Origin of the sequence: Streptomyces sp. SID5643 (genome assembly GCF_009872555.1) — a bacterium.
Classification (GTDB): Bacteria; Actinomycetota; Actinomycetes; order Streptomycetales; family Streptomycetaceae; genus Streptomyces; species Streptomyces iakyrus.
Window position 1 is genome coordinate 1 of record NZ_WWIC01000337.1, and the last position, 83,084, is coordinate 83,084.

Consider the following 83,084-nt stretch of genomic DNA (forward strand, 5'->3'; position numbering starts at 1 on the left):
GGGGGCTGGTCGCGCAGTTCCCCGCGCCCCTGAAAGATGCGCAGTTCCCCGCGTCCCTGACGACGACGGGCACCCCCGGAGGACCGTACTCCGGGGGTGCACGTCTGCTTGGGGTGGTCAGAGGTCCGCTATGGGGTTCCTCAGGTTGCCCACCAGCTGGAGGGCGCCCGACGGGTCGGACAGGTCCACCATCTGTTCGTTGTTGCGGAGTTGGAGGCGGTTGAGGCAGGAGAGGGCGAACTCGGGGGCGAACATGTCGTACTGCTTGAACCTGTCGGCGAGTTCGGGCTTCGACTCCTGGTAGGCGCGGGTGACGTCCGCGACCGTGCGCCAGAAGTCGTCCTCCTCCAGGATGCCCTCGGTGGCGAGGTTCGCCGCGAGGAAGCGGAAGAAGCAGTCGAAGACGTCCGTGAAGATCGACAGGAGCTTCTTGTCGTCCGGAACCTCCACGCGCAGCCGCTCCACCGTCGGCGGCAGCACCGCGTCCGGGTCCATGACCGCGATCTCCTCGGCGATGTCCTTGTAGATCGCGCGCTGCACGACCCCGTCCTTCAGCACGAGGATGACGTTCTCCCCGTGCGGCATGAACACCAGGTCGTAGGCGTAGAAGCTGTGGAGGAGAGGGGTGAAGTACGCCTGGAGGTAGCGGCGCAGCCACTCCGTCGGGGTGAGGCCCGACTGCTCGATCAGCGCGCCGGCGACGGACGCCCCCTGGTGGTCGACATGGACCAGGGAGGCCATGGTGGCCAGGGACTCGCCCTCCTGGAGGGACGGCACCGGACTCTCCCGCCACAGCGCGGCGAGCATCTTGCGGTAGGGCGAGTAGCGGTCGGTGGCCTGCTCGTACTCCAGGTGCCGGTAGCCGACGGCCGCCCGCTCCCGGATGATCGACAGGCCCGTGGACCGCAGCACCGGGTCGCCCTCGATGAGCTGGGCCAGCCAGTCGTTGATCGCCGGAGTGGCCTCCATGTAGGCGGCCGACAGACCCCGCATGAAGCCCATGTTGATGACCGACAGGGCGGTTTTGACGTAGTGCTTCTCGGGGCTGGTCCGGTTGAAGAACGTCCGGATGGACTGCTGGGCCAGGTACTCGTCGTCGCCCTCGCCCAGGCATACCAGGTGCCGGCGGGCCACCTCGGCGGCGAAGGTGACGCTGAGCTTGTTCCACCACTGCCAGGGGTGGACCGGGATCAGCAGGTAGTCGGCCGGGTCGAGGTCCTGGTCGCGCAGGACGCCGTGGAAGCGCTCGACGGTCTCCGCGCCCAGCTCCTCGCGCAGGAACGACTCGTACTCGATGCCGACACCGGCGGTGAACGCGGCACGGGACCGGTGCGCGGCCAGCCACACCAGCCGCACCGGGCTCGCCGTCTCCGGCGCGTACGACAGGTACTCGTGGATGCCGAAGCCGAGCCGCCCGTTGTTGGCGACGAAGCAGGGGTGGCCCTCGGTCATGCCGGTCTCGATGGCCTGGAAGTCGCCGCGGGCGAGTTCGGCCGCCGTGATGTCCGGCTTGGTGAGCTTGTAGCAGGTGCCGGAGAGGGTGGAGGAGATCTCCTCCAGGTAGACCGGCAGGATGTCGTCGCTCAGGCCGAGGGACTTCTGTAGCTCGATGAAGAAGTCCAGCGCGGCGAGCGGGAGTTCGGAGCCGTCCCGGTGGCGGGTGATCGACTCGGCGTCCACCTGCCAGTGGTCCAGGGCCCGGCGGGCGGCCGAGAAGCGGTAGCTCGTCAGGCCGTCGTCGCTGCGGACGACGTACCTCTCGCCGTCCTCTTCGGGGGTGATCAGCCGCTCGTGGGCGAACTCGGCGAGGGCTTTGCGGATCAGGAGGCGGTTGGCCCGCGCCCAGCGGTGGGGGGACAGATGCGCTACGGCGTCGGACAGGGTCATGCGGCTACTCCTCGGGCGGCCAGGAACTGTGCGCGCGTGCAGAAGCTGAGCAGCGCGCGCTTCTCCGGCTTGTCGATCTCACGCTCGGGCACGAAGCCGACGGCCTCGTTGAGCGCGTGGACTGCCTTGTTGCTCACGTCGGGCTCCACCACGACCCGGCGGGTGCGCGGGTCGGCGAACAGCTCGTCCATCACGGCGGTGATGACGGCCTTGGTGAAACCGTGGATCGGGCGGTCGGTCGGCGCGACCAGGAAGTGCATGCCGACGTCGCCGGGCTCCGGGTCGTACAGGCCTTCCAGCTCGACGTACCGGGGGTCGTACTTCTCCATCAGGAACGCCGGCCGGCCCTCGTGCAGGCCGAGGTAGGCGTGGTGGTGCTCGTGCGCGGCGATCCGCATGTACTCGCGCTCGACGTCCTGGAGTTTCGCGTCCTGCATCATCCAGTACGCCGCCTTGGGGTGGGTCACCCAGGAGTGCAGCAGCCCGGCGTCCTTCAGGGGGTCGAGCGGGCGGACGGTGAGGGTTCCGATGCCGGTGGTGGCGCTCATACGGCGAACTCCTGGAACGCGATGGTCTTCTCCACCGGGTAGTACTCGCTGCCGAGCAGCTCGCGGATGATGTACGCGTTCCGGTACGGACCCATGCCCAGGTCCGGGCTGGTGATGCTGTGCGTGTGCACGCCGGCGTTCTGGAGGAAGATCCCCCGGCCGGTGACGTCGATCGCGTAGTTGCGCGCGACGTCGAAGTTGCCCTGCGAGTCGTAGACCAGGCGGTCCTTGACGGGGGCCAGGAACTCCGGCTCGGCGTACTTGTAGCCGGTGGCCAGGACCAGGCCCTGGGAGTCCAGCTCGAACTCCTTGCCCTGCTCCTCCTGGCGGAAGCCGAGCGTGTACGTGCCGTTCTCGTGACGCGCGCTGGTCAGGGCGGAGTTGGTGAGCAGCCGGGTGGGGACCGGGCCGCCGAGGTTCTTCTGGTAGAGCAGGTCGAAGATCTCGTTGATGAGGTCGCCGTCGATGCCCTTGAACAGGCCTTTCTGCTCGGCCGTGAGCCGGTAGCGGGTCGCCTCGGGCAGCTCACGGAAGTAGTCGACGTACTCGGGGGACGTCATCTCCAGCGTGAGCTTGGTGTACTCCAGCGGGAAGAAGCGCGGGGAGCGGGTGACCCAGTTCAGCCGGTAGCCGTGGACGTCGATCTCGCTGAGCAGGTCGTAGTAGATCTCGGCGGCCGACTGGCCCGAGCCGACCAGCGTGATCGAGTCCTTCTTCTGAAGCTCCGCCTTGCTGTCCAAGTAGCGGGAATTGTGGATGAAGTCGCCGCCCAGGCCCTGGCAGGCCTGGGGTATGTGGGGCGGGGTGCCGGTGCCGAGGACGAGTTGACGGGCCCGGTAGGTGTCGCCGGCGGTGGTCTCGACGACGTAGAGCTCGTCCTCGTACGTCACCTCGGTGACCGTCGTGCCGAAGCGGATGCTGCTGAGTTTGCCCGCGGCCCAGCGGCAGTAGTCGTCGTACTCGACGCGCAGCGGGTAGAAGTTCTCGCGGATGTAGAACGAGTAGAGCCGGCCCTTCTCCTTCAGGTAGTTCAGGAAGGAGTACGGGGACGTCGGGTCGGCGAGGGTGACCAGGTCCGACATGAACGGGGTCTGGAGGTGGGCGCCGTCCAGGAACATGCCCGCGTGCCACTCGAAGTCGGGCTTGGACTCCAGGAAGACACCGTCGAGTTCGTCGATCGGTTCGGTCAGGCAGGCCAGGCCGAGGTTGAAGGGGCCGAGCCCGATCCCCACGAAGTCGTGAATCGCAGGAGAAGGGGCCGGGTTTTCAGGACGCGCGGTCAAGGGACTCTCCCAGGTACTGCTCGGCGTGGCCGGCGATCAGGTCGAGGACGGCGGCGATGTCGGACGCCTGCGTCTCGGGGTTGAGCAGGGTGAACTTCAGGTAGTGGCGGCCGCCGACCTTGGTGCCCGCGACGATGGCGTCACCGGAGGCGAACAGGGCCTTGCGGGCGTAGAGGTTGGCACGGTCGATCTCGGCGGGGTCGGTGACGGCCGCCGGGATGTAGCGGAAGACCAGCGTCGACAGGCTCGGCTCGACGACGACGTCGAAGCGCGGGTCGGCGGCGATCAGCTTCCAGCCCTCCCGGGCCAGGTCGCACACCTCGTCGAAGAGCTGCCCGATGCCGTCGGCGCCCATGGTCCGCAGGGTCATCCACAGCTTGAGGGCGTCGAAGCGGCGGGTGGTCTGGAGGGACTTGTCCACCTGGTTGGGGATGCGCTCCTCCACCATGCGGCGCGGGTTGAGGTACTCGGCGTGGTAGGTGGCGTGGCGCAGTGTGGCAGCGTCCCGTACCAGCACGGCCGAGGAGCTCACCGGCTGGAAGAAGGACTTGTGGTAGTCGACGGTGACCGAGTCGGCGCGTTCGATGCCGGTGATGCGGTCCCGGTGCTTCAGGGAGGCCAGCAGGCCGCAGCCGTACGCGGCGTCGACGTGCATCCAGGTGCCGAACTGCTCGCACAGCTCGGCGATCTCGGGCAGCGGGTCGATGGACCCGAAGTCGGTGGTGCCGGCGGTGGCGACGACGGCCATGGGGATGAGGCCGTCCTGCGCGCAGCGCTCCAGTTCGCGGGCGAGCGCGACGGTCTGCATGCGCTTGTCGTGGTCGACGGGTATGGAGACCACGGCGTCCTGGCCGAGGCCGAGCAGCTTCGCGGACTTCTTCACGCTGAAGTGGCTGACCTCGGAGGCGAAGATGCGCAGGTCGGCGAGGCTGCCGGTCTTGGCCTCCTCGCGGGCCAGCAGCAGCGCCTGGAGGTTGGACTGGGTGCCGCCGGAGGTGAACACGCCGTCGGCGGCCGGGCCGAGGCCGATGCGCTCGGTCGTCCAGTCGATCAGTTTCCGCTCGATGAGCGTGCCGCCGGCCGACTGGTCCCAGGTGTCCAGGGAGGAGTTGACGGCGGACAGGACGGCCTCGCCGAGCACGGACGGGATGACGACCGGGCAGTTGAGGTGGGCCAGGTAGCGGGGGTGGTGGAAGTAGATCGCGTCCCGGAGGTAGACGTCCTCCAGTTCGTCGAGCACCGCCGTGGTGTCGTACAGCGGCTGGTCGAGGTCGATCCCGTCGATGCGCGGGGAGAGGGCGTCGACGCTGATGCCGGTGAACGGGCGGTCGGTGGTGGCGAGTTTGGCGGCCACCCGCTCGACTCCGTCGGTCACGAAGCGGCGGTACTGCTCCGCGGTGGTGTCGTTGAGCAGGTGCGAGCGCATGTGGGGGTCCTCCGGTGGGGACAGTCCGGTGTGGGACGGGATGGGCTGGTCTCCGGCGTCCAGAACTTAGGTAAGCCTAACCTAACTTGATCGGATCGAGGACGGGCCCTGCCGTGACCGTGGTCACTCGTGTCACCCCAGGGCCGGTGGGCTGCGGCTACGCCTCCGCCCGCAGCTGCTCCTCGCTCACGCCGCGGCGCCAGTAGCCGACGAACGTCACCCGGCGGCGGTCGATGCCGCGCTCGCGCACGAAGTGCCGGCGCAGCTCCTTCACGCACCCGGACTCGCCGGCGATCCAGACGTACGGCCGCTCGGCGGACGGCAGGGGGGCGGCACGGAGGGCGTCGAGGGCCAGGGGAGCCACCTCGGCGCCCTCTTCCTCCCTGACGAGCCAGGTGATCTCGGCGTCCGCCTCGGTCACCAGGTCCTGGATGTCGCCGGCGTGCGGGACCTCCAGGAAGACCCGGGCGCGGGTGCCGGCCGGCAGTGCCTCGACGACGGCCGAGGCGGCGGGGACGGCGGTCTCGTCGCCCCAGACGACGACGAGGTCGGTGTCCTCGGGCGGGCGGAAGCGGATCGCCCGGTTGTCGGCCACGGCCGGGCCGAGCAGCAGGACCCGGTCCCCGGCGGCGGCCCGGGCGGCCCAGCGGGAGGCGGGGCCGGCCTGGACCGAGGCGCCCGGCCCGATGCCGTGCAGGGCGAAGTCGATGTCGATCTCGTCCGGGTCCCGGCGCAGGCCGCGCAGGGTGTAGGACCGCATCACGGCCCGGACGTCCTCCGGGAGTTCGCGCCAGCCCTGCCACCAGTCGTCCCCGAGTTCGAGCGGGACGACCGGCTCGGGCTGCCCGGGGTGCGGCAGGAACAGGGACAGCGACTGGTCGTGCCCGTGGGAGTGGAAGGCGTGCAGATCGGGTCCCCCGAAGGTGACCCGGACGAGGGACGGCCCGAGCAGCCTCGTCCGCACGACCTGAAGGGAAAAGAAGCGGAACGGGGCGGCTACGGCGGTGGTCATGAGGGCTCCTGATTCGTCGTCAGGGGAGGGCGGAGGCCGCCCGGGGGCGCGGGGTCGTGTCTGCATGCGGCTCCGCCGCGCGAGCCTGGCCGGCCGCATCCGGCCCGCGCCCGCGACACCCCCTCAAGCGCCCCGCGGGCGGCGCGTCAGGCGACCTTCTTCGCGCTCTCGATCGCCTTCGCGAGGTTCTCGACCAGGGGCGTGCACTTGTCGTACGACAGGATCGGCTCGGGCGAACGCGCGATGACCTGGCCGGCCTTGACCGCGGGCAGCTTCTTCCAGGTCGCCTCGGAGATGTCGGCCGGCTGGATGGCCGAGGTGCGGTCGTCCATCATGATGACGTCGGCCGGGTACTTGTCGACGTTCTCCCAGCTGAGGTTCTCGAACCAGCCGCCGTTGGCCTCCATGGCCTTCTTCGGGGGCTCGACGAGGTTCACGCCGAGGGCCTTGAAGTACTCCAGGTCGATGGAGAAGTTGGAGCCGGAGACGTAGAAGATGGCGTCCGAGGCGGAACCGGCCAGCACCTTGATCTCGGGGCGGGACTTGGCGGCCTTGCGCAGCCGCTCGGAGGCGGCCTCGAAACGCTTCTTCGCCTCGACGACCTTCGCGTCCTTCAGGTCGGCGCCGAGCGACTCGGCGAGCTCCGCCATGCGCTGCAACGGCTTCGGCATCTGACGGTCGAAGGCCGAGAGGGCGACGCTCGGGGCGAGCTTGGCGATCTTGTCCTTGGACGCCTCCGGGACGTACCAGAGGCTGCCGGCGGCGTCGAAGGTGGTGGTGATGAGCACCTCGGGCTGGAAGGCCGCGTACTGCTCGACGTTGAACTGGTCGAACCGGTTGCCGAAGACGGTCAGCTTGCTGACGTCCATGTCGCCGGCCTGGACGTCGGCCTTGCCGCCCTTGGTCCTGGTCGGGCCGAAGACGCCCTCGACCTCGATGCCGTAGTCGTACAGGGCGGCGGCGACGCCGGTGAACGCGACGATCTTCGTGGGGACCTTGTCCAGGCTCACGGTCTTGCCGCGGTCGTCCTTGAAGGACCAGGGGCCGGACTTGGCGGCGCCCTTCGCGCCCGAGCCGCCGTCCTTGGAGTCCTCACTGCCACACGCGGTCACGAGGGCGCCGAGCCCGAGAGCACCACCGGCGGCGAGCAGGCCGCGACGGGAGAAACGGGCGGTTCGGGCGTTCGACATGACGGGGTCTGCTTTCGTGCGTACGGAGCCACTGCGGGCACGGCTGAAAGCCGCTTGGCTGAGATCAGGATTAGGTTAGCCTAACCTCAGATCATGTCCAGTGGGGCCCTCGGATGTGTGCCCGGGCCCGGGCGGGGGAATGCGAACGGGCGCAGTGATCCGAGTCACTGCGCCCGTGCGGCCGGGGGTCTTCGGCCCCGTTCCGTGTCTCAGCCCACCAGCCCCAACTCCCGTGCGATCAGCATCCGCTGGACCTCGCTCGTGCCCTCGCCGATTTCGAGAATCTTGGAGTCGCGCCACATGCGGGCGACCGGGTACTCGTTCATGAAGCCGTAGCCGCCGTGGATCTGGGTGGCCTCGCGGGCGTTGTCCACCGCGACCGTCGACGAGTGGAGCTTCGCCAGGGCCGCTTCCTTCTTGAAGGGGGCGCCGGACACCAGGCGGGCCGCCGCGTCGCGCCAGGCGAGGCGGGCGGTGTGGGCCTTCATCTCCATGTCGGCGATCTTGAACTGGATGGCCTGGTTCGCGGCGATCGGCTTGCCGAACGCGAGGCGTTCCCGGGCGTACTTGACCGACTCGTCGACGCAGCCCTGCGCCAGCCCCGTCGCCAGTGCCGCGATCGCGATGCGGCCCTCGTCGAGGATGCGCAGGAACTGGGCGTAGCCGCGGCCCTCTTCGCCCAGGAGGTTCGCCGCCGGGACGCGCACGTCCGTGAAGGACAGCTCACGGGTGTCCGAGGCGTTCCAGCCGACCTTGGAGTACGGGGCCGCGACCTCGAAGCCCGGGGTGCCGGCCGGGACGATGATCGAGGAGATCTGCGGCTTGCCGTCGGCCCTGCGGCCCGTGACCGCCGTGACCGTCACCAGGCCCGTGATGGTCGTGCCCGAGTTGGTGATGAAGCACTTGGTGCCGTTGATCACCCATTCGTTCGTGGAGGAGTCCAGACGGGCCGTCGTACGCGTCGCGCCCGCGTCGCTGCCGCCGTCCGGCTCCGTCAGGCCGAAGGCGCCCAGGAGTTCGCCCGAGCAGAGGCGGGGGAGCCACTCGCGCTTCTGGGCCTCGGTGCCGTAGAGGTGGAGCGGCATCGCGCCGAGCGAGACTCCGGCCTCCAGGGTGATCGCCACCGAGGAGTCGACCCGCGCCAGCTCCTCCAGGGCCACGCCGAGGGCCAGGTAGTCGCCACCCATGCCGCCGTACTCCTCGGGGAACGGCAGCCCGAACAGGCCCATGCGGCCCATCTCGCGGACGATCTCGTAGGGGAACTCGTGCCGCTCGTAGAAGTCGCCGATCTTCGGCGCGACCACCTCGTGTGCGAACTCCTCGACGGTGCGGCGGAGTTCCTCCAGCTCGGGGGAGAGACGGTAGTCCATGGTGATCAGTGCTCCTCGGTGTCCTCGTGGGACAGGGCTCGGACGGTGCGGGACGGGCTCGGTCGGCCCAGTTGGGCGGCCATCCAGGTGCTCGTGGCGACGAGACGGCCGAGGTCGATTCCGGTGTCGATGCCGAGGCCCCGCAGCATCCACACGAGGTCTTCGGTGGCGAGGTTGCCCGTGGCCGACTTCGCGTACGGGCAGCCGCCCAGGCCGCCCGCCGAGGCGTCGACCGTGGTGGCGCCCTGCTGGAGCGCCGCGAGGGTGTTGGCGAGGGCCTGGCCGTAGGTGTCGTGGAAGTGCACGCCGAGGGCGGTGGGCGGGACGCCCGCCTCGTCCAGGGCGGCGAGGAGCGCCACCACATGGCCCGGGGTCGCCACGCCGATGGTGTCGCCCAGGCTCAGTTCGTCGCAGCCCATGTCCAGCAGGGCCCGGCAGACCTTCACCACCTGGGGGATCGGGACCGCGCCCTCCCACGGGTCGCCGAAGCACATCGAGAGGTAGCCGCGGACGTGGACCGACGCGGCCTTCGCGCGGCTCACCACCGGTTCGAACATGGCCAGGGCCTCGTCCACCGTGCGGTTGAGGTTGGCCTTGGCGAAGGACTCCGTCGCGCTGGCGAAGACCGCCACCCGCCGGGCGCCCAGCCCCAGGGCACGGTCCAGGCCGCGTTCGTTCGGGACCAGGACCGGCAGCGCGACGGGGAGGTCCGCGACCATCGGGAACAGCGCTTCCGCGTCCGCCAGCTGGGGCACCCACTTGGGGTGGACGAAGCTCGTCGCCTCGATCGTGGTCAGGCCGGCCTCGGCCAGCCGGCGGATGAACTCCGCCTTGACCTCCGTGGGGACCGTCGCCTTCTCGTTCTGCAGGCCGTCGCGGGCGCCGACCTCGTGGACGCGGACGCGCGTGGGCAGGTCCCTGCTCGGGACGGCCATCGGGAGCCCTGGAACCGTCATTCCGCCGCCTCCTCGTGCGGTGCGATGACCGCCAGCACCTGGTCCATGGCGACCGTGGTGCCGGGTGCCACGTCCAGCTCGGTGACCTTGCCCGCGTGCGGCGCGGCGATGACGTGCTCCATCTTCATCGCCTCCACCACCAGCAGGCTCTGACCGGCGCTCACCTCGTCGCCGACGGCGACCTTCACCACGGTCACCGTGCCCGGCATCGGCGCGGTCAGCGAGTCGGCGCCCGCTTGGGCGGCGCGGGTGAGGGACGCGGCGACCGGGTCGTGGTCGCGGACGTGCCAGGCGTCGCCGTCGCGGCCGAGCCAGTCGGCGGCGCGGTGGAAGGTGTGGCGGACGCCGTCGAGGGTCACGGCGACACGGTCGCCGGTGACCGTGGCGCTGCCGCGCGGGGTGTACTCCAGGGGCTCCTGCACCCGCAGGGGGAAGGCGGCCGGCTTCGGTTCGCCGCCCAGGCGCCAGCCGCTCGGCACCGAGAACGGGTCCGTCCAGCCGCCCGGCTCCGGCTTCAGGGCCTCAAGCCGTACGGCCGCCGCCGCCTCGTACACCTCCTCCGGTACGTCCGTGGGGACCAGCCCCTCGACCTCGCGCTCGACCAGGCCCGTGTCCATGTCGCCGGAGACGACCGACGGGTGGGCGAGCAGGCGGCGCAGGAACCCGGCGTTCGTCTGCACGCCGAGCGTGACCGTCTCCGCCAGGGCCGCCCGGAGCTTGCGCAGGGCCGTCGCCCGGTCGGGGCCGTAGGCGATGACCTTGGAGAGCATCGGGTCGTAGAGGCTGCCGACCTCCGTGCCCTCGGTGAGGCCCGAGTCGGTGCGGACGCCGTCGCCCTGCGGCTCGCGCAGCCTGAGGACCGTGCCGCCGGAGGGGAGGAAGCCACGGGCCGGGTCCTCGGCGCAGATGCGGGCCTCCACCGCGTGACCCGTCAGCCGTACGTCCTCCTGGGTGAAGGCCAGGGGCTCCCCGGCCGCCACGCGCAGCTGCCACTCCACCAGGTCCAGGCCGGTGACCAGCTCCGTGACCGGGTGCTCCACCTGGAGGCGGGTGTTCATCTCCATGAAGTAGTACGACGAGGGGTCGTTGCCGGGGACGATGAACTCCACCGTGCCCGCGCCCCGGTAGCCGCAGGAGCGGGCCGCCTGGACCGCCGCCTCGCCCATCGCGGAACGCGTCTCCTCGTCGAGGAGCACGCTCGGCGCCTCCTCGATGATCTTCTGGTGGCGGCGCTGGAGGGAGCATTCGCGCTCGCCGAGGTGGACCACGTTGCCGTGGCCGTCGGCCAGGACCTGGATCTCGATGTGGCGGGGGCGGTCGATCCAGCGCTCCACGAGGAGCGTGTCGTCGCCGAAGGAGGCCCGGGCCTCGCGGCGGGCCGAGGCGATCTCCTCCTCCAGGCGGGTCAGGTCCCGCACCAGGCGCATGCCCTTGCCGCCGCCGCCCGCGCTCGGCTTCAGCAGCACCGGGGCGCCCAGTTCACGGGCCGCCTCGGCCAGCTCCGGGTCCCGGCCGCCGGGCACCACCGGCACCCCGGCCTCCCGGACCGTCTCCTTGGCGCGGATCTTGTCGCCCATCAGCGCGATCGCGTCCGCCGGGGGGCCGATGAAGACCAGGCCGGCCTCGGCGCAGGCGCGTGCGAAGGCGGCGTTCTCGGCGAGGAAGCCGTAGCCGGGGTGGACGGCCTGCGCGCCCGTGCGGGCCGCCGCCTCCAGCAGGCGCTCCGCCGACAGGTAGCTCTCGGAGGCGGGAGGCGGGCCGATCCGCACCGCCGTGTCCGCCTCGCGGACGTGCCGGGCGTCGGCGTCCGCGTCGGAGAAGACGGCCACCGAGCGCACGCCCAGCGACCGCAGCGTACGGATCACCCGGACGGCGATCTCGCCGCGGTTGGCCACCAGTACTGTCTCGAACATCGTCGTCCGTCCCCTCACATCCGGAAGACGCCGAACTGGGGGTCACCCAGGGGCGCGTTGGCGCAGGCGGTCAGGGCCAGGCCCAGGACCTGACGGGTGTCCATCGGGTCGATGACACCGTCGTCCCAGAGGCGGGCCGACGCGTAGTAGGCGTTGCCCTGGCGCTCGTACTGGGCGCGGATCGGGGCCTTGAAGGCGTCCTCGTCCTCGGCCGGCCAGGCTTCGCCGCGGCCCTCCAGCTGGTCCCGCTTGACGGTCGCGAGGACCGAGGCGGCCTGCTCGCCGCCCATGACCGAGATCTTGGCGTTCGGCCACATCCACAGGAAGCGGGGAGAGTACGCCCTGCCGCACATGGAGTAGTTGCCCGCGCCGTAGGAGCCGCCCACCACGACCGTCAGCTTCGGCACGCGCGTGCACGCCACCGCCGTGACCATCTTGGCGCCGTGCTTGGCGATGCCGCCCGCCTCGTAGTCCTTGCCGACCATGAAGCCGGAGATGTTCTGGAGGAAGACCAGGGGGATGCCGCGCTGGTCGCACAGCTCGATGAAGTGGGCGCCCTTCTGGGCGGACTCGGCGAACAGGATGCCGTTGTTGGCGACGATGCCCACCGGGTGCCCGTGGATCCGGGCGAAGCCGGTGACCAGGGTCTGGCCGAACTCGGACTTGAACTCGGCGAAGCGGGAGCCGTCGACGACCCGGGCGATGATCTCGCGCACGTCGTAGGGGGTGCGGGGATCGACCGGGACCGCGCCGTAGAGGCCGTGCGGGTCGACCTTGGGTTCCGTCGCTTCCGTGACCTCCCAGGGGAGCTCCCCGCGCGCGGGGAGGGTGGAGACGATCGTGCGGACGATGCGCAGGGCGTGCGCGTCGTTCTCCGCGAGGTGGTCGGTGACGCCCGAGACGCGGGAGTGGACCTCGCCGCCGCCGAGCTCCTCCGCCGTGACGACCTCGCCGGTGGCCGCCTTCACCAGGGGCGGGCCGCCGAGGAAGATCGTGCCCTGGTTGCGGACGATCACCGCCTCGTCGCTCATCGCCGGGACGTACGCCCCGCCGGCCGTGCACGAGCCGAGGACGGCGGCGATCTGGGGGATGCCGGCGCCGGACATGCGGGCCTGGTTGTAGAAGATGCGGCCGAAGTGGTCCCGGTCGGGGAAGACCTCGTCCTGCATGGGGAGGAAGGCGCCGCCGGAGTCCACCAGGTAGACGCAGGGGAGGCGGTTGTCGAGGGCGACCTCCTGGGCGCGGAGGTGTTTCTTGACCGTCATCGGGTAGTACGTGCCGCCCTTGACGGTGGCGTCGTTGGCGATGACCACCGTCTCGCGGCCGCTGACCCGGCCGATGCCGGCGATGACGCCGGCGGCCGGGGCCTGGCCGTCGTACATCCCGTCGGCCGCGAGCGGGGCCAGCTCCAGGAACGGCGAGCCCGGATCGAGGAGGGTGTCCACGCGGTCGCGGGGGAGCAGCTTGCCGCGCGCGGTGTGGCGCGCGCGGGCCTTCTCGCCGCCGCCCTGTGCGGCGGCGGCGAGCTTGGTGCGCAGCTCCTCGACGAGGGCGTGGTGCGCCTCCTCGTTGGCCCGAAAGGCCTCCGACGCGGGGTCTGCCGCGCTCGTGAGCTCCGGTGCCTCGTGCATCCTGCGGGTCCCCTCACCTTGTTAATGAGCGTTAACGCATTTCCTTCAGGTTAACGACCGCTAACCTCCCTGTCTAGAATCGTTCTCATGGCCACCAGAACCGACGCCCCCACCCGCCGCGAGCAGATCCTCAAGGAGGCCGCGCGGCTGTTCGCCGAGCGGGGGTTCCACGGGGTCGGGGTCGACGAGATAGGCGCCGCGGTCGGGATCAGCGGGCCCGGGCTGTACCGGCACTTCGCGGGCAAGGACGCGATGCTCGCGGAGCTGCTGGTGGGGATCAGCGGGCAGCTGCTGACCGGGGCGAAGCGGAGGCTGGCGGAGGCGGACGGGGGTGGGGCTGAGCAGGTGCTCGACTCGCTGATCGAGGGGCATATCGACTTCGCGCTCGATGACCGGCCTCTGATCACCCTGCACGACCGGGAGCTGGACCGCCTGCGGGACAGCGACCGGAAGATGGTGCGGCAGCTCCAGCGGCAGTACGTGGAGCTGTGGGTCGGGGTCGTCCGGGAGGTGTACCCGGGGCTCGGTGAGCCGACGGCCCGGTCCGCCGTGCACTCGGTGTTCGGGCTGCTGAACTCGACGCCGCATCTGGGGAGGGGCGGGTCGCTCCCCGGGCGGGGGGCCACGGCGGAGCTGCTGCACCGGATGGCCCGGGGGGCGTTCGCGGCGGCGGAGGTCTGAGGGCCTTTTCCCACCCGCCCGCCCGGAACGGTCGGCCAGTCGGCCGGTCCCGCCCCGGGGCTTCACCCTGTACCGCGGCGGGGTTTCGCCCCTGCGCCCCGGGGGTTTCCGTCCCTCCTACCCGGAAGGGTTGGTCGGGAGGCCGGTCCCGCCCCGGGGCTTCGCCCTGTATCCCGGCGGGGTTTCGCCCCTGCACCCCGGGGGTTTCCGTCCCTCCTACCCGGAAGGGTTGGCCGGTAGGCCGGTCCCGCCCCGGCTCTTCCCCGTACCGCGGCGGGGCTTCGCCCCCGCGCCCCAGGGTTTCCCGCCCTCCCTCCCCGGCGTGACGAGCGTTACCCCACCCACCCCGGTTTCGCCCTGGACGTGTCTCGATACTCGCCGGTATCTTTGGCTGAGCAAGCGCTTAGACACGCGGAGTCCTGGAGGTGGCGGCGTGCGCCGTACGGTGTTCAACGAGGATCACGAGGCGTTCCGGGAGACCCTTCGCGCCTTCATCGAGGCCGAGGTCGTACCCGTGTACGACGAGTGGTTCGCGGCGGGCCAGGCGCCCCGCGACTTCTACTACAAGCTCGGTGAGCTGGGCATCTTCGGCATCAACGTCCCCGAGGAGTTCGGCGGCGCGGGCCTGGACAGCCACAAGTTCGAGGCCGTGCTGTACGAGGAGACCGCTCGTGCGGGCGTCTCCTTCGGCGGTTCCGGCGTGCACGTGCTGCTCGCCCTGCCCTACATCAAGATGCTCGCCACCGACGAGCAGAAGAAGCGGTTCCTGCCCAAGTTCGTCTCCGGCGAGGAGATGTGGGCCATCGCGATGACCGAGCCGGGCACCGGTTCCGACCTCGCGGGCATGAAGTCCACCGCCAAGCTCAGCGAGGACGGCACCCACTACGTCCTCAACGGCGCCAAGACCTTCATCACCGGCGGCGTGCACGCCGACCGCATGATCGTCTGCGCCCGCACCGCCGCCCCGACCGCCGAGGACCGCCGCCACGGCATCTCCCTCTTCGCCGTGGACACCAAGTCCGAGGGCTACTCCGTCGGCCGCAAGCTCGACAAGCTCGGCCTGAAGACCTCCGACACCGCCGAGCTGGCGTTCGTCGACGTCAAGGTGCCCGTCGAGGACCTCCTCGGCGAGGAGAACAAGGGCTTCTACTACCTCGGCCACAACCTGGCCTCCGAGCGCTGGGGCATCGCCTTCGGCGCCTACGCCCAGGCCAAGGCCGCCGTCCGGTTCGCCAAGCAGTACGTCCAGGACCGCACCGTCTTCGGCAAGACGGTCGCGTCCTTCCAGAACACCAAGTTCGAGCTGGCCGCCTGCCAGGCCGAGGTGGACGCCGCCGAGGCCGTCGCCGACCGCGCGACCGAGGCCCTGGACGCCGGTGAGCTCACCCCCGCCGAGGCCGCCTCCGCGAAGCTGTTCTGCACCGAGGTCGCCCACCGCGTCATCGACCGCTGCCTCCAGCTGCACGGCGGCTACGGCTTCATGAACGAGTACCCCATCGCCCGCCTGTACGCGGACAACCGCGTCAACCGCATCTACGGCGGCACGAGCGAGATCATGAAGACGATCATCGCCAAGGACATGGGCCTGTAAGGCCCCCCGCAATCACTGGCGTTCACAGCTGACTTCATGAGCCAGGCACTCCAGGATCTCCTCGATCTGCTCGACCTCGAGCCGATCGAGGAGAACATCTTCCGCGGCCAGTCCCGGTCCGCCGTGGTCCCCCGGGTCTTCGGTGGCCAGGTCGCGGCCCAGGCGCTGGTCGCCGCCGGGCGGACCGTCCCGGCGGACCGGCCGCCCCACTCGCTCCACGCGTACTTCCTGCGCATGGGCGACCCCGGCGCGCCCATCGTCTACAACGTCGAGCGCATCCGCGACGGCCGCTCCTTCACCACCCGCCGGGTGGTCGCGGTCCAGCACGGCCGGCCGATCTTCTCGCTGTCCGCGTCCTTCCAGGAGCACGAGGAGGGCATGGACCACCAGACGCCCATGCCGCCCGCCCCGGACCCGGCGGCGCTGCCCACCTCGCAGGAGCGCTTCCGCGGCTACGGCCACCTCGACCCCAAGGTCGTCGAGCACTTCCTCGCCGCCCGTGAGGCCATCGACCTGCGCTACGTCGAGGAGCCGCCCTACGGGCAGTTCGGGCAGCCGCGCGAGCCGCACTCCCAGGTGTGGTTCCGCACCAACGGCAAGCTCGACGGGCCCGTCGACAGTGCCCTGCTGCACATCGTCCTCGCCACCTACGTCTCCGACATGACCCTGCTCGACTCGGTCCTGCTCGCGCACGGCCGCGGCGGCTGGGCGGTCGGCGACGTCGTCGGAGCTTCGCTGGACCACGCCATGTGGTTCCACCGGCCCTTCCGCGCCGACGAATGGCTGCTGTACGACCAGGAGTCCCCCTCGGCGTCCGGTGGCCGCGGCCTCGGCCAGGCCCGCATCTACACCCAGGACGGCCGGCTCGCCGTGTCGGTCATCCAGGAGGGCGTGGTGCGCGTCCCCCGCTGACCGGGATGCGTGGGGCCGGCCCGGCGCTTCCCCGGACCGGCCCCGGGCACCGGACGGGGAGCCCGGCCGGCCCTGGCCTGTCGGTCAGTCCAGCCCGGCCGCCGCCAGCAGGTACGCCGTCATCGGGTCGTAGTGGCGCGGGCTGACCACGTGGTCGTCGAGGGGGACCGTCACCTGTACGGTGCCCTCGGCCTCGCCGATGAAGAGGGCCGGGTCGTTGCAGTCGGCGTAGCCGACGGAGTCCAGGCCGTGCTGTCCGGCGTACCCCGCCCAGCCGTGGTCGGCCACCACCAGGTCGGGCAGCGGGCGGCCCGCGCGCTCCAGAGCCGTCAGGATCGCCTTCATCGGTTCGCCCGAGTGGGTGTGCCACAGGGTGGCGCCGTGCTCCAGGACCGCCACGTCCGCGAACTGCATGACGTAGCCCTCCTCCGTCGTCAGCCCGTCCGGGATGACGACGATCTCGCAGCCGGCCGCGCGCAGCGCCGACGCGGTCGCGCGGTGCACGTCGAGGAGGCCGCCGGGGTGGCCGGTGGCGAAGAGGACGCGCTGCTGCCCGTCCGCGGCCTTGCGCAGCCGCCCGGCCATCCGCTCCAGACCGTCGACGGTCAGTTCCGGGTCGATGGTGTCCTGGCCGTACCGGTATTCGGGGTCGTCGTTCACGCCGACCCGCTCCGCCATCACCGCGAGGACGTCCTGCTCGTCGCTCCAGCGGTCGCCGAGTTCCAGCCCGAGCCAGTAGTGGCGGTCGCTGTTCGCCAGCTTGCGGTAGTGGGAGAGGTTGTTCTCGCGGGGGGTGGCGACGTCGCCCGCGATGCGCGTCCTGACGAGGTGTTCGACGAGTTCGGCGCGGCTGGGTGTCCCGGATATCGGCATGGCATCCATTGTGAGGCAGCCGACGGGGGGCGTCCCTGGCGTATCGAGCGCTGGGACGTGCGTCACGTACTCAGGGGGACACCGCTCACGTACTCAGATCCCGCTCGTCACGCGGATCGCCCGCTTCATCGGATCCGCCCGAGCGCGAACCACAGTTCCATACGGACGTCCGGGTCGTCGAGGTCCGTCTCCAGCAGCCTCGCGCAGCGGGCGATGCGCTGCCGCACGGTGTTGCGGTGCACGGACAGGGCGACGGCCGTGCGGTCCCAGCTGCCGTGCAGGGAGAGCCAGGTGCGCAGGGTCTCGGTCAGTGCGGGGTGGGCCGCGACGGGGGCGAGGAGGGCGTGGGCGTGGGCCGCCGCCTCGCCGGACGGGACGAGGTCGGCCAGGGCGGGACGCGCGCCGTGCCGGTGCAGCGGGGTCCGGGTGGCGCGGGCCCGGGCCAGGGCGCGGGCGGCCTGGGTGTCGGCGGTGGGCCAGTCGTGCGGGGCGACGGCGGCGCTGACGCCCAGGGTCCAGCCGGGCAGCGGGGCCGGTGCCCGGCCGGCGGGGACCAGGACGCGCACGACGCCGCCCGACGGGTCGACCAGGGCGGAGCCGAGCGCGGCGCCCAGGGCGGAGGCTGCGAGGGGCTCGGGGGTGCCGTCATCGTCCGGGCGGGCGTGCACGACGGTCCACGGGCCGTCGCCGAGCAGCGGCGCCACCTCCTCGGGCGGCGCGCCCAGCAGCAGCCGCACCAGCGCGGAGGATCGGGCCGCGCCCGTGCCGCTCTGCTGCTCGCCGGTGAGCAGCGACAGCAGGACGGCGGCGGCGGAGGCGATGGTGTGGTCCCCGGCCGCCCGTTCGGGCTCGGCCACCCCGAGCACGAAACCGTGCCCGGCGCCGAGGGCGTAGGCGGCGAGGTGGCTGCCTGCGACGGTGTCGGTCGCGGAGGCGGGGACGGGACGTTCCCCCGGGCCGCCGGCCGGCCGTACGACCTCCGCCAGCCGGGTGAGCGCCCCGCGCACCTCCCCGCCCGGCTCCCGCCCCGCCCGCGCGATCTCCGTCCCCTCCGGCCCGTACAGCACCGCCCACCCGGCCAGCCGCTGCGCGAGCCGGCGCAGCACCGCGGGGACCGGATCCGGGCGGGACGCGGCGGTGGCGAGGCTCTGCTGGGCCTCGGTGACCCGGCGGAGCTCGGCCAGGCGGGCCCGGGCCATCAGCTGCCAGACCGCGCGGGCCACACCCGAGAAGGTGGTGCGGGGCGGCACTTCCAGCAGCGGCAGACCGTGGGCCGCACAGGCCGCGACCAGGGCCTCCGGCACCGTGTCGTGCACCGGCGCCACCCCGAAGCCGAGGGCGGCTCCGCCGGCCGCCGCGATCCGGGCGACGTAGTCGTCGAAGTACGCGGTCGCCGGGTCCGCCGCCTCGGGGATGTGGACGCCGGCCGAGAGCAGCAGTTCCCCGCCCAGGAGGTACGGATACGGGTCCGCCATCTCGGAGGTGTGCACCCAGTGGATGTCGACGTCCTCGGCGGGAGGCCCCGCGAGCTGCCGCAAGCCCAGGTCCTCGCGGGCCAGCAGCGCGGTCAGCGGTACGGGCGGGGTGGGCGGGACCGCCGGGTCCGGCATGATGTGCGTTCCCTCCATCCGGGACCGGCTGGCATGGATGAAACGTACACTTCGCAGTCGCTTTCCGGCCACCTAGGGTCAGTCCTCGTCCCCCTCGGCGAGACCGATCGAAGGAGGCCGCGTGGCCGTCGGCTACCCCGTCCGTCGTGGTCGGCTACCCCGTCCGTCGTGGTCGGCGGTCTCGCGGTCGTCACGCTCATGGCGACGTACGGCAGGCATCCTCACCAACGAGCCCGTCCACAACGGCCTTGCTCGCCTCCCTCGCGGCCTCCCTGGCCGTCTCCTTGGCACCCCGCCACCGACGCCGCCGTCCTCACCGCCTGGCGCGAGCGGCTCGCCGGGCGGTCTCCCGAACTCGCGTCCGAACCCATCCCGGCATCCCGGTAAGGTCATAGGGCAAGCAGTACATACGCGATGAAGCGTAAGAAAGAAGGCATTTCTTCATGAGCAGCAACGAGACTCCGCGCGGGCCCGTCGACTCCTCCCGCGTTCCGCGGTACGCGGGCCCGGCGACCTTCGCCCGGCTGCCCCGGCTGGACGAGGTCGGCCGGGCCGACGTCGCCGTCGTGGGCGTGCCGTTCGACTCGGGCGTCTCGTACCGGCCGGGTGCCCGCTTCGGCGGCAACGCCATCCGCGAGGCGTCCCGGCTGCTGCGCCCGTACAACCCGGCGCAGGACGCCTCCCCGTTCGCCCTCGCCCAGGTCGCGGACGGCGGCGACATCGCCGTGAACCCGTTCAACATCAACGAGGCCGTCGAGACCGTCGAGGCCGCCGCCGACGACCTGCTCGGCACCGGCGCCCGCCTGATGACCCTCGGCGGCGACCACACCATCGCGCTGCCCCTGCTGCGCTCGGTCGCGAAGAAGCACGGCCCGGTCGCCCTGCTCCACTTCGACGCCCACCTCGACACCTGGGACACCTACTTCGGCGCCGAGTACACGCACGGCACCCCGTTCCGCCGCGCGGTCGAGGAGGGCATCCTCGACACCTCCGCCCTGTCCCACGTCGGCACCCGCGGCCCGCTCTACGGCAAGCAGGACCTGACCGACGACGAGAAGATGGGCTTCGGCATCGTCACCTCGGCCGACGTCTACCGGCGCGGTGCCGACGAGGTCGCCGACCAGCTCCGCCAGCGCATCGGCGACCGGCCGCTGTACATCTCCATCGACATCGACTGCCTCGACCCGGCCCACGCCCCCGGCACCGGGACCCCCGAGGCCGGCGGCATGACCTCCCGCGAACTGCTGGAGATCCTGCGCGGCCTGGCATCCTGCAACCTGGTGTCGGCGGACGTCGTCGAGGTGGCCCCCGCGTACGACCACGCGGAGATCACGTCGGTGGCGGCCTCCCACACCGCCTACGAACTGACCACGATCATGTCGCGCCAGATCGCCGCGGCCCGGAAGGACTCGGAAGCGAAGTGACTCACGACCACGACCTGGTGCTCCGCCCCACGCCCGCCCAGACGGAGGCCGCCCTGAACCCTCCTCCCGGCCGCACCGGAGGAGACCTGGTCGTGGAGACGCTGGCCGGTCTCGGCGCGACGACCGTCTTCGGGCTGCCCGGCCAGCATGCCCTCGGCATGTTCGACGCCCTGCGCCGCTCGGACCTCAGGTACATCGGCCTGCGGGTGGAGAACAACGCCGGGTTCGCGGCGGACGCGTACGGCCGGATCACCGGTGAGGCCGCACCGCTGCTGCTGTCGACGGGGCCGGGCGCCCTGACCTCGCTCGCAGCGCTCCAGGAGGCGGCGGCTGCCTCCGCTCCCGTACTGGCGATCAGCAGCCAGATCCCGACGGCGGGCCTCGGCGGCGGCCGGCACGGCTACCTCCACGAACTCCCGGACCAGGCCGCCTCGTTCCGGGGCGTGGTCAAGTCCGTCCACACCGTCCGCACCCCGTCGCAGATCTCCTCGGCGATCGAGGCGGCCTGGACGTCGGCGCTGAGCGCCCCGCACGGCCCGGTGTGGGTGGAGATCCCGCAGGACGTGCTGCTCGCCCAGACGGCCATCCCGGTCGTGACGGGCGGCGACGCCTTCCCCGAGGAGCTGCCGCCGCGCCCCGAACTGACCGCCGTGGCCGCCGACCTGCTGTCCAGGGCCGTCCGGCCGGCGATCGTCGCGGGTGGCGGAGTGGTCCGGGCGGACGCCTCCGGCAAGCTCAGGCAGCTGGCAGAGCGGCTCCGGGCGCCGGTCGTCACCACCCCCGGCGGCAAGGGCGCGTTCCCCTGGACGCACCCGCTGTCGCTCCAGTCGTGGATCGAGGACCGGCACACCACCGATTTCCTGGAGGACGCCGACGTCCTCCTGGTCGTCGGCTCGGGCCTTGGCGAACTCTCCTCGAACTACCACACGTTCAAGCCCCGGGGCCGGGTCGTCCAGATCGAGGCCGACCTCGGCAAGCTGGAGTCCAACCATCCGGCGCTGGGCATCCACGCGGACGCCCGCCTCGCGCTCCAGGCGCTGCTGGAGACGGTGTCCGAACGACAGGACCCACAAGCCCCGGAGCGCGTACGGGAGCTGCTCGCCAAGGTCGCCGACCGTGTCGCGTCCCAGGAACTCACCCTGGAACAGGACGTGCTGGCCTCCGTCCGCAGGGCGCTCCCGGCCGACTCCCCGTCCTTCTGGGACATGACGATCCTCGCGTACTGGGCCTGGTCGGCCTTCGACGCCAAGGGCCCCAACCACATGCACTCCGCCCAGGGTGCGGGCGGCCTCGGCTACGCCTTCCCGGCGGCGCTCGGCGCGGCGGTGGCCGACCCGACCCGGCCGGTCCTCGCCGTCTCCGGCGACGGCGGGGCCCTGTACTCCATCGCCGAGCTGGCGACGGCCCGTCAGTACGACCTGGATGTCACCTGGCTGATCATCGACGACGGCGGCTACGGCATCCTGCGCGAGTACATGAACGACGCTTTCGGGGAGGCGACCGCGACGGAGCTGACCCGGCCCGACTACGTGGCCCTCGCGGCGTCCTTCGGCGTGCCCGGGGTGCGGACGACCCCGGAGAACCTGGAGCAGGACCTCGCGAAGGCGCTGAAGGCGCCCGGGCCCTCGGTGGTCCTGCTCCCGGCCGTGCTGCGGATGTTCGCGCCGACGCACCTGGGGTGAGCGACGGCCGGCTCCGCGCGTCCGTCTACAGGCCGTCGCGGACCATCGCGGCGACGATGTGGACGTGGCGGTCGGCCGCCGTGCCCGACCACTCGTTGTCGTAGTTCAGGCCGTAGGGCCAGAAGTGGCCGCCGCCGGTGGAGATCTTGGCGCCCGAACCGTCGTACTGCTTGACGAGGGCGGTGGCCTGTCCACCGGTCCAGGTGCCGCTGCCGCCCAGGCGGGACCAGCCCGAACTCGTCCCCACGCCGATGGTGTGGGAGATCTCGTGCAGCGCCGTCCGCTCGTTCATGTAGCTGCGGTTGCTGCCGAAGCGGATCGTGCCGTTGATGTTCCCGTCGGCGGTGGGGACTCCCGGCTCGTAGCGGACCGTGATGGTCTTGCCCAGGTCGCTGAGGTTGTTGTAGCGGGCCACCGCCGCGTTCATGGCCTTGGTGATCTGGTCGTAGGCCGAGCGCTGGTCCGCGGTGGGGTTGCTCGCGCGGACGAGGGACCAGGTGATGGTGGCCGCCGCGGCGCGTTCCCGGGCGGGGGCGGGCGGAGCCTGGACCGTGGCGGCCCGGGCGACGCCGGGACCGGCCAGCAGGGCGGCGGTCAGGGCGGCGACGAGTGCCTTGCGTGGGCTCATGCGGATCCTCCGGTGGGGGGTGGTCGTCACGAAACTTGCGAAACTTCGCACGACGTTCGGGATCTCGTACAAGCGGCGCCGCCGTCCACACAAAGCCCTTGTATGACACGGCAGTTGGCGCGCTGTCGACCGCAAGTATCCCGGCGGGGAAGGCGGCGTCAAGAGTTCCGGCAGTGCTCAGTGGAACCAGAAGAGCAGGGTGTCCGGATTCGTCCCGAGCTTCCGGGCGCTCTCCCACTCCTGTGCCTCGAACCGCATGACCTCGGCGAACCGCCGGGCCGCGTCGCGGAATTCGGGATCCAGGCGGCCGAGGACGGACTCGTAGGCATCGGCCAGAGCGGCGGCCCGCTGCGCCGGCAGGGTGCCGATCGCCGGCACCGCGTCGCCGGGGTGGGGCAGCCGCAGCGGCGGACCGCTGAACAGGAACGAGCCCGGGAGCAGGTCGGACGGCACGCCGTGCCGGGCCAGTTCGTCGTCCATGGCGTAGAACCACGCCGGGCGGCGCCAGGCGCCGAGGTCGGTGGGGTCGGAGAAGTGCGCCGCGACGGCCTGGTAGAAGGCGTAGCTGTAGGCGGGGCAGAGGTCGGTGCTCGGGGTGCCGTCGATCAGCTCGTCCAGGGCCCGGCTGATGGAGACGTCGAGGTCGATGCCCTGCTCCTGGAAGCGGGCGTCGGTCCGCTCGCACTCCGTGCGCACCCGGGCCAGCGTGCGCTCCTGCTGCTCGGTCCGCTCCACCGCCGTGAGCAGCCGCACCACCGTTCTCATGTCGCCGGTGCTCATCTCCAGGCAGTAGCCCACCGTTGTGCTTCCCTTCACCCGATCCCCGGACACCGGTGTCCATGATCGGGGACGCGGGAACGGCCCCGGACCGAGGGGTGGGAGGCCGCTGTGCCGGAGCCCGCCGTCGCCTGTGAAGCCGGACGGGCTCCGGTAACGACTCGTACAAGTCTTCGTCGCACCTACAACCGTTCGTACCCGTCGGGGAGTCATGTGGTGCATGACTTCTGGGATATCCCGCCGCGCGAGAGTGCTGGCGGCGGCCGTGGGTACGGGCGTCCTCGTGCCGCTCGTCGCCACCGCCACACCCGCCTCCGCCGCCGCTCCGGCCGTGACCTGCACGTCCGCCAAGGCCGGCCTGGCCGCCAAGCTGAAGAAGGACATCACCGCCGCGCTCGCCACCCGCAAGGGCACGGTCGCCGTCGGCCTCTACGACCGCAGCACCGACACCACCTGCACCCTGCGGGCGAGTTCTGCCTACGACTCGGCCAGCATCGTCAAGGTGACCGTCCTCGCCACGCTGCTGTGGGACGCCAAGAAGGCGAACCGGTACCTCACCGACCGCGAGAACACCCTCGCCAAGGCGATGATCACCAAGTCGGACAACGCGGCGACCTCCACCCTGTGGAAGCAGCTCGGCATGACGAAGATCAAGAACTTCCTCGCGGCCGCCGGCATGACGCAGACCAAGCCCGGCGCGAACGGCTACTGGGGTCTGACGCAGATCACGGTCACCGACGAGCAGAAGCTGCTGAAGCTCCTCACCGCCAAGAACGCGGTCCTCAGCGACAACTCCCGTGCGTACATCATCAAACTGATGGGCCAGGTCGTCTCGTCCCAGCGCTGGGGCACCCCGTACGGGGTGCCCTCAGGCGTCACCGTGGCCGTCAAGAACGGCTGGCTTCAGCGCTCCACCAACGGCTGGCGGGTGCACAGCGTCGGCGCGTTCAAGGGCGGCGGCCACGATTACGTGATGACCGTGCTGTCCCACGGCAACAGCACGATGAACTACGGCATCACCACCATCCAGGCCGTGGCCAAGGTCATCCACAAGGACCTGGCGGCGAGTTGACGGAGGAGGCCGGCTCACCGGAACGGCCGGCCTTCACCCTGCCGCCCACCCGGCGTCACCGGCCCGCTCTACGGTGACGCCCATGCCCCTGAGAACCCACTTCGCCCTCCTCACGGCAGGACTGGCGGCGGCCACCTGTCTGACCGCCGCCGGTCCCGCCCGGGCCACGTCCCACACCTGCTCGCCGTCCGTCTCCATCGACCGCTTCTCCGACGCGCTCGACAAGACGGCGTACGACGACACGTTCGTCGGCAACCTCTCCGCGCTGGCCGTGGACCGGGACGGTTCCCTGGCCGCCCTCTCGGACCGCTCCTCGCTGTTCCGCCTGGACGCGAGGACCCTCGGCCCCCGGTCCGTGACCCCCCTGGCCGACGAGACCGGAGCCGCGCTCGACTCCGAGGGCCTGGTCGTGGACCGTGACGGCACGTACCTCGTCACGTCCGAGACCGAGCCGTCGGTCCGCCGCTACTCCCGCACCGGCCGGCTCCTCGACCGCCTCCCCGTCCCGGACGACCTGCGCGTGAGCCCCGCGGGCCGGGGACAGCCCAACGGCACCTTCGAGGGCCTCACCCTGCTGCCCGGCGGCCGCACCCTGGTCGCGTCCATGGAGTACGCCCTGGCCGGCGACCCCGCCGACACCGTCCGCTTCCAGACCTGGACCCGGCACGGGAGCCACTTCCGGCCCGCCGCCCGGTACACCTACCGCACCGATCCCGGCCTCGGCGTCCCCGAGATCCAGGCCACGCCCGACGGCCGCCTCCTGGTCCTGGAACGCGGCTTCACCGCCGGTGTGGGCAACACGGTCCGCCTGTACCTGGCCGACCCGCGCCACGCGATGAAGAAGACCCTGCTCACCGACCTCGTCACCTGCCCGTCACTGGGAGCCACGGCCAAGCAGCCCCAGCCGAACCCCCTCCTGGACAACATCGAGGGCATGACGGTCACGGGCCGCACGGGCAGCACCCTGAAGCTCCTGCTGGTCAGCGACGACAACCAGAACGCGGCCCAGACGACCCGCTTCTACTCTCTGCTGGTACGGACACGTCCCTAGGGGCGCGGGGAACTGCGCGACCGGCCGGCACGGCGCCGCAGTCGAACACGCAGGAAAACTGTTACGGCGGGATGAAATCCGTCCCCGATCGCGTTGGTGCCTTCCGGCAGCTCAGGACGGACGGAAGGCACCGGTGTGACACCGAAACGGGGATGGGCACGACGACTGTGGGCCTATGCGTGGCGCCACCCGAAGGACGTCGTGCTCGCCCTCGGCTCCTCGCTGGCCGGCATGGCCGTCATGGCCCTCGTCCCGCTGATCACCAAGGTGATCATCGACGACGTCATCAGCGACCACACCAGGTCCATGACCACCTGGGCCGGTCTCCTCATCGCCGCCGCGCTGGTCGTCTACGTCCTCACCTACATCCGCCGCTACTACGGCGGCCGCCTCGCCCTCGACGTCCAGCACGATCTGAGGACGGAGATGTACGGCACGATCACCCGGCTCGACGGCCGCCGCCAGGACGAGCTGTCCACCGGCCAGGTCGTCGGCCGCGCCACCAGCGACCTCCAGCTCATCCAGGGCCTGCTCTTCATGCTCCCGATGACCATCGGGAACTTCATGCTCTTCCTGATCTCCCTGGTGATCATGGCCTGGCTGTCCGTGCCGCTGACCCTGGTGGCCCTGGCGGTGGCACCCGCCATCTGGTGGATCGCCAAGCGCAGCCGCACCCGGCTGCACCCCTCCACCTGGTACGCCCAGGCGCAGGCCGCGGCCGTCGCGGGAGTGGTCGACGGCGCCGTCAGCGGCGTCCGCGTGGTGAAGGGCTTCGGGCAGGAGGAGCAGGAGACCGGCAAGCTCCGGGAGGTCGGCCGGCGGCTGTTCGCGGGCCGCCTGCGCACCATCCGTCTGAACTCCGTCTACACCCCGGCCCTTCAGGCCGTCCCCGCGCTCGGCCAGGTCGCGATGCTGGCCCTCGGCGGCTGGCTGGCCGTGCGCGGGCACATCACGCTCGGCACGTTCGTCGCCTTCTCCACCTACCTGGCCCAGCTGGTCGGCCCGGTCCGCATGCTCGCCGTGGTCCTCACCGTCGGCCAGCAGGCCCGGGCCGGCACCGAGCGCGTCCTGGAGCTGATCGACACCGAGCCGTCGATCGAGGACGGCCACACGGACCTGCCCGCCGACGCCCCCGCGACGGTCGAGTTCGACGACGTCTCCTTCGGCTACGACGACGCCCCCGGCGCGGCCGGCAGCGTCCTCGACGGGCTGTCCTTCGAGATCCGCCCCGGCGAGACCCTCGCCGTCGTCGGCTCCTCCGGCTCCGGCAAGTCCACCGTCTCCCTGCTCCTGCCGCGCTTCTACGACGTCACCCGCGGGGCCGTGCTGGTCGGCGGCCACGACGTGCGCGAGCTGACCACCGAGTCGCTGCGCGCCGCGATCGGCCTCGTCCCCGAGGACTCGTTCCTCTTCTCCGACACCGTCCGCAACAACATCGCCTACGGCCGCCCCGACGCCACCCAGGAGGAGATCGAGAAGGCCGCCCGCGCCGCCCAGGCGGACCGCTTCATCAGGGAACTCCCCGAGGGCTACGACACCACCGTCGGCGAGCACGGCCTCACCCTCTCCGGCGGCCAGCGCCAGCGCGTCGCCCTCGCCCGCGCCATCCTCAGCGACCCGCGCCTGCTGGTCCTCGACGACGCCACCTCCGCCGTCGACGCGCGGGTCGAGCACGAGATCCACGAGGCCCTGAAGGGGGTCATGCGGGGCCGTACGACCCTGCTGATCGCCCACCGCCGCTCCACCCTGAACCTCGCCGACCGCATCGCCGTCCTGGACGGCGGCCGGCTCGCCGACCTCGGCACCCACGAGGAGCTCCAGGAGCGGTCCGCCCTCTACCGGCGTCTGCTCACCGACCCGGACGAGCTGGGCGGGGTCTCCCCGGGCCACATCCAGCCGGCCTGCCCCCGGGAGGACACCTCCGTCCGGGACGAGCTGGACGCCGAGTTCGACGCCGAGCGCGGGGTCACCCCCCGGCTGTGGACCGGCGACCGCGAGCGCAAGGACACCGCCCTCGCCGAGAGCCCCGCCACCCCCGAGCTGCTCGCCCAGGTCGAGGCGCTGCCCCCGGCGACCGACGTCCCGGACATCGACGAGTCGAAGGCGGTCCGGCCCGAGGCGTCCTACGGCCTGCGCCGGCTGCTGCGCGGCTTCGGGCTGCCGCTGCTGGTCAGCCTCGCCCTGGTCGCCACCGACGCGGGCATGGGCCTGCTGCTGCCCGTGCTGATCCGGCACGGCATCGACTCCGGCGTCACCCAGGCCGCACTCGGCGCGGTGTGGGCGGCGGCCCTGCTGGGGCTGCTGACGGTCGCGGTGCAGTGGGCGGCCCAGATCGGTGAGACCCGGATGACCGGGCGCACCGGCGAGCGGGTGCTGTACTCGCTCCGGCTGAAGATCTTCTCCCAGCTCCAGCGCCTCGGGCTCGACTACTACGAGCGCGAGCTGACCGGGCGGATCATGACCCGGATGACGACCGACGTCGACGCGCTGTCGACGTTCCTCCAGACGGGCCTGGTCACGGCCTTCGTCTCGGTCGTCACCTTCTTCGGCATCATGGTCGCCCTGCTGGTCATCGACGTGCAGCTGGCGCTGGTCGTCTTCGCGACGCTGCCGCCGCTGATCATCGCCACGTTCTTCTTCCGCCGCGCGAGCGTGAAGGCGTACGAGCTGGCCCGCGAACGCGTGTCGGTGGTCAACGCCGACCTCCAGGAGTCGGTGTCCGGGCTGCGGATCGTGCAGGCGTTCCGCCGCGAGCGGGACGGCGAGCGGCGCTTCACCGACCGCAGCGCCGACTACCGCGAGGCGCGCATCCGGGGCCAGTGGCTGATCTCGGTGTACTTCCCGTTCGTGCAGTTCCTGTCGTCGGTGGCCGCCGCGGCCGTGCTGATCGTGGGCGGAGCCCGGGTCGACGCCGGGACGCTGGCGATCGGCTCTCTGGTGGCCTACCTGCTCTACATCGACCTGTTCTTCGCGCCCGTGCAGCAGCTCTCCCAGGTCTTCGACGGCTACCAGCAGGCGACCGTGTCGCTCGGCCGCATCCAGGAGCTGCTGCGCGAGCCGACGTCGACGAAGTCCGCCGACGAACCCCTGGAGGTCAAGTCCCTGCGGGGTGAGATCGCCTTCGAGGACGTGCACTTCGCCTACGGCGCCGCCGACGAGGGCGAGGCGGCCCTGGGCGGCGTCGACCTGCGCATCCCGGCCGGGCAGACCGTCGCCTTCGTCGGCGAGACCGGCGCGGGCAAGTCCACCCTCGTCAAGCTCGTGGCCCGCTTCTACGACCCGACCGGCGGCCGGGTCACCGTCGACGGCACCGATCTGCGGGATTTGGACCTCACCTCGTACCGGCACCGGCTCGGGGTCGTCCCGCAGGAGGCGTACCTCTTCCAGGGCACCGTCCGCGACGCCATCGCCTACGGCCGCCCCGACGCCACCGACGCCGAGGTGGAGGCTGCGGCCCGCGCGGTCGGCGCGCACGACATGATCGCCACGCTGGAGGGCGGCTACCTCCACGAGGTCGCCGAGCGGGGCCGCAACCTGTCCGCCGGGCAGCGCCAGCTGATCGCGCTGGCCCGCGCCGAGCTGGTCGACCCGGACGTCCTGCTGCTCGACGAGGCGACGGCCGCCCTGGACCTGGCCACCGAGGCCCAGGTCAACCAGGCCACCGACCGCCTGGCAGGCCGCCGCACCACCCTCGTCGTGGCGCACCGCCTCACCACCGCGGCCCGCGCCGACCGGGTCGTCGTCATGGACCACGGCCGGGTCGCCGAGGACGGCACCCACGAGGAGCTGCTCGCCCGCGGCGGCCGGTACGCGCAGCTGTGGCGGACGTTCATCGGCGCAGCCGAGCCGGAGGAGCCGGTCGGCGCGTCCCGCTGACGGACCCGGCCGGCCGCGTCTTCGTAACGCTCGCGCAACCATCCGGCATACGTCATGCGTCCGTACTGGCGTACGCCGATGGTCGCGGACGACGCGGTAGGGGAGGACGACAGTGCACAGTGGAGCGATACGCCGACGGCTCGCGCTCGGGCTGGCCGTGCTGACCGCCTCCGGGCTGCTCGCCGTCGCGGCGCCGGGTCAGGCGCAGGCCGCCTCCGCGTACTGTCCCGGCCGCAAGGTCCGCATCCTGCCGTTCTCCACCGGCACCGTGCTCGTCTACAAACGCGGCGGTTACGTCTGCGCCGTGACCCTCGCCAAACGGCCCGGCGTGAAGCGCACGATGTCGGTGAGCGTGCAGGCGCGCGGGAACCGGCCGGTGGTCGACGAGGGCAAGTACGCCCACCACGCGGGCCCGGTGACCGTGCACGCCGGGCGCCGCTGCGTCTGGCTCAAGGGCCGGGTCGGCGGGGGGAAGTCCAGCTCCGTCTGGATCTTCTGCTGACGGACGCCGCGCACCCCGTCACACGCCCCCCGCGCACAGGGTTTTCCCTATGTCCCCTGGTGCTCCGGTGAGTTGGTCCGCTAGCTTCCGGCGCACATCTGTCTCACAGGGGAGTGCGCATGCGCAAGGCGCTCAGATGGCTGCTGGCGCTCACGGTGCTCATAGGCACACTGGGCACGGCGGGAGCGGCCACCGCCGCCGACGCCGCCGGCACCACCGACATCAAGGAGAGGCTGCTCTCCATACCGGGCATGAGCCTGATCGAGGAGAAGCCGTACACCGGCTACCGCTTCTTCGTGCTGAACTACACGCAGCCGGTCGACCACCGCAAGCCGTCCAAGGGCACGTTCCAGCAGCGCATCACCGTGCTGCACAAGGACGTGGCGCGCCCGACGGTGTTCTTCACCAGCGGCTACAACGTCTCCACGACGCCCCGCCGCAGCGAGCCGACCCAGATCGTGGACGGCAACCAGGTCTCCCTGGAGTACCGCTTCTTCACCCCGTCCCGGCCCGCCCCGGCGGACTGGTCCAAGCTGGACATCTGGCAGGCCGCCAGCGACCAGCACCGCGTCTTCAAGGCGCTGAAGGGCATCTACGACAAGAAGTGGATCTCCACGGGCGGCTCCAAGGGCGGCATGACCGCCACCTACTACGAGCGCTTCTACCCGCGGGACATGGACGGCGTGGTCGCCTACGTCGCCCCCAACGACGTGGTGAACAAGGAGGACTCGGCCTACGACCGCTTCTTCGCCCGCGTCGGCACCAAGGAGTGCCGCGACCGCCTGAACGGCGTGCAGCGCGAGGCGCTGGTGCGCCGCGAACCGCTGGAGAAGAAGTACGCGGCCTTCGCGCAGGACAACGGCCTCACCTTCACCACCATCGGCAGCCTGGACAAGGCCTACGAGGCGACCGTCCTCGACTACGTGTGGGGCTTCTGGCAGTACAGCCTGCTGTCCGACTGCGACCAGATCCCGGCCGACGCCAGGAACGCCACCGACGACGAGATCTGGACCTCCGTCGACACCATCTCCGGCTTCTCCGCCTACGCCGACCAGGGCCTGTCGAACTACACGCCGTACTACTACCAGGCCGGCACCCAGCTCGGCGCGCCGACCATCCGGTTCCCGCACATCGAGAAGCAGTACATCCGCTACGGCTACCAGCCGCCGCGCAACTTCGTCCCCCGGGACATCCCCATGAAGTTCCAGCCGCAGGCGATGCGGGACATCGACACCTGGGTCCGGCACAACGCCCGCCGCATGCTGTTCGTCAACGGACAGAACGACCCGTGGAGCGCGGAGCCGTTCCGCGTCGGCAAGGGCGCGAAGGACTCCTACGTCTTCACCGCCCCCGGCATGAACCACGGCGCCAACGTCGCGGGCCTCGTGCCCGAGCAGAAGGCCCTCGCCACCGCCCGCATCCTCGACTGGGCCGGCGTCGCCCCGGGTTCGGTGCAGGCGGACCCGCAGGCGGCCAAGCCGCTGGCGAAGTTCGACGCCAAGCTCGACAAGCGGGACGTCCAGCGTGAGATGACGCTGCGTCCGTAACCGCACCTTGCCGGATACGACCGCCCCCCGGCCTCAGGGCCGGGGGGCGGTTCGCATGTCCCTGCGGGCGCGGCGAATGCTCCGTACGGTGACCTGATGGACAGTTCTGTCGTCTTCAACGTCGTGACCACGGCCATCGCCGTCGTCGCAGTGGTGACCTCCATCGTGTTCAGCACACGGCAGGCCCGCATCGCGCAGCACGCCAACCACATATCGGTGCTGATCGATCTGCTGCGGGAGTTCCGGTCCGCCGAGTTCCATGAACAGCACGACTACGTGTGCACCCGACTGGGGGCCGAGCACGACCCGGAGGACGGAGTGCGCGGGTTGCCGCCGGAGGCCAAGGCGGCTTTTTGCAGCGTCGTGTACTACTACCAGTCGTTCGCCAACCTCGCAGTCTTCGGACTGCTCGACCAGACGCTGCTGGTCACGGTTCTGCGCACCCGGATCGTCTCGGTGTGGAAGGCCGTCCGGCCGTTCGTGGAGCGGGAGAGGGAGCTGCGGGGCGAGGGCAGCACGGGAACGTACCTGTCCACCTTCGAGGAACTGGCCCGGCTGGCGGCGGACCTGCCCCCGCAGCACGTCCGTGACCAGATGGCCGAGGCCCGGCGAAGACTCCCGCGCAACAGGCTGACGGGGTGACGCGGGCGATGGCGCACGCCCCGCTCACAGCAACCGGGCGCACCCCACCGGCCGTTCCCCGCCCAGCCGGACGTACAGGGCCGTCGGGCCGGGGCAGTCGGCGCGGTCGGTGACCGCCTCGGACACCTTGTACTGCGGTCGGCGCTCGCCCTTGCCGTCGCAGGCGGTCTCACGGACCTGCCCGTCACCGGAGCCGTAGACGCAGTCGCCGACGATCGTGCGGGGCCCGCCCCCGCCGCCCGGGTCGCCGGGGTGCGGCGGCTGGAGGTTGCGCATGCAGGCGTAGCCCTGGGGGACCGCCCCGTCGCCGTCCTCGTCGGACGCGGGCCGCTGTTCGCTGATGTGCAGCACGAAGTCGGTCGTCGCCGGGCAGCGCGGCCCGTCCCGCACCGTGCCGTCGTGCCGTGCCACGACCCGGGCCGCCGCCCGCTCGCCGGCGCACGGCACCTCGGTGAAGCTCGTCGTGCCGAACGAGCTGCACTCGCCGACCGCGAGGAACACCGCCCCGTATCCGGCGGGCCGGGTCGGCACCGGTGACGCCGTGGCGGTCCGCGCGGTCCCGCCGGCCGCGGGATCCCCCAGCCGGCCGTCCTCCGCCACGCCGCCCGACGGGCTCTGGCAGCCGGTCAGCAGCGTGCCGAGCAGCACCACCAGCCCCCCGACCACCCCCACGGAACTTCTCTCACGCATCGCCGACCCCCCGAGTGTGCTCGCCCAGCGTGACCCGCCGTCGCGGGCGCACGCCAGGCACATGGGGCGGTTTGCGCACGTTGGGGGTGGTGCGCCCGGGCCGTGGCGTACGTCTAGTACGACAGCCCGTAGCCGACGGGGTACAGCACCTGCTCCGGATCATCCGCCCGCCGCACCGCCACCGGCAGTTTCCCGCGCGGTTTCACCCGCCCGGCGATCACCCGTGCGGCGGCCCGGAGTTCGACGTCGGTCCAGGAGTAGGCGGCCAGGCACGCCGGTACGGACGGCAGCTGGGCCACGTCGTACGGGTTGCGGACCGCCACCGCCACGACCGGCCTGCCCGTGGCCACGAGCTGCTCCACCAGCGCCTTCTGACTGCTGCCCGCCGTGACGTTGTACGTGGCCACCACCACCGCGTCGGCCTCACGCGCCGCCGCGACCGCCTTCGCGATGGTCGCCGTGGAGGGGGCGGTGCCGGTGGACAGGGCGGTGGCGGTGAAGCCCAGTTCTCCCAGCGCGCCGGCGAGCACGCCGGTGGGCGGTCCCGTCGTGCCCGACGGCGAGGCCGGATCCGCGCCGACCACCAGCACCTCGGGGTGCCGGCGCCGTGACAGGGGCAGCAGCCGCCCCTCGTTGACGAGCAGCGTGGTCGTCCGTTCGGCGATCCGGTCGGCCGCCGCCAGATGGCCCCGGGTGCCGACGGTCCGGTCCACACCGGCCTGACTGACGTACGGCGAACGGAACAGCCCCAGCTTGGACTTCAGCCGCAGCACCCGCAGGATCGATTCGTCGAGCCGGGCCTCGGTGAGCTCCCCGTCGCGTACGGCCGTGAGCACCGCGTTCCAGGCCAGGTCCAGGTCCGGCGGGTTCAGCAGCTGGTCCACACCCGCCTTCAGCGCGAGCACCGGCACCCGGTCGTCGCCGTACTTGGTGCGTACGCCCTCCATGCCGAGGGAGTCGGTGACCACGACCCCGTCGTAGCCGAGGCGTTCGCGCAGGATGCCGGTGAGGATGGGGCGGGAGAGGGTGGCCGGGTCGCCGGAGTCGTCGAGGGCCGGGACCATCAGGTGGGCGGTCATGATCGAGTCGATGCCCGCGGCGATCGCCGCCCGGAACGGCGGGGCGTCCAGCCTCTCCCACAGCTCCCGGCTGTGCGTGATGGTGGGGAAGCCGGTGTGGCTGTCGACGTTGGTGTCGCCGTGCCCGGGGAAGTGCTTGGCGGTCGCGGCGACGCCCGACCCCTGGTACCCGGCGACCTCGGCGGCCACCAGCGCGGACACGGCCCGCGGATCGGCACCGAAGGACCGTACGCCGATGACCGGGTTGGCCGGGTTGACGTTCACGTCGGCCACGGGGGAGTAGTCCTGCCGGATCCCCATCGCCCGCAGCTCGGCGCCCGCGATCCGGCCGAGGGTGCGCGCATCGGACCGCGACCCGCCCGCGCCGACGGCCATGGCGCCCGGGAAGAGCGTGGCGGGCTCGCCCACCCGGGCGACGATCCCGTGCTCCTGGTCGGTGGAGATGAGCACCGGCAGCCCGCGCGGCAGCTCCAGGGACGCCTTCTGGATGCCGTTGGACAGGTCCGCGATCTGGTGCGGCTCGCGGGTGTTGTGCGCCCAGGCGAAGTAGATGATGCCGCCGACCCGGTACTTCGCCACCAGCTCGGCGGCGGTACGGACCCCGATCTCCTTGAGGTTGGCGTCGATGTCGGCCTGGTCGGGGGCGGTGGCGGAGTGGCCGTAGACCCGCATCACGAAGAGCTGGCCGACCTTCTCCTCCAGCGTCATGCGGGAGACGAGGGTGCGCAGCCGGCTGTCGTCCGGGGCGGCGGCGCGCGCGGGCCCGGCGGCCGCGAGGGCGGCCGTGACGCCGGCCGTGGCGGCGAGGAGGGTGCGTCTGGAGGGCTGAGCCGTGTTTCCCGTGCTTTCCGTGCCGGTGTCGTGCACGTGCGCTCCTTCCGGAGGTGATCCGAGGCGGATCCGCTGAAGGAAACTTCCAAGAGGTCACCAATATCCGGGAAGTTTCTGCCAGTCAAGGGAATGCACGGTAACCGCGAAGGGGCCGCCACCGGCGCGGTTGGAGGGGGACGCGCCGATGGCGGCGGGTGCCGCCGGCCGCGGTACGGCGGAGAGGGTGGTCAGCGATCGCAGCCAGTGGCGAGGGCCGACACCGCACCGTGATGACTCCCCGGCGGCCTGCCATTGGACGGGGACGGTCCGGTCCGGGTTCCCGGCTCGGCCCGGATTTCCGCAAGTCGGTACACAGGGGAACCAGGGGGCCGGCGGGACGGACGAGCCGCCACTCCCGGCCACAGTTCACCGAGCACCCGTACGGTTTCCGGCGACGGCCGGACGCCGCGCCGCCCCTAGGAGGCCTCGACCAGCATCCCGGGCGGGCTGACGTGGTACGTGCGGGCCCGCACGCCGAAGCCCGTGTCGCCGTCGAGGTGGCTGTCGTCGGCCCAGGTGACGATCGCGCTCTCCGGGCCGTTGCCGAAGGCCGTCGCGGTGCAGGTGTGGGCCCGTGTCCCGGGGGCGGCCGTGCTGACCCGCACCGGGTCGCCGAGTGAACCCTGGCTCTCCGAGCAGACCTTGGCCATCACCGTCGGCACGGTGTCGTGGGTGTCCGCGCTCTCCTCGACCCACGCCATGAGGAAGCGCCCGCCGGGGAGCCGGGACAGGGCCGGGGAACTCCGGGTGAAGCCCCGGGGGTTGCCGGCCGTGATGTCGAGGGTCTCGGTGCCGTCGGGCTGGAAGATGCTCGCCGCGACCGTGGTCTGCGGTTTGCCCAGGTCGCTGGGCTGGATGCGCTCGATGTGCGCGACGACGAACCGTCCGCTGTCGAGCAGGGTGATCGCGTTGACCCCGGTGAAGCCGCCGACGTCGGGCTGGATCTCCCCGCCCAGGGCGTTGCCCTCGAAGTCGAAGAACCGCAGGGTGAGCCGGCCGCCGCCGATCGACGAGGGATCGGTCGACCAGGCGACGACCACGTTGCCGTTGGTGAGGATCGAGGCGGCGGGCCTCTCGTGGAAGCCCTCGGTGGTGCTGACCGTGAACTCCGGCGTCGCAGGGCTGCCGTCCGAACGGAACCGCCGCGCGCGGATGCGCCGGTCGGGCCGCGGGCTCGCCCAGGTGACCAGCACACCACCGTCGATCATGAACGCCAGGCAGGGCCGGACCTTCGGATCCGCGTCGGCCGTGACGAGCGTCTCCGGACCGGCCTTCCGGCCCTCGGTGAACCGCTGGAGCTTCACGCACGGGCTGGGGCCGGGCAGGCCGGACGGCGTCTCCAGCCATACGGCGAACTGGCCGCTGATCCCGGCGGACAGCACGGACGGCCACAGCGGCCGCACCCCGGGCCCGTCCGCCGGCTGTGTACTGACCGCGAACTCGCTCCCGAGCTTGTCGCCGTCGTCCCCCAGGAACTGTCCCTTGATGACGAAGTCGCTGTCGTCCGACCACAGTTCCAGGAACTGCGTGCCGAACAAGCCGTCGACGGCGGGCTGGAGCTGGTCGCCGGACGTGGTGGAGTTGACGAGGAAGTCAGCCATGGCTGCTCTCCGAATCGGGATGCGAGGGGAAGAGAGAGCACTACGACCGGCCGAGTCCTTGGGAAAAGCGTGTCACGCCCCGGGTGCGGGTGCATCCGGAGCGGCCCGGACACGCGCCACCCACGCTCCGCGGGTGGGAGGGCCCCCGGCATCCGCCCCTCCGCGGGGTTCCATCCGGCGGGGGCGCGCACCTGCCGCTGCCCCGCCCCTGTCCGGCGGGGTGGGGCAGCGGCCTGGTGCTGAGCCGGGTCAGCGGGTGTGTTCGGTGAACCGCTGCGCCGTCTCGGCCAGGACCTCCTGGCCGTCCCGTGCCCACAGGACGTCGTTGAACAGCTCCACCTCGATGGCACCGGTGTAGCCGGCCGCCTCCACGTGGTCCTGCCACTCCCGCATGTCGATCGACCCGTCGCCGATCTGGCCGCGGCCGGTGAGGACGCCCTCGGGGAGGGGAGTCGTCCAGTCGGCGAGCTGGAAGGTGTGGATACGGCCGCCCGCGCCCGCCCGGGCGATCTGCGCGGGCGCGGTGTCGTCCCACCAGATGTGGTACGTGTCGACCGTGACACCGACCTGGTGCGCCGGGAAGCGTTCGGCGAGGTCCAGGGCCTGGGCCAGGGTCGACACCACACAGCGGTCCGAGGCGTACATGGGGTGCAGCGGCTCGATCGCCAGGCGGACGCCGTGCCGCTCCGCATACGGGCCCAGTTCCGCCAGGGCGTCGGCGATGCGCTCCCGGGCGCCGCGCAGGTCCTTCGAGCCCGCGGGCAGCCCGCCCGAGACCAGGACCAGCGTGTCCGTGCCCAGCGTCGCCGCCTCGTCGATCGCGCGGCGGTTGTCGGCCAGGGCCTGCGCACGCTCCTGCGGGTCGATCGCCGTGAAGAACCCGCCCCGGCACAACGTCGTCACCGTCAGCCCGGCGTCCCGCACCAGCTTGGCCGTGGCCTCCAGGCCGAACGCCTGCACCGGCTCGCGCCAGAGCCCCACGTTGCGGATGCCCAGCCGGGCGCAGCCGTCGGCCAGCTCCGGCAGCGACAGCTGCTTCACCGTCATCTGGTTGATGGAGAAGCGTTCCAGGGACCCGCTCACTGGTTCACCCCGTACACGCTCAGCAGCGTCTTCATCCGTTCCTCCGCGAGCTTCGGGTCGGGGAACAGCCCCAGTCCGTCGGCCAGTTCGTACGCCGTCGCGAAGTGCGGCAGCGAGCGTGCCGACTGGAGGCCGCCGACCATCGTGAAGTGCGTCTGGTGGCCCGCCAGCCAGGCCAGGAAGACCACGCCCGTCTTGTAGAAGCGGGTCGGGGTCTGGAACAGATGCCGGGAGAGCCCGACCGTGGGGTCGAGCAGATCGCGGAAGCCCTGCACGTCGCCCGTGTCCAGGACCCGGACCGCCTGCGCCGCCAGCGGTCCCAGCGGGTCGAAGATGCCGAGCAGCGCGTGGCTGAAGCCCTGCTCGTCGCCCGCGATCAGTTCGGGGTAGTTGAAGTCGTCACCCGTGTAGCAGCGCACGCCCTCCGGGAGCCGGCGGCGGATGTCGATCTCCCGCCGGGCGTCCAGCAGGGAGACCTTGATGCCGTCGACCTTGTCGGGGTGGGCGGCGATCACGTCCAGGAACGTGTCCGTCGCCGCGTCCAGGTCGGCCGAGCCCCAGTAGCCCTCCAGGGCCGGGTCGAACATCGGGCCCAGCCAGTGCAGGACGACCGGCTCGGCGGCCTGGCGCAGCAGGTGGCCGTAGACCTCCAGGTAGTCCTCCGGCCCGGAGGCCGCCGCCGCGAGCGCCCGGGACGCCATCAGGATGGCCTGCGCGCCGGACTCCTCGACGAGGGCGAGCTGCTCCTCGTAGGCCGCGCGGACCTCCGCGAGGGAGCCGGAGGCGATCTGGTCGGTGCCCACGCCGCAGGCGATACGGCCGCCGACTGCCTTGGCCTCGGCCGCCGACCGGCGGATCAGCTCCGCCGCGCCCGCCCAGTCCAGGCCCATGCCGCGCTGGGCGGTGTCCATGGCCTCGGCGACGCCGAGACCGTGCGACCACAGGTGGCGGCGGAAGGCGAGGGTGGCGTCCCAGTCGACCGCGGCGGGCGAGTCGGGGGAGACGTCCGCGAACGGGTCGGCGACGACGTGCGCCGCCGAGAAGACCGTGCGGGAGGTGAAGGGCGTGCCGGGGGTCACGGCCAGGGGCTCGGTGCGGGGCTCGTAGGTCCGCAGCGCCCCGTCGGCACCGGGAAGTCGGATGGTCACAGCGAGATCTCCGGCACGTCGAGACGGCGGCCCTCCGCCGAGGACTTCAGGCCGAGCTCGGCGAGCTGGACGCCGCGGGCACCGGCCAGCAGGTCCCAGTGGTAGGGGGCGTCGGCGTAGACGTGCCGCAGGAACAGCTCCCACTGGGCCTTGAAGCCGTTGTCGAACTCGGTGTTGTCCGGTACCTCCTGCCACTGGTCGCGGAAGACCTCCGTGGCGGGGATGTCCGGGTTCCAGACCGGCTTGGGGGTGGCGCTGCGGTGCTGGACGCGGCAGTTGCGCAGGCCCGCGACCGCGGAGCCCTCGGTGCCGTCGACCTGGAACTCCACCAGCTCGTCGCGGTTGACGCGCACGGCCCAGGAGGAGTTGATCTGGGCGATCGCGCCGCCCTCCAGCTCGAAGACGCCGTAGGCGGCGTCGTCGGCCGTCGCGTCGTAGGGCTTGCCGTTCTCGTCCCAGCGCTGCGGGATGTGCGTGGCGGTGAGCGCCTGGACGGACTTCACCCGGCCGAACAGCTCGTGCAGCACGTACTCCCAGTGCGGGAACATGTCCACGACGATGCCGCCGCCGTCCTCGGCCCGGTAGTTCCAGGACGGGCGCTGGGCGGTCTGCCAGTCACCCTCGAAGACCCAGTAGCCGAACTCGCCGCGCACGGACAGGATCCGGCCGAAGAAGCCGCCGTCGATCAGGCGCTTCAGCTTCAGCAGGCCCGGGAGGAACAGCTTGTCCTGGACGACGCCGTGCTTGATGCCGGCCTCGTTCGCCAGCCGGGCGAGGTTCAGGGCGCCGTCGAGGCCGGTGGCGGTCGGCTTCTCGGTGTAGACGTGCTTGCCGGCCGCGATGGCCTTCTTCAGGGCCTCCTCACGGGCCGAGGTGACCTGTGCGTCGAAGTAGATGTCCACCGTCTCGTCGGCGAGGACCGTGTCCACGTCCGTCGAGAAGTGCTCCAGCCCGTGCTGCTCGGCCATCGCCCGCAGCGCGTGCTCCCGGCGGCCGACCAGGATCGGCTCGGGCCACAGCACCGTGCCGTCGCCGAGGTCGAGGCCGCCCTGCTCGCGCAGGGCGAGGATGGAGCGGACCAGGTGCTGGCGGTAGCCCATGCGCCCGGTCACGCCGTTCATGGCGATTCGCACCGTCTTGCGTGTCAACGTCGTTCCCTTCGTACGCGGTCGCGGCGCCGCGTACGTCCCACCCATCACAGGCGGCCCGGTGAGCCGCCCGTTAACTGGTGAGCGTTGCAGCAAGCGCTTTCTACATACGGAGAAGCTAGCCTCTGAACCGCGGTCCGGACAAGACCGTGACCAGGACGAGTTGTTCGAGGGGGCGAACAACGGGGGGTCGGGGGCTTAAGGTCTGCTCGGAACCCTGGCCATGGGTTCGTCGGGGCAGGGGCGGTCGACCTGCTGGTCCGCGCGGAACCACGGCCGGTGGTCCAGGTGTGTACGAGGGCGGAGACGACACGAGATGCGCGACCGGAGGACGACGAGATGACGGTGACCCTGGCGGACGTGGCGGCCCGCGCCCAGGTCTCACCCGCGACGGTGTCGCGCGTGCTGAACGGCAACTACCCCGTGGCGGCCTCCACCCGCGAGCGGGTGCTGAAGGCCGTGGACGAGCTGGACTACGTGCTCAACGGGCCGGCGAGCGCGCTGGCCGCCGCCACCTCCGACCTGGTCGGGATCCTGGTGAACGACATCGCCGACCCGTTCTTCGGGATCATGGCGAGCGCGATCCAGGCCGAGATCGGCGGGCCGGGCGGCCGTGCGGGCGGAGAGAGACTCGCGGTGGTCTGCAACACGGGCGGCTCACCCGAGCGGGAGCTGACCTACCTCACGCTGCTCCAGCGGCAGCGGGCCGCGGCCGTGGTGCTGACCGGCGGGGCGATCGAGGACGCGGCACACCAGGCGGCGATGGACGCCAAGGTACGGAAGCTGGCGGAGGCCGGGACGCGGGTCGTGCTGTGCGGTCGACCGCCGGCGCCCGACACCGGGGCGATCGCGCTGACCTTCGACAACCGCGGCGGCGGGCAGGAGCTGACCGAGCACCTCATCGGGCTCGGGCACCGGCGGCTCGGCTACATCGCGGGCCCCGAGGAGCGGACGACCACACGGCACCGGCTGGAAGGGCACCGGGCCGCGCTGGCCGCGCACGGGATCGAGGAGGACCCCCGGTGGACGGTGCACGGGCGCTACGACCGGCGGTCCGGCTACGAGGCGACGCTGGAGCTGCTGCGGCGTGATCCGTCGCTGACGGCGGTCGTCGCGGCGAACGACTCCGTCGCGCTGGGGGCGTGCGCCGCGCTGCGCGACTCGGGCCTGCGGATCCCGGAGGACGTGTCGGTGGCGGGCTTCGACGATCTGCCGTTCAGCATCGACGCGGTGCCGTCGCTGACGACCGTACGGCTGCCGCTGGCGGAGGCGGGAGCCCGGGCCGGACGGATCGCCATGGGCCGCGAGGAGGCGCCGCCCGGGGGGATCGCCTCGGTGCGGGGCGAGTTGATGGTGCGCGGGTCCTCCGGGGTGCCGCGGGCTTCCTGAGGTGCTCGGGCTGGAGGGAGCGGGCGGCCGGTGTACAGCGGAGCCGGCCCCCGGGTCCCGGCTGGTCGGCCCCGCCCTGTGGTGATGCCCTGTGGTGATCCCGCACCTGCGCACGGGGCGGGCCCGCGTCCCCTCTGCGGGGACTCAGCGAACGACGTCGAAGACGTTCTTCTGGATCCCGTTGGCGTAAGCCTCGTGCTCGACGAGCCGCAGCTTCTGGGTGTCCTTGTCCGTGGCGCTGAAGAGCCGCTTGCCCGCGCCGAGCAGAAGCGGAAAGACGAGCAGGTGGTAGCGGTCGATCAGCCCGGCGTCCGAGAGGGACTGGTTGAGGGTGGCGCTGCCGTGGACGATGATCGGGCCGCCCTCGGTCTCCTTCAGGTCGGCGACTTCGTCGACTGAGCGCAGGATCACCGTCTCGCCCCAGTTCGACACCAGGTTCTCCTCGGCGAGGGTGGTGGAGACGACGTACTTGGGCATCACCTTGTAGTCGGCGAACTCCTCCATGTCGGGCCACACCGGACTGAACGCCTCGTAGCTGGTGCGGCCCATCATCAGCGCGGCGGCCTCCTCCTGCTCACGGCCCTTGATCTCGTACGCCTCGGGAAGGAACTCGACGTCCTTGAAGGTCCACCCGGAGTTCCGGTAGCCGGGCTCGCCGCCCGGGGCTTCCACGACGCCGTCGAGCGAGATGAAAGCAGTGCTGATCAGGGTGCGCATCGTGGTACCTCGATATCTCGTGCAGGTTCTTCAGCGGTCCCGTCGGTGCACGCTTCCACAACTTTCGCGGCCGCGATGCCCGAACATCTCCTCTGACTGCGGCGCACGGAGAAAGTCATCGGCCGTCGCTGTCCGGGTCTCCTCGTGCCCGGTCTCCGTGCCCTAGGCTCGACCCACGGGTATCTCTGACTGAGTCAAACATCGAGGAGCCGGGACCATGACCGTCCAGGACATCCGCTCCTTCAACCGCTTCTACACGAACGTCATCGGCGCCCTCGACTACGGCCGCAGGCTCTACGCGCCCTACACCCTCACCGAGTCCCGCGTCCTCTACGAGCTGGCGCACGCACCCCGTACGGACGCCGCCGACCTGCGGGCCCAGCTGCACCTGGACGCCGGGTACCTGACCCGCATCCTGAACAGGTTCGAGGAGGACGGGCTGATCGAGCGCGGCCCGTCCGAGACGGACCCGCGCCGCCGCAGCGTCACGCTCACCGCGCCGGGCCGGGAGGCCGCCGCCCTGCTCGACGAGCGGGCACGGCAGTCGGTCGGGGAGATGCTGGGCACGGTCCGCGCCGAGGACCGGCCGCGGCTCGCGGAGGCCATGCGCACCGTCCGGACGCTCCTGGGCGAGAGCCGCCCCCCGCGCCCCGAGGACGTCGTCCTGCGCGAGCCCGCACCCGGCGACCTCGGCTGGATCGTCCAGCGCAACGCGGCGCTGTACGCCGCCGAGTACGGCTGGAACGCCGACTACGAGGGCCTGGTCGCGCGGATCGTCGCCGACTACGCCGCAGACCACGACCCGCGTCTGGAGCGGACGTGGATCGCCGAGCTGGACGGCCGGCCGGTGGGCTGCGTGATGTGCGTGCGGGACGAGGCGCCCGGCGCCGCCCGGCTGCGGCTCCTGCTCGTCGAGCCGTTCGCGCGCGGCCTCGGCATCGGCGACCGCCTGGTCGGGACGGTCGTCGGCTTCGCGCGCGAGGCCGGCTACCGCGAGGTCGTCCTGTGGACGAACGACGTCCTCGCCGCCGCCCGCCGCATCTACCGGCGCCACGGTTTCGTCCTGGTTGCCGAGAAACCGCACCACTCCTTCGGCCAGGACCTGACCGGCCAGGACTGGCGACTGGATCTTCACGCAACACCCGCCTGACGAAGGAGAGTCGCGGGCTGGGTGCCGGGTAGGGTCCGTCAACATGAAGCTGGCGTTCTCCACCCTCGGTGTCCCCGGCCTGCCCCTGCCCGACGTCCTGCGGCTCGCGACCGCCCACGGCTATCACGGCGTGGAACTGCGCGCCCACCCCGAGGAACCGGTCCACACCGGCCTCGGCCCCGCCGAACGGGCGGACGTCGCGGCCGAGTTCAAGGGAGCGGGCGTAGAGCTCCTGGGTCTGGCGGGCTACGCACAGGTCGCCGCGCCGGGCGACGACGAGCCCGTCCTGGCCGAGATCCGTGCCCTGCTCGACCTGGCCCACGACCTGGGAGCCCCGTACGTCCGGGTCTTCCCCGGCGGCGACCTCGACGTCCAAACCCCCGAGGACGCCGACGCGACGGCCGCCCGCCGCCTGGGCACGGCCGCGGAACATGCCAACGACCTGGGTGTACGCATCCTCCTCGAAACCCACGACTCGCACCGCACCGCCGCCGACGCGATGCGGATCCTCGGCCTCGTCGGCCACCGCCAGGTCGGCGCCCTCTGGGACGTGATGCACACCTGGCTCGGCGGCGAACAGCCCTCCGAGACCTACGCGGCCCTCTCCCCGCACCTCGGCTACGTCCAGGTCAAGGACATCGCCTCCGTCGAGGACACCACCCCCCTGGCCCTCGGCCAGGGCGTCCTCCCGCTGGCCGAATGCGTCGAGGTCCTCTCCCGCCACGGCTGGGACGGCTGGCTCTGCTGGGAGTACGAGAAGCGCTGGTACGAGGAGGCGGCGCCGCTGCCCGGCCTTCTGGGGCCGGGACGTGAGCACTTGAGCAGGCTGCTGAACGAGTCGGCGTAAGACGCAGCCCCGGGCCAGTGGGCGCCGGGTCTGCCGAACTCCTCGATCAGCACCGGGTACTGCTCCATCCCGTGCCCTGCGGCGATCGCACGATCGGCCATCGCCTTGATCAGTCTCGGCAGCTCGGCGTTGCCCCGCCCCGGCCTCACGCAGCCTGCCTAGCCGCGGATGTGCCCGTCCTTGACGGCCGTGACGAACACCGCCCAGCCGCTCCGCGAGAAGACCAGGGCGGGGATGTGGACGGCTTTGCTGTCCCGCACGGGGACGTCGGGGTGGGCGGGGGCGACTTCGAGGCACTCGCCCTGATCGCCGCCGCTGTAGCTGGACTTGTACCAGTCAGTGAGGGCGATGTGCTCACTGTCGATCACGCGCATGCTCCTCCGCTGCCGCCCTGACGAGGGCCAGTGACTCCTGCTGCGACAATGCGTCGCTCAGCGCCAGAGCGTAGGCGGTATGACAGGCACTCACCAGAGCGGGCTCGTCCATCAAGTTGCCTGTCTGGAAGCCCTCCACGTAGGCCACCGGGGCTGAGTCCTCGAAGGTCATGAGCGTGAGCAGGCTCTGCATGAGTGCGTGCGCCCCCACGCCGTAGGGAAGGACGTGCAGGCGCAACCGTCCCGACTCGGCCATGTTCGCCACCTTGTGCAACTGCTCTGCCATGACCCGCGGCCCGCCGACACGGCGACGGAGGACTGCTTCGTCGAGCAGCGTCCAGACGACGGGCTGTGCGGGCCCGTCGAGGATTCGGCGGCGTTGCGTTCGAATGACAACGAGCTCGTCAAGTTCCTCGGTCGTGTGGTTCGGACGGTAGGCCCCGAACAGGGCGCGTGCGTAGCCGTCGGTCTGAAGCATGCCGGGAACCAGGGAGAGTGCGAACTGCTGGATTTGAGTTGCCAGTTGCTCCAGCTCGGCCACCGCCGCGAAATGGTCGGTGTAGCGCGACTCCAGGTCCTCCAGCCAGCGCGCGAAAAACCCGTCCGTCCCGAGCGCCCGGTCGATCCGCCGCGCGTCATCCGGCTTGGGGAGGCGTCGGCCCGCCTCGAAATGGCTGATCAGCGTGGGCGAGCACACCACCTGGTCGCCCAGTTCCTCCTGGGTGAGGCGGGCGGCGGTCCGCCTCAGCCGCATCTCCTCCCCGTACTTCTGACGCGGCGTTCGAAGCATGCGGCGTTCGTCCATCGGCCAACTCCTCTTCTTGACAGTCGCGATGTCAAGCTCCACCCCCTGGCAGCGTAGCGAGCGTCGGCCTCACTCTGTGAGTGATTCACCACTGAACGCAGTCACCGCAGGTGAGAAGGCAGGCAGACGCACGTGGTAGACCTCATCGCCCCCCTCCTGGAACCGTTCCTCCGCTTCCTCTTCCCTCCCCGGGGGAGGCGACGGCGCCCGGCGGTCCCACCCCCGCGCCCGTACGCATGCCCGGCGGCCTGCTGTCGTCCCGACGAGCCTCCGCTCCGGGGAGAGGACAACCGACTGGTGCGCCCCTATCTGATGGCGGAGGCGGGCGCATGACCGGCGAACCGCGCGACCGCACGGTGGCCGGGCGGCTCCTGCCCTGGGCCGGTGACGACGGCAGACCGTGCTACCTCGTCGGCGACGGGACCGGCTACGTCTCGCGGCTCGCCGACGAGATCGAGGACGTGCAGATCGACATGGCTGACCGGCTGCTCGGGCATGCCGCCGAACTCCTCGCGGAGCGCCGCGTGACCGGCGAGGAGCTGCACTATCTGGCCCGGCGGCTCAGTGAGTCGCTGCGGGCCGTCGCAAGGGTCGCGGAGAGCAGAGGGGCGCGGCTCGCCCGCCCGCCCCGGCCCTGACCGGGAGTGTCAGCGCTGCTCGGTGCGGCGGGCGTACGCGCGGGCCGCGCGGGCGCGGTCGCCGCAGCGCGTGGAGCACCAGTGGCGACGGCCGTGGCGGAGCAGGAAGCGAGTGCAAGGCGGCGAACCGCAGGCGGTCAGGCGCTCGGCCTCGGGGGAGGTGAGCAGGTCGGCGGCGTCGGCGGCGAGGGTCGCCAGCGCGAGGTCGACGATCGCGGTGGTGGGGTGGGGGGCGGTCCGGTAGGGGCCGGTCTTGTCGTCCCACCGCAGCAGCGGGGCCGTCGGGACCCTGGTCATCGCGTCGTTGATGGCCGTCACCGCCGCGGGCAGGGCGGGTACGCCGTCGGCGCGGGCGGCGAACAGCGACCTGATCTGTTCGCGCAGCGACCGCAGTTGGGCCGCGCACATCTCCCGCATGCCGGCGTCGACGGGAGCGAGACCGCGCCGGGTCAGCCAGTGGTTGGTCTGGGCGGGGGTGCCCAGGAGGTCGAGCGTGTGCCCGCCGGGCAGGGCGATCGCGGTGTTGGCGAGGGCGAGGGAGGGGTGCTCCTCCTCGCCCTGCGCGGGCGGCGGGGCGGGTTGCGCAGTCACGGGCTCCTCCATGCTTCTCATGGTACGGCTTGCCTCTATCCGTGAGAAGCGGCTACGGTCGTCTCACGGTTCGATCGCGTCTATCCGTGAGGTGCTGTATGTCTTCTGTTCCTGTGGCGGCCGACTTCCCCGTCCGCGTCCTCGGCGGCCCCACCGCCTTCTTCGAGTACGGCGGCCTGCGCTTCCTGACCGACCCGACCTTCGACGCCCCCGGCGACTACGGCCGGCCCGGGGGTCCGCTCCTGACCAAGACCGCCCCCGCCGCCGGCAGCCCGGCCGACCTCGGCGGCATCGACGTGGTCCTGCTCTCCCACGACGAACACTCCGACAACCTCGACATCTCCGGCCGGGCCCTGCTCGACCGCATACCCCTCACCCTCACCACGCCCGGCGGCGGCGAGCGCCTCCGCGGAAGCCTGGGGGACAAGGCCAAGGGCCTTGCCGACTGGGAGTCCGTCGAAGTGGACCGGCCCGGCGGCGGCACGGTCACCGTGACCGGGGTCCCGGCCGTGCACGGCCCCGGCCCCCGCGAGCAGGTCGAGCCGTTCACCGGCCAGGTCGTCGGGTTCGTCCTGACCGGTGAGGGCCTGCCCACCGTCTACGTCAGCGGCGACAACGCCTCACTCGACGCGGTCCGTGAGGTCGCCGGCCGCTTCGCCCCCGTCGACACCGCCGTGCTCTTCGCCGGCGCGCCCCGCTTCCCCGTCCTCTTCGACAACCAGGTCCTCGTCCTGGACAGCGCCATGGCCGCCGAGGCCGCCCGGATCCTCGGTGCCCGCCGCGTCGTCCCCGTCCACTACGACAGCTGGGCCCACTTCACCGAGGGAGGCGACGCGCTGGAAGCCGCCTTCACCGCCGCAGGGCTCGCCGACCGGCTGGACTGGGGCAAGGGCGCCTGATCTGTCGTCACTTGCGCCAGAACAGGTGGTGGATCACCCCGCTCGGGCTCGGCACGACATCGCGGTGGAAGCGGTCGAGCAGCTCCTCCGGCGACTCCCACAGCCGTGAGCCGGACCCGAGCACCACGCCGGGCGAGACCGCCACGTGCAGCGTGTCCACCAGGTCGGCGTCCAGGAACTCCCGGACGGTCGCCGCCCCGCCGCCGAGCCGGACGTCCTTGCCCCCGGCCGCCTTGCGCGCCTGGGCGAGGACCTCGGCCGGGTCCCCGCCGACGAAGTGGAACGTGGTGTCGGAGAGGGTGAACGAGGGGCGCTCGTGATGGGTCATGACGAACACCGGCGTGTGGAACGGCGGCTCGTCACCCCACCAGCCCTGCCAGTCGTGGTTCTCCCAAGGGCCGCGCTGCGGGCTGAACTTGTTGCGGCCCATGATCTCGGCGCCGATGTTGTGGTGGAAGTCGCGCACCAGGTAGTCGTCGAGGCCCCGGCTCCCGCCCGGGTCCGTGCGGTTCGGCCAGCTCGCGGTCGCGCCGGCCCAGGCGAACATCGTCCCCGGGTCGGCGTGGCCGAACGGCCGCTCCAGGCTCTGGCCCTCACCGGCACCGAATCCGTCACTCGAGACGTTGAAGTTCTGTACGCGCAGCAGCTGGGTCACGGCGCTCCTCCTGTGATCAATGCAAGAGATCGATGCAAGAGAGACCGCCCGGACCGGCGAAACTCATCGGCGCGGGCCCGGCGCATCAAGGGCTCCGGCTTCACCCGGCCTGTGCCACCACGTGGTCGATCACCTGCTGGAAGTCCTCACTCGGGGAGAACTCCACCAACTCGCTGTCCTCCAGCGCCACCGGCACGTGGCCGGGGCCCCAGTAGTAGGCCTGCCCCGCCTCGTACTCCTCCTCGCCCGTGGCCGTGCGCATCCTGATCCGGCCCTTGAGCAGGTAGCCCCAGTGCGGGCACTGGCAGGCGTCGTCGGGCAGGCCCTTGAGGGCCGGGCCCATGTCCGTGCCCCGGGGGAGGGTGATGTAGCCCACCGACAGGCCGCCGCCGATCGGCATCATGCGCAGTACCACGCCGTCGCCTTCGAGGGCGACAGGTACGTCGTTCCGGGTCGCCGCCGTCATGGTTCCTCCGCTCCGGCCCGACAGGGCCTCGAACGCCCCACAGGAAACCCCCGTACCTCCAGCCTGGCCCGCCGGGCCGCGCCCCGCGACATCACGATCCGGTCAAGAGGTACCGCCGGGGGCTTGCCCCGATCGCGTGTAATCGATTCCATGCTCCCGTCGATGTAATCGATTCCACGAGCACGCGCCCGTGCTCCCCGACTGATCCACGAGGAGGTGGAGCGGCGGTGGCCAGCATCAAGGACGTCGCTGCCGAGGCCGGCGTCTCCGTCGCCACGGTCTCGCGCGTCCTGAACGACCACCCGTCGGTCAGCGCCGACGCACGCACCCGCGTGCTGGCCGCCGTCGAGACCCTGGGCTACCGCCCGAACGCCGTCGCCCGCTCCCTGCGCACCGACCAGACCCACACCCTCGGCCTGGTCATCAGCGACGTGATGAACCCCTACTTCACCGAGCTGGCCCGCTCCGTCGAGGAGGAGGCCCGCGCCCTCGGCTACAGCGTCATCATCGGCAACGCCGACGAGCGGCCGGACCTCCAGGACCACCACGTCCGCACCCTGCTGGACCGGCGGATCGACGGGCTGCTCGTCTCCCCGACGGACGGCGGCTCGCCGCTGATGCTGGACGCCGCGCGGGCCGGGACGCCCATGGTCTTCGTGGACCGGTGGATCCCGGGCGTGGACGTGCCGGTGGTGCGGGCGGACGGGCGGAGTGCCGTACGGGACCTCGTGGCGCATCTGCACGGGCTCGGGCACCGCAGGCTCGCCATCATCGCGGGCCCGGCGGCGACCACGACCGGCCGCGAGCGCGTGGAGGCCTTCCGTGAGGCGCTCGGCGCGTACGGGCTCGAACTGCCCGACGCCTACATAGGGCAGGGCGACTTCCAGGCCGAGAGCGGCCGGCTGGTCACCGAGGGTTTCCTCGACCTGGCCGAACCGCCCGAGGTCGTCTTCGCCGCCGACAACCTGATGGCGCTCGGCGCCCTGGACGCCGTACGCGCGCGAGGCCTGCGCGTACCGGACGACCTCGCGCTGGCCGCGTTCGACGACGTCCGGTGGTTCGTGCACACCGATCCGCCGGTCACCGCGATCGCCCAGCCCACGGGCGAGCTGGGCCGGGCCGCCGTACGGGCCCTGGTCGACCGCATCGAGGGACGGCCCGGCGAGTCCGTGACCCTCCCCGCCCGGCTCGTCGTACGCCGCTCGTGCGGCGAGAACCCCACCCCAGTGCAAAGGAGCACGACGTGAGCAACGCGGACGAGTTGCTGCGCATCGAGGGCATACGGAAGACCTTCCCGGGCGTGGTCGCGCTGGACGGCGTCGACTTCGACCTGCGCCGGGGCGAGGTGCACGTGCTGCTCGGTGAGAACGGCGCCGGCAAGAGCACGCTGATCAAGATGCTCTCCGGCGCCTACACCCCGGACGCCGGGCGGATCCTGGTCGGCGGCGAGGAGACGCGCATCCAGGGTGCGCAGGACTCCGAGCGGCTCGGGATCGCCACGATCTACCAGGAGTTCAACCTGGTACCGGATCTGACGGTCGCCGAGAACATCTTCCTCGGACGCCAGCCGCGCCGCTTCGGGATGATCGACCGGGGGCGGATGGAGGCCGACGCCGAGGTCCTGCTCCAGCGGGTCGGCGTGAGCGTGTCCCCCCGCGCCCGGGTCCGAGAACTAGGCATCGCCCGCCTGCAGATGGTCGAGATCGCCAAGGCGCTCAGTCTCGACGCCCGCGTGCTGATCATGGACGAGCCGACCGCCGTGCTCACCTCCGAGGAGGTCGACAAGCTCTTCGCGATCGTGCGCACACTGCGCGAGGACGGCGTCGGCATCGTCTTCATCACCCACCACCTGGAGGAGATCGCCGCACTCGGCGACCGGGTGACCGTCATCCGCGACGGGAAGAGCGTCGGGCAGGTCCCCGCCTCCACCCCCGAGGACGAGCTCGTCCGGCTCATGGTCGGACGCTCCATCGAGCAGCAGTACCCGCGTGAACGCCCCGACCGGGGCGCCGCGTTGCTCACCGTCGAGGGACTCACCCGGGACGGCGTCTTCCACGACGTCGGCTTCGAGGTGCACGCCGGTGAGGTCGTCGGCATCGCCGGACTGGTCGGCGCGGGCCGTACCGAGGTCGTCCGCGCGGTGTTCGGGGCCGACTCGTACGACAAGGGCACCGTGAAGGTGTCCGGCGCCCCGATCGCGAAGTACGACGTCAACGCGGCGATGACCGCCGGGATCGGCCTCGTCCCCGAGGACCGCAAGGGCCAGGGCCTGGTGCTGGACGCCTCGGTCGAGGAGAACCTCGGCCTGGTGACGATGCGGTCGGCCTCCCGCGCGGGCCTCGTCGACCTCAAGGGCCGGCGCGAGTCCGCCGAACGCATCGCTCAGCAGCTCGGCGTGCGGATGGCCGGCCTCGGCCAGCACGTGCGCACCCTGTCCGGAGGCAACCAGCAGAAGGTCGTCATCGGCAAGTGGCTGCTGGCCGACACCAAGGTGCTGATCCTCGACGAGCCGACGCGCGGCATCGACGTCGGCGCCAAGGTCGAGATCTACCAGCTCGTCAACGAACTCACCGCCGCCGGCGCGGCGGTCCTGATGATCTCCAGCGACCTTCCCGAGGTGCTCGGCATGAGCGACCGGGTGCTGGTGATGGCACAGGGCCGGATCGCCGGTGAACTCTCCGCCGACGAGGCGACCCAGGACGCCGTCATGGCACTCGCAGTAAGCAACCCCGGCACGGACAAGGAGGCCTCCCGTGGCCACTGACACGCTCAAGAGCACGACGGGCGCGGGTGGCGCCTCGGGAGGGCTGCGCCGCCTCCTGCTCGACAACGGCGCGCTCACCGCGCTCATCGTCCTGGTCATCGCGATGTCGGCGCTGTCCGGCGACTTCCTGACGACGGACAACCTCCTCAACGTCGGTGTGCAGGCGGCCGTGACGGCCATCCTCGCCTTCGGTGTGACCTTCGTGATCGTCTCCGCGGGCATCGACCTGTCGGTCGGCTCGGTCGCCGCGCTGTCCGCCACCGTCCTCGCCTGGAGCGCCACCTCCGCGGGCGTCCCGGTCTTCCTCGCCGTCCTGCTCGCCATAGCGACCGGCATCGTCTGCGGCCTGGTCAACGGCATCCTGATCTCCTATGGCAAGCTGCCGCCGTTCATCGCCACACTGGCCATGCTGTCCGTGGCCCGCGGCCTGTCCCTCGTCATCTCCGAGGGCTCCCCGATCGCCTTCCCCGACTCGGTCTCCCACCTGGGTGACACTCTCGGCGGCTGGCTGCCGGTGCCGGTCCTGGTGATGGCCGTCATGGGCCTGATCGCGGCCTTCGTGCTCGGCCGGACCTACATCGGCCGCTCCATGTACGCGATCGGCGGCAACGAGGAGGCCGCGCGGCTGTCCGGCCTGCGCGTGAAGAAGCAGAAGCTCGCCATCTACGCCTTCTCGGGCGTCTTCGCCGCCGTCGCCGGTGTCGTGCTCGCCGCCCGCCTCTCCTCCGCGCAGCCCCAGGCCGCCGACGGCTACGAGCTGGACGCGATCGCCGCGGTCGTCATCGGCGGTGCCTCCCTCGCGGGCGGCACCGGCAAGGCGTCCGGCACGCTCATCGGCGCGCTGATCCTGGCCGTGCTGCGCAACGGGCTCAACCTGCTGAACGTGTCCGCGTTCTGGCAGCAGGTCGTCATCGGTGTCGTCATCGCGCTCGCGGTGCTGTTCGACACGCTGCGCCGCAAGGCGGGGGCGACCCCGGTGGCAGGTGCCTCCGGAGGAGGCAAGGGCAAGCAGGCGGCGACCTACGGGCTCGCGGCCGTGGTGACCGTCGCGATCGTCGGCGCCACGTCCTTCCTGCACAACGGCTCCTCCGCGGCGAGCAGCCCCAAGATGGGCCTGTCGCTGTCGACCCTCAACAACCCCTTCTTCGTGCAGATCCGGGCGGGTGCCGAGGCCGAGGCGGAGAAGCGGGGCGTGGACCTGACCGTCACGGACGCCCAGAACGACGCCTCCCAGCAGGCCAACCAGTTGCAGAACTTCACCAGTTCCGGCCTTGGCGCGATCATCGTCAACCCGGTGGACTCGGACGCCGCGAGCAACTCCGTCAAGGCCGCCGACCAGGCGAAGATCCCGGTCATCGCGGTGGACCGGGGCGTCAACAAGGCATCCGTGGACGCCCTGGTCGCCTCCGACAACGTGGCCGGCGGTGAACTCGCCGCGAAGACCATCGCCGACAAGCTGGGCGGCAAGGGCAAGATCGTGATCCTCCAGGGCCAGGCCGGCACGTCCGCGGCCCGGGAGCGCGCGCAGGGCTTCGCCGACGGTCTCAAGGCCTTCCCGGGCATCCAGGTCGTCGCCCAGCAGCCCGCGGACTTCGACCGCACCAAGGGCCTCGACGTCATGTCGAACCTGCTCCAGGCCCACCCGGACGTCCAGGGCGTCATCGCCGCCAACGACGAGATGGCGCTCGGCGCGATCAAGGCCCTGGGTTCCAAGGCCGGCAAGTCGGTCTCGGTCGTCGGCTTCGACGGCACGCCGGACGGACTGAAGGCGGTCGAGGGCGGCACCCTGTACGCGTCGGTGGCGCAGCAGCCGTCCCAGCTCGGGAAGATCGCCGTGGACAACGCCCTGCGGGCCCTGAAGGGCGAGAAGGTCGAGGAGACGGTGAAGGTGCCGGTGAAGGTGGTCACCAAGGAGAACGTGGCCGGCTTCAGCGGCTGACATCGGGGAACGGCCGGGCGGTCACCACAGCCGGTGGACCGCCCGGCCATGTCACTCACGTGGGGAGCAACTCATGTACGACTACGACCTCCTGGTCGTGGGGTCGGCCAACGCCGACCTGGTGATCGGAGTGGAGCGCCGGCCCGGTGCCGGCGAGACCGTGCTCGGCTCCGACCTTGCCGTCCACCCGGGCGGCAAGGGCGCGAACCAGGCGGTGGCCGCCGCCCGGCTCGGTGCCCGCACGGCGCTGCTGGCCCGGGTCGGCGACGACGCGCACGGCCGGCTGCTGCTGGACTCGCAGCGGGAGGCCGGTGTCGACACGGTGGGTGTCCTGGTGGGCGGCGCGCCGACCGGCGTCGCGCTGATCACGGTCGACCCGTCCGGGGACAACAGCATCGTCGTCTCACCCGGCGCGAACGGCCGCCTCACCCCGGAGGACGTCAGCGCCGCCGGCTGCCTCTTCCAGGGTTCCCGGGTGGTGTCGGCGCAGCTGGAGATCCCGCTGGAGACGGTGGTGGAGGCCGTACGGAGCCTGGCGCCGGAGAGCCGTTTCGTGCTGAACCCCTCGCCGCCGCGTCCCCTTCCGCAGGAGGTGCTGGCGGCCTGCGACCCGCTGATCGTCAACGAGCACGAGGCGAAGGTGATCCTGGGTGACTCCGCCGTCGGTGACACCCCCGAGGACTGGGCACGGATCCTCCTCGCCAAGGGCCCGAGGTCGGTGGTGGTGACGCTGGGCGATCAGGGCGCGCTGGTGGCTACGGCCGAGGGTGTCTCGCGCGTTCCGGCCGTCAAGGTGGACGCGGTGGACACGACGGGCGCGGGCGACTCCTTCACCGCCGCGCTGGCCTGGCGGCTGGGGGCGGGCGAGTCCCTGGCCCAGGCGGCGGCGTACGCGGTGCGGGTGGGGGCCGCGACCGTGACGAAGGAGGGCGCGCAGGCGTCCTTCCCGACGGCGGCGGAGGTCGCCGGCTCATGAAGAAGGCCGGGATACTGAACCGCCACCTCGCCGGTGCGCTGGCCGAACTCGGTCACGGCGACGGGGTGCTGGTGTGCGACGCGGGCATGCCCATCCCCGACGGCCCCCGGGTCGTGGACCTGGCCTTCCGGGCCGGGGTTCCGGCGTTCGCCGAGGTGCTGGAGGGCCTGCTGGCCGAGCTGGTGGTCGAGGGGGCGACGGCGGCGCAGGAGCTGCGGGATGCCAACCCGGAGGCGTCGGCGCTGCTGGAAGGGCACTTTCCCGGGCTGCGCCTGGTGTCGCACGAGCGGCTCAAGGAGCTGTCGGCGGGGGCCCGCCTGATCGTGCGCACGGGCGAGGCACGGCCGTACGCGAACGTCCTGCTGAGGTGCGGCGTCTTCTTCTGACGCCCGCGCGAGGCGTCCGAACGGTTTCGAGGGGGCCCGGTCCGTCGACCGGGCCCCCTCGGCTTTTCCCCTCCCGTCAGGAACCCCCGCAATCCCCCCGGATCCCCCTCCAGAAGTCCTGACGCCTAGTACGACAGCCCTGGGGCCGGAAGGGTTGCACGGGACGTAAGAAATTCTTGCCGGATTCTTGAGGAGCCCCCGCGGGGCCGGCGCGGGGAGGGTCACCGCGAGGCCCTCGCCCTCACCGCCGCAGGCTGTAGCTCACCATCGACGCCCCCACCACCGACCCGAACGCCGGCAGCAGGAACTGTGCGAAGGCCTCCCAGCCCCAGACGATGCCCGCGCACGCCGCCGTGATGTTGATGGCCAGGGACATGATCCACAGGGCGACGCTCTGGGACTGGGGTGACATCGTTCCTCGTCGTCTCAGCGGGATATCGGGGCGGGGGAGAAGGAAAAGGAAAAGGGTGGCCCGTACCGGAATCAGCCCGGCCCCGGGCTGGGGAGCGGGCGGAATTCCGGCGCGGGTTCCCGGTGCAGCGGGGGAGTACCGGGAGTGTTCCCGTTCGGGGCGGAAGGTCCCGGAGCCACGACGGTGTGATCCCCGGAGATCGCGGGGGCCACCACGAGCAGTGGCAACGTGCTGACGGCGCACAGGGCCACGAGAAGCGTGCCCGCGGTGCACACGCGCAGAGGGGTGCTCGGGCCAGGGGAACGCATCGGCATCACGGTCGCTCCGGAATCGAATCCGCCCCCCTGTTGACGAACCCCTGAATTCTTCCACGGGAAAGGATCACAAAAGGGGCGGCTCGGATGCTTGAACTGTAAAGCTTCACGCCCTTGTGTGAATGGGCCGTGAAAAGCGAAGCCCCGGCCGCATACTGATCGGTCGCTTTATGCGAGTACCGCCTGCCGTTCCGCCCCGCCGCACTGTCGTACCCGGGCGGTACCGTCGGATCATGACCGATCAGGCGGGGGCCGCCCAGGCGGGCGAACGGCGCATGGCCACGCTGGAAGGCGTACTCGAACGCATCACGTACGCCAACGAGGAGAACGGCTACACGGTCGCCCGGGTCGACACCGGCAGAGGCGCCGGCGACCTGCTCACGGTCGTCGGCGCGCTGCTCGGCGCGCAGGTGGGCGAATCCCTGCGCATGGAGGGCCGCTGGGGTTCCCACCCGCAGTACGGAAAGCAGTTCCACGTCGAGAACTACACGACGGTCCTGCCGGCCACCGTCCAGGGCATCCGCCGTTACCTCGGCTCCGGCCTGGTCAAGGGCATCGGTCCCGTCTTCGCCGACCGGATCACGCAGCACTTCGGCATGGACACCCTCCAGATCATCGAGGAGGAGCCCAAGCGCCTCATCGAGGTCCCCGGCCTGGGCCCCAAGCGCACGAAGAAGATCGCCGACGCCTGGGAGGAGCAGAAGGCCATCAAGGAGGTCATGCTCTTCCTCCAGACGGTCGAGGTCTCCACCTCCATCGCCGTGCGCATCTACAAGAAGTACGGCGACGCCTCCATCTCGGTCGTGAAGAACCAGCCGTACCGGCTCGCGTCCGACGTCTGGGGCATCGGCTTCCTCACCGCCGACCGGATCGCCCAGTCCGTCGGCATCCCGCACGACAGCCCGGAGCGCGTCAAGGCCGGCCTTCAGTACGCGCTGTCCCAGTCCACCGACCAGGGCCACTGCTTCCTCCCCGAGGAGCAGCTGATCAAGGACGCGGTGAAGCTGCTCCAGGTCGACACGGGCCTGGTCATCGAGTGCCTGGCGGAGCTGGCCGAGCCCCCACAGGACGGCGAGGACCCCGGCGTCGTACGGGAGAAGGTGCCGGGCCCCGACGGCGGGGAGCCGGTCACCGCGATCTACCTCGTCCCCTTCCATCGCGCCGAACTCTCCCTCTCGGCCCAGTTGCTGCGCCTCCTGCGTACCGGCGAGGACCGCATGCCGGGCTTCCGGACCGTCGCCTGGGACAAGGCGCTGAGCTGGCTGAAGGGGCGCACGGGCACCGATCTCGCGCCCGAGCAGGAGGCCGCCGTCAAGCTGGCACTGACCGAGAAGGTCGCCGTCCTCACCGGCGGCCCCGGCTGCGGCAAGTCCTTCACGGTCCGCTCGATCGTGGAGCTGGCCCGTGCCAGGAAGGCGAAGGTCGTGCTCGCCGCCCCCACGGGCCGGGCCGCCAAGCGCCTGTCCGAGCTGACCGGCGCCGAGGCCTCCACCGTCCACCGCCTGCTGGAGCTCAAACCCGGCGGCGACGCGGCCTACGACCGGGACCGCCCGCTGGACGCCGACCTGGTGGTGGTCGACGAGGCGTCCATGCTGGACCTGCTGCTCGCCAACAAGCTGGTGAAGGCCGTCCCGCCGGGGGCGCACCTGCTCTTCGTGGGGGACGTGGACCAGCTGCCCAGCGTCGGCGCGGGGGAGGTGCTCCGCGACCTCCTGGCCGACGGCGGCCCCATCCCCGCGGTGCGCCTCACCCGGGTCTTCCGGCAGGCCCAGCAGTCCGGCGTGGTGACGAACGCGCACCGGATCAACGCGGGCCAACACCCGGTCACCGACGGCATGAAGGACTTCTTCCTCTTCGTCGAGGACGACACCGAGGCCGCCGGCCGACTCACCGTCGACGTGGCCGCCCGCCGCATTCCGGCCAAGTTCGGGCTGGACCCCCGCCGTGACGTCCAGGTCCTCGCTCCCATGCACCGCGGCCCGGCCGGCGCGGGCACCCTCAACGGCCTGCTGCAACAGGCCGTCACCCCGGGCCGCCCCGACCTGCCCGAGAAGAGATTCGGCGGACGGGTGTTCCGCGTCGGCGACAAGGTCACCCAGATTCGCAACAATTACGAGAAGGGCAAGAACGGTGTCTTCAACGGCACCGTCGGCGTGGTCACCTCGCTCGACCCGGTCGACCAGCGCCTGACGGTGCTCACGGACGAGGACGAGGAGGTGCCGTACGAGTTCGACGAGCTCGACGAGTTGGCCCACGCGTACGCCGTGACGATCCACCGGTCCCAGGGCAGCGAGTACCCGGCGGTCGTCATCCCGGTCACCACGGGCGCCTGGATGATGCTCCAGCGGAACCTGCTCTACACGGCGGTCACCCGGGCGAAGCAGCTGGTCGTCCTCGTCGGTTCGCGCAAGGCGATCGGCCAGGCGGTGCGCACGATTTCGGCGGGCCGGAGGTGCACGGCACTCGACTTCCGGCTCGGTTCCACAAAAAATGATCGATCAAATGAGTCGTGAAGGTCACAAGACACTTCCGGAAGGGGGACCCAGGGGGCAGGATGAGCAAGTTGGCGGCACTCAGTGCCGTCAATAGGCCCGATGGTCGACCCCGAGTGCACTCTCCTGAGCCAAGTGGGGGATGGTAGAGACAGTCAGGGCAACCTCGAAGATGAGGCACAACGTCGGTGAGGGAAGACGTGAGCGACAACTCTGTAGTACTGCGGTACGGCGACGGCGAGTACACCTACCCGGTGATCGACAGCACCGTCGGTGACAAGGGCTTCGACATCGGAAAGCTCCGCGCCCAGACCGGTCTGGTGACGCTGGACAGCGGTTACGGCAACACGGCCGCCTATAAATCCGCCGTCACGTACCTGGACGGCGAAGCGGGCATCCTGCGGTACCGCGGCTACCCGATCGAGCAGCTGGCCGAGCGCTCCACCTTCCTGGAGGTCGCCTACCTGCTGATCAACGGCGAGCTGCCGACCGTCGACGAGCTCTCGGTGTTCAAGAACGACATCACGCAGCACACCCTGCTGCACGAGGACGTCAAGAACTTCTACAAGGGCTTCCCGCGCGACGCCCACCCGATGGCCATGCTGTCCTCGGTGGTCTCGGCCCTGTCCACGTTCTACCAGGACAGCCACAACCCGTTCGACGAGCGTCAGCGCAACCTCTCCACGATCCGGCTGCTCGCCAAGCTCCCGACGATCGCCGCGTACGCGTACAAGAAGTCGATCGGTCACCCGTTCGTCTACCCGCGCAACGACCTCGGCTACGTCGAGAACTTCCTCCGCATGACCTTCTCGGTCCCCGCGCAGGAGTACGAGCTGGACCCGACCGTGGTCTCCGCGCTCGACAAGCTGCTGATCCTGCACGCGGACCACGAGCAGAACTGCTCGACCTCCACGGTCCGCCTGGTGGGCTCCTCGCAGGCGAACATGTTCGCCTCGATCTCCGCCGGCATCAACGCCCTGTGGGGCCCGCTGCACGGCGGCGCCAACCAGTCGGTGCTGGAGATGCTGGAGGGCATCCGCGACTCCGGCGGCGACGTCGACTCCTTCATCCGCAAGGTGAAGAACAAGGAGGACGGCGTCCGCCTGATGGGCTTCGGCCACCGGGTCTACAAGAACTTCGACCCGCGCGCCAAGATCATCAAGGCCGCCGCGCACGACGTGCTGTCCGCCCTCGGCAAGTCCGACGAGCTGCTGGACATCGCGCTGAAGCTGGAGGAGCACGCGCTCTCCGACGACTACTTCGTCTCGCGCAGCCTCTACCCGAACGTCGACTTCTACACCGGCCTGATCTACCGGGCCATGGGCTTCCCGACCGAGATGTTCACGGTCCTGTTCGCCCTCGGCCGGCTGCCGGGCTGGATCGCCCAGTGGCACGAGATGATCAAGGAGCCCGGCTCCCGCATCGGCCGCCCGCGCCAGATCTACACGGGCGTGGTCGAGCGCGACTTCGTTCCCGTCGAGGAGCGCTGAGCCGCACAGCCGCGGCACCGCTACGGCCCCCGTGTCCCGCTTGCCGGGTGCGGGGGCTTTCGCGTGGGCGGGCGGGCTTCCCCGTACGGGCGCGGGCCTTCGCATGATCTCTCACGGGATTTCTTACGCAATGAAGAAGGCGCCCCGGCGTCGGTCCCCCCACGGGCCGACGTCCAGGGCGCCTTCCCAGTCCCGGTACGGATTCCCCCCACGGGATCCGGCCGGGCGTCTGTGAGGACAGCGCCTGAATCGCTGTTGAGCAGAACGAGCAGAACTCGTCGTACTGCGGTACTGCGGTACTGCGGTGGTGTGCGATCTGCCGGGACAGCGCACGCCCGGGAGGGCCGCTCAAAGCTTCCCGGTGTACGTGCCCCGGCAACGCATCTCCGGGGAAGTCCCCCAAGACATCCCCAGATGTCAGGTGGCGCCCCCCAAGACGCTCCCTGACATCGTCAACTTAGACCTTCGAACCCCTTCGATGGTTACGTTCACATCACTGTGATCTGCGTCTCTTGCGTATGTCCGTTAGATGCGCAAGAGCCCAGGTATGCCGTTCGAGGCCCAAGCGTAAGGATGATGCGCGAGCCTTGTGAAGAGCTTATGTGAGCCGGGCCCGGGACTCCAGAGGGGCTCAAATTGCGTTCGCCGTGAACTTAGGCTGAATTCGGGCGACTTCACCGAAATGTCCGCAGTCGCAGACTGTTCGTGACGACGAAGACCGACGAGAAGGCCATCGCGGCCCCCGCGATCATCGGGTTCAGCAGGCCTGCGGCGGCCAGCGGCAGCGCCGCCACGTTGTAGCCGAAGGCCCACACGAGATTGCCCTTGATCGTGGCCAGGGTCCGGCGCGACAGCCGGATGGCGTCCGCGGCCACCCGCAGATCGCCGCGCACCAGCGTCAGGTCGCCCGCCTCGATCGCCGCGTCCGTGCCGGTGCCCAGGGACAGGCCCAGATCGGCGGTGGCGAGCGCGGCCGCGTCGTTGACGCCGTCGCCCACCATGGCGACGACCCGCCCCTCGGCCTGGAGCCGCCGTACCGCGGCGACCTTGTCCTCGGGCAGCACCTCGGCCACCACCTGCTCGATGCCCACGGCTGCGGCCACCGTCTCGGCCACCGCGCGGTTGTCCCCGGTCAGCAGCACCGGCGTGAGCCCCAGGGCGCGCAGCTCGCGCACGGCCTCGGCGCTCGTCTCCTTGACCGCGTCCGCGACGGCCAGCACGGCCCGCGCCGTCCCGTCCCAGCCGGCCACGACCGCCGTACGGCCGGCCCGCTCGGCCTCGTCCCGCGCGCGGGCCAGCTCCGGCGGCAGCTCGTCGAAGAGCCGCCCCACGGCGACGTCACGGCCTTCCACGCGCCCGCGTACGCCCCGCCCGGGCACGTTCTCGAACGCTTCGGCCTCCGGGAGCCGCCCGGCGCTCTCCGCGGCGCCCAGCGCGATCGCACGGCCGACGGGGTGCTCGGAGGCGTGCTCGACGGCACCCGCGAGCCGCAGCACCTCCTTCTCGTCGGCTCCCTCGGCGAGGTGGATCTCCTGGAGGGTCATCCGGCCCGTGGTGACGGTGCCGGTCTTGTCCAGGACGACCGTGTCGACCCGGCGCGTGGACTCCAGGACCTCCGGGCCCTTGATGAGGATGCCGAGCTGGGCGCCGCGGCCCGTGCCGACCATCAGCGCGGTCGGGGTGGCCAGGCCCAGCGCGCACGGGCAGGCGATGATCAGGACGGCTACGGCAGCGGTGAACGAGGCGACGCCGTCGCCCGTCAGGCCGAGCCACGCCCCGGCCGTGGCCGCGGCGATCAGCAGCACCACCGGCACGAAGATCCCGGAGATCCGGTCGGCGAGCCGCTGCACCTCGGCCTTGCCGTTCTGCGCGTCCTCCACCAGCTTCGCCATCCGCGCGAGCCGGGTGTCGGCGCCGACCCGGGTGGCCTCGACGACCAGCCGCCCGCCCGCGTTGACCGTCGCGCCCGTGACCGCGTCCCCGGCCGTCACGTCCACCGGCACCGACTCGCCGGTCAGCATCGAGGCGTCCACGGCGGAGGCGCCCTCGACGACCGTGCCGTCGGTGGCGATCTTCTCGCCGGGCCGTACGACGAACCGGTCGCCGACGGCGAGGCGCTGCGCCGGGATCCGCACCTCGCGCCCGTCCCGCAGTACGGCCACGTCCTTGGCGCCCAGGTCCATCAGTGCCCTGAGCGCGGCTCCCGCGCGGCGCTTGGAGCGGGCCTCCAGGTAGCGGCCGAGCAGGATGAACGCGGTGACGCCGGACGCGACCTCCAGGTAGATCGAGGAGGCGCCGTCCCCGCGCGAGACGGTGAGCTCGAAGGGGTGCAGCATGCCCGGCATGCCCGCGTCGCCGAGGAACAGCGCCCACAGGGACCAGCCGAACGCGGCCAGGGTGCCGAGGGAGACCAGGGTGTCCATGGTCGCGGCGCCGTGCCGGGCGTTCGTCCAGGCCGCCCGGTGGAAGGGCAGCCCGCCCCAGACGACGACGGGTGCGGCGAGGGTGAGCGAGAGCCACTGCCAGTTGTCGAACTGGAGCGCGGGGATCATGGCCAGGAGGATCACGGGCAGGGCGAGGACGGCGGAGACGGTGAGGCGCCGGCGGAGGGCCGAGAGCTCGGGGTCCTGCGTCCCGGTGCCGGGATCCTCCTCCTGCGGGGGCGCGGGCTCCTCGGCGGTGTACCCGGTCTTCACCACGGTGGCGATCAGATCGGCGACCTCGATGCCCGCGGGATAGGCGACCCGGGCCTTCTCCGTCGCGTAGTTCACCGTGGCGGAGACGCCCTCCATGCGGTTGAGCTTCTTCTCGACGCGGGCCGCGCAGGAGGCGCAGGTCATCCCGCCGATGAGCAGCTCGACCTCGGCGAGGGCCGGCTCACGGTCGGCCGGTGCCTGGGCGGTGGTGCTGGTCATGTCCTCTGACTCCAGGAGATGCGGGCGCCCGGGAAGCGGAACGGGCCGTTCGGGCCGGGGGCGGCGGCGTACGGCCCGTACACGGGTACGGGTGCCAGGGCCGGCGCGTCTCAGACCTGCCGGCTGCCGGCTGCCGGCTGCCGGACCCGGGCGGGGCCGGGCCCGGCTGCGGGCCCGGCCCCGGGTGGCTCAGGGTCCGTCGGCTGCCGGACCCGTGCGGCTCAGGCCCGGCCGGCCAGTTCGAAGCCGGCCTCGTCGACGGCGGTGCGTACGGCCTCGTCGTCGAGCGGGGCGGCGGAGACGACGGTGACCTCGCCGGTCTTGGCGACGGCCGTCACCGAGCTCACGCCGGAGATCTGGGAGATCTCGCCGGAGACCGCGCCCTCGCAGTGTCCGCAGCTCATGCCGCTCACCTTGAAGACGGTGGTGACGGGGCCCGTGGTGTCGGTCTGGGCGGTCATGTCGTTACTCCTCGTCGAGGCATGTGGGGCTGTGGGGTCCGCTGAGGTACCCGCTCATCCCACTGTACCCCTAGGGGGTATCGGCTCACGACGTCCCCATGAGCGGCTCCGGACAGCGCACGATGGCACCCTTCAGCTCCTGCACACAGGCCTCGCGCGCTCGTCGCCCTCATAGGCCAGGGATCAGCTCCAGGCCGGCCTGGCCGGCCGTGCAGATGCCGACGCACCTCCGGGTGATGCGGGTGACGGCGGCGTCCCGTATCGCGGCGCTAGCGTTCCCGGGGGTGCCGGACACCCGGGGCGCGCGGTCACCCCGCCCCCGGGGCGCTCCGGGCAGGACAGCGACGGAAGGCGGGTGGGTCCATGCGGGCCGTGGTGTTCGAGCGGTACGGGGAAGCGGCCGAGGTGCGGGAGGTCGCGGATCCGCAGCCCGCGGAGCACGGAGTCGTCGTGCGGGTCGAGGCCACCGGGCTGTGCCGCAGCGACTGGCACGGCTGGCAGGGCCACGACCCGGACATCGTCCTGCCGCACGTGCCCGGGCACGAACTCGCCGGGGTCGTCGAGGCGGTGGGCGCCCGGGTGACCGGATGGCGGCCCGGCGACCGGGTCACCGTGCCGTTCATCTGCGCCTGCGGCACCTGCCCGTCCTGCGCTGCGGGCGACCATCAGGTGTGCGAGCGCCAGACCCAGCCCGGCTTCACCCACTGGGGTTCCTTCGCCCAGTACGTGGCGCTGGACCACGCCGATGTGAATCTCGTGGCGCTGCCCGGGGAGCTGTCCTTCGCGACGGCGGCCTCGCTCGGCTGCCGCTTCGCCACGGCGTACCGGGCGGTGGTGCAGCAGGGCCGGGTGGCGGCGGGGTTGGGGTCTCCCCTGCTCGAACGAAGTTGAGAGCTTGGGGAAGGGTCGCTGTGCACGGCTGCGGCGGGGTCGGGCTCTCGGCCGTGATGATCGCGGCCGCGTCGGGAGCCCGCGTGGTGGCGGTCGACGTGTCGGAACGGGCCCTGGAACTGGCGCGGACGTTCGGCGCGGCACAGTGCCTGGACGCGACCGCCGTGGCGGACACCGCGGCCGCGGTCCGTGACCTGACCGGCGGCGGTGCCCACCTCTCCCTCGACGCCCTGGGCTCACCCGGCACGTGCGCCGCCTCCGTGAACGGCCTGCGCCGCCGTGGCCGGCACGTCCAGGTGGGCCTGCTGCCCTCACCGGCCGGCACGACCCCCGTGCCGATGGCCCGCGTGATCGCCCTTGAGCTGGAACTGCTCGGCAGCCACGGCATGGCCGCGCACAGCTACCCGCCGATGCTTGAGCTGGTCCGCAGCGGCGTCCTGCGCCCCGATCTGCTGGTGACCTCGACGATCGCGCTGGCCGACGTCCCGGCCGCGCTGGAGGCGATGGGGGAGACGCCGGGAGCGGGGGCGACGGTCATCGAGCCCTGGAGCTGACGCCCCGGCCGACGGCGCCGTGCCCCACGGGAGCGTGGGGCACGAGGTCGAGAAGGGGGGCGGGACGGGCTCACTCGGCTCTTCGGCCGCGGTTGCCGGGCCGGGAGGCGACCCACGCCCGGACGGTGTCGGCGTACCAGTAGGGCTTGCCGCCCTCGACGTGGTCGGGCGGGGGCAGCAGCCCGTGTTTGCGGTAGGACCGCACGGTGTCGGGCTGCACCCGGATGTGCGCCGCGATCTCCTTGTAGGACCAGAGCCTTCGGTCGGTCATGACGTGCACCTCCCCGCGCGCACCACGGCGGCGGCCGTGGACGGCCGTCCGGGGGAGCCGGGCGCTGCGCTGGCGATCAACAAGCCTGTGTCCGGTCAACGAGGCCCGGTGGTACGCGGCAGGGCCTGTGGGCCGGGTGTGACGGAAGACCCGCGTACACGGCACGCACGTGACAGGACGGGGGTGTTTGTGACACAGCCGGGGCAAAAGCGCGCTCCGGAAGCTCGGTGGGGTGCCTTGACGCGGGGACGGGGTGCCGGGCCCGATGCCCGGGCGCAGGGGCCGACGCCGAGGCCTGAAGACCGCGGAACCGTGAAATCCGGATCGGGACATCCGGACCAGGGCATACGGAAAGCGCTGTCATGATCTGGTCCGAATGTCTGGACAAAACATTGACAGGGCGTCGAGAGGGGGCTACAACACCGGGGAGAGCCGAGCACCGAGGGGACACCGATGGCGTACGACCTGATCACCATGGGGCGGATCGGAGTGGATCTGTATCCGCTCCAGACCGGCGTCCCGCTGCCGCAGGTCACGTCCTTCGGCAAGTTCCTCGGCGGCTCCGCGAGCAACGTCGCGGTCGCCGCGGCCCGCCTGGGCCGCCGGACGGCAGTGATCACCCGCACCGGCGACGACCCCTTCGGCACCTACCTCCACGAGGCCCTGAAGGGCTTCGGCGTGGACGACCGCTGGGTCACCCCGGTCCCCGGCCTGCCCACCCCGGTCACTTTCTGCGAGGTCTTCCCGCCGGACGACTTCCCGCTGTACTTCTACCGGCAGCCCAAGGCCCCCGACCTGGAGATCGACGCCCACGAGCTCGACCTCGACGCCGTCCGCGACGCCCGGGTCTTCTGGGTCACGGGCACGGGCCTGAGCGAGGAACCGAGCCGTACGGCGACCCTCGCGGCCCTCGCCCACCGCGCCAAGTCCGGCACCACGGTCTTCGACCTCGACTGGCGCCCCATGTTCTGGACCGACCCCCGCGCGGCCCGCCCCTTCTACACCGAGGCCCTGCGCCACACCACCGTCGCCGTCGGCAACCTCGACGAGGTGGAGGTCGCCACCGGCGTGCGCGAACCCCACGCCGCCGCCCGCGCCCTCCTGGACGCCGGTGTCGAGCTGGCCGTCGTCAAGCAGGGCCCCAAGGGCGTCCTCGCGGTGAACAGCGCCGGGGAGAGCGCCGAGGTCCCGCCGCTGCCCGTGAACGTCCTCAACGGCCTCGGCGCCGGCGACGCCTTCGGCGGCGCACTCGTGCACGGCCTGCTGGCCGGCTGGGAACTGGAGAAGACCATGCGGCACGCCAACGCCGCCGGTGCCATCGTCGCCTCCCGCCTGGAGTGCTCCTCCGCCATGCCCACCCCGGCCGAGATCGAGGCGGCCGTCACCGCGGGAGCCGTCCAGTGACCGTCGACGTCGCCGAACTCGTCCGCCTGCGCAGCCACCGCCCGGAGGCGATCGCCGAAGCCGCGGCCCGCCGCCCCCGGAGGCCGCTGCTGAACGCGAGCGGCCGCCTGATGATCGTCGCCGCCGACCACCCGGCCCGCGGCGCCCTCGGTGTAGGCGGCCGTGCCATGGCCATGGCCAACCGCGCCGACCTCCTCGAACGCCTCTGCCTGGCCCTGTCCCGCCCCGGCGTGGACGGCGTCCTGGCCACCGCCGACATCCTCGACGACCTGCTCCTGCTCGGCGCCCTCGACGGCAAGGTCGTCCTGGGCTCGATGAACCGCGGCGGCCTCCAAGGCGCGAGCTTCGAACTCGACGACCGCTTCACCGGACACCGCCCCGAGGACATCGAGCGCCTCGGCTTCGACGCGGGCAAGCTGCTGCTGCGCATCGACTACGACGACCCCGGCTCGCTCACCACGATGGAGTCCACCGCCAGGGCCGTCGACGCCATGGCCGCCCGGAAACTCCCCGTCTTCGTCGAGCCGTTCATCAGCTACCGCGACGAGCGGGGCCGGCTGCGCAACGACCTCTCGGCCGAAGCCGTGACCAAGTCGATCGCCATCGCCTCGGGCCTCGGCGGCAGTTCCGCCTACACCTGGCTGAAGGTCCCGGTCACCGACAACCCCGACGACATGGCCGAGGTCATGGCCACGTCCACGCTGCCCGCCGTGCTGCTCGGCGGCGAGGTGGGCGACGACCAGGACGGGGCGTACGAGAAGTGGCGCGGCGCCCTGCAACTGCCCACCGTGCGCGGGCTGGTCGTGGGCCGTTCGCTGCTGTACCCGGCGGACGGCGACGTGGCCGCCGCCGTGGACACCGCCGTCGGACTGCTGTGAGGGCCGCCTCATGACCACCCGCACCTTCACCACGGGCGACAGCACCGAAGACCACGAGTTCCACCTCCCGGGCGCGTCCCGGGCCCTGATCGCCTCCGGCGCGGGAGGCCGCTTTGCTTTGGCAGGAGCGAAGTGCGAGCGACAACTCCCCGCCCGCTACGGCCCCGCGCCGGAGGTCTCCCCGACGAGGCGTACACGGCCTCCCCGGGTGAACGCCCGCCGTCACCGTCGCGTATCCGTGACCACCCAGAGGGAGGGACACCGATGACCTCGACCACGAGGCTGACGGTCGCACAGGCGCTGGTGCGCTTCCTGGCGGCCCAGTACACCGAACGCGACGGCGTCCGGCAGCGGCTCATCGGCGCCACCTGGGGCATCTTCGGCCACGGCAACGTCGCCGGCATCGGCCAGGCGCTCCTGGAGCACGCCGAGGAGATGCCGTACCACCAGGGGCGCAATGAGCAGTCCATGGTGCACGCGGCCGTCGGCTACGCCCGCCAGTCCGGCCGCCTGTCCACGCACGCGGTGACGACCTCCATCGGCCCGGGCGCCACCAACCTCGTCACCGGCGCGGCCCTCGCGACCATCAACCACCTGCCGGTGCTGCTCCTGCCCGGTGACGTGTTCGCCACCCGCCCCGCCGACCCGGTCCTCCAGCAGCTCGAAGTGCCCTACGCGGGCGACGTGTCGGTCAACGACTGCCTGCGACCGGTGTCGAGGTACTTCGACCGGATCACCCGGCCCGAGGCCCTGATCCCCTCGGCGCTGAACGCGATGCGCGTGCTCACCGACCCCGTCGAGACCGGCGCCGTCACCCTCGCCCTGCCCCAGGACGTGCAGGCGGAGGCGTACGACTGGCCGGAGGAGTTCTTCGCCGAGCGCGTCTGGGCCGTACGGCGTCCCGGCGCCGACCCGGTGGAACTGGCCGAGGCCGTGCGGGCGATCCGCGCGGCGAAGCGGCCCCTGGTCGTCGCGGGCGGCGGGGTCCACCACAGCCGCGCCGAGGAGGCCCTCGCAGAGTTCGCCCAGAACACCGGCATCCCGGTCGCCTCCACCCAGGCCGGCAAGGGCTCCCTGCGCCACGACCACCCCCAGGACGTCGGCGGCATCGGCCACACCGGCACGGCCACCGCGGACGAACTCGCCCGCACCGCCGACCTGGTGATCGGCGTCGGCACCCGCTACACCGACTTCACCACCGCCTCGGGCACGCTGTTCAGCAACCCGGACGTGCGGTTCCTCAACCTCAACATCGCTCCCTTCGACGGCCACAAGCTCGCCGGCCGGCCCCTCGTCGCGGACGCCCGCAGTGGCCTTCAGGAGCTCACGGACGCCCTGAGCCTGCACGCGCACCGGGTCGCGGGCGGCTACGCCACCGAGTACACCGAGGACAAGGAGCGCTGGGAACAGCGCGTCGACGCCTGCTACGAGGTGGACGAACCGGACACCCGCCCGACCCAGCCGCAGGTCCTCGGCGTCCTGGACGAGATCGCCGACGCGTCGGACATCCTGATCAACGCCGCCGGCTCCCTCCCCGGCGACCTGCACAAACTGTGGCGCACCCGGTCGCCCGACCAGTACCACCTGGAGTACGGCTACTCCTGCATGGGCTACGAGATCCCGGCCGCCATCGGCGTGAAGCTGGCCGCCCCGGACCGGCCCGTGTGGGCGCTGGTCGGCGACGGCACGTACCTGATGATGCCGACGGAGCTCGTGACGGCCGTCCAGGAGGGCATCGCGATCAAGGTCCTGATCATCCAGAACCACGGCTACGCGTCCATCGGCGGACTGTCGGAGTCGGTGGGCGGCGAGCGGTTCGGCACCGCCTACCGCTACCGCTCCGAGGACGGCTCGTACACGGGGCCACCGCTGCCCGTGGACCTCGCCGCCAACGCGGCCAGCCTCGGCATGCGCGTCCTGCGCGCGAAGACCGTCCGGGACCTGCGGGAGGCCCTCGCCGAGGCCCGGGCGGCCGACACTCCCACATGTGTCTACGTCGAGACCCAAACGGCAGACACAGTGTCGGGCGCGCCTCCCGCGCAGGCCTGGTGGGATGTACCCGTGGCCGAGACCGCGACACGGCCGTCCGCGGTCAAGGCACGTGAGCTGTACGAACGGCACGTCTCCACCCGACGCCGCCATCTGTGAAGGAGTTCCCGGCCATGACGAAGACCGTCAACCACTGGATCGGCGGCAAGACCGTCGAAGGCGCCTCGGGCACGCACGGGCCGGTCACCAACCCGGCGACCGGCGAGGTGACGACGAAGGTCGCGTTCGCCTCGGTCGAGGAGGTGGACGCGGCGGTCGCCGCCGCCAAGGAGGCCTACCTGACCTGGGGCCAGTCCTCGCTGGCCCAGCGCACGTCGATCCTGTTCACGTTCCGCGCCTTGCTGGACGCCAACCGGGACGCGATCGCCGAGCTGATCACCGCCGAGCACGGCAAGGTGCACAGCGACGCCCTCGGCGAGGTCGCCCGCGGCCTGGAGATCGTCGACCTGGCCTGCGGCATCAGCGTCCAGCTGAAGGGCGAGCTGTCCACCCAGGTCGCCAGCCGCGTCGACGTCTCCTCGATCCGCCAGCCGCTCGGCGTCGTCGCGGGCATCACACCGTTCAACTTCCCGGCGATGGTGCCGATGTGGATGTTCCCCATCGCCATCGCCTGCGGCAACACCTTCGTGCTGAAGCCCTCCGAGAAGGACCCGTCCGCCTCGATCAAGATCGCTGAACTGCTCGCGGAGGCGGGCCTCCCGGACGGCGTCTTCAACGTCGTTCACGGCGACAAGGTGGCCGTGGACCGCCTGCTGGAGCACCCGGACGTCAAGGCCGTCTCCTTCGTCGGCTCGACCCCGATCGCCCGCTACATCCACACCACCGCCTCCGCCAACGGCAAGCGCGTGCAGGCCCTCGGCGGCGCCAAGAACCACATGCTGGTCCTCCCGGACGCCGACCTCGACGCCGCCGCCGACGCGGCGGTGAGCGCGGCCTACGGCTCGGCGGGCGAGCGCTGCATGGCCATCTCCGCGGTCGTCGCGGTGGGCTCGATCGGCGACGAGCTGGTGGAGAAGATCCGCGAGCGCGCCGAGAAGATCAAGATCGGCCCCGGCGACGACCCGACGTCCGAGATGGGCCCGCTCATCACCAAGGTCCACCGCGACAAGGTCGCCTCCTACGTCGAGGGAGCGGCGGCCGAGGGCTGCGAGGTCGTCCTGGACGGCACCGGCCACACGGTCGACGGCTTCGAGAACGGCCACTGGATCGGCATCTCGCTGCTCGACAAGGTGCCCACCTCCGCCAAGGCCTACCAGGACGAGATCTTCGGCCCGGTGCTCACCGTGCTGCGCACGGAGACCTACGAGGAGGCCCTGGACCTCATCAACGCCTCGCCGTTCGGCAACGGCACCGCGATCTTCACCCGGGACGGCGGCGCGGCCCGCCGCTTCCAGCTGGAGGTCGAGGCCGGCATGGTCGGCATCAACGTGCCGATCCCGGTCCCCGTGGGCTACCACTCCTTCGGCGGCTGGAAGGACTCGCTCTTCGGCGACCACCACATCTACGGCAACGACGGCACGCACTTCTACACCCGCGGCAAGGTCGTCACCACCCGCTGGCCGGACCCGGCCGACGCCCCCGCGGGCGTGGATCTGGGCTTCCCGCGCAACCACTGAGGCACCCGCCGAGAGTTTTTTCCGGGGGCTTCCTGCGAGAACCGCAGGAAGCCCCCGCCCTGTTCCCATTGGCCTCTGCTTCCTAAAACAGCAGCGAAAGTGGCCTTCTGCTGCGGATTTCGTAGGTAAACACCCATTGACCTGCTGCTTTTCGTCGGTGTTCGATGCTGCGCACATCCACTGCCGCGCCGCCGAGCCGATGGGAACCGCCGCATGACCGACACGCTCCGCCCTGTCGAGACCACCGTCGCGCAGGCGCCGGACCGTCATCCCGGGAAGCTCAAGCGCTCCATCGGAGTCGTCGGCGGCACCCTCCTCACCCTCTCCTGCGTGACGCCCGCCTCGACGCTCTTCGTGGTGGTCCCCGACCTGTTCGGCTCGCTCGGCACCGCCACCGCCCTCACCATCGCCATCGGCTCCCTGCTCTGTGTCGCCGTGGCGTTCTGCTACTCCGAGCTGGGCACCCTCATCCCCAGCGCCGGGGGCGAGTACGCCATGGTCTCGACGATGGCCGGACGGCTCGCGGGCTGGCTGGTGTTCGTCCTCTCCCTGCTGGTGGTGGTGATCGTCCCGCCGGTCATCGCGATGGGAACGGCCGACTACCTCGCCCCCCTCGTCCACCTCGACCCGTCCTGGACCGGCGCCTCGGTGATGCTCCTCGCGACCCTCGCCGGCCTGCTCGACCTGCGGGCCAACGCCTGGATCACCGGCGTCTTCCTGGTCCTGGAGGTCATCGCGGCGGCGGTCGTGGCGGTCCTGGGCTTCACGCACGCCGAACGCGGCGCCGACAGCCTGGTCTCGATGCAGGTGGCGCGCCCGGACGGCGCCCCCGACACGGTGACGGCCCTCCTGGTGGTCTCCGGCCTCGCGATCGCCCTGTTCGTCACCCAGGGCTTCTCCACGGCGGTCTACCTCTCCGAGGAACTGGAGAACCCCCGCCGCACGGTCGCCCGCACCGTCCTGGCCACCCTCGCCATCTCCGCCGTGATCATCCTGGTCCCGGTGGCGGCCATCACCCTGGGAGCCCCCGACCTCGCCGCCCTCACCGGCGGGGACATCGGCACCATGGTCACCGCCTGGTCCGACTCGGCCGTCGGCACGTTCGTCAGCCTCTGTGTGGCCCTCGCGATCATCAACGCCGGGATCGTCATGGTCATCCAGAACTCCCGCGTCCTGTTCGCCTCGGCCCGCGACAAGGCCTGGCCCGAGCCCGTCAACGCCCTCTTCTCCCGCCTGGGCCGCTTCGGCTCCCCCTGGGTCTCCACCCTGGCGGTGGGAGTCCCCGGCGCGGCCCTGTGCTTCGTGAACCTGGACACCCTGTACGGCGTCACCGGCGTCTCGGTGACGGGGATGTACCTCCTGGTCGCCGTCGCCGCCCTGCTCTCCCGCCGCGGCCCCCACCGGCACACCCAGGCCTGGCGCATGCCCCTGTGGCCGGCGGTCCCCCTCCTCCTGATCGTGGTCCTGCTCTACGTCCTGATGCAGCAGGAGACGACGTACCTCCTCTGGACGGGCGGCATCACAGCGGCGGCGACCCTGTACTGGGCGCTGTACCTGCGCCCGCGCAGGCAGACGCGCTGGCTGGTGTCCGTACCGGAGGCGTAGGGGCCTGCCTTCAGGGGCGCGGGGAACTGCGCGAACAACCACAACGCACCCGCGCACGGCAGATCACGGCACCACCCGAGCCGGGCCCCGTACACCACCCGCAGTACGCGACGAACTCCGTGTACACCCCTGGGATGCCACCCACTTCGGTCTCCGGTCGACAACTCATCGACAGCTTCACCCCGTACCGTTGACGCATGGATCTTCGACTGCCCGGACTGAACGGGCTGCTTCGGAGGCCCCGGAGGCTCCTCGCCGCCGGGGCCGCCGTCGTCGTCCTCGCGGGCGCGGGAACGTGGACGGCCGTCGCCGGCGACGAGGCGCCCCCGGTGCACCGCACGGACCGGCTCCTGAACACCGCGGACGGCGTGCGCATCGACACCTCGTTCTTCACCTCCGGCGGCGAGGGACGCCGCCCCGCCGTCCTGCTCGGCCACGGCTTCGGCGGCAGCAAGAACGACGTACGGCAGCAGGCCCAGGACCTCGCCCGGGACGGCTACGCGGTCCTGACCTGGTCGGCCCGCGGCTTCGGCAAGTCGAACGGCAAGATCGGGCTGAACGACCCCAAGGGCGAGGTCGCCGACGTCTCCGGGCTCATCGACTGGCTGGCGAAGCAGCCCCAGGTCGAGCTCGACAAGAAGGGCGACCCCCGCGTCGGCATGGCCGGCGGCTCCTACGGCGGCGCCATCGCCCTGCTCACCGCGGGGCACGACGCCCGCGTCGACGCCATCGCCCCGGCGATCACCTACTGGAACCTCGCCGACGCCCTCTTCCCGAACGGCGTGTTCAAGAAGCTCTGGGCCGGCATCTTCGTCAACTCCGGCGGCGGCTGTGAGAAGTTCGAGCCCGCGCTGTGCCGCATGTACGAGCGGGTCGCCGAGTCGGGCAAGCCGGACGCGCAGGCCCGCCAGCTGCTGGAGGAGCGTTCGCCGTCCGCGGTCGGCAAGGACATCAAGGTCCCGACGCTGCTGATGCAGGGCCAGTCCGACTCCCTCTTCCCGCTCGGCCAGGCCGACCGGGCGGCGAAGGCGATCCGTGCGAACGGCGCTCCCGTGGACGTCGACTGGATCGCCGGCGGCCACGACGGCGGCGACATGGAGACCGGCCGCGTCCAGGACCGCGTGAAGACCTGGTTCGACCGCTACCTGAAGGACGACAAGGGCGCCGACACCGGCCCCGCCTTCCGCGTCACCCGCACCCTCGGCACGGGCTCCGGCGACGGCGAACCCCGCCTGGCCGGCGTGACCTCGGACCGCTACCCCGGCCTGGAGGCCGAGCAGCGCTCCATCGCCCTGGCCGGCCGCGAGCAGAGCTTCGCCAACCCGCCCGGCGCCAGCCCGCCCGGCGTCTCCGCCCTGCCCGGCCTCGGCGGCGCCGGCGGCCTCAGCCAGCTCTCCACGCTCGGCATCGGCGTCTCCCTGGACTTCCCCGGCCAGTTCGCCGCGTTCGAGTCGGCACCGCAGCGCGAGGACCTTCAGATCACCGGCTCGCCCACCGCGACCGTGCACGTGAAGTCCACCGGCGACGACGCCGTGCTCTTCGCCAAGCTCTACGACGTCGGCCCCGGCGGCGAGGCCCAGCAGGTGCTGCCCTCCCAGCTCGTCACGCCCGTCCGGGTCGAGGACGCCAAGGCCGGCAAGGACGTCCGGATCACCCTCCCGGCGATCGACCACGAAGTCGCCGACGGACACCGGCTGCGTCTGGTCCTCGCCTCCACGGACCTCGGCTACGCCTCCCCGACCGCCCCGGCGACGTACACCGTCTCCCTCAAGGGCGATCTGAAGGTCCCCTCGGCTCTCGGCGAGCGCGACAGCCGGGCCGGGCTGCCCGCCTGGGTCTGGTGGCTGCCGCTCGCCGGTGCCGGCATCGCGCTCGCGCTGATCCTCACGGGACGCCGCCGCACGGTGGCACCGGCCCCGCCGGACCCGGCACTGGCCGAGGTCCCCCTCCAGATCACCGACCTGACCAAGCGCTACGCGAAGGCGTCGGACCGGTACGCCGTCAAGGACCTCTCCTTCCGCGTGGAGAAGGGCCAGGTCCTCGGCCTGCTCGGCCCCAACGGGGCGGGCAAGACCACCACCCTGCGCATGCTGATGGGCCTCATCAGGCCCGACGGCGGTGAGATCCGCGTCTTCGGCCACGCCATCAGCGCCGGCGCCCCGGTCCTGTCCCGGGTCGGCGCCTTCGTCGAGGGCGCGGGCTTCCTGCCCCACCTGTCCGGCCGCGAGAACCTGGAGCTGTACTGGCGCGCCACCGGCCGCCCGCCCGAGGACGCGCACCTGGAGGAGGCCCTGGAGATCGCGGGCCTGGGCGACGCCCTCGCCCGCGCCGTGCGCACCTACTCCCAGGGCATGCGCCAGCGCCTCGCCATCGCCCAGGCCATGCTCGGCCTGCCGGACCTGCTCATCCTCGACGAACCGACCAACGGCCTCGACCCGCCCCAGATCCGCGAGATGCGCGAGGTGATGATCCGCTACGCCGCCGCCGGCCGCACGGTCATCGTCTCCAGCCACCTCCTCGCGGAGGTCGAGCAGACCTGCACCCACCTGGTCGTGATGGACCACGGACAGCTCGTCCAGGCGGGCCCGGTCGCGGACATCACCGGCTCGGGCGACACCCTCCTGATCGGTACGGCCACGCCCGTGGACGAGCCCGTCGTGGAGAAGGTCGCCGCCCTGCCCGGCGTCGCCTCGGCCGTACGCACCGACGAGGGCCTCCTCGTCCAGCTCGACGCCGACGGCACCCCGCAGCGCCTGGTCGCCGACCTCGTACGGCTGGACGTGGCGGTGCGGTCGGTCGGCCCCCACCGCCGCCTGGAGGACGCCTTCCTCACCCTGATCGGAGCCGAAGCATGAGCCAGCTCGCCGAGCCGCCCGTCGAGGTCGCCGACGGCTACCGCGCGGGCCGCACCCTGCCCTTCCGCGTGGAGCTGGTCCGGCAGCTGAAGCGGCGCCGCACGCAGGTCATGGGCGGTGTCCTGGTCGCCCTGCCGATCATCCTGCTCGTCGCCTTCCAGGTCGGCGGCGACCCGGGCGGCAACAACAACCGCGTCAACCTCATGGACACCGCGACGGCGTCCGGAGCCAACTTCGCCGCCGTCAACCTCTTCTCCGCCGCCGGCTTCCTGCTCGTCATCCCCGTCGCCCTGTTCTGCGGCGACACCGTCGCCTCGGAGGCGAGCTGGTCCTCCCTGCGCTACCTGCTCGCGGCCCCCGTGCCCCGGGCCCGGCTGCTGTGGTCCAAGCTCGCCGTCGGACTCACCCTGAGCCTGGCCGCGATGATCCTGCTCCCGGTCGTCGCCCTCGCCGTGGGCACGGCCGCCTACGGCTGGGGCCCGCTCGAACTGCCCACCGGCGGCACCCTGCCCACCGGCACGGCCGCCCAGCGCCTGCTCATCGTGGTCGCGTACATCATGGTGTCCCAACTGGTCACCGCGGCACTCGCGTTCTACCTCTCGACCAGGACGGACGCTCCGCTCGGCGCGGTCGGCGGTGCGGTGTTCCTCACCATCATCGGCAGCGTCCTCGACGAGGTGACGGCCCTCGGCGACTGGCGCGACTTCCTGCCCGCGCACTGGCAGTACGCCTGGCTCGACGCCGTCCGGCCCCAGCTGGAGTGGTCGGACATGATCCAGGGCACGTCGGTCTCGGTAACGTACGCGCTCGTGCTGTTCGCCCTGGCCTTCCGGGGTTTCGCCCGCAAGGACGTCGTCTCCTAGGTCAACGGAGGATCACCCACCGGTCTCGAAGGCCGGTCCCCGTGGCCGCTTCGAGACGCTTCCGCAACGCCCTGTACCGCACGTTCGGGCCCCCTGCGCCGTCACAGTCGCAAGAAGCCGACGGCAACGGACGCAGGGGGTACGGACGATGGAGCGGTTCCGGACACGAAAAGCGCTGCTCGCACTCACGGCCGCGAGCGGACTGCTGCTCACCGCGTGCAGCGGGGGCGGCGACACCGGCGACGGCAGCAAGGCCGCCGACCGCCCGGAGTACGGCGCGCGCGAACCCGCGCCCGCCCACGGCGACGAGGACGCCACGAGCGAGCGGGACGACTTCCGCGAAGACCCCGGCCACCTCTCCACCTTCGCCCTGGACGTCGACACCGCCTCCTACGACTACGCCCGCCGCTCCCTCGCCGACGGCCGGCTCCCCGACCCGTCGACGGTCCGCCCCGAGGAGTTCGTCAACAGCTTCCGCCAGGACTACGAGCGCCCCGACGGTGACGGCTTCTCGGTCACCGTCGACGGAGCCCGCACGGACGGCGAGGACTGGTCCCTGGTCCGCGTCGGCCTCGCCACCCGCACCGCGGAACGCGGCGGCGAACGCCCGCCCGCGGCCCTGACCTTCGTCATCGACGTCTCGGGCTCCATGGACGAACCGGGCCGCCTGGACCTCGCCAAGGAGTCCCTCTCGGTGATGACGGACCGGCTGCGCGACGACGACTCGGTCGCGCTCGTCACCTTCAGTGACGAGGCCGAGACCGTCCTGCCCATGACCCGTCTCGACGGCAACCGAGACGAGATCCAGGACGCCGTCACCGACCTGGACACCCAGGACTCCACCAACCTCGGCGCCGGCGTCGAGACCGGCTACGAGACGGCCGTCGAGGGCCTGCGCGAGGGCGCCACCAACCGGGTCGTCCTCATCTCGGACGCCCTCGCCAACACCGGCGACACCGACGCGGACAGCATCCTGGAGCGCATCTCCGGCGAGCGCCGCGAGCACGGCATCACCCTCTTCGGCGTCGGCGTCGGCAGCGACTACGGCGACGCCCTCATGGAGCGGCTCGCCGACAAGGGCGACGGCCACACCGTCTACGTGTCCGACGAGGACGAGGCCCGCAAGGTCTTCTCCGAGCAGCTCCCGCGCAACGTCGACCTCACCGCCCGCGACGCCAAGGCGCAGGTCGCCTTCGACCCCGAGACGGTCGAGGAGTTCCGCCTCATCGGCTACGACAACCGCCGCGTCGCCGACGAGGACTTCCGCGACGACCGGGTCGACGGCGGCGAGGTCGGCCCCGGCCACACCGTCACCGCCCTGTACGCCGTGCGCACCGTGCCCGGCGCCCGGGGCCACCTCGCCACCGCCACCGTCCGCTGGCTCGACCCCGAGACCCGCGACCCGCACGAGGAGTCCGGCGACCTGGAGGCCGACGCCCTCGACGACTCCGTGTGGAACGCGAGCCGCGGCCTGCGGACCGCCGCCACGGCGGCCTACTTCGCCGACGCCCTCGGCCGCGGTGACCGCGACCTGCCCGACGCCCCGCGCCTGGACGAACTCGCCGACCGCGCCGACGACTTGGCCGACAGCACGGAGAGCGAGGAGATCCGGGGGCTCGCCGAGGCGATCGACACCGCGAACCGCATGATGTGACCCCCGCCCATTGACCCGGGCTTACTTATGAGTAAGTTGACTCCGGAGTAAGTAGATACGGCAGCACGTCAGCCTCATCCGCGACCGGGAGCCGTCATGGGCGTACGCAAAGATCTGCAACGGGCGAAACACCGCACCGACCTGGCGGTCCGCACGAAGGCCGAGACCGTCAGGGACGAGCGGGGCATCGTCCGCGAGGCCCGCACGGCTCCCCTCGCGCCCCGCCCCAGGACCGGCAGCATCGCCGACATCCCGTACACCAACGCGGCCGAAGCCCCCGACGCCGTGGTCCTGCGCCGGGAGCGGCACGGCACCTGGCAGCCCGTCACGGCGGCGGCCTTCGCCCGCGAGGTCACCGCCGTGGCCAAGGGCCTGATCGCGGCCGGTCTCGAACCGGGCGGCCGCGTCGCGGTGATGTCCCGCACCCGCTACGAGTGGACGGTCCTGGACTTCGCGATCTGGTCGGCGGGCGGCCAGACCGTCCCGGTCTACGCCACCTCCTCGGCCGACCAGGTGGAGTGGATCGTCCGCGACTCCGGCGCCCGCCACGTGGTCACCGAGACCGCAGCGAACGCCGAGACCGTCCTGACCGGCACGACCGCCCACCCCGAGCCCCCACGTGTCTGGCAGTTGGACGGCGGCGCCCTCGACGACCTCACCGCCCTCGGCCGGGACGTGGCCGACGAGGAGGTCACCAAGCGCCGCACCGCCCTGACCCCCGACACCACCGCGACCCTCTGCTACACCTCCGGCACCACCGGCCGCCCCAAGGGCTGCGTCCTCACCCACGCCAACCTGCACGCCGAGGCCGCCAACACCGTCGAACTGCTGCACCCCCTGTTCAAGGAGGTCACCGGCCAGACCGCCTCGACGCTCCTCTTCCTCCCGCTCGCGCACATCCTCGGCCGCACCCTGCAGATCGCCTGCCTGATGGGCCGCATCGAGATCGGCCACTGCCCGAGCATCAAGCCCGACGAACTCCGCCCGGCCCTCAGGTCGTTCCGCCCGACCTTCCTGGTCGGCGTCCCCTACCTCTTCGAGAAGATCCACGACACCGGCCGTGCCACCGCCGAGAAGCTCGGGCGCGGCGCCTCGTTCGACCGTGCCCACCGCATCGCCGTCCGCTTCGGCCAGGCCCACATGAACCGGTTCCTGGGCAAGGGCCCCGGGCCCGGCCCCGGCCTGCGCGCCGCGTGGGCCCTGTACGACCTGCTGGTCTACCGCCGCATCCGCAAGGAACTCGGCGGCCGCGTGCGCTACGCCATCAGCGGCGGCAGCCCCCTCGACCGCGACCTGAACCTCTTCTTCTACGCGGCCGGCATCCTGATCTACGAGGGCTACGGCCTCACCGAGACCACCGCCGCCGCCACCATCGTCCCGCCCCTGGACCCCCGTCCCGGCACGGTCGGCCTGCCGGTCCCCGGCACCGCCGTCCGCATCGCCGACGACGGCGAGGTGCTCATCAAGGGCGGCATCGTCTTCGGCGCCTACTGGAACAACCCGGCCGCGTCCGGGGAGGTGCTGGGCGACGGCTGGTTCGCCACCGGCGACCTCGGCTCACTCGACGAGGACGGCTACCTCACCATCACCGGCCGCAAGAAGGACATCCTCGTCACGACCGGCGGCAAGAACGTCTCCCCGGCCGTCCTGGAGGACCGCCTGCGCAGCCGCCCGCCCGTCGGCCAGTGCCTCGTCGTCGGCGACAACCGCCCCTACGTCGCCGCCCTGATCACCCTCGACCCGGAAGCCCTCGCCCACTGGCTCGCGGTCCGCAAACTCCCCGCCGACACCCCGCTGTCCGAGCTGGTCCACGACGAACGCCTGCGCGCCGACGTGCAGAAGGCGGTCGACCACGCCAACGAGGCCGTCTCGCGCGCCGAGTCGATCCGCGCCTTCACCCTCGTCGAGGGTGACTTCACCGAGGAGAACGGGCTGCTGACCCCGTCCCTGAAGGTCAAGAGGAAGGCGGCGACGGCCGCTTACGCGGAGCAGATCGAGGCGCTGTACGCGAACAAGCGCTGAACACGACGAGGGCGGGCCGCCGAGCATCTGCTCGACGACCCGCCCGCTGCCGCTGCCGGTGCGTCAGCCGCCGTTCGCCGACAGGATCGACACATCCTCCAGCAGGTGCGCCAGCGCACCGTCGCGCTTGGCGTTGGTGGAGTTCTCCGCACACTGCTGCTGCTGGTGGTCCGACAGGATCGGGATGTCCTGGATCGGGATACCGATGAGCGCGCCGACACCGATGGGCAGATCGTTCACGGCGATGCACGGCTTGTTGAACGAGCCCTGGATCAGCGCCATCTGCGGGCTCATGTTGCCGTACGTCGACGAGTTGCCGAAGCTCTGCATCGCCCCGTTGCCGTTCACGGCCGTCGGGCCGCTGTCGTCGCCGACAGCGAGCGCCTGCGGGGCCGCGGCGGCGGAGGCTCCCATGACGGAAGCGGCGATCGCCGCAGTGGCAATAACCTTCTTGATCACTGACCAGTCCTTTCTGAGGAAACCCCGTCCTCCGGAGCGTTCTGGTCAACTGCCCGGGCGGTGCATGGTTTCTCCTCATCACTCTGTCGGCCCACGTCAGGACAGTTTGTGTGTTCTTCGTTCCCGGTGATTATCAGGGCTTTTGGACTCTGCGGGCCAACCGGGTGAACACCCGCAACCAATCATCCGGAGCCGTGTTGATGAGGCCGTAGGACATGCGTCGCTACGAGGAAAGGAACGCGAAGTGCTCAAGAAGGCAATGGTCGCCGCGGCGGCCGCCGCTTCTGTCATCGGAATGTCGGTGGCGGCTGCTCCCCAGGCTCTTGCCGTCGGGGACGACTCCGGGCCGTCCGTCGCCAACGGGAACGGCGCCTCGTCGTCGTTCGGCAACTCGGCGACCAAGGGCGACATGAGCCCCCAGCTCTCGCTGGTCGACGGGACGCTCAACAAGCCCTGTCTCGCCGTTCAGGACCTCGACGTCGGCGTCGCGCTTCTCATCGGCGTGGTGGTCCAGGACATCCCGATCCTGTCGGACCACGTCCAGCAGCAGTGTGCGGACAACTCCACGAACAGCAAGCGGGACGGTGCTCTCAACCACATCCTGGAGGACCTGTCGGTCCTCTCGGCGAACGGCGACTGAGCCGTACCGTACGCAGCCCGGGCGGCCCGCCGTATTCACGGCGGGCCGCCCGGCCGTATCTGTCCACTTTTCGTGGGGCAATCGAGTGAATTACCCCACCCCCGGCGTTGTTCGGTTTCTTCGGCTGTCAATTCCTCGTTTGCAGGCTGCAGGTCATGGTGGGCATGACCGCAGAGAAGGGAAAGTTCATGAAGAAGAGCGCTGCTGTCCTCGCGGGCGCGATCATGGCTCTGGGCATGGCCGGTCCGGCCGTCGCCGACTCGGGTGCCCAGGCTGCCGCTGTCGGTTCCCCGGGTGTCCTCTCCGGCAATGTGATCCAGATTCCCGTGCACATCCCGATCAACGTGTGCGGCAACACCATCGACGTGATCGCCGCCCTGAACCCGGCGTTCGGCAACGAGTGCGAGAACGACTGACGCGCTGACGCGCGCGCAGCATCGGCTGCGACCTGGCCGGCCCCGGGACAACACCGTTCGTTCCGGGGCCGGCTTTCCCACTTCTACCAGCAGGAGGACAACGAGATTGCGACAGACCCTGAGCAGGGGAATGGTCGCGGCAGCGGCTGCGACAGGCATCCTGTCCCTGTGCGGCGGCGCCGCTCTCGCCGACTCGTCCGCCGACGGAGTCACCAAGGGCTCGCCGGGCGCCGTGTCCGGCAACACCGTCCAGGCGCCGGTCGACGTACCGGTGAACGCCTGCGGGAACACCGTCGACGTCGTCGCCGCGCTCAACCCGGCCTTCGGCAACTCCTGTGCCAACGGGGCGGACACCCACGGTGGTCAGGGCGACCGCGGCCACGGGCGTGACCGCCACGAGGCGTCCGGGCACGGCGGCGGCAACGACGCGTTCCACGGACACGGCGAGGACCGGTCCCACGGAAACGGTGAGGCCTGGCCCCGCGGTGACGGCGCGGCCTGGCCCCGCGGTGACGGTGAGGACCGGTCCCACGGTGACGGCGGGGACCGGTCCCACGGCGACGGTGGCTACGGGGACGACGACGGTGGCTACGGCTACGGCGACACCCCTCCGACGAAGCCTCCGCAGACGCCCCCGACCCAACCCCCGCACACGCCCCCGACGAAACCCCCGAACACCCCGCCGCCGACCGAGCCCCCGCACACACCTCCACCGGGTGGCCAGGAGTCAACCCCTCCGGGTACGCCCCCGGGTGGCCACCACAGCCCGCCGCCCCCCGGCGGTCAGGAGCAGCCGCCCAGTCTCCCCGAGACCGGCGCCGAGGCCCTGTTCGGGGCCGCGGCCGGCAGTGCCGCGCTCATCGTGAGCGGCGTCGTGCTGTACCGGCGGGGCCGGGCGGCGTCCCACCGCTGACACAGCGGGTGCCGGACGCGAGCGCCCGGCACCCGTGCAACCGGTGGGATCAGCACTGGTCCGGGAAGAAGAAGCCGAGCAGCGGGATGCCCAGCAGGGTCAGTCCCAGGCTGTCGTGCTCGTTGCACTCCCGGGAGGTGGACTGGTCGCCGGCCTCGGAGAGGAGGTCCGCGTCCGAGGCGGCCGCGGTGCCGCCGAGGACGGCGACGCTCAGGGCCAGGCTGGAAAGCACCGTGGCGGTGCGCTTCATGTGAGTCATGGGAATAAAATAGGCATTTCACAACAGAAACCGCGTACTTCTGCCGGGCCAGCCGGGTGAACCGCCCCACTCGAAAGCCTCAGCGCCGGTGGCGCGCATTCCTCTCATATGACTGAGTGTCAGTAAGTGGAGGAGAACGCGAGAGGGGCGGCCCATGGCCACACAGCAGCGACGCGCACGGTCCCGGCGGCTGGTGATCGTCGCGGCGGCGGTCGCCGCGGCGGCGGCGCTGACGTCCGGTCACACGGTCGCCGCGGGCGCCGGACCGGCGCGGTACGCCGAGCCGCCCGCACCGGCCACCGCCGCCACACCGGCAGTCCCCGCCGCCACACCGGCGGCGCCTGCCGCCCCGGCCGCATCGCCCGCCGCCCCGGCCGCATCGCCCGCACCCTCGGCTTCCCCGGGCCCGACCGCTTCCCCCGCTCCTGCCGCGCACGTCCCGGCCTTCGGCGCCTACCTCGACTACGGGCCCCGTGGTGTGGCCCGGATGGCCCAGCTCAGCACCTGGCTCGGCGGTGCCGAACTGCGCGTCGGGCACACCTACCTGCCGGGCGACCGCTGGAGCAACATCGAGGGGCTCCCCGGCTTCCTCGACGTGTGGGCGAACTGGCGTCGCGAGCGGGCCGACCGGCTGCTCGTCCTCAACGTGCCCATGATGGAGCGCAACGAGGAGGGGGTGCCGGACCAGGAGGTGCGCCGGCTCCTGCGCCAGGGCGCCGAAGGCCGGTTCGACCACCACTTCCGCCGGCTCGCCGAGCGGCTGGTCGAGCTGGGGGTGCCCGACACGGTCCTGGTGCTCGGCTGGGAGATGAACGGCATCACCTACACCCACCGCTGCGGGCCGGACCCGGAGGCCTGGAAGCAGTACTGGAACCGGATCGTCACCACCATGCGCTCGGTGCCGGGCCAGAAGTTCCGGTTCGACTTCACCCCGAGCCGCGGCCGGGACGCCGTTCCCTGGACACAGTGCTACCCCGGGGACGAGACCGTCGACATCATCGGCATGGACGCCTACGACCAGCCGCGCGGCATGTCGTTCGACGAACAGGTGAAGGAACCCTACGGGCTCCAGCACCACGTGGAGTTCGCCAAGGCCCGCGGCAAGGCCATCTCGTTCCCGGAGTGGGGACTCTTCCGCAACGGTGACAACCCCGAGTACATGAAGCGCATGCTCGCGTGGATGGACGAGCACAAACCGCTGTACCAGACGCTCACGGACTACTGCCCGCACGGCGTCTGGCAGTGCGACGACAACCCCCGGGCCTCCCAGATCTACCGGTCCTTCCTCTTCGGCCGCGACGACCGGCCGGACCCGGCCCCCAGCACACCGGCTCCCAGCACACCGGCTCCCA

General features: G+C 71.5%; 68 protein-coding genes and 3 pseudogenes. 38 read left to right on the forward strand and 33 right to left on the reverse strand.

Features of this window, described 5'->3' with window-relative positions:
• Positions 1-117: 117 nt before the first annotated feature.
• The 10 genes from GTY56_RS35320 to GTY56_RS35365 form a co-directional block, all read right to left on the reverse strand.
• Positions 118-1,887 (reverse strand): IucA/IucC family protein, encoded by a 1,770-nt coding sequence (locus tag GTY56_RS35320; RefSeq protein ID WP_161369363.1) that lies wholly within the window; start codon positions 1,885-1,887, stop codon positions 118-120.
• Positions 1,884-2,435 (reverse strand): GNAT family N-acetyltransferase, encoded by a 552-nt coding sequence (locus GTY56_RS35325; protein WP_161369364.1) that lies wholly within the window; start codon positions 2,433-2,435, stop codon positions 1,884-1,886. The genes GTY56_RS35320 and GTY56_RS35325 overlap by 4 nt, the downstream gene beginning before the upstream one ends.
• Positions 2,432-3,718: a lysine N(6)-hydroxylase/L-ornithine N(5)-oxygenase family protein gene (locus GTY56_RS35330; protein ID WP_161369365.1), complete on the reverse strand. Its 1,287-nt coding sequence runs from the start codon at positions 3,716-3,718 to the stop codon at positions 2,432-2,434. Before GTY56_RS35330 ends, GTY56_RS35325 begins: the two co-directional genes overlap by 4 nt.
• The gene (gene desA / locus GTY56_RS35335; RefSeq protein ID WP_161369366.1) at positions 3,702-5,144 is read right to left on the reverse strand and encodes a lysine decarboxylase DesA; all 1,443 of its coding nucleotides are present in this window, start codon (positions 5,142-5,144) and stop codon (positions 3,702-3,704) included. Before desA ends, GTY56_RS35330 begins: the two co-directional genes overlap by 17 nt.
• 157 nt (positions 5,145-5,301) lie before the next feature.
• Positions 5,302-6,156: a siderophore-interacting protein gene (locus tag GTY56_RS35340; protein WP_161369367.1), complete on the reverse strand. Its 855-nt coding sequence runs from the start codon at positions 6,154-6,156 to the stop codon at positions 5,302-5,304.
• A 146-nt stretch (positions 6,157-6,302) separates the two neighbouring features.
• Complete coding sequence (locus GTY56_RS35345) at positions 6,303-7,346, reverse strand: ABC transporter substrate-binding protein (RefSeq protein WP_161369368.1); 1,044 nt, start codon at positions 7,344-7,346, stop codon at positions 6,303-6,305.
• Between the two features lie 209 nt (positions 7,347-7,555).
• Complete coding sequence (locus GTY56_RS35350; RefSeq protein WP_161369369.1) at positions 7,556-8,716, reverse strand: acyl-CoA dehydrogenase family protein; 1,161 nt, start codon at positions 8,714-8,716, stop codon at positions 7,556-7,558.
• Positions 8,717-8,721: 5 nt separating this feature from the next.
• Positions 8,722-9,672, reverse strand: a complete 951-nt coding sequence (locus GTY56_RS35355; protein ID WP_161369370.1) for a hydroxymethylglutaryl-CoA lyase — start codon at positions 9,670-9,672, stop codon at positions 8,722-8,724.
• On the reverse strand, positions 9,669-11,585 hold the full coding sequence (locus GTY56_RS35360; RefSeq protein ID WP_161369371.1) for an acetyl-CoA carboxylase biotin carboxylase subunit: 1,917 nt from the start codon (positions 11,583-11,585) through the stop codon (positions 9,669-9,671). Before GTY56_RS35360 ends, GTY56_RS35355 begins: the two co-directional genes overlap by 4 nt.
• A gap of 14 nt (positions 11,586-11,599) precedes the next feature.
• Positions 11,600-13,216: a carboxyl transferase domain-containing protein gene (locus GTY56_RS35365; protein ID WP_161369372.1), complete on the reverse strand. Its 1,617-nt coding sequence runs from the start codon at positions 13,214-13,216 to the stop codon at positions 11,600-11,602.
• Positions 13,217-13,303: 87 nt separating this feature from the next.
• Between GTY56_RS35365 and GTY56_RS35370 the strand changes: the two genes are divergently transcribed.
• From GTY56_RS35370 to GTY56_RS35380, 3 genes are all read left to right on the forward strand, one after another.
• Positions 13,304-13,897: an SACE_7040 family transcriptional regulator gene (locus GTY56_RS35370; protein WP_161369373.1), complete on the forward strand. Its 594-nt coding sequence runs from the start codon at positions 13,304-13,306 to the stop codon at positions 13,895-13,897.
• Positions 13,898-14,330: 433 nt separating this feature from the next.
• Positions 14,331-15,488, forward strand: coding sequence for an acyl-CoA dehydrogenase family protein (locus GTY56_RS35375; RefSeq protein WP_161369374.1), 1,158 nt, complete (start codon positions 14,331-14,333; stop codon positions 15,486-15,488).
• Between the two features lie 36 nt (positions 15,489-15,524).
• Positions 15,525-16,400 carry an acyl-CoA thioesterase gene (locus tag GTY56_RS35380; protein ID WP_161369375.1) on the forward strand — a complete coding sequence of 292 codons (876 nt, stop codon included), beginning with the start codon at positions 15,525-15,527 and terminating at the stop codon, positions 16,398-16,400.
• Between the two features lie 84 nt (positions 16,401-16,484).
• Here GTY56_RS35380 and GTY56_RS35385 read toward each other — a convergent pair whose 3' ends face one another.
• Positions 16,485-17,273, reverse strand: coding sequence for a phosphatase (locus GTY56_RS35385; RefSeq protein ID WP_161369376.1), 789 nt, complete (start codon positions 17,271-17,273; stop codon positions 16,485-16,487).
• Between the two features lie 125 nt (positions 17,274-17,398).
• Positions 17,399-18,883 carry a PucR family transcriptional regulator gene (locus GTY56_RS35390; RefSeq protein ID WP_202511171.1) on the reverse strand — a complete coding sequence of 495 codons (1,485 nt, stop codon included), beginning with the start codon at positions 18,881-18,883 and terminating at the stop codon, positions 17,399-17,401.
• A 443-nt stretch (positions 18,884-19,326) separates the two neighbouring features.
• Here GTY56_RS35390 and speB point away from each other — a divergent pair, with 443 nt between their 5' ends.
• Entirely contained in the window at positions 19,327-20,307 is a 981-nt protein-coding gene (gene speB, locus GTY56_RS35395) for an agmatinase (RefSeq protein ID WP_030838119.1), read from the forward strand.
• Complete coding sequence (locus GTY56_RS35400) at positions 20,304-21,989, forward strand: thiamine pyrophosphate-dependent enzyme (RefSeq protein ID WP_161369378.1); 1,686 nt, start codon at positions 20,304-20,306, stop codon at positions 21,987-21,989. Before speB ends, GTY56_RS35400 begins: the two co-directional genes overlap by 4 nt.
• 25 nt (positions 21,990-22,014) lie before the next feature.
• Here GTY56_RS35400 and GTY56_RS35405 read toward each other — a convergent pair whose 3' ends face one another.
• Both GTY56_RS35405 and GTY56_RS35410 read right to left on the reverse strand, forming a co-directional pair.
• A complete protein-coding gene (locus GTY56_RS35405; protein ID WP_161369379.1) occupies positions 22,015-22,617 on the reverse strand; it encodes a hypothetical protein in 603 nt (200 codons plus the stop codon).
• A 177-nt stretch (positions 22,618-22,794) separates the two neighbouring features.
• Positions 22,795-23,433 carry a DUF7691 family protein gene (locus tag GTY56_RS35410; RefSeq protein WP_346345656.1) on the reverse strand — a complete coding sequence of 213 codons (639 nt, stop codon included), beginning with the start codon at positions 23,431-23,433 and terminating at the stop codon, positions 22,795-22,797.
• 181 nt (positions 23,434-23,614) lie between these two features.
• Here GTY56_RS35410 and GTY56_RS35415 point away from each other — a divergent pair, with 181 nt between their 5' ends.
• The 6 genes from GTY56_RS35415 (at position 23,615) to GTY56_RS35440 (ending at position 32,084) form a co-directional block, all read left to right on the forward strand.
• Positions 23,615-24,466, forward strand: coding sequence for a serine hydrolase (locus GTY56_RS35415; RefSeq protein WP_161369380.1), 852 nt, complete (start codon positions 23,615-23,617; stop codon positions 24,464-24,466).
• Positions 24,467-24,548: 82 nt separating this feature from the next.
• On the forward strand, positions 24,549-25,517 hold the full coding sequence (locus GTY56_RS35420) for an esterase-like activity of phytase family protein (RefSeq protein ID WP_161369381.1): 969 nt from the start codon (positions 24,549-24,551) through the stop codon (positions 25,515-25,517).
• A 135-nt stretch (positions 25,518-25,652) separates the two neighbouring features.
• On the forward strand, positions 25,653-29,393 hold the full coding sequence (locus tag GTY56_RS35425) for an ABC transporter transmembrane domain-containing protein (protein WP_161369382.1): 3,741 nt from the start codon (positions 25,653-25,655) through the stop codon (positions 29,391-29,393).
• 112 nt (positions 29,394-29,505) lie between these two features.
• A complete protein-coding gene (locus GTY56_RS35430) occupies positions 29,506-29,895 on the forward strand; it encodes a hypothetical protein (protein ID WP_161369383.1) in 390 nt (129 codons plus the stop codon).
• A gap of 119 nt (positions 29,896-30,014) precedes the next feature.
• Positions 30,015-31,442, forward strand: coding sequence for a S28 family serine protease (locus tag GTY56_RS35435; protein ID WP_161369384.1), 1,428 nt, complete (start codon positions 30,015-30,017; stop codon positions 31,440-31,442).
• A 96-nt stretch (positions 31,443-31,538) separates the two neighbouring features.
• Positions 31,539-32,084 (forward strand): DUF4760 domain-containing protein, encoded by a 546-nt coding sequence (locus tag GTY56_RS35440; RefSeq protein ID WP_161369385.1) that lies wholly within the window; start codon positions 31,539-31,541, stop codon positions 32,082-32,084.
• A gap of 24 nt (positions 32,085-32,108) precedes the next feature.
• Here GTY56_RS35440 and GTY56_RS35445 read toward each other — a convergent pair whose 3' ends face one another.
• The 6 genes from GTY56_RS35445 to GTY56_RS35470 all read right to left on the reverse strand — a co-directional run bounded on the left by GTY56_RS35445 (position 32,109) and on the right by GTY56_RS35470 (position 39,703).
• Positions 32,109-32,774, reverse strand: coding sequence for a hypothetical protein (locus tag GTY56_RS35445; RefSeq protein ID WP_161369386.1), 666 nt, complete (start codon positions 32,772-32,774; stop codon positions 32,109-32,111).
• A gap of 113 nt (positions 32,775-32,887) precedes the next feature.
• Positions 32,888-34,720, reverse strand: coding sequence for a glycoside hydrolase family 3 N-terminal domain-containing protein (locus GTY56_RS35450; protein ID WP_161369387.1), 1,833 nt, complete (start codon positions 34,718-34,720; stop codon positions 32,888-32,890).
• 419 nt (positions 34,721-35,139) lie between these two features.
• Positions 35,140-36,324 (reverse strand): hypothetical protein, encoded by a 1,185-nt coding sequence (locus GTY56_RS35455; protein ID WP_161369388.1) that lies wholly within the window; start codon positions 36,322-36,324, stop codon positions 35,140-35,142.
• 249 nt (positions 36,325-36,573) lie between these two features.
• Positions 36,574-37,371: a sugar phosphate isomerase/epimerase family protein gene (locus tag GTY56_RS35460; protein ID WP_161369422.1), complete on the reverse strand. Its 798-nt coding sequence runs from the start codon at positions 37,369-37,371 to the stop codon at positions 36,574-36,576.
• A 32-nt stretch (positions 37,372-37,403) separates the two neighbouring features.
• Positions 37,404-38,555 (reverse strand): DUF993 family protein, encoded by a 1,152-nt coding sequence (locus GTY56_RS35465; protein WP_161369389.1) that lies wholly within the window; start codon positions 38,553-38,555, stop codon positions 37,404-37,406.
• Entirely contained in the window at positions 38,552-39,703 is a 1,152-nt protein-coding gene (locus GTY56_RS35470) for a Gfo/Idh/MocA family protein (protein ID WP_161369390.1), read from the reverse strand. The genes GTY56_RS35465 and GTY56_RS35470 overlap by 4 nt, the downstream gene beginning before the upstream one ends.
• A gap of 339 nt (positions 39,704-40,042) precedes the next feature.
• On the opposite strand from GTY56_RS35470, the gene GTY56_RS35475 reads away from it, so the two are divergent.
• Positions 40,043-41,092 (forward strand): LacI family DNA-binding transcriptional regulator, encoded by a 1,050-nt coding sequence (locus tag GTY56_RS35475; protein WP_161369391.1) that lies wholly within the window; start codon positions 40,043-40,045, stop codon positions 41,090-41,092.
• Positions 41,093-41,236: 144 nt separating this feature from the next.
• Here GTY56_RS35475 and GTY56_RS35480 read toward each other — a convergent pair whose 3' ends face one another.
• Positions 41,237-41,809, reverse strand: coding sequence for a dihydrofolate reductase family protein (locus GTY56_RS35480; protein WP_161369392.1), 573 nt, complete (start codon positions 41,807-41,809; stop codon positions 41,237-41,239).
• Between the two features lie 217 nt (positions 41,810-42,026).
• Here GTY56_RS35480 and GTY56_RS35485 point away from each other — a divergent pair, with 217 nt between their 5' ends.
• A complete protein-coding gene (locus GTY56_RS35485; RefSeq protein ID WP_161369393.1) occupies positions 42,027-42,959 on the forward strand; it encodes a bifunctional helix-turn-helix transcriptional regulator/GNAT family N-acetyltransferase in 933 nt (310 codons plus the stop codon).
• Positions 42,960-43,002: 43 nt separating this feature from the next.
• Entirely contained in the window at positions 43,003-43,806 is an 804-nt protein-coding gene (locus GTY56_RS35490) for a sugar phosphate isomerase/epimerase family protein (protein WP_161369394.1), read from the forward strand.
• A 26-nt stretch (positions 43,807-43,832) separates the two neighbouring features.
• Here the strand turns inward: GTY56_RS35490 and GTY56_RS41695 are convergent.
• From GTY56_RS41695 to GTY56_RS35500, 3 genes and pseudogenes are all read right to left on the reverse strand, one after another.
• Positions 43,833-43,937: pseudogene (locus GTY56_RS41695) on the reverse strand (imine reductase family protein); the annotation flags it as partial.
• 27 nt (positions 43,938-43,964) lie between these two features.
• Positions 43,965-44,174 carry a DUF397 domain-containing protein gene (locus tag GTY56_RS35495; protein WP_524540179.1) on the reverse strand — a complete coding sequence of 70 codons (210 nt, stop codon included), beginning with the start codon at positions 44,172-44,174 and terminating at the stop codon, positions 43,965-43,967.
• A complete protein-coding gene (locus GTY56_RS35500; protein WP_161369396.1) occupies positions 44,161-44,985 on the reverse strand; it encodes a helix-turn-helix domain-containing protein in 825 nt (274 codons plus the stop codon). Before GTY56_RS35500 ends, GTY56_RS35495 begins: the two co-directional genes overlap by 14 nt.
• A 329-nt stretch (positions 44,986-45,314) precedes the next feature.
• On the opposite strand from GTY56_RS35500, the gene GTY56_RS35505 reads away from it, so the two are divergent.
• The gene (locus tag GTY56_RS35505) at positions 45,315-45,623 is read left to right on the forward strand and encodes a hypothetical protein (protein ID WP_161369397.1); all 309 of its coding nucleotides are present in this window, start codon (positions 45,315-45,317) and stop codon (positions 45,621-45,623) included.
• Positions 45,624-45,632: 9 nt separating this feature from the next.
• Here the strand turns inward: GTY56_RS35505 and GTY56_RS35510 are convergent, their stop codons facing one another.
• The gene (locus GTY56_RS35510; protein WP_161369398.1) at positions 45,633-46,226 is read right to left on the reverse strand and encodes a CGNR zinc finger domain-containing protein; all 594 of its coding nucleotides are present in this window, start codon (positions 46,224-46,226) and stop codon (positions 45,633-45,635) included.
• 86 nt (positions 46,227-46,312) lie between these two features.
• Between GTY56_RS35510 and GTY56_RS35515 the strand changes: the two genes are divergently transcribed.
• The gene (locus GTY56_RS35515) at positions 46,313-47,113 is read left to right on the forward strand and encodes an MBL fold metallo-hydrolase (protein ID WP_161369399.1); all 801 of its coding nucleotides are present in this window, start codon (positions 46,313-46,315) and stop codon (positions 47,111-47,113) included.
• Positions 47,114-47,120: 7 nt separating this feature from the next.
• On the opposite strand, the gene GTY56_RS35520 is transcribed toward GTY56_RS35515, so the two are convergent.
• Positions 47,121-47,768 carry a dihydrofolate reductase family protein gene (locus GTY56_RS35520; protein WP_161369400.1) on the reverse strand — a complete coding sequence of 216 codons (648 nt, stop codon included), beginning with the start codon at positions 47,766-47,768 and terminating at the stop codon, positions 47,121-47,123.
• Positions 47,769-47,868: 100 nt separating this feature from the next.
• A complete protein-coding gene (locus GTY56_RS35525) occupies positions 47,869-48,234 on the reverse strand; it encodes a cupin domain-containing protein (protein WP_161369401.1) in 366 nt (121 codons plus the stop codon).
• Positions 48,235-48,461: 227 nt separating this feature from the next.
• Here GTY56_RS35525 and GTY56_RS35530 point away from each other — a divergent pair, with 227 nt between their 5' ends.
• The 5 genes from GTY56_RS35530 (at position 48,462) to rbsD (ending at position 54,299) form a co-directional block, all read left to right on the forward strand.
• Positions 48,462-49,481: a substrate-binding domain-containing protein gene (locus GTY56_RS35530; protein WP_161369402.1), complete on the forward strand. Its 1,020-nt coding sequence runs from the start codon at positions 48,462-48,464 to the stop codon at positions 49,479-49,481.
• Positions 49,478-50,998, forward strand: a complete 1,521-nt coding sequence (locus GTY56_RS35535; protein ID WP_161369403.1) for an ATP-binding cassette domain-containing protein — start codon at positions 49,478-49,480, stop codon at positions 50,996-50,998. The genes GTY56_RS35530 and GTY56_RS35535 overlap by 4 nt, the downstream gene beginning before the upstream one ends.
• Positions 50,988-52,937, forward strand: a complete 1,950-nt coding sequence (locus GTY56_RS35540) for a substrate-binding domain-containing protein (RefSeq protein WP_161369404.1) — start codon at positions 50,988-50,990, stop codon at positions 52,935-52,937. Before GTY56_RS35535 ends, GTY56_RS35540 begins: the two co-directional genes overlap by 11 nt.
• A 73-nt stretch (positions 52,938-53,010) precedes the next feature.
• Positions 53,011-53,913 carry a ribokinase gene (locus tag GTY56_RS35545; protein WP_161369405.1) on the forward strand — a complete coding sequence of 301 codons (903 nt, stop codon included), beginning with the start codon at positions 53,011-53,013 and terminating at the stop codon, positions 53,911-53,913.
• On the forward strand, positions 53,910-54,299 hold the full coding sequence (rbsD, locus tag GTY56_RS35550; protein WP_161369406.1) for a D-ribose pyranase: 390 nt from the start codon (positions 53,910-53,912) through the stop codon (positions 54,297-54,299). The genes GTY56_RS35545 and rbsD overlap by 4 nt, the downstream gene beginning before the upstream one ends.
• A gap of 241 nt (positions 54,300-54,540) precedes the next feature.
• Here the strand turns inward: rbsD and GTY56_RS35555 are convergent, their stop codons facing one another.
• Positions 54,541-54,711, reverse strand: a complete 171-nt coding sequence (locus GTY56_RS35555; protein ID WP_161369407.1) for a hypothetical protein — start codon at positions 54,709-54,711, stop codon at positions 54,541-54,543.
• Positions 54,712-55,258: 547 nt separating this feature from the next.
• Here GTY56_RS35555 and recD2 point away from each other — a divergent pair.
• Complete coding sequence (gene recD2 / locus GTY56_RS35560) at positions 55,259-57,538, forward strand: SF1B family DNA helicase RecD2 (RefSeq protein WP_161369408.1); 2,280 nt, start codon at positions 55,259-55,261, stop codon at positions 57,536-57,538.
• A 179-nt stretch (positions 57,539-57,717) separates the two neighbouring features.
• Entirely contained in the window at positions 57,718-59,007 is a 1,290-nt protein-coding gene (locus GTY56_RS35565; RefSeq protein ID WP_031130597.1) for a citrate synthase, read from the forward strand.
• Positions 59,008-59,681: 674 nt separating this feature from the next.
• On the opposite strand, the gene GTY56_RS35570 is transcribed toward GTY56_RS35565, so the two are convergent.
• Together GTY56_RS35570 and GTY56_RS35575 are read right to left on the reverse strand one after the other, a co-directional pair.
• Positions 59,682-61,922 carry a heavy metal translocating P-type ATPase gene (locus GTY56_RS35570; RefSeq protein ID WP_161369409.1) on the reverse strand — a complete coding sequence of 747 codons (2,241 nt, stop codon included), beginning with the start codon at positions 61,920-61,922 and terminating at the stop codon, positions 59,682-59,684.
• 221 nt (positions 61,923-62,143) lie between these two features.
• On the reverse strand, positions 62,144-62,383 hold the full coding sequence (locus GTY56_RS35575) for a heavy-metal-associated domain-containing protein (protein ID WP_062926958.1): 240 nt from the start codon (positions 62,381-62,383) through the stop codon (positions 62,144-62,146).
• Positions 62,384-62,746: 363 nt separating this feature from the next.
• On the opposite strand from GTY56_RS35575, the pseudogene GTY56_RS35580 reads away from it, so the two are divergent.
• A pseudogene (locus GTY56_RS35580) lies at positions 62,747-63,828 on the forward strand (zinc-dependent alcohol dehydrogenase family protein).
• Between the two features lie 70 nt (positions 63,829-63,898).
• Here the strand turns inward: GTY56_RS35580 and GTY56_RS35585 are convergent.
• Positions 63,899-64,099 (reverse strand): helix-turn-helix transcriptional regulator, encoded by a 201-nt coding sequence (locus GTY56_RS35585; RefSeq protein WP_062926956.1) that lies wholly within the window; start codon positions 64,097-64,099, stop codon positions 63,899-63,901.
• A gap of 453 nt (positions 64,100-64,552) precedes the next feature.
• On the opposite strand from GTY56_RS35585, the gene iolC reads away from it, so the two are divergent.
• From iolC to GTY56_RS35635, 10 genes and pseudogenes are all read left to right on the forward strand, one after another.
• Entirely contained in the window at positions 64,553-65,503 is a 951-nt protein-coding gene (gene iolC, locus GTY56_RS35590) for a 5-dehydro-2-deoxygluconokinase (RefSeq protein WP_161369410.1), read from the forward strand.
• The gene (locus GTY56_RS35595) at positions 65,500-66,381 is read left to right on the forward strand and encodes a Cgl0159 family (beta/alpha)8-fold protein (RefSeq protein ID WP_161369411.1); all 882 of its coding nucleotides are present in this window, start codon (positions 65,500-65,502) and stop codon (positions 66,379-66,381) included. The genes iolC and GTY56_RS35595 overlap by 4 nt, the downstream gene beginning before the upstream one ends.
• An 82-nt stretch (positions 66,382-66,463) precedes the next feature.
• Positions 66,464-66,559 (forward strand): annotated as a pseudogene (locus GTY56_RS40970) (5-deoxy-glucuronate isomerase); the annotation flags it as partial.
• 86 nt (positions 66,560-66,645) lie between these two features.
• Positions 66,646-68,529, forward strand: coding sequence for a 3D-(3,5/4)-trihydroxycyclohexane-1,2-dione acylhydrolase (decyclizing) (gene iolD / locus GTY56_RS35605; RefSeq protein ID WP_161369412.1), 1,884 nt, complete (start codon positions 66,646-66,648; stop codon positions 68,527-68,529).
• 14 nt (positions 68,530-68,543) lie between these two features.
• A complete protein-coding gene (mmsA, locus tag GTY56_RS35610; protein WP_161369413.1) occupies positions 68,544-70,046 on the forward strand; it encodes a CoA-acylating methylmalonate-semialdehyde dehydrogenase in 1,503 nt (500 codons plus the stop codon).
• Positions 70,047-70,259: 213 nt separating this feature from the next.
• Positions 70,260-71,651, forward strand: a complete 1,392-nt coding sequence (locus GTY56_RS35615) for an APC family permease (RefSeq protein WP_161369414.1) — start codon at positions 70,260-70,262, stop codon at positions 71,649-71,651.
• A gap of 197 nt (positions 71,652-71,848) precedes the next feature.
• On the forward strand, positions 71,849-74,506 hold the full coding sequence (locus tag GTY56_RS35620; protein ID WP_161369415.1) for a CocE/NonD family hydrolase: 2,658 nt from the start codon (positions 71,849-71,851) through the stop codon (positions 74,504-74,506).
• Positions 74,503-75,369 (forward strand): ABC transporter permease, encoded by an 867-nt coding sequence (locus GTY56_RS35625; protein WP_161369416.1) that lies wholly within the window; start codon positions 74,503-74,505, stop codon positions 75,367-75,369. Before GTY56_RS35620 ends, GTY56_RS35625 begins: the two co-directional genes overlap by 4 nt.
• Positions 75,370-75,517: 148 nt before the next feature.
• Entirely contained in the window at positions 75,518-77,023 is a 1,506-nt protein-coding gene (locus GTY56_RS35630; RefSeq protein WP_161369417.1) for a vWA domain-containing protein, read from the forward strand.
• A 96-nt stretch (positions 77,024-77,119) separates the two neighbouring features.
• Positions 77,120-79,045, forward strand: a complete 1,926-nt coding sequence (locus GTY56_RS35635) for an AMP-dependent synthetase/ligase (protein WP_161369418.1) — start codon at positions 77,120-77,122, stop codon at positions 79,043-79,045.
• A gap of 63 nt (positions 79,046-79,108) precedes the next feature.
• On the opposite strand, the gene GTY56_RS35640 is transcribed toward GTY56_RS35635, so the two are convergent.
• A complete protein-coding gene (locus tag GTY56_RS35640) occupies positions 79,109-79,504 on the reverse strand; it encodes a rodlin (protein WP_161369419.1) in 396 nt (131 codons plus the stop codon).
• Positions 79,505-79,748: 244 nt separating this feature from the next.
• On the opposite strand from GTY56_RS35640, the gene GTY56_RS35645 reads away from it, so the two are divergent.
• From GTY56_RS35645 to GTY56_RS35655, 3 genes are all read left to right on the forward strand, one after another.
• A complete protein-coding gene (locus GTY56_RS35645) occupies positions 79,749-80,144 on the forward strand; it encodes a rodlin (RefSeq protein WP_161369420.1) in 396 nt (131 codons plus the stop codon).
• Positions 80,145-80,332: 188 nt separating this feature from the next.
• Positions 80,333-80,560, forward strand: coding sequence for a chaplin (locus GTY56_RS35650; RefSeq protein WP_161369423.1), 228 nt, complete (start codon positions 80,333-80,335; stop codon positions 80,558-80,560).
• A gap of 106 nt (positions 80,561-80,666) precedes the next feature.
• Positions 80,667-81,473 (forward strand): chaplin, encoded by an 807-nt coding sequence (locus GTY56_RS35655; protein ID WP_237524347.1) that lies wholly within the window; start codon positions 80,667-80,669, stop codon positions 81,471-81,473.
• Positions 81,474-81,522: 49 nt separating this feature from the next.
• On the opposite strand, the gene GTY56_RS35660 is transcribed toward GTY56_RS35655, so the two are convergent.
• On the reverse strand, positions 81,523-81,732 hold the full coding sequence (locus tag GTY56_RS35660; protein ID WP_159029575.1) for a hypothetical protein: 210 nt from the start codon (positions 81,730-81,732) through the stop codon (positions 81,523-81,525).
• 154 nt (positions 81,733-81,886) lie between these two features.
• On the opposite strand from GTY56_RS35660, the gene GTY56_RS35665 reads away from it, so the two are divergent.
• The coding region (locus tag GTY56_RS35665) for a glycoside hydrolase family 26 protein (protein ID WP_202511173.1) at positions 81,887-83,084 on the forward strand (1,198 nt) is incomplete at its 3' end.

Bases quoted from the DNA above. Each gene is read 5' to 3' on its own strand.
- GTY56_RS35320 (WP_161369363.1), bottom strand. From the start codon at position 1,887: ATGACCCTGTCCGACGCCGTAGCGCATCTGTCCCCCCACCGCTGGGCG.
- GTY56_RS35325 (WP_161369364.1), bottom strand. From the start codon at position 2,435: ATGAGCGCCACCACCGGCATCGGAACCCTCACCGTCCGCCCGCTCGAC.
- desA (WP_161369366.1), bottom strand. From the start codon at position 5,144: ATGCGCTCGCACCTGCTCAACGACACCACCGCGGAGCAGTACCGCCGC.
- GTY56_RS35340 (WP_161369367.1), bottom strand. From the start codon at position 6,156: ATGACCACCGCCGTAGCCGCCCCGTTCCGCTTCTTTTCCCTTCAGGTC.
- GTY56_RS35345 (WP_161369368.1), bottom strand. From the start codon at position 7,346: ATGTCGAACGCCCGAACCGCCCGTTTCTCCCGTCGCGGCCTGCTCGCC.
- GTY56_RS35350 (WP_161369369.1), bottom strand. From the start codon at position 8,716: ATGGACTACCGTCTCTCCCCCGAGCTGGAGGAACTCCGCCGCACCGTC.
- GTY56_RS35355 (WP_161369370.1), bottom strand. From the start codon at position 9,672: ATGACGGTTCCAGGGCTCCCGATGGCCGTCCCGAGCAGGGACCTGCCC.
- GTY56_RS35360 (WP_161369371.1), bottom strand. From the start codon at position 11,585: ATGTTCGAGACAGTACTGGTGGCCAACCGCGGCGAGATCGCCGTCCGG.
- GTY56_RS35365 (WP_161369372.1), bottom strand. From the start codon at position 13,216: ATGCACGAGGCACCGGAGCTCACGAGCGCGGCAGACCCCGCGTCGGAG.
- GTY56_RS35370 (WP_161369373.1), top strand. From the start codon at position 13,304: ATGGCCACCAGAACCGACGCCCCCACCCGCCGCGAGCAGATCCTCAAG.
- GTY56_RS35380 (WP_161369375.1), top strand. From the start codon at position 15,525: ATGAGCCAGGCACTCCAGGATCTCCTCGATCTGCTCGACCTCGAGCCG.
- GTY56_RS35385 (WP_161369376.1), bottom strand. From the start codon at position 17,273: ATGCCGATATCCGGGACACCCAGCCGCGCCGAACTCGTCGAACACCTC.
- GTY56_RS35390 (WP_202511171.1), bottom strand. From the start codon at position 18,883: ATGCCGGACCCGGCGGTCCCGCCCACCCCGCCCGTACCGCTGACCGCG.
- speB (WP_030838119.1), top strand. From the start codon at position 19,327: ATGAGCAGCAACGAGACTCCGCGCGGGCCCGTCGACTCCTCCCGCGTT.
- GTY56_RS35405 (WP_161369379.1), bottom strand. From the start codon at position 22,617: ATGAGCCCACGCAAGGCACTCGTCGCCGCCCTGACCGCCGCCCTGCTG.
- GTY56_RS35415 (WP_161369380.1), top strand. From the start codon at position 23,615: ATGACTTCTGGGATATCCCGCCGCGCGAGAGTGCTGGCGGCGGCCGTG.
- GTY56_RS35420 (WP_161369381.1), top strand. From the start codon at position 24,549: ATGCCCCTGAGAACCCACTTCGCCCTCCTCACGGCAGGACTGGCGGCG.
- GTY56_RS35435 (WP_161369384.1), top strand. From the start codon at position 30,015: ATGCGCAAGGCGCTCAGATGGCTGCTGGCGCTCACGGTGCTCATAGGC.
- GTY56_RS35440 (WP_161369385.1), top strand. From the start codon at position 31,539: ATGGACAGTTCTGTCGTCTTCAACGTCGTGACCACGGCCATCGCCGTC.
- GTY56_RS35445 (WP_161369386.1), bottom strand. From the start codon at position 32,774: ATGCGTGAGAGAAGTTCCGTGGGGGTGGTCGGGGGGCTGGTGGTGCTG.
- GTY56_RS35455 (WP_161369388.1), bottom strand. From the start codon at position 36,324: ATGGCTGACTTCCTCGTCAACTCCACCACGTCCGGCGACCAGCTCCAG.
- GTY56_RS35460 (WP_161369422.1), bottom strand. From the start codon at position 37,371: ATGACGGTGAAGCAGCTGTCGCTGCCGGAGCTGGCCGACGGCTGCGCC.
- GTY56_RS35475 (WP_161369391.1), top strand. From the start codon at position 40,043: ATGACGGTGACCCTGGCGGACGTGGCGGCCCGCGCCCAGGTCTCACCC.
- GTY56_RS35480 (WP_161369392.1), bottom strand. From the start codon at position 41,809: ATGCGCACCCTGATCAGCACTGCTTTCATCTCGCTCGACGGCGTCGTG.
- GTY56_RS35485 (WP_161369393.1), top strand. From the start codon at position 42,027: ATGACCGTCCAGGACATCCGCTCCTTCAACCGCTTCTACACGAACGTC.
- GTY56_RS35490 (WP_161369394.1), top strand. From the start codon at position 43,003: ATGAAGCTGGCGTTCTCCACCCTCGGTGTCCCCGGCCTGCCCCTGCCC.
- GTY56_RS35500 (WP_161369396.1), bottom strand. From the start codon at position 44,985: ATGGACGAACGCCGCATGCTTCGAACGCCGCGTCAGAAGTACGGGGAG.
- GTY56_RS35505 (WP_161369397.1), top strand. From the start codon at position 45,315: ATGACCGGCGAACCGCGCGACCGCACGGTGGCCGGGCGGCTCCTGCCC.
- GTY56_RS35510 (WP_161369398.1), bottom strand. From the start codon at position 46,226: ATGGAGGAGCCCGTGACTGCGCAACCCGCCCCGCCGCCCGCGCAGGGC.
- GTY56_RS35515 (WP_161369399.1), top strand. From the start codon at position 46,313: ATGTCTTCTGTTCCTGTGGCGGCCGACTTCCCCGTCCGCGTCCTCGGC.
- GTY56_RS35525 (WP_161369401.1), bottom strand. From the start codon at position 48,234: ATGACGGCGGCGACCCGGAACGACGTACCTGTCGCCCTCGAAGGCGAC.
- GTY56_RS35545 (WP_161369405.1), top strand. From the start codon at position 53,011: ATGTACGACTACGACCTCCTGGTCGTGGGGTCGGCCAACGCCGACCTG.
- rbsD (WP_161369406.1), top strand. From the start codon at position 53,910: ATGAAGAAGGCCGGGATACTGAACCGCCACCTCGCCGGTGCGCTGGCC.
- GTY56_RS35555 (WP_161369407.1), bottom strand. From the start codon at position 54,711: ATGTCACCCCAGTCCCAGAGCGTCGCCCTGTGGATCATGTCCCTGGCC.
- recD2 (WP_161369408.1), top strand. From the start codon at position 55,259: ATGACCGATCAGGCGGGGGCCGCCCAGGCGGGCGAACGGCGCATGGCC.
- GTY56_RS35570 (WP_161369409.1), bottom strand. From the start codon at position 61,922: ATGACCAGCACCACCGCCCAGGCACCGGCCGACCGTGAGCCGGCCCTC.
- GTY56_RS35575 (WP_062926958.1), bottom strand. From the start codon at position 62,383: ATGACCGCCCAGACCGACACCACGGGCCCCGTCACCACCGTCTTCAAG.
- GTY56_RS35585 (WP_062926956.1), bottom strand. From the start codon at position 64,099: ATGACCGACCGAAGGCTCTGGTCCTACAAGGAGATCGCGGCGCACATC.
- iolC (WP_161369410.1), top strand. From the start codon at position 64,553: ATGGCGTACGACCTGATCACCATGGGGCGGATCGGAGTGGATCTGTAT.
- iolD (WP_161369412.1), top strand. From the start codon at position 66,646: ATGACCTCGACCACGAGGCTGACGGTCGCACAGGCGCTGGTGCGCTTC.
- mmsA (WP_161369413.1), top strand. From the start codon at position 68,544: ATGACGAAGACCGTCAACCACTGGATCGGCGGCAAGACCGTCGAAGGC.
- GTY56_RS35615 (WP_161369414.1), top strand. From the start codon at position 70,260: ATGACCGACACGCTCCGCCCTGTCGAGACCACCGTCGCGCAGGCGCCG.
- GTY56_RS35620 (WP_161369415.1), top strand. From the start codon at position 71,849: ATGGATCTTCGACTGCCCGGACTGAACGGGCTGCTTCGGAGGCCCCGG.
- GTY56_RS35625 (WP_161369416.1), top strand. From the start codon at position 74,503: ATGAGCCAGCTCGCCGAGCCGCCCGTCGAGGTCGCCGACGGCTACCGC.
- GTY56_RS35630 (WP_161369417.1), top strand. From the start codon at position 75,518: ATGGAGCGGTTCCGGACACGAAAAGCGCTGCTCGCACTCACGGCCGCG.
- GTY56_RS35635 (WP_161369418.1), top strand. From the start codon at position 77,120: ATGGGCGTACGCAAAGATCTGCAACGGGCGAAACACCGCACCGACCTG.
- GTY56_RS35650 (WP_161369423.1), top strand. From the start codon at position 80,333: ATGAAGAAGAGCGCTGCTGTCCTCGCGGGCGCGATCATGGCTCTGGGC.
- GTY56_RS35660 (WP_159029575.1), bottom strand. From the start codon at position 81,732: ATGACTCACATGAAGCGCACCGCCACGGTGCTTTCCAGCCTGGCCCTG.